This is a genomic window from Paraburkholderia podalyriae (assembly GCF_014397785.1).
GTDB lineage: Bacteria > Pseudomonadota > Gammaproteobacteria > Burkholderiales > Burkholderiaceae > Paraburkholderia > Paraburkholderia podalyriae.
In genome coordinates, this window is sequence record NZ_VZQQ01000016.1 from 1 (window position 1) to 113,625 (window position 113,625).

A 113,625-nucleotide genomic window follows, 5' to 3' on the forward strand; every position below is an offset into this window, starting at 1 on the left:
CGCCAGGCTTCGCCTGCCCTTGACGCTTGCTACGCGCTTTCCTGACAAGGGACCTCGTAAACTTGATGACGTCTCAGGAGGGATCTGTGCAAACCGGGCCTTGACAATTACTTACCCTTCATAGAAGTCTCAGGAGGGATCTGTGCAAACCGGGCCTTGACAATTACTTACCCTTCATAGAAGAAGTTGGTGAGACGTTGCTGTCTTACGCGCGCGATAAGCGGCTTCAGGCTAACGACGTTGACCGGACTGTAGCCATGGTTGAAGTTGAGGGCGGTGGGAATCCGCCGGACTATGCCGCGAAAATGCGACTTGTATGGCGGCGAGCGCCATCACTCGCGCTTGCCGCCATACGCCAGCATGTCACCACTTTGCAGCGAGGAGAAAGAGACTTGACCCATCCTTTGTAAGCCAGTTCGCAAATGGCCTTGACAACTTTCTGCTCATAGAAGCCATCATCCACAGCGAGCCGTAGAGCGGCACGAAGGTGCTCAGTGTGCGCACCTGTGCGAACGCGGCGCACAGATCGTCGAGCAGCGCGGCGATGCGCGGCGCGTGGTAGTACGGCGAGCCGAGATGCAGCGATAGCAGCGCGTCGGCGCGCAGCACGCGCTTTAACTGCGCGTAGAAGGCCGGTGTGTACAGGCCGGCCGCGGGCGAGTCGGGTGGCGTCAGGTCGAATACGACGAGGTCGAACTGCACGGCCGGCACACGCATCGCACCGTGCGTCGCGCCGGCCGCCGCCGCGACATAATCCGCCGCATCGCCGATCACGAGCTCGACGCGTGGATCGTCGAACGCGCCGCCATGCACGTGTGGCAAATGTTCGCGTGTGAGCCGCACGACCTCGGCATCGAGTTCCGCGACGACGATCCGTTCGATGCCCGGATGCCTGAGCAGTTGCCTCGCGGCCCCGCCATCGCCACCGCCGAGCACCAGCGCCGCGCGCGCTGCCGGATGCGCGAGCGCGGCCGGATGCACCATGCATTCGTGATAGATGAACTCGTCGCCGGCGGACGTCATCGGCCGGCCGTCGAGCGTGAACAGGGCGCCAAGTTGCGGCGTGTCCCAGATCTCGATCGTCTGATGACGCGACTCGACACGCTCGACGAGGCGCGCGTGAGGAAAGCCGTAGACGGCGTCGGGACAAGGCTGGAACAACAGGGGGGCGTTCACGGCGGACGGGCTCGATCGGCAGCGTGGCGGAAACAGCTGCTCGAATTGTAAATGCCGTCGCGTGGTGGTGTGCGTTGAACCACGCGGCCAGTCGGCTTTGGGGCCGGCTAGGGGTTGACCTTCTGCTAGAATGTAACGCTTTCAGCCTTGTCCGCTTGCTCTGCCCGTTTCGCGTCTCCTGGCGCCGCATCGTGCGCCGTAGCGAACTGACCGCCGAGCTTCCGGGCCACAAGCGCGCCACCGCTTTCTGACTCTGTCTCCGGACTCGACATGACGACCCCGTCTCCCGCACCCACCTCCCTGATGGCTAACGCGATCCGCGCGTTGTCCATGGACGCCGTTCAAAAGGCGAACTCCGGCCACCCCGGCATGCCGATGGGCATGGCCGAAATCGGCGTCGCCCTGTGGTCGCGCCATCTGCGCCATAACCCGAAGAACCCGCAATGGGCCGATCGCGACCGCTTCGTGCTGTCGAACGGTCACGGCTCGATGCTGCTGTACTCGCTGCTGCATCTGACCGGCTACGATCTGCCGATGGAGGAGTTGAAGAACTTCCGCCAGCTCCATTCGAAGACACCGGGTCATCCGGAATACGGCATCACGCCGGGCGTCGAGACGACCACCGGCCCGCTCGGCCAGGGTCTCGCGAACGCGGTCGGCATGGCGCTCGCCGAGTCGCTGCTCGCCACCGAATTCAACAAGCCCGACGCGAAGATCGTCGATCACCACACGTACGTGTTCGTCGGCGACGGCTGCCTGATGGAAGGCATCTCGCACGAAGCGTGCTCGCTCGCGGGCGTGCTGAAGCTGAACAAGCTGATCGCGTTCTACGACGACAACGGCATCTCGATCGACGGCGAAGTGGTGCACTGGTTCCACGACGACACGCCGAAGCGCTTCGAAGCGTACGGCTGGCACGTGATCCCGAACGTGGTTGGCCACGACGTCGACGCGGTCGACGCGGCGATCAAACAGGCGAAGCAGTCGGACAAGCCGACGCTGATCTGCTGCAAGACCGTGATCGGTGAAGGCGCGCCGACCAAGGCGGGCTCGCACGATTCGCACGGCGCGCCGCTTGGCGACAAGGAAATCGCGGCGACGCGCGAAGCGATCGGCTGGAACTGGGAGCCGTTCGTGATTCCGCAGGAAGTCTACGCGGCATGGGACGCGAAAGAAGCGGGTGCGCGCTTCGAAGCGGACTGGGACGAGGCGTTCGTGGCCTACGCGGCGAAGTATCCGCAGGAAGCGGCCGAATTCAAGCGCCGCAGCGCGAAGCAGCTGCCGGCGGACTGGAAGGACAAAGCTCACGCGATCATCGCTGGCGCGAACGAACGCGCGGAAACGGTCGCCACGCGGAAGGCATCGCAGCAGGCCATCGAAGGCCTGTCGGCCGTGCTGCCCGAACTGCTCGGCGGCTCTGCCGACCTGACCGGCTCGAACCTGACCAACTGGAAGGCCGCGAAGCCCGTGCGCGTGAACGCCGAAGGCCGTGCCGCCGGTAACTACGTGAACTACGGCGTGCGTGAATTCGGCATGAGCGCCGCGATCAACGGCCTCGCGCTGCATGGCGGCTTCAAGGCATTCGGCGGCACGTTCCTGACGTTCTCCGACTACAGCCGCAACGCGCTGCGCGTTGCCGCGCTGATGAAGTCGCCGTCGATCTTCGTATTCACGCACGACTCGATCGGTCTCGGCGAAGACGGCCCGACCCACCAGTCGATCGAACACGTCGCGAGCCTGCGCCTGATCCCGAATCTGCAAACGTGGCGCCCGGCCGACACGGTCGAAACCGCGGTGGCCTGGACCCATGCGATCGAGCATGAAGGTCCGTCGTGCCTGATCTTCAGCCGCCAGAACCTGGCGTTCAACGAACGCACCGACGCGCAGATCGCTAATATCGACAAGGGCGGTTACGTGCTGCGCGATTGGGATGAAGAGATCGTCGCGCGTAAGATCATCCTGATCGCGACGGGCTCCGAAGTCGAACTCGCGATGAAGGCCGTCGAGCCGCTCGCGCGCGAAGGCATCGCGGCACGCGTCGTGTCGATTCCGTCGACGACCGTGTTCGACAGGCAGGACGCCGACTACCGCGAGCGTGTGCTGCCGCACGGTGTGCGCCGCGTCGCGATCGAAGCGGGCGTGTCGGATTTCTGGCGCAAGTACGTGGGTCTGGAAGGCGGCGTGGTCGGCATCGATACGTTCGGCGAATCGGCCCCGGCAGGTGTGCTGTTCAAGCATTTCGGTTTCACCGTCGAGCACGTCGTGGCGACGGTCAAGGCCGCGCTCGGCTGATGGTTGCGTCGCGTTGCCGTCGCGCCCCTCGTGGCTGCGCGGCAGCGCACCGAACCGGATGTCGGACCAGCGGAACATGAACGGATTTTTTAGCCATCAGGAGATAAATCATGACGATTCGCGTCGCAATCAACGGCTACGGCCGGATCGGCCGCAACACCCTGCGCGCCTTCTATGAAAACGGCAAGAAGCACGATATCGAAATCGTCGCCGTCAACGATCTGGGCGATGCTAAGACCAACGCCCACCTGACGCAGTACGACACCGCGCACGGCAAGTTCCCGGGCGACGTGTCGGTGGACGGCGACTACCTCGTCGTGAACGGCGACAAGATCCGCGTTCTGGCGATCCGCAACCCGGCCGAACTGCCGTGGGGCGAACTCGGTGTCGACGTCGTGATGGAGTGCACGGGCTTTTTCACGACAAAGGAAAAGGCGAGCGCGCACATCAAGGGCGGCGCGAAGAAGGTCATCATCTCGGCGCCGGGCGGCAAGGACGTCGACGCGACCGTCGTCTACGGCGTGAACCACAACGTGCTGAAGGCTTCGGACACCGTCATCTCGAACGCATCGTGCACGACCAACTGCCTCGCACCGCTGGTCAAGCCGCTGAACGACAAGATCGGTCTCGTGAACGGCCTGATGACGACGATCCACGCGTACACGAACGACCAGGTTCTGACCGACGTGTACCACGAAGACCTGCGCCGCGCGCGTTCGGCTACGCATAGCCAGATCCCGACCAAGACCGGTGCGGCATCGGCGGTCGGCCTCGTGCTGCCCGAGCTGAACGGCAAGCTCGACGGCTACGCAATCCGCGTCCCGACGATCAACGTGTCGGTCGTCGACCTGTCCTTCATCGCCGCGCGCGATACGACGGTCGATGAAGTCAACGCGATCATGAAGGAAGCGTCGGAAGGCGCGCTGAAGGGTATCCTCGGCTACAACGACGCACCGCTCGTGTCGATCGACTTCAACCACAACCCGGCTTCGTCGACGTTCGACGCGACGCTGACGAAGGTGTCGGGCCGTCTCGTGAAGGTGTCGAGCTGGTACGACAACGAGTGGGGCTTTTCGAACCGCATGCTGGACACGGCTGTCGCGCTCGCGAACGCGAAGTAAGTTTCGGGTTTCACGCTACATGAAAAGCCGCTCCTCGGAGCGGCTTTTTTTGTCTGCGGTTTTTACCGCCTACGGCGTCGGGAAATAGACGCCGGCGCGCTGTGCGGCGTTCGCGATGTGCGTCTCGATTGCCTTGCCTGCGGCGAGCGAATCGCGGGCCTTCAACGCGTCGAGAATCGCGCGATGCTCGGTGTACGTGGACAGCACCCGCTCGCGCCGGTAGAACGGCATGCGCTGGCTTTCCTGCATGATCTCGGCGCTGCTGCGCAGGATCGACTCGATCGCCGCATTGCCGGCGATGCTGACGATGCGCATATGGAACGCGTAATCGAACCGCGCCGCTTCGTCGAGTTCCTCGCAGGCGAGCGCGCTTTGCATCGCGGTGATGTTCTCCTCGAGCCACGCGAGGTCATCGTTGCTGACCGCGAGCGCCGCCATGCGCGCGACGAAGCCTTCGAGCGCATAGCGCATCTGATAGGTGTCGGGCAGCGACGACTGTTCGGCGAAGCGCCACGCCTGCGCGTTTTTCGCCTGCGCGCTTTCCACGTACACGCCCTTGCCGGGGCGGATCACGAGCAGGCCGAGCGCCTCGAGCGTGGACAGCGCCTCACGCAGCGACGCGCGGCTGATCGACAGTTCATCGGACAGCTGGCGCTGCGCCGGCAGCAGGCTGCCCACCGGATAGACGCCCGCTTCGATGCGTTCACGGATGGTCGCGATGGCCGCGTCGGTGACGGTGTGCGGGACGTTTTTCATGACGGCTCACTCGTAGCGTGGTCTGACCGCAATTCTAATACGTGCTCGTCGAAGACGTGCCGCACGGCGCCCGACTCCCGAATCCGACCCGAAATCGCGGAGAAAAAACAACGGGTAAACACTGTTCGACGAGTTCTTGACGGGAGTATATCGGCTTCCTACTATTCGCCATAACAGTGCTGGTCGGACCAGTCTGAACAGAGTCACCGAGACAACCATCCGCAGGAGGAAGCCGTGTTGAAATTCTTCAATTCGCTATTTGGCCGGGTCGTGATAGCGCTCGTCGTGGGCATCGTGCTCGGTGCCGTGTTTCCGCATTTCGCGCAGTCGCTGCGGCCGCTTGGCGACGGCTTTCTGAAACTGATCAAGATGGTGATCGGGCCGATCGTGTTCTGCGTGGTGGTGAGCGGCATGGCGCACGCGGGCGATCTGCGCAAGGTCGGCCGCGTCGGCCTGAAGGCGGTGGTCTACTTCGAGGCGATGACGACGATCGCGCTCCTGATCGGCGCGCTGCTCGCTTACGCGACGCGTCCGGGCGCCGGCATGAACGTGAATCTGAATTCGCTCGATGCGGCGTCGCTCGCGACCTACACCGAGCACGCGAAAAGCCTGAAAGACACTGCGGGCTTCCTGCTGAAGATCATCCCCGAGACGGCGATCAATGCGTTCGCGACCGGCGACATCCTGCAGATCCTCGTGTTCTCGGTGCTGTTCGGCTCGGCGCTGTCGCTGCTCGGCAAGCGCGCGCAGCGCGTGAGCGGGCTGATCGATGAACTGGCGCAGGTGTTCTTCCGCGTGATGGGCTTCATCATCAAGCTCGCGCCGCTCGGCGTGCTCGGCGCGATCGCGTTCACGACCGGGACCTACGGCGTCGAGTCATTGAAACAGCTCGGCATGCTCGTGCTGGTGTTCTACGCAAGCTGCGCGGTGTTCGTCGTGGTCGTGCTCGGCGCGGTGATGCGGCTCGCCGGCTTCAGCATCTTCAAGCTGATCGGCTATCTGCGCGAGGAACTGTCGATCGTGCTCGGCACCGCGTCGTCCGACGCCGTGCTGCCGCAGATCATGCGCAAGCTCGAATGGATGGGCGTCAAGGATTCGACGGTCGGCCTCGTGATTCCGACCGGCTACTCGTTCAACCTCGACGGTTTCTCGATCTACCTGACGCTCGCGGTCCTCTTCATCGCGCAGGCGACCAACACGCCGCTGTCGATCCATGACCTGATCGTCGTCGTGCTGGTGTCGCTGGTGACGTCGAAGGGTGCGCACGGCATTCCGGGCTCGGCGATCGTGATTCTCGCGGCGACGCTCTCCGCTATTCCCGCGATCCCGGTGCTCGGTCTCGTGCTGATCCTGCCGGTCGACTGGTTCGTCGGCATCGCGCGTGCGCTGACCAACCTGATCGGCAACTGCGTCGCCACCGTGGTGGTCGCCGTGTGGGAAAACGATCTCGACAAGGCGCGCGCGCATCGCGTGCTGAATCGCGACGCGGCGCTGCGCTACGTGCCCGCCGTCGACGACACGCCCGTCGAGCCGGCTGCGGCCGAACACGCGCCCGCAGTCTGATCGCGGTGCGCCGGTTCTGGTCTGACTGGACCAACCGGCATCGTTTCAGACAGCTCTCGAGCTCTTTTCCCAAGCCGACGGATGCCGTGGCGCCATCGGCTGTTTCTGACCTCTTCGACACTGACCGACATCATGGCCAATCCGATCCTCGACCCGAACGCTCCCGCCTTCACACGCCGCTACATGAACCTCGCCGATCCGCGCCTCGGCGCGAAAGCGCTGTTCGCCAGCGACGAATTCTTCGCGCCGAAAGAGCGCATGCTCGAGCCGCAGCCGGCGGTGTTCATCCCCGGCAAATACGACGACCACGGCAAGTGGATGGACGGCTGGGAAACGCGTCGCAAGCGCACGACCGGCCACGACTATTGCGTGATCCGCCTCGCGCGGCCGGGCGTCGTGCATGGCGTCGATCTCGATACGAACCACTTCACCGGCAATTTCCCGCCGGCCGCGTCGATCGACGCCTGCCATAGCGACGCCGATGTGCCGCCCGATCACGCCGACTGGCAGCCGCTGGTGCCGGCCACGACGCTACAGGGCAACCAGCATCATTACGTCGAGGTGAAAGACGCGCGCCCAGTCACCCATCTGCGCGTGAATCTTTATCCGGACGGCGGGCTCGCGCGATTGCGCGTGTACGGCCAGCCGCAGTGCGATTGGGGCCGCGTCGAGCGCGGCACGTTGCTCGATCTCGCCGCGATCGAAAACGGCGCGTACCTCGTCGCCGCGAACAACCAGCATTTCGGTCCGGCCTCGCAGATGCTGATGCCGGGGCGTGGCGTGAACATGGGCGACGGCTGGGAAACGCGGCGGCGTCGCGAGCCGGGCAACGACTGGGCGATCGTCGCGCTGGCGCGGCCCGGCGTGATCCGCAAGATCGAAGTGGACACCGCGCACTTCAAGGGCAACTTCCCGGACCGCTGTTCGCTGCAGGCGGCATCGGTGACCGGTGGCACCGACGATTCCCTCGTCACGCAGGCGATGTTCTGGCCGGTGCTGCTCGGCGAACAGAAGCTGCAGATGGACCACGTGCACACGTTCACGGACGATATCGGCTCGCTCGGGCCGGTCACGCACGTGCGCTTCAACATCTTCCCGGACGGCGGCGTGTCGCGCCTGCGTCTGTTGGGCGAGATCGTTTAACGCATGCAACGTAATGGAGCGGCACGCATGAAGAGCCTGCAGATGGAACGCCTGACGCGCGCGGCGTTCGCGCCGTTTGGCGACGTGCTCGAACTCGAGGGCGCGCGTCATTTTCCGATCAACGGCGGTACGACCGAGCGTTATCACGACCTGGCGCACGTCGACGTGGTGGAGCAGGGCGGCCGGCCGCTCGTCAACCTGTTTCGCGCGCAGCCGCGCGCGCTGCCCGTCGAGATCACGATGATGGAGCGGCATCCGCTCGGCAGTCAGGCTTTCATTCCATTACGCGCGGGCCGCTACCTGGTGGTGGTCGCGCCGGCCGGCGAGTTCGATCCCGCACGGATGCGCGCGTTCTGGACTAACGCGTGGCAGGGCGTCAATTACGCGAAAGGGGTCTGGCACCATCCGCTGCTCGCGTTGGATCAGGTCAGCGATTTCATCGTCGTCGATCGCGGCGGCGACACGCCGAATTGCGACGAACTGCAGTTGGCCGAGCCGTGGCGGCTTGCATTCGAGCCGCGCGTGGAGTTGATCGGCTAGCGGTGCGTGCGGCCGCCTGAATTAAAAAGACCCGGACGATCCTCATCGGCCGGGTCTTTTCCGACTTGCCAGGCCGCATGCTCCGATGCGACCCGCCACGCATCAGTGCTTGCGATGCGGGCAATTCTCCTTCGTGCACGCCCCATACAGTGCCAGCGCGTGTTCCTGCAGCTTGAAGCCGCGTGCCTTGGCAATGGACTGCTGTCGGCTTTCGATCTCGGGGTCGAAAAATTCTTCGACCAGCCCGCAATCGAGGCACACCAGATGGTCGTGGTGCGTCCCTTCGTTCAGCTCGAACACCGCCTTGCCCGATTCGAAATTGCTGCGCGACAGCAGGCCGGCCTGCTCGAATTGCGTCAGCACGCGATACACGGTGGCGAGACCGATATCGAGTTCCTCGTGCAGCAGGTTGCGGTATACGTCTTCGGCGGTCAGGTGACGCACCGGGCTATGCTGGAAAATCTCAAGGATTTTGAGGCGCGGAAGGGTCGCCTTGAGCCCGATATTCTTGAGATCGGTTGGATTGGTCATGACAAGGGATCCCTAGAGTACAATGCTGGGCTCTCATAGTAATGTGTTTTGCCGTTCAGGTCATTTTCGATGGAATGAGCGTGGCCCGCAAGCGGGCCCGCACGGTGAGTGAAATGATTTCTAAATCTCAATTGATCTACCGGGGGAGCCGCATGCGGGGTACCTTGATCGCTGTTGCGACTGTCGCGGTTCTTGCCGGATGTTCCACGTACGACAGCCTGACGCAGCGCGTTGCCCAACGCATTACGCCGTATCGGATTACGGTCGTGCAAGGTAACTTCGTGTCGCAGGAAATGGCCGACCAGATGAAGGTCGGCATGACGCGCGCGCAGGTGCGCCAGGTGCTCGGCACGCCGCTGTTGACTGACATGTTCCACGCGGATCGCTGGGATTACGTGTTCTATTTCAAGCGCGGCAACACGTCGATCGTTCAGCAGCGCGACTTCGTCGTGTTCTTCTCGGGTGACATCGTGACCCACTGGACGGGCGGCGAGGATCTGCCGACCAATCTCGAATTGCTGGCTGAAATCGACGGCGACCGTAGTGGCCGCCGCCCGAACGCGACGCCGCCGCGCGCGGCGAGCGCGGCCGAGGCCGCCCACGCCGTGGCCGCCAGCGACGCAGCCGCCGCCAGCGCAGCCGCTGCCGCCGCGGCCCCGGCCACGGTGGATACGACGCGCTCGCCGTCGGTCGAAGGCGCGCAGCAGGCCGCGACGCCGTCCATGGACGCCAACGCGGAAGCCGCCCAGGCCGCCAATCGCGCGACGAGCGCGGTGTCGACCTCGAAGGGCGCGCCGTCCGTGCGTTCGGGCGTGCCGAGAGCGAACGCCGGCGGAATTCCGACTCAAGGTCCGACGTCCGGTGGCCAGCCGCAGTTCCAGTTCAAGCGTCCTCCGCCGCCGGCTCCGGACAACGAGAGCAACCCGGTCGGACCGACGGGCTCGCAAAGCAGCGGCAACGCGACGCCGAACGGCTCGCCGTCGACGTCGGGAACGAGCAACTGATCTGCATGTCGGGGCTGTGAGGCCGGCTGCGCGCCACGTGTGCGGCGCCCGCCGGTTGTGGGTTTGTCCGGCGCCAGGTGAGGCCGGAAATGCGCTGCCTGGGCCGCTTGATGTGTTGCCGCAGTGGGCCGCCGCAGCGCTTCAGTCGCACACCTGAGCGAGCCATCACGGGCGGCCGCCCACATCGGCTCCGGGAGCGAGCCGGCTGGTTTTGCCGCCGGATTTTGCCGCCCGCCGCCGCTTGTCCCTATATCGACGGGACGCATTCCCCGGCACACTGGTCGGTGCATTCGCCGGGCCGCGTTTGCCGGGCTCCATCCCGGTCGACTCTTTTCGAATCCTCATCGTCATGAAAATTGCCATTGCAGGCGCATCGGGCCGTATGGGCCCCATGCTGATCGAAACCGTCCTCAACGATGCCGACGCGACGCTGTCCGGCGCGCTGTGCCGCACGGGTGCGGCGCAGCTCGGTCAGGACGCCGGCGCATTCCTCGGCAAACAGACCGGCGTGCCGCTGTCCGACGACATCGAGCGTGTGTTCGCCGAATCCGACTACCTGATCGACTTCACGCGCCCCGACGCGACGCTCGCGCATCTCGAGGCTGCGCAGCGCCACGACGTGAAAATGGTGATCGGCACGACCGGCTTCGACAACGCGCAAAAATCGCAGATGCGCGCGGCGGCGCAGAAGATCGGCATCGTGTTCGCGTCGAACATGAGCGTCGGCGTGAACGTCACGCTGAAGCTGCTCGAATACGCGGCGCGGCACTTTTCGACCGGCTACGACATCGAGATCATCGAGGCGCATCATCGTCACAAGGTCGACGCGCCGTCCGGCACCGCGCTGACGATGGGCGAAGTGATCGCCAACGCGCTCGGCCGTAATCTCGACGACTGCGCGGTCTACGGCCGCGAAGGCGTGACCGGAGAGCGCGATCCGTCGACGATCGGCTTTTCGGCGATTCGCGGCGGCGACATCGTCGGCGATCATACGGTGCTGTTCGCGGGCATCGGCGAGCGCATCGAGATCACGCACAAATCGGCGAGCCGGCTGTCATATGCACAAGGTGCGCTTCGTGCTGTACGCTTCCTCGAAGGCCACGACAACGGCTTCTTCGACATGCAGGACGTGCTCGGACTGCGTTGAGCAAGGCCCGTTGCGCATAGGCGGGGCGGCGCATCCTGAGCGCGCCCTCCCGAAGTCACTTTCCCACGGCGAGGTCAGATGGCAGGCAGCAGCGGAATCATCCATTACCTGCAAACGAGTGACGCGATCACGCATGGCGTCGCCTATGTGCTGCTGGCCATGTCGATTGCGAGCTGGTGCTTTCTGATCGTCAAAAGCTGGATTCTGACGCGCGCGAAGCGCCAGTCCACGCGGGCGATCGCGCGCTTCTGGCAGGCGCCGACGCTCGCCGAAGGCGTCGCCGTACTGCGCCGTATCGACCGCGAGCGCGTGTTCGCGCCGCTCGCCGAAGCGGCGCTCAATGCGGCCGAGGTCGACATTCCAGGCGCGCTGCTCGCGCGCGTCGAGCGCAGTGAACGGGTGCTGCGCGCGCTGCGTCAGGCGCTCAACGCGTCGCAGCGGCGGCTCGAGTTCGGTCAGGTGCTGCTTGCGTCGGTTGGCAGCACCGCGCCGTTCGTCGGTCTGCTCGGCACCGTGTGGGGTATCTATCACGCGCTCGGCAGCATCGCGGCGAGCGGGCAGGCGCAGATCGAGAACGTCGCGGGACCGGTCGGCGAGGCGCTGATCATGACGGCATTCGGTCTGGTGGTCGCGATTCCAGCGGTGCTCGCGTACAACGTACTGGGCCGCCTCGTGCGGCAATTGTCCGAGGAACTGGACGGCTTCGCCCACGATCTGCATGCGTACGTCTGCGCCCCGGCCGAACACGCGCCGACGGCGCCGCGCGCGCAGCAGGCGGCGCACGAGGCGCACCGCTGACGTGTCACGCACGGCAGGCTCGGCGCATCGCGACACACCCCGACACACGGCACACCGCTCATCGCACAGGCAAGCTCAGACGTAAGGACGGGACATGGCATTCGGCGGACTCGAGAAGAAGCAGACGGCCGCGCCGATGGCCGAAATCAACATGACGCCGCTGATCGACGTGATGCTGGTGCTGCTGGTGATCTTCATCATTACCGCGCCGCTGTTCTCGCACGCGATTCGGCTCGATCTGCCGAAGGTCGCGGCGGCGCCCTCGCGCCAGACCCCGCAAACCATCTCGCTTTCCATCGACGGCGCCGGCCGGCTCTACTGGAACGGCAAGCCGATCACGCTCGCGCAGATGCGCGCGCAATTCGCCGAAGCCGGCAAGCAGGCGGACCAGCCCGACATCCAGCTGCGCGCGGAGCGCTCGACGCGCTACGAAGTGATCGCGCAGGTGATGGGCGCCGCGAAGCAGGCGGGGCTCGAGCGGATCGGCTTCGTGACGGACCCGCCGCCGCCCGCCGCGCAGCACTGAGCGCCGCCGGGCGTGCACCGCGCTCACGAATCTGGCCTACCCAGCGCCGCACTACGCCGCGCGGCGCACCCGTCCGCGAACGGTATAATCAGCCCTTTCCCCGCCGAAGGGGAAACGATGCAACGACATTCTGCAGAGCACCAGGCCGGTGCGAAAGCACCGAACCTAGCGATCCCATCACACCATGCACGAAAAATACGTTCCCTCCGACGTCGAAGCCGCCGCGCAAGGGCAATGGCGCGCCATCGACGCCTATCAGACGACGGAAACCACCGAAAAACCCAAGTTCTACTGCGTTTCGATGCTGCCGTATCCGTCGGGCAAGCTGCACATGGGGCACGTGCGCAACTACACGATCAACGACGTGATGTACCGCTATCTGCGGATGAATGGCTACAACGTGTTGATGCCGATGGGTTGGGACGCCTTCGGCATGCCGGCGGAAAATGCCGCGATGGCCAACAACGTGCCGCCCGCGAAGTGGACCTACGACAACATCGCTTACATGAAGAAGCAGATGCAGTCGATGGGCCTCGCGATCGACTGGTCGCGCGAAGTCGCGACGTGCAGTCCCGACTACTACAAGTGGAACCAGTGGCTGTTTCTGAAGATGCTCGAAAAAGGCATCGCGTACAAGAAAACCGGCACCGTGAACTGGGACCCGGTCGACCAGACCGTGCTCGCGAACGAGCAGGTGATCGACGGGCGCGGCTGGCGCTCCGGCGCGCTCGTCGAAAAGCGCGAAATCCCGATGTACTACATGCGCATCACGCAGTACGCGGATGAACTGTTGAACGATCTCGAAGGTCTCGGCTGGCCCGAGCGCGTGAAGATCATGCAGCAGAACTGGATCGGCAAGAGCTTCGGCGTGAACTTCGGCTTCCCGTACGAAATCGACGGCGAACAGAAGCTGCTGCGCGTGTTCACGACGCGCGCCGACACGATCATGGGCGTCACGTTCTGCGCGATCGCCGCCGAGCATCCGCTCGCCACGCGTCTCGTGCAAGACAAGCCGGAACTGCAGGCGTTCATCGACGAATGCAAGCGCGGCGGCGTCGCCGAAGCCGACGTCGCGACGATGGAAAAGAAAGGCATGGCCACCGGCTTCTACGTCACGCATCCGTTGACGCGAGAGAAGGTCGAGGTGTGGATCGGCAACTACGTGCTGATGAGTTACGGCGAAGGCGCGGTGATGGGCGTGCCGGCGCACGACGAACGCGATTTCGCGTTCGTGAAGAAGTACGGTCTGCCGGTCAAGCAGGTGGTGGCGGTCGAAGGCAAGGAATTTTCGACGCAGGCCTGGGCGGAGTGGTACGGCGAGAAGGCCGGCACGCTGGTGAACAGCGGCAAGTACGACGGCCTCGCGTACGACGAAGCAGTAGACTGCATCGCCGCCGATCTCAAGGAACTGGGCCTCGGCGACAAGCAGATCACGTGGCGCCTGCGTGACTGGGGCGTGTCGCGCCAGCGTTATTGGGGCACGCCGATTCCGATCATCCACTGCCCGAAGTGCGGCGACGTGCCGGTGCCGGAAAAGGATCTGCCGGTCGTGTTGCCGGAAGACCTCGTGCCGGACGGCACGGGCAATCCGCTCGCGAAGTCCGGGGCGTTCCTGAACTGCACGTGCCCGAACTGCGGCGGCGCGGCGAAGCGCGAAACCGACACGATGGACACCTTCGTCGATTCGTCGTGGTACTTCTACCGCTACGCGTCGCCAGATGCGAAGACGATGGTCGACGAGCGCACCGACTACTGGGCGCCGATGGATCAGTACATCGGCGGCATCGAGCACGCGATCCTGCACCTGCTGTACTCGCGCTTCTGGGCGAAGGTGATGCGCGACCTCGGTCTCGTGAAGTTCGGCGAGCCGGCCAAAAACCTGCTCACGCAGGGCATGGTGCTCAACGAAACCTACTACCGCGAAAACGAAGCGGGCAAGAAGACCTGGTACAACCCGGCTGACGTCACCGTGTCGTTCGACGACAAGGGCCGTCCGGTCGGCGGGGTGCTGAACGCGGACAGCCAGCCGGTCGTGCTGGGCGGCGTCGAAAAGATGTCGAAGTCGAAGAACAACGGTGTCGATCCGCAAATGCTGATCGATCAGCATGGCGCGGACACCGCGCGTCTGTTCGTGATGTTCGCGGCACCGCCCGAGCAGCAGCTCGAGTGGTCGGGTTCCGGCGTCGAAGGCGCGAGCCGCTTCCTGCGTCGCGTGTGGAACTTCGGCTACACGAACGAAGCCGCGCTGCGCGCGGGCGGGCGGTTCGACGCTGCTCAGCTCAACGACGCCGACAAGACGCTGCGTCGCGAGATCTACAGCGTGCTGAAGCAGGCAGACTTCGACTATCAGCGTTTGCAGTACAACACGGTGGTGTCGGCCGCGATGAAGATGCTCAACGCGCTCGACGGCGCGAAGGGTGCGCAGAGCGCCGTGCTGCGCGAAACCTACGGCGTGATGCTGCGCGTGCTGTACCCGGTCGTGCCGCACCTCACTTTCCAGCTGTGGCAGGAGCTCGGCTACGCGGAGGAATTCGGCCCGCTGCTCGACGCGCCGTGGCCGAAGGTCGACGAGAAGGCGCTCGAACAGGCCGAGATCGAACTCGTGCTGCAGGTGAACGGCAAGGTGCGCGGCGCGATCACGGTCGCGAAGGACGCGTCTCGCGAAGCGATCGAGCAGCAAGCGGCCGCGCACGAAATGGTCGCGAAGTTCAGCGAAGGCAAGGCGGCGAAGAAGATCATCGTGGTGCCGGGCCGTCTCGTGAACGTGGTCGTTTGACGTTCCAAGCCTTCATCCGGCAGATGGAGCGCCGCCCGCCCGGCGGCGTTCCTCGGCACCGCGAATCCACTGCGAACCAGGAGCGAATGTGACTCGCAGATCGTTTTTGACGCTCGCTTGCAGCGTAATGATGTTGTCGGCCTGTGGCTTCCAGTTGCGCGGCCAGCAGGACTACGCGTTCAAGCGCCTCTACGTGGCGGGCGGCTCGCCCGCGGCCGTCGCGCGCTTCACGCGCATGGTGCAGGGCGGCAGCGACACCGTGGTGGTCAGCTCGCCAGCCAACGCCGACGCGCTCCTGCAGATCACGCAGAACCGCAACGTCAGCACGTTGACGCTGAATTCGCTGGGCGTCGTCGCCGAGTATCAGCTGAACCTGCAGATGACCTACACGCTGACCGGCAAGGACGGCACTGTGCTGATTCCGGGCAGCGTGATCGCGCTGAACCGCGCGATGACCTATAGCGACCAGTTCTCGCAGGCGAAGGCCGCCGAGTCCGACATCCTGTTCGCCGACATGGAAAACGACGCGGTCGATCAGCTGATCCGCCGTCTCGGCGTGGTGCGCTCGCTGCATCCGACGCCGGCCGAGGCCGTGCCGGCCATCGCGCCGCGCGCGCCGTTGCCGCCGCCGCCGCTGTGAGCATCGCGCCGTTCGTGATGCGTCGAATCTCATCCACCCGGTCAACCGCCAGCCATGCAACTGCGACCTGACGCGCTCGAAGCGCATCTTGCCAAAGGCCTCGCCGGGCTGTACGTCGTGTACGGCGACGAGCACCTGCTCGCGCAGGAAGCGTGCGACCGCATCCGCGCGGCGGCGCGCGCGGCCGGTTTCACCGACCGCTCGGTGTTCACGGTCGAGCGCGGTTTCGACTGGAGCTCGCTGCTCGGCGCGAGCCAGTCGATGTCGCTGTTCGGTGACCGTCAGCTGGTCGAGTTGCGCATTCCGTCGGGTAAGCCGGGCAAGGAAGGCGCCGATGCGCTGAAGGCGCTCGCATCGACCGTCAACGACGACGTGCTGACGATGATCACGCTGCCGCGCCTCGATGCGGCCACGCAGAAGTCGGCATGGTTCACCGCGCTCGCCGACGCGGGCGCCGCGCTCAAAATCGATCCGGTCGAGCGCGCGCAGCTGCCGAACTGGGTCGGGCAGCGGCTCGCGGCCCAGGGTCAGCGGGTCGCCGCGGGCGAGGAAGGGCGGCGTGCGCTCGCCTTCATCGCCGAGCGCGTCGAGGGCAATCTGCTCGCCGCGCATCAGGAAATCCAGAAGCTCGGGCTGCTGTATCCGGCCGGCTCGCTGAGCTTCGATCAGGTGCAGGACGCGGTGCTCAACGTCGCGCGTTACGACGTTTTCAAGCTCAACGAGGCGATGCTCGCGGGCGATGTCGGCCGTCTCGCGCGCATGCTCGACGGGCTGCACGGCGAAGGCGAGGCCGCGGTGCTGGTGCTGTGGGCCGTCGTCGAGGAAGTGCGCACGCTACTGCGGATCAAGCGCGGCGTCGCGGCCGGCAAGCCGCTCGCGATGCTCACGCGCGAGAACCGCGTGTGGGGTCCGCGTGAGCGGCTGATCGGGCCGGCGCTGTCGCGTGTCAGCGAAGCGGCGCTCGAGAAGGCGCTCGCGCTGGCGGCGCGGCTCGACCGGCAGGTGAAGGGGTTGTCGGGCGGCACACCGGGCAATCATCGCAATGATCCGCCGCCCGATCCGTGGGACGGCCTGTTCGAACTCGCCATGACGGTGGCCGCGCCGAAACCGTCGGCAGCGTCGCCAGTGCCGCCGCCGCGACCTCGGGCGCTAACGGCGGCGCCAGCGCGGCGGCCAGTCTGAAGCGGCACAGCTGATTCGCGTGAGCGTCGAAGCAGTGGCTGACGCGAGCAATCGCGGACCAACTGCCAGTCGTTCCACATACAGGCCAGCGCGTTTCGCGTGCCACGCGCCGAACGAAACGCATCGGCGAACCGGCGACAGCACAGCGCACCCGCCGCCCGCGTGCGAGCAAAGCCCCGGTACCCGACTTACAATCGTTCGATCTTTCGCTAATCTTGCCCGACCACCGCACGCCAACGTGCGGGGGCATCACGAGACTGACCATGGATATCGACCAGTACATGACCGACCTCGGCCAGCGCGCCCGCCAGGCTTCGCGCGCGATGGCGCGGGCGTCGACCGCCGCGAAGAATGCGGCGCTTGCGGCCGTCGCCGAGGCTATCGAGCGCGATGCCGATCTGCTGAAAGCGGCCAATGCGCGCGACCTCGAACGCGCCCGCGGCAAGGGCCACGATGCCGCGTTCATCGACCGTTTGACGCTGTCCGACAAGGCGCTGAAAACGATGGTCGAAGGCCTGCGCCAGGTCGCCGCGCTGGCCGATCCGATCGGCGAAATCAGCAATCTGAAGTATCGGCCGAGCGGCATCCAGGTCGGCCAGATGCGCGTGCCGCTCGGCGTGATCGGCATCATCTACGAATCGCGCCCGAACGTGACGATCGACGCGGCCGCGCTGTGCCTGAAGTCCGGCAACGCGACGATTTTGCGCGGCGGCTCCGAAGCGCTCGAATGCAATACCGCGCTCGCGAAGCTGATCGGCGAGGGCCTCGAAGCGGCCGGTCTGCCGCAGCACGCGGTGCAGGTGGTCGCGACGCCGGACCGCGCGGCGGTCGGCAAGCTGATCACGATGACAGAATACGTCGATGTGATCGTGCCGCGCGGCGGCAAGAGTCTGATCGAGCGTCTGATGAACGAAGCGCGCGTGCCGATGATCAAGCACCTCGACGGCATCTGCCATGTCTATGTCGACGATCGCGCGGACCTGGCGAAGGCGCTGAACGTCTGCGACAACGCGAAAACGCACCGCTACGGCACCTGCAACACGATGGAGACGCTGCTGGTCGCGCGCGGCATTGCGGCCGAAGTGCTGGCGCCGCTGGGCAAGCTGTACCGCGGCAAGGACGTCGAGCTGCGCGTCGATGCGGCGGCGCGCGCGGTGCTGGCCGATGCGGGCGTCGGTCCGCTCGTCGATGCGACCGAGGAAGACTGGCGCACCGAATATCTCGCGCCGGTGCTCGCGATCAAGGTGGTCGACGGCATCGACGCGGCGATCGAGCACATCAACACATACAGCTCGCAGCATACCGACGCGATCGTCACCGAAGACCACGACCGCGCGATGCGCTTCCTGCGCGAAGTCGATTCGGCAAGCGTGATGGTCAACGCGTCGACGCGTTTCGCGGACGGCTTCGAGTTCGGCCTCGGCGCCGAAATCGGCATTTCGAACGACAAGCTGCACGCGCGCGGTCCGGTCGGCCTCGAAGGGCTGACGTCGCTGAAGTACGTCGTGCTCGGTCACGGCGAAGGCCGTCAATAAGCACGAACCGAAGCGCCGCAACTAGCAACGCCATAACAACAAGGACAACAAGGACCACAAGGACCCGCCGATGCTCTGGGTAAAGACGTTTCACATCGTGTTGATTGCTTCCTGGTTTGCCGGCCTGTTCTATCTGCCGCGCATCTTCGTCAATCTGGCGATGGAAACGGAACCCGCCGCGACGGCGCGTCTTCTGCTGATGGCACGCAAGCTGTTCCGCTTCATGAGCTTCATCGCCGTTCCCGCGATCGCGTGCGGCCTGTGGTTGTGGCTCGTGATCGGCATCGGCAGCGGGCAGGGCTGGATTCACGCGAAGGTCGGCGTGGTCGTGCTGCTCGTCATCTATCACGCGTATTGCGGCGTGCTGCTGCGCAGGTTCGAGCGCGGCGAGAATCGCCGGTCGGACAAGTGGTATCGGATGTTCAACGAGCTACCGGTGCTCGGTATGCTCGCCGCGGTCGCGCTGGTGGTGATCAAGCCGTTCTGAGCGGCTGGCGGCGTTCAGCGCGGCGCAGCATGTCACCGCTGCGAATCCACCCGCCGCCGGTGAATCACTTCCTTGGTCTGCGCGAGCTTCTCCACGAGTTCGGGCCCGCGGCTCAGCGCGACGCCGACCGCCAGAATGTCGCCGATCGCCAGATGCGACACCCGCGAGGTCATCGGCGAAAAAATGTCGGTGTCTTCGTCGACGTTCGCAAAGAGGCCCACGGTCGCGAGCCGCGCAAGCGGCGAGTTGCCGTGCGTGATCGCGATCACCTTTGCGCCCGCGTTCAGTGCGGCCTTCGCGGCATCGATGATGTCGCGCGTGCGGCCCGTGTTGGAGATCGCAACGACTACATCCCCGGGCCCGAGCAGCGCGGCCGACATCAGAAACGTATGCGGGTCCGAATACGCGACACTCGGCATGCCGAGGCGAAAGAACTTGTGCTGCACGTCGAGCGCGGCGATGCCCGAGCCGCCCGCGCCGTAGAACTCGATGCGCTTGGCCTGCGCGAGTATGTCGATCGCCGCCGCGACGCTATCCGACGACAGATTGTTGCGCACCTGAATCAGCGCGCCGATCGTCCGGTCGAGCACTTTCGCGGCGACGCCCGGCGTCGGCTCGTCGGGCCGCACGTCGCGATAGACGGCGGGCACTTCGCTGGCGATGCCCTGCGCGAGGCGGATCTTGAATTCACGAAAGCCGGAAAAACCGAGCGCATGACAGAAGCGCGCGATGGTCGGCTGACTCACGCCCGCGCGCGCGGCCACTTCGGTCATCGACAGATCGAGCACCTCGCGCGGCGCCTCGATCACGTAATCGGCCAGCTTGCGCTCGGACGGGCGCAACTGGTCGCGCATCTCTTCCACTTGAGACAGCATCATCGGAAAACTCGCACTATGCTGAAGAACGTGTGGACTATATCCGATTGGTCGTTGGCGCACAAAAGCTAGGTACAAAAACTACATATCGATGAGTAGGTGTATTCCCTAAGTTTTCGATGCAAAGCGTTGAAGCACCGTCGATAGGGCGATTCGGCGCTTCATGCGATGCGGCGCCGCAGCAGAACTCATCGTTGCTGGCGTGTAGTTTTTCTACTAAGATGGTCGTCGTTCGATAACCCAACCCGCAAAACCGCCTGGCGTCATGCGTGCGCCGCCCCCAGCGACGAAGGAGCTCCGATGGTTTCCCCGCATTCGCAATTGTTGAAGGTCACGCAACGCGTGATCGAGCGCAGCAAGCCCACGCGTGAAGCGTATCTGGCCCGTATCCAACATGCGCAAGGGCGCTTCCCGGCACGTGGCGCGTTGTCCTGCGCGAATCTCGCTCACGGTTTCGCCGGCCTCGAAGGCAACGACAAGCTCGTGATCAAGCAGATCCGCGAGCCGAACATCGGCATCGTGTCGTCATACAACGAGATGCTGTCGGCGCACGCGCCGTACAAAAACTACCCGGACATCATCAAGCAGGCCGCACGCGAGAACGGTGGCGTCGCGCAATTCGCGGGCGGCGTGCCGGCGATGTGCGACGGCATCACGCAGGGCAACGCGGGCATGGAGCTGTCGCTGTTCTCGCGCGAAGTGATTGCGATGAGCACTGCCGTCGCGCTCACGCACAACATGTTCGACGCGGCGCTGTGCCTCGGCATCTGCGACAAGATCGTGCCGGGCCTGCTGATCGGCGCGCTGCAGTTCGGCCACCTGCCGACCATCTTCGTGCCGGCCGGTCCGATGGCGAGCGGCCTGTCGAACGACGACAAGGCCAAGACGCGGCAACAGTTCGCGACCGGCCAGTGCGGCCGCGACGCGCTGCTCGAAGCGGAAGCGGCCGCCTATCACAGCCACGGCACCTGCACGTTCTACGGCACCGCGAACAGTAACCAGATGCTGATGGAAGTGATGGGCCTGCATCTGCCGGGCTCGGCCTTCGTGCATCCGCACACGCCGCTGCGCGACGCGCTGACCGCGCAGGCCGCGCGCCGCGTGCTCGATCTGACGGTCGAGCGCGGCCACTACATGCCGATCGGCCATGTAGTCGACGAGAGGGCGATCGTCAACGGCATCGTCGCGCTGCTGGCAACCGGCGGCTCGACCAATCACACGCTGCACCTCGTCGCGATCGCGCGCGCGGCCGGCATCGTGATCGACTGGGACGACTTCGATGCGCTGTCGCAGGCAGTGCCGCTGCTCGCGAAGATCTATCCGAACGGCAAGGCCGACGTGAACCACTTCCACGCGGCGGGCGGCGTAGCGTTCCTTGTGCGCAATCTGCTCGAAGGCGGTCTGCTGCATGAAGACGTCAATACGGTCGCGGGCAAGGGCCTGAAGCGCTACACCGAGGAGCCGAAGCTGCTCGACGGCAAACTGCAATGGGTTGCGGGCGTCGAGGCGAGCGCGGACACCGCGGTGCTGCGCGGCATCAAGGAACCGTTCCAGCCGGACGGCGGCCTGCGCCTGATGCAGGGCAAGCTCGGCCGCGGCGTGATCAAGATTTCGGCGGTCGCGGCGCAGCATCGCAAGGTGCAGGCGCCGGCAATCATGTTCGATTCACAGGAAGCGGTGCAGGAAGCGTTCGACAAGGGCGAACTCAAGCGCGACTTCATCGCGGTGGTGCGCTTCCAGGGCGCCCGTGCAAACGGCATGCCCGAGCTGCATCGTTTGACGCCGCTGCTCGGCGTGTTGCAGGATCAGGGTTTCCATGTCGCGCTGGTGACCGACGGCCGCATGTCGGGCGCGTCGGGCAAGGTGCCGGCGGTGATTCATCTGTCGCCGGAGGCGTTGCTGCAAGGCCCGATCGGCAAGATCCGCACCGGTGACATGCTGGTGATCGACGCCGAAGCCGGCGTGCTCGACGTCGAGATCGACGAGGCCGAATGGGCCGCGCGTCCTCATGCCGAACCGCTGCATCAAGCGGACAACGAAGTCGGCTTCGGCCGCGAGCTGTTCGGCGTGTTCCGCGCGGCGGCGGCGCCGGCGGAGCAGGGCGCGTCGGTGTTCGGCAAGCTGGTCGGCGAAGGCGGCGCGGCTGACGGCCAGCACGGCCACGGCAGCCACCACCAGCACGGTGACAAGCCCGGCCATCAACGCAGCGACCATCACACGAGCACCGCGCAAGCCGGCGCGGCGCTGCCGAAACAAGGAGTCTGACTATGACGTCGAAAACAGTAAGCGATATCGTGCGCCTCGGCCCGGTGATTCCGGTGCTCGCGTTCGAAACGGTCGAACAGGGCGAACACGTGTCGCGCGCGTTGCACGCGGGCGGCGTGAAGGTGCTCGAAATCACGCTGCGCACGCCGGCGGGCCTTGGCGCGATCGAGCGTGCGTGCGAGCTCGCTGACGACATCGTGGTCGGTGTCGGCACGATCACGAAGCCCGAGCATTGCGCGCAGGCGAAGAAAGTGGGCGCGCAATTCGGCGTGTCGCCGGGTCTGACCAAGGACATGCACCAGGCCGCGCAGGACGCGGGTCTGCCGCTGTTGCCCGGCGTGATGACGCCGTCGGACATCATCCTCGCGCTCGAACTCGGCTACGAAATCGTCAAGTTCTTCCCGGCTCAGCAGGCGGGCGGCGTGCCGATGTTGCAGGCGTTCCACGGGCCGTTCCCGGCGCTGAAGTTCTGCCCGACCGGTGGCATTACGGCGGAAAGCGCGCCGCATTTCCTGGCGCTACCGAACGTGGTCTGCGTCGGCGGTTCGTGGCTCACGCCGAAGTCCGCGCTCGCCGTGCAGAACTGGGATGAGGTCACGCGCCTCGCGCGCGCCGCGAGCCAACTGGCGGCGCCCGCGCACTAAACCCGCGACAGCGCATCGGTCAATTGAACCGAACAAAAGGAGTCTCGTCGATACAGCCGCATCAGGCTGTCGCGCCGAGGCTCCTTTTTTACTTGATATGCGTGGTGGATTTGCGCGCGCTTTCGGGAAACAGACAGTAAAATTCAGCGTCCGCGCGGCTAGCCGGATTGTCAGGCATCGCGCAGGTTGCCGTGAGGCGAAGTCGCGGCCGCATCCGCACTCAGAAATCAATAATTTAAAGGAGGAGCTTCATGGAAGCTGTCCACGGCAGCATGCTGCTGGTCTACGCGTTAATCGCGATCGCGTTGCTGATCTTCATGATCACGCGCTTAAAGGTCTATCCGTTTCTCGTCCTGATCATCGTCTCATTGCTGCTGGGCCTCGTGGCCGGCATGCCGATGCAGACCATCGTCAAATCGTTCGAAACGGGTAACGGCAACACGCTCGGGCACATTGCCGTCGTGGTCGGTCTCGGCACGATGCTCGGCAAGATGATGGCCGAATCGGGCGGCGCCGAGCGCGTCGCGACCACGCTGATCAACTGGTTTGGTGAGAAGCACATTCACTGGGCGATGATGGTCGTCGCGATCATCGTCGGCTTGCCGGTGTTCTTCGAAGTCGGCTTCGTGCTGCTGATTCCGATCGCGTTCAACGTCGCCAGGCGCACCAACAAGTCGCTGCTGCTGGTCGGGCTGCCGATGGTCGCGGGTCTGTCCGTCGTGCACGGGCTGATTCCGCCGCACCCGGCCGCGCTGCTGGCCGTGCAGGCGTATCACGCGGACATCGGCAAGACGATCGCCTACGGTCTGATCGTCGGCGTGCCGTGCGCGATCGTCGCCGGTCCGCTGTTCGCGCTGCTGGTGAGCCGCCATATCCAGTTGCCGAAGGAAAATCCGCTTGCCGCGCAGTTTCTGGGTAGCGACGTGAAGGACGCCAACGGCGTGCAAAGTGGTAACACCGCGAAGGCCGCCGCACCGAAGCGCGAACTGCCGGGCTTCGGCATCACGCTGGTGACGATCCTGTTGCCGGTGGTGCTGATGCTGGTCGGCAGTTGGGCCGACCTGGTGTTCGCGCCGAAGACTCTGCCGAACGATCTGCTGCGCTTCTTCGGCAACACCGACGTCGCGCTGCTGACGGCCGTGCTGGTCAGCTTCTGGACCTTCGGCGCGAGCCGCGGCTTTACGCGCGAGCAGATCCAGAAGTTCTGCGGCGAATGTCTGGCGCCGATCGCCGGTATTACACTGATCGTCGGTGCGGGCGGCGGTTTTGGCCGCGTGCTGATGGATAGCGGCATTTCGAAGGAAATCACCAACGTGGCGACCGCGGTGCATCTGTCGCCGCTGCTGTTCGGCTGGCTCGTCGCGGCGATGATCCGTCTCGCGACCGGTTCGGCCACCGTCGCGATGACGACCGCCTGCGGCATCGTCGCGCCGATCGCAGCGGCGGGCGCGGTGCAGGTGAAGCCGGAACTGATGGTGCTCGCGACCGGCTCGGGCTCGCTGATCTTCTCGCACGTGAACGACGGCGGCTTCTGGCTGATCAAGGAATATTTCGGTATGACGGTGGGGCAGACCTTCAAGACGTGGTCGCTCCTCGAAACCATCATCTCGCTGATGGGGCTGGGCCTGACCTTCGCACTCGCGGCGGTCCTGTAAGGAGTTTCAAATGATTCTGATCGCAATGGGCGTGTCGGGCGCCGGCAAGACGAGGATTGGCGAAATGCTGGCTGAGCGCCTGCATTGCACGTTCACCGACGGCGACGCGTTCCATAGCGCGGCGAACAAGGAGAAGATGCACCACGGCATCCCGCTCACCGATGAAGACCGCTGGCCGTGGCTGAAGACGATCCGCGCGGCGATCGAGGAAAAGCAGAAGGCGGGCGAGACGGCGGTGTTCACGTGCTCGTCGCTGAAGCGCTCGTATCGCGATGTACTGCGCGACGGCGACAAGGACGTGTGCTTCGTCTACCTGAAGGGTTCGCGCGAGGTGCTCGCGGAGCGTCTCGGGCATCGCACCGGGCATTTCTTCGATCCGTCGCTGCTGCAAAGCCAGCTCGATACGCTCGAGGAGCCCGGTGACGATGAGGCGGTCACGGTCAGCATCGAGCTGACGCCGGAGCAGATCGTCGACCAGGTGCTCAAGCAGGTCGAAGCGCGCTGAGTCTTCTTTGATTGATCCGCGTTCCAGCTTCGAACGCGGGACGAAAAAAAGCCGCTCCTCGGAGCGGCTTTTTTGCGCGCTGAAGCTGGGCCCGCGGATCAGCCGATCCGCTTCGCCAGCTCGGCGGCTTTGCCGATGTACGAGCCGGGTGTCATCGCGAGCAGACGGTCCTTCGCGTCCTGCGGAATCGCCAGGCCGCCGATGAAGCTCTGCAGTGCCTCGCGCGTGATGCCCTTGCCGCGCGTCAGCTCCTTCAGCTGCTCATACGGATTCTCGATGCCGTAACGGCGCATCACGGTCTGCACCGGCTCGGCCAGCACTTCCCAGCAGTTGTCGAGGTCGTCGTTCAGACGCTGCGCGTTCACTTCGAGCTTGTCGATGCCGCGGATCAGCGAGTCGTACGCGAGCAGCGAGTAGCCGAACGCGACGCCGATGTTGCGCAACACCGTCGAATCGGTCAGGTCACGCTGCCAGCGCGACACCGGCAGCTTGTCGGCGAGATGGCGCAGCGTCGCGTTCGCGAGGCCGAGGTTGCCTTCGGAGTTTTCGAAGTCGATCGGGTTGACCTTGTGCGGCATCGTCGACGAGCCGATTTCGCCGGCCTTGGTGCGCTGCTTGAAATAGCCGAGCGAGATGTAGCCCCACACGTCGCGGTCCAGATCCAGCAGGATCGTGTTCGCGCGCGAGATCGCGTCGAACAGCTCGGCCATGTAGTCGTGCGGCTCGATCTGGATCGTGTACGGATTGAACGTGAGCTTCAGACGATTCTCGACGACGTCCTTCGAGAACGCTTCCCAGTCGAACTCCGGATACGCGGACAGGTGCGCGTTGAAGTTGCCGACCGCGCCGTTCATCTTGCCGAGCAGCTCGACCTTCGCGATACGCTCGATCGCCCGCGCGAGACGCGCGGCGACGTTGGCGATTTCCTTGCCGAGCGTGGTCGGGCTGGCCGGCTGGCCGTGCGTGCGCGACAGCATCGGCTGGGCGGCCTGCGCGTGCGCGAGCGCGACGAGGCGTTGATGCACCGAGCGCAGCGCCGGCAGGATCACGTGTTCGCGCGCGCCGGCGAGCATCAGGCCGTGCGAGGTGTTGTTGATGTCTTCCGACGTGCACGCGAAGTGGATGAACTCGCTCGCGCGCTCCAGTTCTTGCTGACCCTTCACCGATTCCTTCAGCCAGTATTCGACGGCCTTCACGTCGTGGTTCGTCACACGCTCGATTTCCTTGATGCGCGCGGCGTCGTGCGCGGTGAAGCGCTCGGCCAGTTGCAGCAGGAACTGCTCGGACGCGTCGGAGAAGCGCGGCACTTCGGCGAAACCGGCGCGCGACAGCGCGATCAGCCAGTGGATTTCGACCGTCACGCGATTGCGCATGAAGGCGGCTTCCGAGAGCCAGTCGCGCAAGGCTTCGGTTTTGGCGGCATAGCGGCCGTCGAGCGGGGAGAGCGCGTTCAGCGCGAACAGGGTGTCGGGGCGGGTGTCGGACATGATGAGGACCGGGTTGAGGCGTTGAGCGCTCGGCGAGCGGATCGGAAACGGAGGGAACCGTCGATTTTACCACTGCGATCCGATGCGGCCGCCCGGATACGCCGGCCGCAGCTCGCGCCGCTAGAATGCAGACTTCTTCCCTCTCGCCGGCAAGCGCAATCGCATGGAACTGAAATGGCTCGAAGACTTCATTTCGCTCGCGGAAACGCGTAGCTTCAGCCGCTCGGCCGAATTGCGCCACGTCACGCAGCCCGCTTTCTCGCGCCGCATCCAGGCGCTCGAAGCGTGGCTCGGCACCGAACTGATCGATCGTTCTGTTTATCCGACGCGGCTCACGGCGGCCGGCCAGGTGTTCAACGAGCAGGCGCTCGCGATGCTGTCGCAGTTCCACGAGGCGCGCGCGCTGCTGCGCGGCCACACGGCGACGCCGCAGGCGACGATCGAATTCGCGGTCCCGCACACGCTGTCGCTGACGTACTTCCCGCGCTGGCTGCAGCGCATCGAGGCGCAGATGGGCCCGATCCACACGCGGCTGCGCGCGCTGAACGTGCATGACGCGGCGCTCTCGCTGGTGGAAGGCGGCTGCGATCTGATGATGGGCTATCACCATCCGAGCCACCCCGTCGCGCTCGACCCGGCACGCTACGACATGCTGACGCTTGGCCACGAGCCGATCAGCCCGTTCTCGGCGCCGGCCCGCGCGGGCCGGCCGCGTCATACGCTGCCGGGCTCGGCCGATGCGCCCGCGCCGTATCTGTCGTACACGCCGAACGCGTACCTCGGGCGCATGACCGAGGTGATTCTCGCGAACGCGCCGCAGCGCCTGTACCTGGACCGGCTCTACGAAACCGACATGGCTGAGGGACTCAAGGCGATGGCGCTCGCCGGTCACGGCGTCGCGTTCCTGCCGCATAGCGCGGTCGAAGATGCGGTGACTGAAGGCCGGCTGATCCGCCTCGATCGCGCGACGCGAGGCACGCCCGAAGGGCAGCTAACGCTCAGCATGGAGATTCGCCTGTATCGCGACAAGCTCGCCGCGAAAAGCGACGACGCCCGCCAGCTACTCGTGCGGCAGTTATGGGACGTGGTGTCGGAGGCACTCAGGCAGAGCGCCGCCTGAAACGCGGCACAACACTCAGGCTCGGACCTGCGTGGCGACGACGCGAATTTGCGCGTTTCAGAACGTTATGCAAGAAAAACATAATGAGATAAGGAAACGGCATTGGATTTCAATACGGCGATTTTCCACAATGCCCGTATTCGATCAAACGCCGGAGCGTTCATGTCATCCCAGCAAGAAGCCGCACAATCGATCCAGGCCGCCTCAACGTTGCAGTCCATTCCGTCCTACCTCAATCGCGAAGACCTCGGCCCCTGGGGCAACTATCTGCGTCAGGTCGACCGCGTCGCGCCGTATCTCGGTTCGCTGTCCCGCTGGCTTGAAACCCTGAAGCGCCCGAAGCGCATTCTGATCGTGGATGTGCCCATCGAACTCGATAACGGCACGGTCGCCCACTTCGAGGGCTATCGCGTGCAGCACAACGTGTCGCGCGGTCCGGGCAAGGGCGGCGTGCGTTATCACCAGGACGTTACGCTCTCCGAAGTGATGGCGCTTTCCGCGTGGATGTCGGTGAAGAACGCGGCCGTGAACGTGCCGTACGGCGGCGCGAAGGGCGGCATCCGTGTCGATCCGCGCACGCTGTCGCGTGGCGAGCTCGAGCGCGTGACGCGCCGCTATACGAGCGAGATCGGCATCATCATCGGACCGAATACCGACATTCCCGCGCCGGACGTGAACACGAACGAGCAGATCATGGCGTGGATGATGGACACGTACTCGATGAATCAGGGCCAGACGGCCACTGGCGTCGTGACAGGCAAGCCGATCACGCTCGGCGGCTCGCTCGGCCGTCGCGAGGCGACCGGCCGCGGCGTGTTCGTGGTGGGCTGTGAAGCGGCTCGCCGCATCGGTTTCGACATCGAAGGCGCGCGGATTGCGGTGCAGGGCTTCGGCAACGTCGGCGGCATCGCCGCGCGTCTGTTCCAGGAAGCGGGCGCGAAGGTGGTCGCGGTCCAGGACCATACCGGCTCGGTATACAAGTCCACCGGCATCGACGCGGTCGCCTTGCTCGCTCACGTCGCGAAGACGGGCGGCGTCGGCGGCTTTGCCGAAGCTGACGCGATCACCAGCGAAGAGTTCTGGACGGTCGAATCGGACATCCTGATTCCGGCGGCGCTGGAAAATCAGATCACCGAAAAGAACGCCGGCAAGATCAACACGAAGATCATCGTCGAAGGCGCGAACGGCCCGACCACCACGGCAGCCGACGACATCCTGCACGATCGCGGCATCCTCGTGATTCCGGACGTGGTCGCGAATGCAGGCGGTGTGACAGTGTCATATTTCGAATGGGTGCAGGACTTCTCGAGCTTCTTCTGGACCGAGGACGAGATCAACGAGCGCCTCGAGCGCGTGATGCGCGAAGCGTTCGCGGCGGTGTGGCAGGTGTCGAGCGAGCAGAACGTGTCGGTGCGCACGGCGGCGTTCATCGTCGCGTGCAAGCGGATTTTGCAAGCGCGCGAAATGCGTGGCTTGTATCCCTGATCGACTCTGTCCTATCTTGTTTGAAATGGCGGTTGCGCGGCCCGGTTTCCGGGCCGGGAGGCGCAACCGCCGCAATTTGTGCATCAGCGCGGTCCACAAGACGGCGTGTTTGACCGGCGGGCGGCATCCTATCGATGCCGCCCGCCTTCTCATATGCGCGAAACGGCTGTGCGACGGCGCCGCGTACCCGTCGCGGCGTGCGCGCAACAGAATGGTTAATAGCCATACTTTCAGAAAAATTACTTTGTTACACTGGCGCCGGTTCTTGCCAAGGAGATCAGGATGAAGATTAAAAAAGCTGCGCTGCTGCTCGCGACTCTCGGACTATTTACGGTTGGCGCGCACGCGCAAGACTCGGGCACGTTGAAAAAAATCAAGGACACGGGCGTCATTTCGCTGGGTCATCGCGAATCGTCGATTCCGTTCTCCTATTACGATGAGAAGCAGAACGTGATCGGCTACTCGCAGGATTACGCGCTGAAAGTGGTCGAGGCCGTCAAGCAGAAGCTGAACATGCCGAATCTGAAGGTGAAGCTCGTGCCGGTCACGTCGCAGAACCGCATTCCGCTCGTGCAGAACGGCACGGTCGACATCGAGTGCGGCTCCACCACGAACAATCTCGAGCGCCAGCAACAGGCCGCATTCACCAACACGATTTTCGTGATCGGCACGCGCCTGATGACCAAGAAAGATTCCGGCATCAAGGATTTCCCGGACCTCAAGGGCAAGACCGTCGTGACGACCGCCGGCACCACGTCCGAGCGCCTGCTTCGCAAGATGAATCAGGACAAGAGCATGGGCATGAACATCATCAGCGCGAAGGATCACGGCGAGTCGTTCCTGACGCTGTCGACGGGCCGCGCCGCCGCGTTTATGATGGACGACGCGCTGCTCGCCGGCGAGCGCGCGAAGTCGAACAATCCGGGCGATTTCGTGATCGTCGGCACGCCGCAATCGCGTGAGGCGTACGGCTGCATGCTGCGCAAGAACGACCCCGACTTCAAGAAGGTCGCCGACGACGCGATCGCGAAGGTGCAGACGTCGGGCGAAGGCGAACAGATCTATAAGCGCTGGTTCGAGTCGCCGATCCCGCCGAAGGGCCTGAACCTGAACTTCCCGATGAGCGACGACATGCGTGCGCTGTTCAAGAATCCGAACGACAAGGCAATCGACTAAACCCTAGCTGTCTTTTCGACACTTTCGAAACGCTGAACGGAACGGAAGGGGCCACGCGCTTCTTCCGTTTCTTTTTGCCGGAGTCTTGGTCATGTCATATCACTGGAACTGGGGCATTCTGCTGAGTCCGGTCTCCACGGGCGAGCCGACCACCTATCTGGGCTGGCTGTTGTCGGGGCTGTGGGTGACGGTCACCGTGTCGTTGTCGGCATGGGTGATCGCGCTCGTCGTCGGCTCGTTCTTCGGTGTGCTGCGCACGGTGCCGAACAAATGGGCGTCGGGTGTCGGCACCGTCTACGTCGCGATTTTCCGCAACATTCCGCTGATCGTGCAGTTCTTCATCTGGTATCTGGTGATACCCGAGTTGCTGCCTGTGTCGATCGGCAACTCGTTCAAGCAATTACCACCGGGCGCGCAGTTCTTTTCGTCGTCGATCGTGTGTCTCGGGCTCTTCACCGCCGCGCGCGTGTGCGAGCAGGTGCGCTCGGGCATCAACGCGTTGCCGCGCGGCCAGCGCGCGGCCGGTCTCGCGGTGGGCTTTACGCAATGGCAGACGTATCGCTACGTGCTGCTGCCGGTCGCGTACCGGATCATCGTGCCGCCGCTCACCTCCGAGTTTCTGAACATCTTCAAGAACTCCGCGGTCGCCTCGACGATCGGTCTGCTCGATCTGTCCGCGCAGGCGCGCCAACTCGTCGACTATACGTCGCAAACTTACGAGTCGTTCATCGCGGTCACGGTCGCATACATGCTGATCAATCTGATCGTGATGCAACTGATGCGCTGGGTCGAATTGAAGGCCCGGCTGCCCGGCTATATCGGAGGCAAGTGATGCATCATTTCGACTGGAGCGGTATTCCGGGCGCGCTGCCTACGCTATGGACCGGCGCGATCATCACGCTCAAGATCACGCTGATCGCGATCGTGTTCGGCATCATCTGGGGCACCATTCTCGCGATGTTTCGGCTGTCGTCGATCAAGCCGCTCGGATGGTTCGCGCAGGGTTACGTGACGCTTTTTCGTTCGATCCCGCTCGTAATGGTGCTGCTGTGGTTCTTCCTGATCGTGCCGCAGGTGCTGCAAAGCGTGCTCGGTCTGTCGGCCGACATCGACATCCGGCTCGCCTCGGCGATGGTCGCGTTCTCGCTGTTCGAGGCCGCGTATTATTCCGAGATCATCCGCGCCGGCATTCAGTCGGTGCCGCGCGGCCAGGTCAACGCGTCGTTCGCGCTCGGCATGACCTATGGGCAGGCGATGCGCCTGATCGTGCTGCCGCAGGCGTTCCGCGCGATGGTGCCGCTGCTGCTCACGCAAGGTATCGTGCTGTTTCAGGACACCTCGCTCGTCTACGTGATCAGCCTCGCCGACTTCTTCCGCACGGCCACGAATATTGGCGATCGTGACGGCACGAACGTCGAAATGGTACTGTTCGCGGGCGCGTGTTATTTCGTGATCTGCGTGATCGCGTCGAGCCTCGTCAAAGGTCTTCAGAAAAAGGTCGCAAGATGATCTCTATCAAGAATGTTTCGAAGTGGTACGGCCAGTTCCAGGTGCTGACCGACTGCACGACGGAAGTCAAAAAGGGCGAAGTGGTCGTGGTGTGCGGGCCGTCCGGTTCGGGCAAGTCCACGCTGATCAAGACCGTCAACGGACTCGAGCCGTTCCAGAACGGTGAGATCGTCATCAACGGCCAGTCGCTGACCGACAAGAAAACCAATCTGTCGAAGCTGCGCTCGAAGGTCGGCATGGTGTTCCAGCACTTCGAGCTGTTCCCGCATCTGTCGATCGTGCAGAACCTGACGCTCGCGCAGGTCAAGGTGCTCGGCCGCTCGAACGACGAGGCGACCACGAAGGGCCTGAAGCTGCTCGATCGCGTCGGTCTGCGCGCGCATGCAGACAAGTATCCGGGGCAGTTGTCCGGTGGCCAGCAGCAGCGCGTGGCGATTGCGCGTGCACTCTCCATGGACCCGATCGCGATGCTGTTCGACGAGCCGACCTCGGCGCTCGATCCGGAGATGATCAACGAAGTGCTCGACGTGATGGTCGAACTCGCGCAGGAAGGCATGACGATGATGTGCGTGACGCACGAAATGGGCTTCGCGAAGAAGGTCGCGCATCGCGTGATCTTCATGGACCAGGGCTTGATCGTCGAAGACGACCGCAAGGAAGACTTCTTCGCGAATCCGAAGTCGGATCGCGCGAAGGATTTTCTCGCGAAGATTCTGCACTGAGGGTTGGCGCGCAGGCCTCGTTTCGGGGCTCGCGCGGGACGAAAAAAAGCCGCTCCGTGGAGCGGCTTTTTGTTGCGCAGGCGTAGGGTGAAGGCTGCGGCTTACGACTCGAACGCTGCCGCGTCATCGGCGGCTTCGAGATCGGGTTCGCTGTCGGGGGAAAGCGTGGTTCCGCTCGTGCCCACCGCGTGCGCGCCGTTCGACGCCGCGATCGTCGTGGCCGACGCCGATGCGTCGAGCGCCGGATTGCGCAACTTTTCGAGCACCGACTGCGGCACCGGGATATTGGCGCGGCCGATCACGTCGCCATGCTGGAACATCAGCAGATCGCCGGGCTTGAACGCGGTCCACACTTCGTTGTCGGTCAGCGGCTTGGTCGCGATCACCGCGACGCGGTCTTCGGGCGTCGTGTATTTGGCGAAATCGATCGACACGTCCGCGTCGACCAGATGCGCGGTCGAAAACGGCCAGCGACGCACGAGGTAATGCAGATGCGTCGAGCAATGCGCGAACAGCGCCTGGCCATTCGACATCAGGAAATTGAACACACCGTACTGCGTGATTTCACGCGCGAGCGTCTCGAGCGCGGCAAACAGTTCATCAAGCGGCGGCTGCTGCGCGCCCGGAAAAGCCTTACGCAAACCTTCCAGCAGCGCGCAGAACGAGAGTTCGCTGTCGGTCGTGCCGACCGGCTGATACACGCCGTTCAGCTCCGGCGCGTAGGCCTGCAGATCGCCGTTATGCGCGAAGATCCAGTGACGTCCCCACAGTTCGCGCATGAACGGGTGGCAGTTTTCGAGCAGGATATGCCCTTGCGTCGCCTTGCGGATGTGCGCGATCGTGTTTTTCGATTTGATCGGGTAGCGTTTGACCATCTCCGCGATCGGCGACGTGGCCGACGATTGATGATCGATGAACAACCGGCAGGCCTTGTCTTCGAAGAAAGCGATGCCCCAGCCGTCGGCATGGTGATCAGTGACGCCGCCGCGCGCCGCAAAGCCGGTGAAGGAAAACGTGACGTCCGTCGGCGCGGCGCAGTTCATTCCGAGAAGTTGGCACATGTTGCAGGTGAGCCTGTGAACGGAGCGAGCCGTTACAATGATGATTTTTCAAGCATATCACCGAGCCGAACACGCCAAATAGCGAAATTGACCTGTGTTTGGGCCGCTACAACGCGGTTTGACCGGTCGATCAGCGAGGCGCGCGAAGTCTCGTATTCCTGCCATGACTGTTTCCAACGTTTCCCCCGATTCCGTCACGCTGGTCCGCCCGGACGACTGGCACCTGCACGTGCGCGACGGCGCGATGCTCGCGGCCGTGCTGCCTGACACCGCGCGCCAGTTCGGGCGCGCAATCATCATGCCGAACCTGAGACCGCCGGTCATCACGACCGGGATGGCCAGCGCGTACCGCGAGCGCATCATCGCCGCGATTCCCGAGGGCGCGATATTCGAGCCGCTGATGACGCTGTACCTGACCGACAACACGCCGCCCGACGAAATCCGCCGCGCGCGCGAAAGCGGCTTCGTGCACGGCGTGAAGCTATACCCGGCGGGCGCGACGACGAACTCCGACGCGGGCGTCACCGATTTGATGAAGTGCGCGAAGACGTTGGAAGTGATGCAGGAAGTCGGCATGCCGCTGCTCGTGCATGGCGAGGTGACGGATTCGGACATCGATCTGTTCGATCGCGAGAAGGTCTTTATCGACCGCGTGATGATGCCGCTGCGCCGTGCGTTTCCGGCGTTAAAGGTCGTCTTCGAGCACATCACGACGAAAGACGCGGCCGACTACGTCCGCGAAGCGGGCGTCACGCCGGAACTGCTTGGCGCTACCATCACTGCGCACCATCTGCTGTACAACCGCAACGCGATTTTCCAGGGCGGCATCCGTCCGCATTACTACTGCCTGCCGGTGCTCAAACGCGAGACGCATCGCGTCGCGCTGGTCGAGGCAGCGACCTCGGGCAATCCACGCTTCTTCCTCGGCACCGACAGCGCGCCGCATCCGAAGGGGCTGAAGGAGCACGCGTGCGGCTGCGCCGGCTGCTACACGGCGCTGCACGCGCTCGAGCTCTACACCGAAGCGTTCGACAAGGCCGGCGCGCTCGACAAGCTCGAAGGCTTCGCGAGCTTCCACGGTCCGGACTTCTATGGTCTGCCGCGCAATACGGGGAAGGTCACGCTGCGTCGCGAGGAATGGACGCTGCCGGCCGAGCTGCCGGCCGGCGATACGCCGGTCGTACCGCTGCGAGGCGGCGAGTCGATCGGTTGGCGTCTCGTTTAAGGACGCGGTAGATGCGCGAGCGTGAGGCGGGGCCGCGCGCTGCGGATGACGACGTGGCGGCGACAGTGAAGGCTGCGCGCGGCATGGCACCCGAGCCTTTGCCATCAGGCTTCGCCGCAATCGACTGGTCGAAGCCATGGTTCGCGCAATTCGCCGCGCGCGGTCAGCGCTGGCAGCAAGCCGCTCTGGCCGGCTACGCGAACCTGCTCGCCGAGATGAACGCCGACGCCGCTCGGATTCAACCGACCACCGGCCGCGGCCAGCGTCTCGCGTTCATCGCGCAGGACGATCTGCCACCGGGCGCCGCGTACGAGGGACATATCGCGTCGACCGGTTGCGTGCCGACGCGCCACAATCTGCACGACTTCTTCAACGGTTCGATGTGGTTCGCGTTTCCGCGCATCAAGGCGGCGCTGAACGCGCGCCAGTCTGCGGAACTCGACGTGCTGGGTGTTGGCCCGACGCGTGGCGGCGTGCGCGATATGCTGACCCTCTTCGACGAAAACGCGCTGCTGTTCGCTTGCGCCGATCCTTCGCTGTGCGCCGCGCTACACGGCTTCGACTGGCAGACGCTGTTCGTCGCGCGGCGCGACGCGTGGGGACGCGGCTGCGAAGTGCGTTGTTTTGGCCATGCGCTGCTGGAAAAGCTGATCGCGCCGTTCAAGGGCTGCACCGGACATGCGTGGATCGTCGAGGTGCCGCCCAACTATTTCGAATGGGACCCTGCCGCGCGCAACGCGTGGCTCGACGAGGCGGTCAGCGCGGCGCTGCTCGGCACCGACGCCTTGACCAGCCGCATGTTCGCGCCGCTGCCCGTGCTCGGCATTCCGGGCTGGTGGCCCGAAAATGAATCACCGACGTTCTACGACGACACGTCCGTGTTCCGAGCGGGGCGGCGCAAGCGCTAGGTGCATCCCCGTTCGGTGTTAAAATCCGCTCCAGCAAAGCAGGCTAGGCAGTCGCGGCCTCGACGGCTTCGGCCAACGAGGGCGAGGAAAGTCCGGACTCCACAGGGCAGGGTGATGGCTAACGGCCATCCGTGGCGACACGCGGAACAGGGCAACAGAAAGCAAACCGCCGATGGCCCGGCGCAAGCCGGGATCAGGTAAGGGTGAAACGGTGCGGTAAGAGCGCACCGCGGCTGTCGCAAGGCAGACCGGCACGGTAACCTCCACCCGGAGCAATTCCAAGTAGGCAGGCGCGCATCTTCGCGATGCAGGACGGGGCCCCCGTCTCGTCTGCGGGTAGGAAGCTTGAGCGCGTCAGTAATGGCGCGCCTAGAGGAATGGCTGCCACGCGCGTCGCGTCTTCGGACCCGGCGCGTGCACAGAATCCGGCTTATCGGCCTGCTTTGCCGGTGAATTAGAAAAGCCGGCGTCCGTTGGGACGCCGGCTTTTTCATTTGGGGCGCGGATGGTGGCCGAGGCCGCTATCGCGCTCAGAGCGCGACGATGTCGAACGAATGCGTGAGCTCGGCGGTCTTCGCGATCATGATCGACGCCGAGCAGTACTTGTCGTGCGACAGATTGATCGCGCGCTCGACGGTCGCCGGATTCAAATTCTTGCCCGTCACCGTGAAGTGGAAGTGGATCTTCGTGAACACCTTCGGATCTTCGCTCGCGCGTTCGGCCTTCAGCGTCACCGAGCAGCCGGCGATCTCCTGGCGGCTCTTCTTCAGGATCATCACGACATCGTAGGCGGTGCAGCCTCCGGTGCCGAGCAGCACCATTTCCATCGGACGCGGTGCGAGGTTGCGCCCACCACCTTCGGGTGCGCCGTCCATCGCGACCAGATGACCGCTGCCCGTCTCGGCCGCGAACGCCATCCCGTCTTGCCCTATCCAGCTTACTTTGCATTCCATGCTGTCACTCCCACCGCGCATCGCTTCGTCGAGACGGCATTGTAGCCCGGTGTCCAACAATTAGCGCACGCTGAGCGCATCCGAGTTTATGCTGCGTGGGTGCCTTCTTGCTGCAGTGCAAAATGGGCGGGCGGTTGGCGAATTCCCTGCGTCCGCCAGGGTTTTACTCTAGGGGGAAGTCTGACGCGACTTGGATGCTTCAATCGTTAGTAATTGATACAAAAGAAGTTTCGCTAAACGTAGTCTGCGCACCTTCTCTGCCACATTATGAAAACACATTTCGTAATGCGGATGTTCTTGCGTCGCACAAGGACGGCACTTATAATTCATCTCATCGTTGCAGCAGTTTTGCAACCTCCGCTGTCTCCTCCCACCTCCTCCTTTGGTGGATTAAACCCGCACCGCTTGTTCGGGTTTTTTTTCGCCCGCGGTTGCCCGGCGTTTCGCCCCGTTTTCAGACCGCTCGCGGCAAGCGCATCGCACATTTTGACTTGCGAGCACAAATTCCTTTATAATTCAGGGCTTTTCCGCATCCGCGCCCGCGGAGGAAGAACCAGGGAGAGCCTGCACGCGCCTCGATGCGCACATTACAAGCAGGAAAGAACACATTGGGCGCAGCAATTTTTTTGGATCGATCATGAAGACGTTTTCCGCAAAAGCCCATGAGGTGACGCGCGAATGGTACGTGATTGACGCGACGGATAAGGTTCTCGGGCGTGTCGCCAGCGAAGTGGCACACCGTCTTCGCGGCAAGCACAAGCCTGAATTCACTCCCCACGTCGACACTGGTGATTTCATCATCGTTATCAACGCCGGCAAGCTGAAGGTCACGGGCAACAAGGTTACCGACAAGAAGTACTACCGTCACTCGGGTTACCCGGGCGGTATCTATGAAACGACGTTCGGCAAGATGCAGGAACGCTTCCCGGGCCGCGCGCTCGAGAAGGCGGTCAAGGGCATGCTGCCGAAGGGCCCGCTCGGCTACGCGATGATCAAGAAGCTGAAGGTCTACGCTGAAGCAACGCATCCGCATTCGGCGCAACAGCCGAAGGCGCTTGAGATCTAAGGGGAGCCCACATGATCGGTAACTGGAATTACGGCACGGGCCGCCGCAAAAGCGCCGTCGCACGTGTGTTCATCAAGGCAGGCAAGGGCGATATCGTTGTGAACGGCAAGCCCATCGCCGACTACTTCTCGCGCGAAACGTCGCTGATGATCGTGCGTCAACCGCTGGAACTCACGAACCACGGTGTCACGTTCGACATCAAGGTCAACGTGACGGGCGGCGGTGAAACGGGGCAAGCCGGTGCGGTTCGCCACGGCATCACCCGCGCGCTGATGGACTATGACGCGACGCTGAAGCCGGAACTGTCGAAGGCTGGCTTCGTCACGCGTGACGCTCGTGAAGTCGAACGCAAGAAGGTCGGCTTCCACAAGGCACGTCGCCGCAAGCAGTTCTCGAAGCGATAATCGTTTCGGGCGCGAACCGGCCTTCACGCCGGTTTGTAGCAAAAGCCGCCAACGCCATGCGCGAAGGCGGCTTTTTTTATGGATTGCCGGGTTCGTAGGCCGGTCTCGTTCGCTCAAGCGGCATCGTCTCGCCTTGCATCGACCTTGCAGCAAGAACCCATTGATTTTGTGGGCTTCAGCACGATATCCGGAACAGCCCTACAATATCGGTTAAAGCTATTTGGAGAGTTCGAATGAACGCAGTCACCGACACCCCCGTGACCGAGATGCCGGCCCCCTTCGTCTTTACCGACGCAGCGGCTGACAAGGTCAAGCAACTGATCGATGAGGAAGGCAACCCGGAGCTCAAGCTGCGCGTGTTCGTGCAGGGCGGCGGCTGCTCGGGCTTCCAGTACGGCTTCACGTTTGACGAAGCGATCAACGAAGACGACACCGTGATGAACAAGAGCGGCGTCCAGCTGCTGATCGACTCCATGAGCTACCAGTACCTGGTCGGCGCAGAGATCGACTACAAGGACGACATCAACGGCGCGCAGTTCGTCATCAAAAACCCGAACGCGAGTACGACCTGCGGCTGCGGTTCGTCGTTCTCGGTCTGAGCGGACAGGCTCTTCGTGCCACAGTGAAAACGGCGCCTCGGCGCCGTTTTTTTATTGTTTTCGCGCTGCAGAGGCAACCCGCGACGTCAAAAGGCGTGGGTTTGTTCGCATCTGCCTTTTCTTAGCGCGGATAAATAGCCCCCAACACCCGCTCCGCCGATGCCCCGGTCACGCTTGGCAGACTGCCCGGCAGACGCGCGATGCAGCGCATCGCGAGCCACGCGAACGCGAGCGGTTCGACCTGGCTCGGCGGCACGCCGAGCGCGTCGGTCGTCATCACGGGCACGCCGCCTACGCCGCTATCCTGGAGCGCCTGCTGCAACGCCTTCATGATTTCCGGATTGCGCGCGCCGCCGCCGCACACGTACACGGCGCGCGCGTCGGATGCATGCCGCTCGATCTCGCGCGCGACCGTCACCGCGGTCAGCGCGACCAGCGTCGCCTGTACATCGGCGGGCGCGAGCGCAGCGAAGGGCGTGAGCTTCTCATCGAGCCATGCGGTGTTGAACAGATCGCGCCCGGTGCTCTTGGGCGGCTGCTCGGCGAAGAATGGTTCGTCGAGCAACGCGTTCAGCAGCTTGCGATCGACCTGGCCGCTCGCCGCGAAATGACCGTTTTCGTCGAATGGCTTGCCGAGATGGCGCTCGGCCCACGCGTCGAGCAGCGCGTTCGCCGGGCCGCAGTCGAAGCCGCGCACGCCGCCGGTCGCGTTCAGGATCGTGATGTTGCTGATGCCGCCAAGATTGCAGACGACGCGCGTTTCGTTCTTCGCACCGAAGATCGTCGCGTGAAAAGCAGGCACGAGCGGCGCGCCCTGGCCGCCGGCCGCGACGTCGCGGCTGCGGAAATCGGCGATCACGTCGATATGCAACATTTCCGCGAGCAGGGCCGGGTTGTTGATCTGCCGCGTATAGCCTTTTTCCGGCCGATGCCGCACGGTCTGCCCGTGCACGCCGATCGCGCGGACGTTATCGGCCGATACGCGGCTGTCGCGCAGCAAATCGTGGCAGCACACCGTGTAGCGCGTCGCGAGCGCGTTGGCGGCGAGCGCCTCGCGCTCGATCTCGTTGTCGCCCGGCTGCTGCAGCGCGAATAGCGCCTCGCGGATGCCGGCCGAAAAGCCGACAAACGCCTCGGCCAGCACCTCGGGCGGCTTCCCTTTGGCAAACCGGACAGCCACGCCGTCCACACCGTCCATGCTGGTTCCCGACATCAGTCCGAAATAGATGCCGTCTGCGGGGTCTTGCGCCACGTCGCTGCTCCTGTCGATGTTCATTGCGATTCGTTGTAGCAGATTATCGGCGCAAGCGCGGCCGAAGATAAGCGCGTCGCGGCTGTCGCGCGTGCGTCAGCACCGGCTCGCCGCCGCGGCGCTGCCGGCGAAGGTGGCGCGGGCGGCCACAACACCGCTCGTCGCGAGGCCGGGCGGGCGCGTCAGGGGGCGCGGCGGCGCGCATCTATGGGACAATCCTGTTTTTTCGCGACTTCAAGTTTCCAGCATGAGCACCGAGTCCACCCAGCCCAATCCCGCCTCCGCCTTCCCGATCACCGACGAAGTCCGTCACGCGCTCGCCGTGACCAGGCGCGGCGTCGACGAACTGCTGATCGAGGACGAATTCGCGCAAAAACTCGCGCGCAGTGCGGCTACGGCCAAACCGCTGCGTATCAAGCTCGGGCTCGATCCAACCGCGCCCGACATCCACATCGGCCACACGGTCGTGCTGAACAAGATGCGCCAACTGCAGGACCTCGGCCACACGGTGATTTTCCTGATCGGCGATTTCACGTCGCTGATCGGCGATCCGTCCGGGCGTAACGCGACCCGCCCGCCGCTGACGCGCGAGCAGATCGAATCGAACGCGAAGACCTATTTCGAGCAGGCCGCGCTCGTGCTGGATCGCGACAAGACCGAGATCCGCTACAACAGCGAATGGTCGATGCCGCTCGGCGCCGATGGCATGATCAAGCTCGCGTCGCGCTACACGGTCGCGCGCATTCTCGAGCGCGAGGACTTCACGAAGCGCTTCCAGGGCGGCGTGCCGATCTCGATTCACGAATTCCTGTACCCGCTGATGCAGGGCTACGACTCGGTCGCGTTGAACGCGGACCTGGAACTCGGCGGCACGGACCAGAAGTTCAATCTGCTGGTCGGTCGCGAACTGCAGAAGCAGTACGGCCAGGAGCAGCAGTGCATCCTGACGATGCCGCTGCTTGAAGGGCTCGACGGCGTCGAGAAGATGTCGAAGTCGAAGAACAACTACATCGGTATCAGCGAAAAGCCGACCGACATGTTCGGCAAGCTGATGAGCATCTCGGACACGCTGATGTGGCGTTACTTCGAACTGCTGTCGTTCCGCCCGCTGGACGAGATCGCCGGCTTCAGGCGCGAGGCTGACGCCGGCCGTAACCCGCGCGATTTCAAGGTGATGCTCGGCCAGGAAATCGTCGCGCGTTTCCACTCGCAGGCGGACGCCGAGCGCGCGCTCGAGGACTTCAATCATCGCGCGAAGGGCGGCGTGCCCGACGATATCCCGGCGGTGGCGCTCGCGGGCGCACCGCTTGCGATCGGCCAGCTGCTGAAGCAGGCGAACCTCGTGCCGTCGACGAGCGAGGCGCTGCGCAACATCGAACAGGGCGGCGTGAAGATCGACGGTACGGCGGTGTCCGACAAGGGGTTGAAGGTCGAAGCGGGCGAGTACGTCGTGCAGGTCGGCAAGCGCCGCTTCGCGCGCGTGACGCTGACGGCGTGATCGCGCTGATCCAACGCGTGCGGCGCGCCGAAGTGCGCGTCGCCGATCGTGTGACCGGCGCGATCGACGCAGGCCTGCTCGCGCTCGTCTGCGCGGAGCGCGGCGACACCGAAGCGGCGGCCGACAGGCTGCTCGCCAAAGTGCTCGGCTACCGGGTGTTCAGCGACGCGGCCGGCAAGATGAACCTGTCGGTGCAGAACCTCGACGGCGCCGGGCGCGCGGGCGGACTGCTGCTCGTGTCGCAGTTCACGCTCGCGGCCGATACCAATAGCGGCCTGCGTCCGAGCTTCACGCCGGCCGCGCCGCCCGACGAGGGCAAGCGCCTGTTCGACTACTTCGTCGCGGCCGCGCGCGCGAAGCATCCGATCGTCGAGACGGGCGAGTTCGGCGCGGATATGCAGGTGTCGCTCGTCAACGACGGGCCGGTCACCTTCTGGTTGCAGACCAACGCGTGATCGGGCGATAACGCGCGCCGCCGCCGCACGCGAGGCGCGCCGCTGCATTTTGCGACAATAGCCGCTCGACACACCCGCGAACGGCAACCCTCTCTCATGACGACGCAGATCCTGTTCATCCGGCACGGCGAAACCGACTGGAACCGCATCAAGCGCATTCAAGGCCACATCGACATACCGCTCGCGACGACGGGCGTCGCGCAAGCGAAACGTCTCGCGCAGCGCCTCGCCGATGAGGCGAAGCAGGGCGCGCGGCTCGACGCGATCTATTCGAGCGACCTGCAGCGCGCGCAGCAGACCGCGCAGCCGATCGGCGAGGCGCTCGGCCTGCCGCTGCAATCGCGCGAGAATTTGCGCGAACGCTCGTACGGCGCGTTCCAGGGCCATGACAGCGACGAGATCGCGCTGCGTTTTCCCGACGAATACGCACAGTGGCAAACCCGCGATCCCGGCTTCGCGCCGCCCGAGGGCGAGTCGCAACGCGTGTTCTACCACCGCATCGTGCATGCGATCGAGCCGCTCGTCGCCGCGCATCCGGGCGGGCGCATCGCGTGTGTCACGCATGGCGGCGTGCTCGACTGCGTGCGCCGCTTTGCAACCAGTATGCCGCTCAACGCACCGCGCGATTACCCGTTACTGAACACCAGCCTGAACATCGTCGATTACGTGAACGGTCGCGCGACGATCGTGTCGTGGGCGGACGTATCGCATCTCGACGCGGGCAGCGCCGACGACGATGGTTTCAGTAAGGGACCGGAGTCGAACCGCTAACCAGAGCAGGCGATGGCCCTACCCGCGCGCCGTGTTCAGTCCTGCTGTCGCGCCGCCGCCGCGCGCCGCCGCGCCCGCTTCGATACCCCATTGACCAGCGCCCAGCGAATCATCGGCGCGACGACCCGCACGCCAGGCCGCATGAACGTTCGACGCAGCGCCGCGTGGCGACTCAGGCCGAGCATCGTCTGCGCCCAGTCGGGCAACAGATCGATCCCGGCGTTGAGCATCAGCATGCCGGCGGGCCGCATCGCGAAGCTCGGTGCCGGCGCGTTCATCAGGATCGTGACGACTTCGCGCGTGCGCTCGCTGGCGACGAGCGCGGGCCGCATCGCGAGCAGGTACGCCTCGATTTCGGCGCGCGAGCGCGGAATCTCGACGGCGCCGAGCATTTCCGCGATGCGCGCGGTTTCCGCAAAGTATTGATCCTGCGCGGCGACGGACAGCACCGGGTTCACATAGCGCAGATGCGCGGTCATGAAGCTCGACACTTCGGCGACGTGCACCCACGTCAGCAGCGCGGGCTCGCTCGCGCGATACGCCTGGCCGTCCGGCGCGACGCCGGTCACGTCGAGATGGATGCGCTTCACGCGCTCGATCAGCGCGAGCGCATCGTTCTTGCTGCCGTATGTCGTGCCGGCGATGAACGTCGCCGTGCGACGCAGCCGGCCCAGGATGTCGGTGCGAAAGCTCGAGTGATCCCAGACGCCCGCGAGCGCGAGCGGATGCAGCGCCTGCAGCAGCAGCGCGCTGATGCCGCCCGTCATCATCGACGTGAAGTCGGCGTGGACTTTCCAGCACACGGAGTCGGGCCCGAACAGGCCCGGGTCGCCCGGCGGTGACGAGTAGTCGAGCACCGGGCCGCTGCCGGTCGTCAGATGCGTGACGCCGGCGGCGAGCTTCGAGCGCAGGCGGTGGGTGAGGCGCTGCGTGAAATTGCCGGATGGGTCGCCGGCGGGATTGACGGGTGAACGATCGGATGGGCCTGGTTGCTCGGTCTGGTCGGACATCCTGGTCGGCCTCGTTGCGTGACTCAGTTCGTGGAATCCCACAGACCCGGCAGCGCGCTCGACGAATCCGGCGCGGCCAGCCCGAAATGCCGGTACGTGAGCAGCGTGGCGACGCGGCCGCGCGGCGTGCGCTGCAGGAAGCCCTGCTGGATCAGATACGGTTCGAGCACGTCTTCGATCGTGTCGCGCTCCTCGCCGATCGCCGCGGCGAGGTTGTCGACACCGACCGGGCCGCCGTCGAACTTGTACAGGATCGCTTCGAGCAGCTTGCGGTCCATCAGGTCGAAGCCGACCGCGTCGACGTCGAGCATCCTGAGCGCGGCGTCGGCCACCTGCGCGGTGATGTTGCCGTCGGCCTTCACTTCGGCGAAGTCGCGTACGCGCCGCAGCAGGCGGTTCGCGATACGCGGCGTGCCGCGCGCGCGACGGGCGATTTCGACCGCGCCGTCCGGATGGATCTGCGCGCCGAGCAGCGCGGCCGAACGCGTGACGATGCGCGCGAGCTCCTCCGCGTTATAGAACTCGAGCCGCGCGACGATGCCGAAGCGGTCGCGCAGCGGATTGGTCAGCATACCCGCGCGCGTGGTCGCGCCGACCAGTGTGAACGGCTGCAGATCGAGCTTCACGCTGCGCGCGGCCGGCCCCTCGCCGATCATGATGTCGATCTGATAATCCTCGAGCGCCGGATACAGGATTTCCTCGACGACCGGCGAGAGCCGGTGGATTTCGTCGATGAAAAGAACGTCGTTGGCTTCGAGATTGGTGAGCAGCGCGGCGAGGTCGCCGGCGCGTTCGAGCACCGGCCCCGACGTTTGCCGCATACTGACGCCCATCTCGCGCGCGATGATGTGCGCGAGCGTGGTCTTGCCGAGGCCCGGCGGTCCGAACAGCAACACGTGGTCGAGCGATTCGGAACGGCGCTTCGCGGCCTCGATGAAGATTTCGAGCTGGCCGCGCACTTTCTCCTGCCCGACATATTCTTCGAGCTGGCGCGGACGCAGCGCGCGCTCGAACGCTTCTTCGTTCGGCGACACGGGCGTGGCCGCGATGATGCGCTCGGCGGCGAGTTTGTCGGTTTCGATCATGCGGCCATTGTACCGCGCGTGGCTTGTAGCTTAGCCCTTCGACAGCGCCTTCAACGCGAGCTTGATGCCCTCCGACACGCCCGTCCCGGCCGGCACGTTCTTGATCGCCGCGAGCGCTTCTTTTTCCGAGTAGCCGAGCGCGAGCAGCGCGTTGAGGATGTCGGACGCGTGGCCGGATGGCGACGCGGCGCCCGCCATCGCGCCGAGGTCGGCGCCGAGCTTGCCCTTCAGTTCGAGCAGCAGTCGCTCGGCGGTCTTCTTGCCGATGCCCGGCACGCGAGTCAGGCGCGCGGCGTCCTGCATCGTAACGGTCTGCGCGAGCTCGGCGACGCTCATGCCCGACAGCACCGCGAGCGCCATGCGCGCGCCGATGCCGGAAATCTTCAGCAACTCGCGGAACGTCGCACGCTCCTGCGCGGTGCCGAAGCCATACAGCAGATGCGCGTCCTCGCGCACGATCATCTGCGTGAGCAGCACGATGCGCTCGCCGGTCGACGGCAGGTTGTAGAACGTGCTCATCGGCACGTCCACTTCATAGCCGATGCCGTTGCAGTCGACGAGCAGATGCGGCGGGTTTTTTTCCAGCAGAACGCCGGCGATGCGACCGATCATGGTGGATTAGTTTTCAGAGTCGGATGGGAAAGCGCGAGTGTAGCGCAGCGGATCGGCGGCGCGGGGCATAGTTGCGCTAGCCGACCAGACGCCCGCGCCGCACCCGCAACCCCTTCTTTGCGAGCGCCGGCGCGATGCCGCCGAGCGTGCTCAGTATCGAGCCGCCGTGCGCGTGGCAGATGGCCATGCCGAGCGCGTCGGCAGCGTCGGTGCCGGGCACGCCTGACAGGCTCAGCAGGCGCACGACCATCTGCTGCATCTGCTCCTTGGTCGCGCGGCCATAGCCGACCACCGACTGTTTCAGCTGCAGGGCGGTGTATTCGGCGACCGGCACGCCGCCCGCGACGAGCCCGCAGATCGCGGCGCCGCGCGCCTGGCCGAGCAGCAGCGTCGACTGCGGATTGACGTTGACGAAGACTTTTTCGATCGCCGCCTGATCCGGCGCGTGCTCGCGGATCAGCGTCGAGATGCCCGCGAAGATGGTGCCGAGCCGCGACGGCAGATCGGCGTCGGCGGTGCGGATCACGCCGCTCGCGACATAGCGCAGTGTGTGGCCGTGTTGTTCGATCACGCCGAAGCCGGTTACGCGCAGGCCGGGGTCGATGCCGAGAATTCTCATGAGGTGCCGCACAAGCGATAAAAACCAGGTGCCTGCGATACTACAACGAACGCGGCGCGCGGCGGACCGCTCGCCGCATGCCTGGCGGAATAAAAGCGGCCAGGGCTTTGCGCAAGGAGGCGATCGAGAATGGAGCGCTACCGCAACCTCAGCGGCGACTCGGGCGTCGACGCCTACGAAATTGGCGACGATTTCATCAAGGTGCGCTTTCGGCCGGGCGTCGTGTATTGGTACACAGAGGCGAGTGTCGGCGCCGGACATGTCGCGGTGCTAAAGCGACTCGCGCGGCGCGGACAGGGTTTGGGCACGTACATTAGCCAGCATGCACAAGTGCGGGACGGTTACGCGCGCAAAGAGCCGGACGATTGAGCGTCGTCCCAAAACAGAAGGCCCGGCGGGATAACCCGCCGGGCCTTTCTTGCCGCTACCGAAGCTCGGCCAATCAATGACGGAAGTGACGCACGCCCGTCAGCAGCATCGCGATGTTGTGCTCGTCGGCGGCGCCGACCACTTCGTCGTCACGCACCGAGCCGCCCGGCTGGATCACGCAGGTCGCGCCTGCCGCGACGACCACGTCGAGACCGTCGCGGAACGGGAAGAACGCGTCCGATGCGACCGCCGAACCGTTCAGCGTCAGACCCGCGTTCTGCGCCTTGATGCTCGCGATCCGCGCCGAGTCCACGCGGCTCATCTGGCCCGCGCCGACGCCGAGCGTCATGCCGTTCCCGCAGAACACGATCGCGTTCGACTTCACGTACTTCGCGACGCGCCATGCGAACAGCAGGTCGTCCATTTCCTTCGGCGTCGGATGACGCTTCGTGACGACGCGCAGTTCGCGCGGCTGAACGTTCTTCGAGTCGAGCGACTGCACCAGCAGGCCGCCGCCGACGCGTTTCAGATCGAACGTGTTATGGCCTTCGCCCAGCGCGATTTCGAGCAGACGCACGTTCTGCTTCACCGCGAACACCTGACGCGCTTCGGCGCTGAACGATGGTGCGATCAGCACTTCGACGAACTGCTTCGCGACCGCTTGCGCGGCCGTTTCGTCGACTTCCCGGTTGAACGCGATGATGCCGCCGAAGGCCGAGGTCGGATCGGTCTGGAACGCCTTCGAATACGCTTCGTGCGCGTTCGCGCCGATCGCGACGCCGCACGGATTCGCATGCTTGACGATCACGCAGGCCGGCACGTCGAAGGTCTTCACGCATTCCCACGCCGCGTCGGAGTCGGCGATGTTGTTGTACGACAGTTCCTTGCCCTGCAACTGGTTGAAGTTGGCGAGCGCGCCGGCCGGCACCGCCAGGTCGCGGTAGAACGCCGCGCTCTGGTGCGGGTTTTCGCCGTAGCGCAGGTCCTGGACCTTTTCGAACGCCATGTTGAAGGTGGCCGGGTATTGGTTGCGCGACGAGTGCTTCAACTCGCCGGTCAGGCTCGTCAGGTAGTTCGTGATGGCGCCGTCGTACTGCGCGGTGTGCGCGTACACCTTGGTCGCGAGGCGGAAGTTCGTCTTGTACGACACCGTGTTGCCATTCGCGCGAATTTCGTCGAGCACGATCGCGTAGTCGGCCGGATCGACCACCACCGTCACGTCGCGGTGATTCTTCGCGGCCGAGCGCAGCATCGTCGGGCCGCCGATGTCGATGTTCTCGATTGCGTCCTCGAGCGAGCACTCTTCCTTCGACACGGTCTGCACGAACGGGTACAGGTTCACCACCAGCAGATCGATGGTCGGAATGTCCTGCTTCTCGAGCGCGGCCATGTGCTCGGGCAGATCGCGGCGCGCGAGGATGCCGCCGTGCACCTTCGGATGCAATGTTTTCACGCGCCCGTCGAGCATTTCCGGGAAGCCTGTGTAGTCGGCGACTTCGGTGACGGACAGGCCCGCGTCCGCGAGCAGTTTCGCGGTGCCGCCGGTCGACAGAATCTTGATGCCGAGGTCCGACAGCGATTTGGCGAAGTCGACGATGCCGGACTTGTCGGAAACGGAGATGAGCGCTTGCTTGATCATGATGAAGACGAAAAGCCGAAGGGGAAACGTGGCAGGGCGCAGAAACTACATCGCGCTACAGCAAACCGTGTTGTTGCAGCTTCTTGCGCAGCGTATTGCGGTTGATGCCGAGATACTCGGCGGCCAGCGACTGGTTACCGTTGGCCTGCTCGAGCACCACTTCGAGCAAGGGTTTTTCCACGCACGAAATAACCATGTCGTAGACGTCGTGCGGATTGGAGCCGTCGAGATCCTGGAAATACACGTCCAGGCTGTCGCGGACAGATTGTTCGATATTGTTCTTGCTCATGCTGCTAGTCGGTCGGTGTTGTCCTCGCTCTCGCTGTCGAGCCCGGGGTTGCCGGGCGCTTCGTCGACGTAGACGAGGCGGTCTGAGATCGCCTTTTGCGCGTCAAAGAACTCGTTGACGGCGAGGAGCTGTTCGCGCGTGGTGTCCAGCGTATTCATGCGATGCCGGAACAGGTTGGCGCCGGAAAGGCCGCGAGTGTACCAGCCGATGTGCTTGCGCGCAGTGCGAACACCGGTAAATTCCCCGTAAAAGGCGTAGTGATCTTCGAGATGTTCGTTCATGACCTGCTGGATTTCGTCGATGCGCGGCGGCGGCAGTAGCTCGCCCGTTTGCAGGAAATGCTCGATCTCGCGGAACAGCCACGGACGGCCCTGCGCGGCACGCCCGATCATGATCGCGTCCGCGCCGGTCGCGGCGAGCACCTCGCGCGCCTTTTGCGGTGATGTGATGTCGCCGTTCGCGACCACCGGAATGCGCACCGCCGCCTTTACCGCTGCGATGGTTTCGTACTCGGCGTCGCCGTGGTACAGGTCGGCGCGCGTGCGGCCGTGCACGGTCAGCATCGAAATGCCCGCCGCTTGCGCGAGACGCGCGACGTTCAGCGCGTTCTTGTTCTCGCGATTCCAGCCGGTGCGGATTTTCAGCGTGACGGGCACCGCGTCGGGCCCGACGCCGACCGCGTTGACGACCGCCTCGACGATACGCTGCACCAGCGGTTCGTTCTGCAGCAGCGCCGAGCCGGCCGCGACGTTGCAGACCTTCTTGGCCGGGCAGCCCATGTTGATGTCGATGATCTGTGCGCCGTTCGCGACGTTGTAGCGGGCGGCCTCGGCCATCATGTCCGGGTCCGCGCCGGCGATCTGCACCGCGATCGGCTCGACCTCGCCTTCGTGATTGGCGCGGCGCATGGTCTTTTCGCTCTTCCACAACTGCGCGTTCGACGCGACCATTTCCGAGACCGCGTAGCCCGCGCCGAGCCGTTTGCACAGCTGGCGGAACGGCCGGTCGGTCACGCCGGCCATTGGGGCGACGAACAGGTTGTTACGCAGATGATGGGAGCCGAGAGTAGGCATGGCGTGAGCGCGCGCCGGCGACAGGTCAGGATTTGACAATCGTGACAGCCGGCGCAGCGCGAAATGCGAGGGAAAACGGATATTTTAGCGTTAACGGCTTATCGGGACTCGCCAACTGAAGCTCGTAACCCGTTAAATCTTCTATGAAAGTCGCGCAGCTCATAGAGCCGCGCCGCGCTTTGCTCGCCTAGCGGCGCTGGCCGAACATCATCTGCCGGGCGAGCGCGGCTTTCACCGGCGGGACGAATTCGAGTGCGGTCAGCGCGAGGCCGCGCAGTACCGCGAGCGGCGCGAAGTCGATGGTGAACAGGCGCGCGAGCGTATCGGTCGAGCCGATCGTCAGGCGCCGGTCGAGCGCCCGGCGTTGCGCGAAGGTCGCGAGCGCGAGCGGGGTCGGGCCTTCGGCCGACAGCGCATCGACGAGCGCGTGCGCGTCGCGCAAGCCCAGATTGAGGCCCTGGCCGGCGACCGGATGCAACGTCTGCGCCGCATTGCCGATCGCGACGATGTGGCCATTCACGAGCGTGTCGACCGTGTTCAGACCGAGCGGGAACGATGCGCGTCCCTTGATGTGCGTAAAGCGGCCCATGCGATCGCCGAACGCGGCGTCGAGCTCGCGCAGGAACGCCTGGTCGGAGAGCTGGGCGCGACGCGCGGCTTCGTCGGGCGCGCAGCACCAGACGAGCGCGTAGTCGGCGCCGCGCACGCCGCCCATCGGCAGCAGCGCGATCGGACCTTGCGACGTGAAGCGCTCCCATGCGACGTGCGGCTGCGGCGCGGACACGGTGACCGTGCCGACCAGCGCGGTCTGGCCGTAGTCGCGCGAGCCGGCGTTGTGTTTGGCGATGTTGCGTGCGCCGGCGTCTTCGTCCGTGGCGCGGCTGACGTTTTTCGCGTGCTTCTGATCGCCGAACAGCCCGCCCTCGGCGTTCACCAGAATCCGCGTGCGCAACCTGCGCGCGACGCCCGCGGTGGCGATCGGCAGCGTGACGCCGTCGAGTTCCTGAACCGGCGCGCCGGCCGACGTCGAGCGGAACCAGTGGACCGGCGTCGCATGCACGGCGTCGGCGAGGCCGTGCACGATCGAGCCGTAGCGCAGCACGTAGCCGAGCGCGGGCAGCCCGTGCTCGCGATGATCGATCAGCGTACGGCCGAAATGACCGCGCTGTGACACGTGGATGCGCTCGATCGCGGTGGCGTCGGCGGGCCAGCGCAGCGGCTCGAGGATCATCCGGCTGCCGTGCGAGACCGCGATCGCGCGCGGATCGGCGATCGAGTCTTCCGGCTCGCGCGCGTCGACGAGCGCGATCTTCAGCTCGCGCGTCACGCTGCGGCGCGCGAGCCAGCCGGCGAGCGCAAGGCCGACCGGCCCGGCGCCGACGATCGTCACGTCGAAATCGAACCCGTGCTGGTGGGAGGCGGGCCTCAGGATCACCGCCGATGGAGAGGCTTCGTTCATCGTGACTCAGGTCCTCGCCTGGTGAGACGCTTGATGGGCCGTGCGCGCTTCCTGCATTAGCGCCTCGATCTCGTCGGCGGCTACCGGCACGTCGCGCGTGATCAGCTCGCAGCCGGTCGGCGTGACGATCGCGTCGTCCTCGATGCGAATGCCGATGTTCCAGTAGCGCTCGGGCACACCCTCGGCCGGGCGGACGTACAGGCCCGGCTCGATCGTCAGCGTCATCGACGCGCGCAGCGTGCGCCAAGGCAGCGCGCCCGCCTCGTCGCGCGGCGCGCCGCGCTCGCGGTAGTCGCCGCAGTCGTGCACGTCCATGCCGAGCCAGTGGCCGGTGCGGTGCATGTAGTACGGCGCGTAGCCGCGCTCGGCGATCACGTCGTCGACTGATGCGAACTTCGCGCGCGGCACGATGCCGGTGTCGAGGAGCCCCTGCGACAGCACGCGCAGCGCGGCCTGGTGCGGATCGTCGAAGCTCGCGCCGGCGCGCGTCGCATCGACGGCGGCCTGCTGCGCGGCCAGCACGATGTCGTAGAGCTCGCGCTGCGCTGGCGTGAAACGGCCGCTCGCCGGAAAGGTGCGCGTGATGTCGGACGCGTAGCCGTCGAGTTCGCAGGCCGCGTCGATCAGGATCAGGTCGCCGTCGCGCGCGATCGCGTTGCCGGCCGGGTAGTGCAACACGCACGCGTTGGCGCCCGCTGCGACGATCGACGTATAGGCCGGCGCCTGCGCGCCGAACTTGCGGAACGTGTAGACCAGTTCGGCCTCGAGCTCGTATTCGCGGATGCCGGGCCGGCACGCCGCCATCGCGCGACGATGCGCGGCCGCTGAAATCTGCCCCGCGCGGCGCATGATCGCGAGTTCGTGGTCGTCCTTGACGAGCCGCATCTCGTCGAGCAACGGCAGCAGGTCGCGCGCGGCCGTGGGCGCGACGGTGCCGCTCCGGCTTTGCGCACGCACCGCGTTGAGCCAGCCGCGCACCTGTTCATCGAAATGTGCCGACGTACCGAGCGCGTAGTGCAGCGCCGGCTGGTCCGCGATGATGCGCGGCAACTGCGTGTCGAGCTCGCCGATCGGGAACGCGGCGTCGAGCCCGAACGCTTCGCGCGCGCCGTTGGGGCCGAAGCGGAAGCCTTCCCATGTCTCGCGCTCGACGTTCTTGTCGCGGCAGAACAGGATCGACGCGGGCGCGCCGGGCGCGGCGCTGGCGTCGAGCACGAGCAGCGCTTCGGGCTCGGTGAAGCCGGTCAGATAATAGAAGTAGCTGTCGTGGCGGTACGGGTAGTCGGCGTCGCGGTTGCGCAGCGCTTCCGGCGCGGTCGGGACGAGGGCGACGCCGCCACCCGCGGCGCGCAGCGCGGCGAGAACGCGCTCGCGGCGCGTGCGGTAGACGTCGATGGCGATGGTGGGTTCGGTCGGCTGGTTCATCGTGCGATTGTAGCGCCGCGATTCTGCAGGCCCTATTCTCCGCGCGCTACATTCGACTCGCTTTGTGCGGATCCCGACGGCGTGGCGGCCGCCATCATGTTGCAATCCGTCCACAGCGGGTCGGCGGGCAGTTCGGGAAGACGTTGACGGCACGTTCGTGAACGCCTTGGACCACTTATACTTTCGCCGGATTCAGAAAAAGGCAGAAGGTCATGATGAAACTCATCGGTTCGTTCGGCAGCCCGTACGTGCGCAAAGCGCGTATCGTGCTCGCCGACAAGAAGATCGACTACGAACTGGTGCCCGAGAACGTCTGGGCGCCGGATACCCGGATTCACACCTTCAATCCGCTCGGCAAGGTGCCGTGCCTCGTGATGGAAGACGGCGAGGCCGTGTTCGATTCGCGGGTGATCTGCGAATACGTCGATACGCTGTCGCCGGTCGGCAAGCTGATTCCGCCGTCGGGGCGCGAGCGCGTCGAGGTCCGCTGCTGGGAAGCGCTCGCCGACGGCGTGCTCGACGCGGCCGTGCTGATCCGTCTTGAAGGCACGCAGCGCGCGCCCGAGCAGCGCGTGGACGCATGGGTCGCGCGACAGCAGCGCAAGATCGACGAAGCGCTGATCGCGATGTCGCAGGGGCTCGGCAGCAAGCCGTGGTGCGCGAGCAATCACTACACGCTGGCCGACATTGCGGTGGGCTGCGCGCTCGGTTATCTGGACTTCCGTATGCCGCAGCTGAACTGGCGCGAAGCGCATCCGAACCTGGACAAGCACTTCCAGAAGCTGTCGCTGCGGCAGTCGTTCATCGATACAGTGCCGAAGGATTGATGAAGCTCGGATGAGCATAAAAAAAATGCGCCTGCATGTCAGGCGCATTTTTTTGCGGGTGTCGTTCGTTTGGCGTTGGCGTTACCGCTTGCCGTTGCGTCGCCGCGCGATTCCCGGTCCGAACGCGAAACCGAACGCGAGCAGCAGCGCCGACACCGCGAGCACCGTGTTGTTGCCGCTCGTCACGTAGGGCGTGTTGCCCGAGGTGCCTTGCACCGTTACGTCGAGCGAGCCGACCGTGTACGGCGTCAGGCGCCCGATCACGCGGCCGTTCGCGTCGATCGCGGCGGTCATGCCGGTGTTGGTCGCGCGCAGCATCGGCCGGCCGGTTTCGAGCGAGCGCATGCGCGCAATCTGCAGATGCTGGTCGAGCGCGATCGTGTCGCCGAACCATGCGAGATTGGTCGCATTGATCAGCACGCCGGCGGGCGTCGCGTTCTCGCGCAGCGTGCGCGCGATCTCCTCGCCGAAGATGTCCTCGTAGCAGATGTTCACCGCGACCGGCTGGTTATGCACCATGAACGGCTTTTGCACCGGCGGCCCGCGGAAGAAGTCGCCGAGCGGAATATTCATCAGGTTCACGAACCAGCGGAAGCCCCACGGCACGAATTCGCCGAACGGCACCAGATGGTGCTTGTCGTAGCGATAGATCTCGTGCGAGCCGGGCGTGACGCCGAACAGGCTGTTGGTGTAATCGACCACCCGTCCGTCCGGCGTGATCGTGCCGCCGATCGCGCCGAACAGCAGCGCGCTGCCGGTCGAATCGGTGAACCGGCGGATAGCCGCCGCGAAGTTCGGCGGCAGTTGCTGCGCGAGCACGGGGATTGCGGTTTCCGGTGTGACGATCAGATCGGCCGGCTTCGACGTAATCATCTGCTGATACTCGTCGATCGCCGCGCGCATGCCGGCTTCCTCGAACTTCATCTCCTGCTTCACGTTGCCTTGCAGCAGACGCACCGACAGCGCCGCGTTGGCGGGCGTGGTCCATTGCACCAGCGGCAGCAGCAGGCCGATCACGATCAGCGCGAGCGCGACGCCGGCAGGTACGGCGAGCGGGGCGACGCGCGGGGCGCGGCCTCGCGCGGCGCGGCCGCCGGCGTCATGATCGGCGCTGGTGCTCGGATCGCGCGATTCGTTTGCACGCCGGGAGCGCCACGACGGCAGCAGCGCCAGCAACGCCTGCACGATCAACGCGGCCGTCAGCGCGACCATCCAGCCGACGCCGTACACGCCGACCACTGGCGCAAACCCCGCGAACGGGCCGTCGACCTGCGCATAACCGGTGGCGAGCCACGGAAAGCCGGTGAATATCGTGCCGCGCAGCCATTCGCCGATCGCCCACGCGCTGGCAAAGGCCAGCGCGCCGTGCCAGGTCGGCGCGAAGGGTGAGAGCGGCGCGCGCTCGTCGGCCGCGCTGTTCTGCGCATGGCCCGCGCAGAACGACCATACCCCCGCGGCGAGCGCCGGATAAACGGCGAGGTAGAGCGAGAACAGCACCAGCGCCGTGCCGGCGAGCGGCGCCGGCATGCCGCCGTAGTAGTGCATGCTCACATACAGCCACCAGACGCCGCTCACGAAGTTGCCGAAGCCGAACGCGCCGCCTGTCAGCGCGGCGCTTTTCCAGCCGGTACTGCGCGTGAGCCACGCGAAGAAGAACACGAAGATCGCGAGTTGCAGCCAGCCGCCGTGCGGCGTCGGCGCGAACGACAGCGTATTGGCCGCGCCCGCGGCCAGTGCGACGAGGTAGTGCCAGCGCGGCAGCGCGCGGCTGCGCGTGCCGTTGTCGGTGGGGGCGGCAGCGGGGGTGCTCACGCCGCGTTGCGAATGGGAAGTGATCGGGTCGGCCATTGTTGCGCGGTCGGCGGTCGGAAGTTGAAAGGTCAAATCAGTAAGCAGGATGCGCACGCAAGAACGTGCGCGGGCGCACAGGCCGTGCCTTGGCCCGAGCCACCGGCTCAGGTCTGCTCGTGCTGCGTTTCCCGCTCGCGCTGACCCGCGAGCGGGTCGCGGCGCACCAGCAGCATGTGAACCTGGCGGGCGTCGCCGCGCAGGATCTCGAAGATCAGGTCGTCGAGGCGGACCTTCTCGCCGCGATGCGGCACCCTGCCGAAGTGATGCGTGACCAGCCCGCCGATCGTGTCGACTTCGTCGTCCGAGTAATGCGTGCCGAAGGTGTCGTTGAACTGCTCGATCTCTGTCAGCGCGCGCACGCGGAAGCGTCCGTCCGGCGACGCGATGATGTTGCCGCTTTCCTCGTCGAAATCGTATTCGTCCTCGATGTCGCCGACGATCTGCTCCAGCACGTCCTCGATCGTGATCAGCCCCGCGACGCCGCCGTATTCGTCGACGACCACCGCGAGGTGGTTGCGGTTCACGCGGAAGTCGTGCAGCAGCACGTTCAGCCGCTTCGACTCGGGGATGAACACAGCCGGGCGCAGCATGCCGCGCACGTCGAACTCTTCTTCGGCGTAATAGCGCAGCAAATCTTTCGCGAGCAGCACGCCGATGATGTTGTCGCGATTGCCCTCGAAGACCGGATAGCGCGAATGCGCCTTCTCCAGCACGTAGGGGATGAATTCAGCGGGATTGTCCGCGATGTTGATCGCGTCCATTTGCGCGCGCGGCACCATGATGTCGCGTGCGCTCAGTTCCGACACCTGGAACACGCCTTCGATCATCGACAACGAGTCGGCGTCGATCAGGTTGCGTTCGTGCGCGTCCTGAAGAATTTCCAGAAGTTCGGCGCGCGAGTCGGGCTCGGGCGAGATGAAGTCGGTCAGGCGCTCGAGCAGCGAGCGCTTTTCCTGCGGTTTGTCGGGTTGGCGTCCGGTATGGCGTCGACTGGGATACGTGTCGTTCATGGTAGTGCGCCCGGCGAGACTGGGCGCGCTGTTGCAGAGCATTAAGGATACACCAGGCACATGGCGGAACCGTGTCCCGCCGGGCCGGGCGATGAGCGAAGCCAGGGTGAATCGGCTGCGCCTCGACGGCGAAGCGTGGAACCATCCTAACCGATTACGCGGGCAAAAGCGCTCGCGGGCAAAAAAGTCGCGGGTGGGGTTTTTGCGGAGCCGCCGCGGTCACGCCGCCGGCTTGCAGCGCGCGAGCAGCGCTTCGAGCGCGCGGTCCGGCATGCCGCTTTCGCGCAGCGCATGCACGGTGCGGCTCACGTAATCGAACGTCGTGCCGTAGCGGCCGCTCGCGCAGCCCAGCACGGTCTGGATGATGTCGTCGCGCAGCTTGCCGGTGTAGCTCGGCACGTCGCGGCGCATCACGAATGCGAGCGCGTCGACGCGCCGGCCATCGGCGAGCACGCACGGCAGCCACGCGGGACGGTACGAACCCATCGGCATTTCACGGCGCCACAGTGCTTCCAGATGCGGCATCGAGCCGGCGGCTGCGAGCCGGAACGCCATGCCGGTGCACGAGCCGCCGCGATCGAGCGCAAGCACGAGGCCGGGCTGCTCGGGCGTGCCGCGATTCACGCGCGACCACAGATAGAGGCCACGGTGATAGCCGTGCACCTTCGAGCGCATCGACTCGACGGTGGACAGTCCCGGATTCCAGATCAGCGAGCCATAGCCGAACAGCCACAGATCGCTATTGCGGTCCCAGCCGCGCAGTGTGGATTCAAGCGACGCGCGCAGTTCGTCGTCCGTCAGAAGCCGCGATTCGCCGAGCACCGGCGGGTAGTCCGGACAGCGCACGGGGGTATCGGCTTCGGGGGACGGAGTGCTCACGGTGGGTTCGATCGGGCTGGCGTGGAGGAGGGGTGAGGCCGCGACGCAGGACGCCTATCGATAAGGGTCCGGAAAGCCGAGCTTGCCGAGGATTTCGGTTTCGAGCGCTTCCATTTCCTCGGCTTCTTGTTCGACGTCGTGGTCGTAGCCCTGCGCGTGCAGCGTGCCGTGCACGAGCAGATGCGCGTAATGCGCGGCCAGCGGCTTGCCCTGCTCGGCGGCTTCCTTCTCGACCACCGGGCAGCACAGGATCAGATCGCCGGTGACCGGTTCATCTTCCGATTCGGCATAGGCGAAGGTCAGCACGTTGGTCGCGTAGTCCTTGCCGCGATAGGTGCGGTTCAACGTGCGGCCTTCTTCCGCGTCGACGAAACGCACGGTCAGTTCGCCGTCCGCGAAGAGTGCCCCCTTGATCCAGCCGGCCACCGTCGCGCGTGGTAGCAGCGTCTTGTGTTCCGGCCAGGTTTTGGCGGCGGGGAATTGCAGGGTCAACGTCAGTTTCGGGGTGCGGCTCATGCGGTGTCTGTGCGTGGCGGTCGTGGCTTAAGCGCTCTTTTGCGGCGTACCGGATTGCGCCTCGCGTGGCGAAGCGCATCGCTCTAGCGCGGATCGCCCGGAGTCGCCGTCTTCTGCGAATGCGCATCGTACGCCTCCACAATTCGCGCGACCAGCGGATGGCGCACCACGTCCGCGCTCGTGAAACGCGTGAGCGCGATGCCGCGCACGTTCGCGAGCACCTGCTGCGCTTCGATCAGCCCGCTCTTCTGGCCGCGCGGCAGATCGACCTGGGTCGTGTCGCCGGTGACAACCGCCTTCGAGCCGAAGCCGATCCGGGTCAGGAACATCTTCATCTGTTCGGGCGTGGTGTTCTGCGCCTCGTCGAGGATGATGAACGCGTGATTCAGCGTGCGGCCGCGCATGTACGCGAGCGGCGCGATTTCGATCATCTGCCGCTCGAACATCTTCGCGGTCTTGTCGAAACCGAGCAGGTCGTACAGCGCGTCGTAGAGCGGGCGCAGATACGGATCGACCTTCTGCGCGAGATCGCCCGGCAAAAAGCCGAGCCGCTCGCCCGCTTCGACGGCCGGGCGCGTCAGCACGATGCGCTTGACCTGGTCGCGCTCGAGCGCGTCGACCGCGCAGGCCACCGCGAGGTAGGTCTTGCCGGTGCCGGCCGGGCCGACGCCGAACGTGACGTCGTACGACACGATCTGCTTCAGGTACTCGCGCTGCGCCGGCGTGCGGCCGCGCAGATCCGCGCGCCGCGTGTACAGCTTCGGGCCGTATTCCTCGAAGTCGTCTTCGCTCGCGTTGGTATCGGCGGGCTGGTCGAACGGATGATCGGGGTTGCCGTTCAAGCGCGGCTCGACGGCGTCGTCGCCACTGGCGTTGCCGTTGCCGTTCGGCCGATGGCGCGCCGGATGGCGCACTTCGACGAGCGCGAGCTGGATGTCGTCGACCGACAAAGGCTCGCGCGCGCTGTTGTAGAAGTTTTCGAGCGCGGTGAGCGCGAGTTTCGCGCCGCGCCCGCGGATCGTGATGCGATGGCCGCGACGCTGCAGGATCACGTCGAGCGCCTGCTCGATCTGCCGCAGATTTTCATCGAGCGGTCCGCAGAGGTTGGCGAGCCGCGCGTTGTCTTCGCGCGGTGCGGTGAATTCCAGATGCTGCTGAGCGGTCTTCAAGGCGGTGAGTCGATCCTGTCGGTTGCGGTACTCGGAATGTCGTTCAGTGCGTCGTGGCGGCGCTGTCGTCGTGAATCATCACGAGTTCGCCACGCAGCGAGTGCGGATACGCGCGCACGATCTTCACGTCGACCATCTGGCCGATCAGCCGTGCATGCGACGCGACCGGCACCGGGAAATTGACGACGCGGTTGTTTTCGGTGCGGCCGGCGAGCTCGTTCGGGTCCTTGCGCGCCGGGCGCTCGACCAGAATGCGCTCGACCTTGCCGACCATCGCGTCGCTGATGCGCCGCACGTTCTCTTCGATCGTGGCCTGCAGATGCTGCAGGCGCTTCAGCTTCACCTCGCGCGGCGTGTCGTCGTGCAGGTTCGCGGCCGGCGTGCCGGGACGCGGGCTGTAGACGAACGAGAAGCTTGTGTCGTACTTCATCTCATCCACGAGCGCCATCATCTTCGCGAAGTCTTCCTCGGTCTCGCCGGGGAAGCCGACGATCATATCCGTCGACAGTGACAGGTCCGGGCGGATCGCGCGCAGCTTGCGGATCACGGACTTGTATTCGAGCACGGTGTAGCCGCGCTTCATCGCCATCAGGATGCGATCGGAGCCGTGTTGCACCGGCAGGTGAAGGTGGCTGACGAGCTTGGGCACCTTCGCGTAGGTGTCGATCAGGCGCTGCGTGAATTCCTTCGGGTGCGACGTCGTATAGCGGATCCGTTCGATGCCGGGGATGTCGGCGACGTACTCGATCAGCGTCGCGAAGTCGGCGATCTCGGTCGAGCCGAGTGTCGGCGCGCCGCCGAATTTTCCACGATAGGCGTTCACGTTCTGGCCGAGCAGCGTGACTTCGCGCACGCCCTGGTCGGCGAGACCGGCGATTTCGGTCAGCACGTCGTCGAGCGGACGCGACACTTCCTCGCCGCGCGTGTACGGTACGACGCAATAGCTGCAGTACTTGCTGCAGCCTTCCATGATCGACACGAATGCGCTCGGACCTTCGACGCGCGCGGGCGGCAGGTGATCGAACTTCTCGATTTCGGGGAACGAAATATCCACTTGCGCGCGGCCGCTCGCGCGGCGCTCGTCGATCATTTGGGGCAGGCGGTGCAGCGTTTGCGGACCGAACACGATATCCACGTACGGCGCGCGCGCGACGATCGATGCGCCTTCCTGGCTCGCCACGCAGCCGCCGACGCCAATGATCAGATCCGGATTCGCGTCCTTCAGCTCGCGCACGCGGCCGAGGTCGGAGAAGACTTTTTCCTGTGCTTTTTCGCGCACCGAACAGGTGTTGAACAGGATCACGTCGGCGTCTTCCGGCGTGTCGGTCTTGACGAGTCCTTCAGCGGCACCGAGCACGTCGACCATCTTGTCGGAGTCGTACTCGTTCATCTGGCAGCCAAAGGTCTTTACATAAACTTTCTTGGTCATCGAATTTCGCCGGTCGCAGTGATTAATCTGGGGGCGTCGCAAAAAGGTGAAGGAGGCCGCGGTGCGGGGCAGCGCGGCGCGTGGAGCCCGGTTTGCGCATGTCTTCGCAGCGGAACTGCATATTATAGCCCTTCATGCTGCGGGGGTTTTGGTGCTCATCGGTCGGTCCGGCGGCAGTCCCAGCAAGCTTTCCAGCTCTCCTTCGGCTCGCCGCGACGCGCGATGTATTCCGGCGATGCGCACCGCACCCGCCGGTTCGGCGCGAGCCGGCGCGCGACCAGCGAGCTGTCCTGCGGTACACCGAAGCGGATCGCCAGATCGATATCCTCCTGCACGAAGTTCGCCAGCGCATCCGTCAGCGTCAACGCGAACGTCACTTGTGGGTATCGCGCGTTGAATTCGTCGAGCCAGTGCAATCGTCACCGCCGAGCCTGATACCGCCCGGCAATCTTCTGTCGACATCGCCGGGCGCTCTTGCCGTGGGTGCAGGCGTCGGCCCTCGCGCAGCGCGCGCGAGTTGTCAGTTGCTTGCCTCCGCCATGCTGATAACAGTGTGAAGATAACTTCGTTGGGCGCGGCCAAAGCCGATGCTATCTTGCTTCCACTCACTGCTCTTGCGCCGCCCGGCGGCGCTCTGGAGGCCAATATGCATTCCCCGCTCGCGCTGGTCCGCGATCCCTCCGCCGATGCCGATACCGATGCGGCGCCGCGCTCCGCCGAACCCTTCGATGCGCTCGAACAGCTGGTCGGCGTGAATCTGGCGCGGCTGCGCGCCGAACGGCAGCTTTCGCTCGATGCGCTGGCGCGTGCGTCCGGCGTGTCGCGCGCGATGCTCGCGCAGATCGAGTCGGCGCGCAGCGTGCCGTCGATCAAGGTGCTGTGCAAGGTGGCGGCGGCGCTGAAGGTGTCGGTGGCGGCTTTTCTGCGGCGTCACGCGACCAACGGTTTCGAGCATCTGCCGGCCGAGCGCTCGGCACGCGTCGTCAGCGCGAACGGACGCTACTCGGTGCGGCCGCTGTATCCCGACGACGAGTCGATCGCCGCCGAGTTTCACGAGCTGCGCATCGCGCCGCTGCATACGGAGGCGGGCATTCGCCGCGCGCCTGGCACGACGGTGAATCTGGTGGTCAGCGACGGCACGCTCGAAGTCAGCGTGCACGACCAGCGCCAGTTGCTCGCGACCGGCGACGCGATCGTGTTCGACGCCGACCAGCCGCACAGCCTGCGCAATCCCGGCGACACCGAGGCGCGCGCGTTTCGCGTGACGGTGCGAGCGGAGACGCCGCCGCGCTGGGATGTGCCGGCCGCCGGCGCCGCACGCGATGAAGCCGCGCGCGAAGGCGTGCCGGGTTGAGGATCGACGGCGCGCGAGGTTCCGGCGCCGCTCAGCGCGTCGATGCAGGTCCAACGCCGCGAGTAGGGTCTTTGTTTGCCGCGCTGCAGCTCCCGCGCGGCTGTTGTATGCTTCGCCGGCCGGTCGAACCGGCAATCAGTGCGTCTTCAGGGCGGGGTGAAATTCCCCACCGGCGGTAGGCCGGCAGCGCGACAGCGTGAGCCGGCAAGCCCGCGAGCGCCCGCATCGAGCGGTCTTCGGCATATCGGAGGCAGCGGCGGGGTCAGCAGATCTGGTCAGAAGCCAGAGCCGACGGTCATAGTCCGGATGGAAGAAGATGTGCAGATGGTCATCTGCGTTCCGCGGCGCCGCCTGTCACTGAGGCGGCGGATGAGCGCCCGCTTTCGCGCGGTGCCCGGCGGCGCGTCCTTGTCTATTTGCAATGCCCTGAAACGTTTCTCGCCCAACCTTTGCGATGAGCGTTTCAACACCATGTCCTTTGCAACTTTTCCCGCTCCGTCGACGATTGCAGACGATGCCTTCGCCGATCTCCCGCTGCTCGCCACCGAAGCCGTTCCGCCGCGTATCGCCGCTGCCTTGCAGGCGCTGCGCGACGGTCGCGCCGTGGTGCTGCAGGACGACCACGACCGCGAGAACGAAGCCGATCTGATCGTTGCGGCCGAGCGTCTGTCGATCGAAACGATGGCGCTGCTGATCCGCGAATGCAGCGGCATCGTGTGTCTGTGTCTGCCCGACGACAAGATCCGCGCGCTCGAACTGCCGCCGATGGCCATCAACAACGAAAGCCGTCACGGCACTGCGTTCACGGTGTCGATCGAAGCGCGCGAAGGCGTTAGCACCGGCGTGTCCGCGCAGGATCGCGTGACGACGATCCGCGCGGCGATCGCCGATACGGCCAAACCCGCCGACATCGTGCGCCCCGGTCACGTGTTCCCGTTGCGCGCGATGCCGGGCGGGGTTCTCGCGCGACGCGGCCACACTGAAGGCACCGTCGATCTCGCGATCCTCGCGGGCCTGAGGCCGGCCGGCGTGCTGTGCGAGCTGATGAACGCCGACGGCACGATGACGCGCGGCGCGGACGTGGAGCGCTTCGCCGCGCAACACGATCTGCCGATGCTGACCATCGCCGAGCTGGTCGAGTTTCGCGAGGCGCTCGCGCGGGCGCGCGAGGGCGCGATGGTCGAGGCTTGACGGCCGTCCCCCTGGCGCGGCACGCGACGCCATTACGCAAAAAGCCGGTTCTGCGGAAGAAGAACCGGCTTTTTTGGCCTTGCAAAAACCGCTACGACTGCACGTCGCCAAACTCGCCGCGCACGCCCGCCTCGATGAGCGCCGGCAGCTCATCCATGTGCTTGATGATTCGCGTGATGCCCATCGCGCGCAGCGCGTCGGCATAGCCGTCCGGAATATGGCTCGCGCCGACGAACGCGATCGTCTTCATGCCGGCCGCGCGCGCCGCATTCAGACCCGCGACGCTGTCCTCGACGACGAGGCAGCGCGCCGGCTCGACGCCGAGCGTCGTGGCCGCGAACAGATAGACGTCGGGATACGGCTTCGGCCGCGCGACCTGCTCGGCGCTGAACACGCGCTCGCCGAAAATCTGCTGCAAACCCGCGCGCCGTACCGATGCGGCGACGCGCGTGATGCGGCTGTTCGACACGACCGCGGCCGGCAGCGTCACGCGTCGCAGCGCGTCGCGCACGCCGTGGATAGGACCGAGCGACGCGGCGAGCGCGAGCTCGACGTTGTGCTCGATCGTGTCGAGGAAGTTAGCGGGCAGCGTGATGTCGAACTGCTTTTCGAGGCCGGCGAGAAAGCGCGAGGTTTGCTGGCCGAACGCGGTTTTGACGACAGGGGCGAAATCGAGGCTGGGGAAGGTGGCCGTCAGCGTGTCGAACATCACGCGATCGGCGATGACTTCACTGTCGACGAGCACGCCGTCGCAGTCACAGATGAGGTGGTCGATCATGCCTGAAATACGATAAGCGCAAAGCGCGCGGGCGGCGGGTTGCGGGCCCGCGCGCCGGGATGAGAAGTGTCATCATACGTGCTTTCGGACCCGTCCTCCGGGTTCTGCGCGGCCGCTGCGTTACGGCGTATCGGCCCAGGCCTTCGCCGCGCGAATCGCGCGCTGCCAGCCTTCGAGGCAGGTCCTGAGTTCCGCGTGCGGAAGCGCCGGCGTGAAGCGATGCTCAAGCTTCCACTGGCTTTTCAACTCGTCGATGTCCGTCCAGTAACCGACCGCGAGACCGGCCAGATAGGCGGCGCCGAGTGCGGTCGTCTCCGACACCTTGGGGCGCACCGTGTCGACGCCGAGGATGTCGGCCTGGAACTGCATCAGCAGATTGTTCGCGCAGGCGCCGCCATCCACGCGTAGCTCGCCGATGCGAATGCCCGAGTCGGCCTCCATCGCCTTCAGTACATCGAGCGATTGATACGCGATCGAATCGAGCGCCGCGCGCGCGATATGCGCGGACGTCGTGCCGCGCGTGACGCCGAACAGCGTGCCGCGCGCATGCGCGTTCCAGTGCGGCGCGCCGAGGCCAGCGAACGCAGGCACGAGATATACGCCGTCGCAATGGGGCACGCCGCGCGCGAGCGTTTCGATTTCCGCCGCGTTCTTGATGATGCCGAGGCCGTCGCGCAGCCACTGTACGACCGCGCCGCCGATGAAGATGCTGCCTTCGAGCGCGTAGTCGATACGCGCGCCTATCTGCCAGGCGATCGTCGTAACCAGATTGTTGTTCGATTCGATCGGTTTGTCGCCCGTGTTCATCACGAGGAAGCAGCCAGTGCCGTAGGTGTTCTTCACCATGCCGGACTCGGTGCACATCTGGCCGAACAGCGCGGCGTGTTGATCGCCGGCGATGCCCGCAAGCGGAATCTTCGACGCGAACACGGTAGTCACCGTCGGTCCATACACCTCCGAGGACGGTCGCACTTCCGGCAGCATGCTGCGCGGAATGTCGAGCGCGGCGAGCAGTTCGTCGTCCCACTTCAGCGTGTGGATGTTGAACAGCATCGTGCGCGACGCGTTGGTCACGTCGGTGACGTGCAGCGCGCCCTTCGTGAAGTTCCACATGAGCCAGCTGTCGACGGTGCCGAACGCGAGCCGGCCCTGACGCGCTTTTTCACGCGCGCCTTCGACGTTGTCGAGAATCCAGCGGATTTTGGTCGCCGAGAAGTACGAGTCGATCGGTAGACCGGTCTTCGCGCGCACGCTCGCTTCGAGCCCCTGCGCCTTCAGCTGATCGCAGAAGTCGGCGGTACGGCGGTCCTGCCAGACGATCGCGTTGTAGATCGGGTGGCCGGTTTCGCGATCCCACACGATGGTGGTTTCGCGCTGGTTCGTGATGCCGATCGCCGCGATCGACGTGCCGTTGATGCCGGCTCGCGTGACCGCCTCGGCGGCGACGCCGGCCTGCGTCGACCAGATTTCCTGCGGGTCGTGCTCGACCCAGCCCGGGTGCGGGTAGATCTGCTGGAATTCCTTTTGCGCGGTGGACACGACGTTACCGCGCCGGTCGAACAGCATCGCGCGCGAGCTGGTGGTGCCTTGGTCAAGCGCGAGGACGTACTGATCCTGCATTGTCTTCTCCATGCATGTTACGGATCGCCGGATTGCAGGCCGGCGATCGTAGCGGCGTGTTGTTGTGAGCGGGCCGCCATAGTGTGAGGGCGCGTGCCGGCGTCGTCCAGCCGAAGCTGCTGTGGCGGACTGGCTTCGGGTCGTGGGCGGCGCGCGCCGCTTACGCGCTTTGCCGCGCCGGTTCGCGCGCGAACCACGCGTCGATGTCGCGCGTGACCTGCTCGAGCGTGCCCGGCTCGACGTGCAGGCCGAGCTTCGAGCGCCGCCACAGCACGTCCTGAGCGCTGCGCGCCCATTCGGTGTCGCGCAGATAAACGAGTTCAGCTTCGTGCAGTCCCGGCGCGAACTCGCGACCGAGCTCGGCGCGCGAACGCGCGAGGCCGATCATGCGATTCGCGCGCGTGCCATACGCGCGCGCGAGCCGATGCGCGAGCGACGCCGGCAGCCACGCATGTTCGCGCGAGAACTCGCCGAGGAAGCGATTGAAGTTCGCCTGCGCGATGTCGCCGCCCGGCAGCGGCGCGTCGGCGGTCCACGCGGGTGCGCCGTGAGCGAGCGCCTCGGTGAGCGTATCGACGGCCTGCTCGGCGAGCTTGCGAAAGGTCGTGATTTTGCCGCCGAACACCGATAGCAGCGGCGCCTGGCCCGCGGGCGCGTCGAGTTCGAGCGAGTAGTCGCGCGTGACCGCCGACGGATTGTCCGCGTTCTCGTCCTCCAGCAGCGGGCGCACGCCCGAATAGCTCCAGCGCACGTCGGCGGACGAGATCTTCCGCCTGAAATAGCGGTTGATCGAATCGCACAGGTACTGCGTTTCGTCGGCGTCGATCGCGACCCGCGACGGGTCGCCGCGATATTCGAGGTCGGTCGTGCCGATCAGCGTGTAGTCGTGCTCATAGGGAATCGCGAAGATGATCCGCTTGTCCGGGTTCTGGAAGATGTACGCGTGATCGTGCTCGAACAGGCGCCGCGTGACGATGTGACTGCCCTTGACGAGCCGCACGCTGTGCGACGACGGCCGGCCGAGCGCCCCCTTCAGCAGTTCGCCGACCCACGGGCCCGCCGCGTTCGCGATCGCCGAGGCGCGCACCTCCAGCGCCGTACCGTCCGCGCGTTGCAGTTGCGCGCGCCACTCGCCGCCGGCGCGCTCGGCGTTGACCAGCGTCGTGCGCGTGAGGATCGTCGCGCCGCGCTCGTGCGCGTCGAGCGCGTTCAGCACGACGAGGCGCGCGTCGTTGACCCAGCCGTCCGAGTAAACAAAGCCGCGCTTGATCGAATCGACGAGCGGTGCGCCGGCCGGATGCCGGCTCATCACGATGCCGCGCGAACCCGGAAGCAGCTCGCGTTTGGCCAGGTGATCGTAGAGGAACAACCCCGCGCGGATCAGCCACGCAGGGCGCAGATCCGGCATATGCGGCATCACGAAGCGCAGCGGCCAGATGATGTGCGGCGCCGCGCGCAGCAGCGTTTCGCGCTCCTGCAGCGCTTTGCGCACGAGCCCGAACTCGCGGTACTCAAGGTAGCGCAGGCCACCGTGGATCAGCTTGGTGCTCGCCGACGACGTATGCGCGGCCAGATCGTCCTGCTCGCACAGCAGCACCGACAGGCCGCGGCCGGCCGCGTCGCGGGCGATGCCGGCGCCGTTGATCCCGCCACCGACGACGAGCAAATCGTATTTCGTGCCTTGCGTCACCTGCTGGGTCCTCTGCATCGAATCGGAATCGAGTTGGAAAGCGAATTGAATGAACGATGTTCGTTTTCGAACTTTAATGAACGGAAACGAAAAAGTAAAGTTCGCTTTGTCCTGCCGGCGCTGGCCGAATGGCGAGCGGAGTGGCGTAACGCATGGCCGCGGACGATACTCTTGGCAGCAGCCATTTCGAGGTGATGAATGCGTGGACTTTTGATGATCGGCGCGGCGGCGCTTGTGGCGGGATGCGTGAGTACGCCGAGTCTGGAAGGGACGCGGGGCGCGACGTCGTTCGAGTCGTTGCAGAAGATGTGTTCGCCGCAGACCGTCGATTACGGCAGCGACGCGCAGATCGTCTACGAGACGTTCTTCGACGCCTACGTGGCGAACCGGCGCGGCCGCTTGTCGAACGACGACTTCTGCGCGTTCCAGGCGTCGATTGCGCAGCGCCATGCGAGCGAGGCGGCGAGCAGCGATCCGAAGGTGCGCAACCAGTGGGTCGAGTTTTTCAACGAACAGCGCGCCAGGGCGATCAGCTGGCGGGCGGGTGTCGATCCGACCTTGCGTAATGGGTAAGCAGCAGCGGGTTCACCGACGAGCCTGATTCTCGTGCCGCCTGCCCGGTGCGCAGGTTCACTTTTGCTGCGCCAGCGCTCCGCGCCACAGCATGCGCAAAATCTGCGCGAACACCGCTTCGCGCGATGGCTGCTGTGCATCGCGGCCGGCGACATCGGCCTGTTGCGCCGCCGACGGCGGCAACTGGTTCGCGAGCGCAAGCATCGTGAAACCGTGCAGGCTAGTCCAGTACGCGTAGCCGATCAGGCGCGGATCGCCTTCGAGAATACCCGCCTCGACGAGCCGCTCGAAGTGCGCTTCCAGCAGATGCCACGCGCGCTGCGAAGCCGCGGCCAGTTCAGGGTAGGCGCCTTGTTGTTGCGGCGTCTGGTCGAACATCAAACGGTAGGCGTGCGGTTCATCGAGCGCGAAAGCGACGTAGGCCTCGCTGACGGCGCTGCGATCGATGGCGGGGACGTTCGCCGGGATGGCTTGTGCGGCCGCTTCGAGGCGCGCGGCGAAGCGGTTGAACGCGGCGGCGCGGACCATCGCCAGAATTTCTTCTTTGTCGCGGAAATATCGATATGGTGTCATCGCGCTGCAGCCGAGTTCCTTCGCCAGCTCGCGCATCGTCACGCCTTGCGCGCCGCGGGTCGCAAACGCGTTCTCGGCGACGCGCCGCATGGCTTCGCGAAACTGTTGGATGTCGTCGGCGGAGAGCGTCTTGGGCATGCGCGAGGGGTGGGAAGTCCGTCGCGTGAATTTACTGTGTAAATGAGATGCGCACAACAAGGGGCCGCGAAGGCGGCCCGCTGTCAGGCGAATCGGGTGACGCGAAGTCGGAAGGCGGCGCTAATACGCCGCCAACGACTGTCGAACTGACTGCAGGGAAACTCAGGAAAAACGTTTGATGGCCCGCAATGCGGTGTCGCCGGTTTCGGTCACGCGCCATTCTTCGTTGCCCGATGCGAGGCGTTCGAGTTGCACCAGCTGGCGTTCGAGCAAAGCATCGAGTTCTTCTCGGTCCATTTCGACCTGGTTGGGGGCGTCCTTGACGAGCAACAACGTGGCGAATTCATGCGGACTCAGCATCGTTCTCTCCATGTCAGCAAATTGCGGACAGCCTTGCAGTCGACCGGCAGGCCGGGGCGGGGTCCGCTAAAGGATCAGTGCGGGAGGTGCGGCTTCACGACAGATTCACACAACCGACGCGGTGCGAAACTCGCAACGTGCGTTGGGGAACTGGAGTGTAGGCGAGCACCGGTGAAACGCCAACCTGGCGCCCGCAAATTTTCCGTTTGACAATTGGATGCGCGAGCGGCGGTCCGGCCAAGCGGGCAAATTCTTGATTTCACGCGAGGTTTTGCGTGCACCGCAGCATGGCGGAGGACGCCTGGAATTATCCGGCGGTATAGATTTGACAATTGGCGGCGCCCAGCGCCTCGGCGAAGTCGGCAGGCGGGGTGGCGTCGGTGAACAGCGCGTCGATCTGCTCCAGATGTCCCTGGCGAACTAGCGCCGGGCGGCCAAACTTGGAGTGATCGGCGGCGAGGAACACGGTGCGCGCGTGTTCGATGATCGCCTCGGCGACACGCACTTCGCGCGTGTCGAAATCGCGCAGCGTACCGTCCGTTTCGATGCTCGACGTGCCGATGATCGCGAAATCGACCTTGAACTGCCGGATGAAATCGATCGCCAGTTCACCGACGATGCCTTTGTCCCACGGCCGCACGATGCCGCCTGTCACCAGCACTTCGCAATCCAGGTAGCCGCTCATCATGCTCGCGACGTTCAGATTGTTCGTGATCACGCGCAGTCCGCGGTGGCGGTTCAGCGCGCGCGCCACTTCCTCTGTGGTCGTGCCGAGGTTGATGAACAGCGACGCCTGATCGGGAATATGAGTGGCTACTAGCGCTGCAATGCGTCGTTTCTCTTCATGGAACATGCGCTGACGCGCGGTGTAGGAGACGTTCTCGGAGCTGGTCGGCAGACTGGCGCCGCCGTGATAGCGGCGCAGAAGGTTCATATCGGCGAGCCAGTTGACGTCGCGGCGGATCGTCTGCGGGGTCACGTCGAAATGGCTCGCGAGGTCGTCGACGGTCACGAAGCCGTCGCGTTGCACCCACTCCAGCAATTCCTGTTGCCGGGCGTTGAGAGTCAGGCGGGGGTCTCGTGTCATGTGTTTCGTGTCGTGGCTGTTGTGTCGGCGCTATCCGTCGACGATCGCGGTTGCGGCTATTGTAAGACCATCGCGCCCGTTGTCCGCCAACTGGCGCAACTCGCGCAAATCCGGCGCGAAGGCGTGGAAGCAGGTTCGACACCCATTCAGGCGGACAACGCACTTATTCATTTCATAAATGAATTTGTTTTTTGGGCCGGTTCGCGCTGCAATCCGGGTTTCCGCGTTTTACCTGCTTACAACCTTTCCCATGATGTCCGGCGACTTTTCGTGCCGGGCCGCGCTTTCGAGAGTGTTCGATATGACTGGCTTCAACTGGCAAAACCCCTATCCGACGCAACGTCTGCCCGTATTCGCGCGCAATATCGTCTCGACCTCGCATCCGCTCGCCGCGCAGGCCGGCCTGCGCATGCTGTGGAAGGGCGGCAATGCCGTCGATGCGGCCATCGCGGCCGCCGCCGCGATCACGGTGGTCGAGCCGGTCTCGTGCGGCCTCGGCGGCGATGCGTTCGCGCTCGTATGGGACGGCAGGAAGCTGCATGGTCTGAACGCATCGGGCGTGTCGCCGGCTGCGTGGAACGTCGATTACTTCAAGCGCAAATACGGCGAGGAAAACGGCCTCGCGAAGCAGCCGAAGCGCGGCTGGGACGCCGTCACGGTGCCGGGTGTGATCGCCGGTTGGGAGGCGCTGCACCAGAAGTTCGGCAAGCTGCCGTTCGCCGATCTGATGGAGCCGGCCATCGAGATCGCCGAGCGCGGTCACGCGGTAGCGAGCATTGTCGCGTACAAGTGGGCGAACGCCGTGCCGGAACTGCAGGATCAGCCGGGGTTCGCGCAAACCTTCATGCCGCGCGGCCGCGCCCCCGAGGTCAGCGAGCTGGTGCGCTTTCCCGGTCACGCGAAGACGCTGCGCCTGATCGCCGAGCAAGGTCCGCGCGCGTACTACGAGGGCGAGATCGCCGAGCGTATCGTCGCGTTCGCGCGCGAAGGCGGCGCCGCGCTCACCGCCGACGACCTGCGCAACTACCGTGCGGACTGGGTCGAGCCGATCGGCAAGGACTATCGCGGCTATACCGTGCATGAGATTCCGCCGAACGGCCAGGGCATCGCGGCGCTGGTTGCGCTCGGCATTCTCGACAAGTTCGACGTCAAGTCTCTGAAGGTCGACAGCGTCGAGTCGCAGCATCTGCAGATCGAAGCGATGAAGCTCGCGTTTGCCGATCTGTATCGCTACGTCGCCGATCCGCGTTCGATGGAAGTCACGCCCGAGCAGATGCTCGACGACGCGTACCTGAGCTCGCGCGCGAAGCTGATCGATCCGAAGCGCGCGACGCACTTCGACTTCGGTATGCCGAAGGCGGGCGGCACGATCTATATGTCGGCCGCGGACGAGAGCGGCATGATGGTCAGCTTCATCCAGTCGAACTACATGGGCTTCGGCTCGGGTGTCGTGGTGCCGGGCAGCGGCATCGCGCTGCAGAACCGCGGCTGCGGCTTCTCGATGGATCCGAAGTCGGCCAACGTCGTCGAGGGCGGTAAGCGGCCGTTCCATACGATCATCCCGGCTTTCCTCACGCAACAGGTGAACGGCCAGCAGCAAGCGGTGATGAGCTTCGGCGTGATGGGCGGCGACATGCAGCCGCAAGGCCATCTGCAAACGGTGGTGCGCATGCTCGACTACGGTCAGCAGCCGCAGGCCGCGTGCGATGCGCCGCGCTGGAAGGTCAACCGCGACTTCACGGTCGATATCGAGTCGACACTCGATCCGAAGACCACCGGGGGTCTGCAGAAACTCGGCCATACGATCAAGTCGGTCGACGATCCGTACATGGACTTCGGCTCCGGCCAGTTCATCTGGAAGCTCGATCGCAACGAGCTGGAGCGCGGCTACGTGGCGGCGAGCGACAGCCGCCGCGACGGGCTCGCCGCCGGCTTCTAGGCCGCAGCGACGCAACGCCCGGGCAACAGGTAACGAACGCGCGGCCTTACGCATGCCGCGCTACTGCGCGCCCGCCTCGGCGCCTCGCTGGCGCAGGCGGTGCCGCAGCTACGACCGATATCACGCAGCAGACCAGCAGGAGACCAACAAGAACACCCCCGCGTCGCATTCGACGACCGCTTCCCCTCACGTCGCGCCGTTTTCGAAAGCGATGGTGCGGCGGATCGTTTTCTCATCGTCGATTGGTAACGCGCTCGAGTGGTTCGACTTCCCGGTGTATGGCGACTTCGCGACGATCATCGCGACATTTCTTCCCCATGCAGGACGAGCGGCTCTCGACGCTGCTCGAGGACGCGCACACCCGCTTGGGGCGCCACCCCCGCCGGGCCTGATGTCTGTCCGGAAAGCTAGCTTTTTGGGCTGGCTTTTTTGCGTTTGTGCACATCGCTTAATGCGTTGGAAGATTTCGACTATCCTGGAATCGGAACTGCATCGATGCGGCATGGTCTGTGCTATGTGATCTGCAGGGTCGGACATCTCCAGCTACCATGCAGAGTAGAAGGGCTCAACTCAAATTCACGGCGTTGTATCCGACACGGCGAAACATCACGGCGAGCGCGGGGCAGTTGCGAAGAACTCCACCGGTCGGTACAGCATGGGAGCAAGACACGATGCACACAGAGCTGAACCACGTCATGCCCTGGCGGATCGAGGACATCGATCTGACGCGCATTGACCGGCGGAAAGCCGCGGCCAACGAAGATCTGCTGCTGTTGCTGTGCGCGGCTTCGTTCATCGAAAGCGGCACCGATCTGTACACCAGCAATCTGAGTACATTCTTCAACGACGACCCCGAGGTCTCCGCCTGGCTCAACAACGAGTGGGAGCCCGAGGAAATGCAGCACGGCCGGGCGCTGAAGACCTATATCACGCATGTGTGGCCGGAGTTCGACTGGGACACCGCGTTCCGCAATTTCATGGGCGAGTATTCGCTCACCTGCTCGGTCGAGGATTTCGAAAAGACCCGCGCGCTCGAGATGGTCGCGCGTTGCGTAGTCGAAACGGGTACGGCGACGCTGTATCGCGCGATCAACGAGTGCTCGGACGAAGCGGTGCTCAAGCAGATCACCGACAACATCCGCACCGACGAAGTCCGTCACTACAAGCACTTTTTCAAGTACTTCAAGAAGTACAACCGGATCGAGGGCAATGGCCGGCTCGCGGTGCTCGGCGCGTTGATGCGTCGCGTGATGGAAATCAAGAACGAAGATTCGGAGATCGCGTTGCGGCACGTGTTCGCGATTCGCTATCCGGAACGCGTGCACGACTCCGCGTATAACCGCGAGCGCGCGGCGCGCATCAATAAGCTGGTGCGGCGCAATCTGTCCGCCGACATGTGCGTGAAGATGCTGCTCAAACCGCTCGATCTGCCCGCGCGCATTCAGCCGGGCGTGCATTACCCGCTCGCGAAGATCACGCAGCATGTGTTCTTTCGCTGAACTCCCGATCGTTGCGCGATGCATGTGCTGGATGCACGGCAACGACTCGAGAAGCGAATCCAGGCCCGCTCCCGCGGGCTTTGGTTTCTTCGAGGCATGATTGCGCTTTACTGACTACTTCGACTGGATCGATGGCATGAGCGACTCCTTCTCCGCATCTACGTCCGCGCGTCCGCTCGAACAGACCGTATTCGACGAATGGCCGGCCAACGTGCGCGCGTTGCTCGACGGTGCGTCGCTTGCGGACAAGGTGGGCTTCACCGCGTCGCTGCTGACTGTCGATGCGAACGGCCACGTGCGCACATCGCTGCTGAGCGTCGGCGAACTCTATGCACCCGACTCGCGCACGCTGTGCATCGCGCTATGGCCGCAGGCGCGAGCCACGCGCGCGATCGCGCAAAGTGGACGGGCGGCGTTGAGCTTCGTATGTGATGCGGCGTTCTATCAGGTGCAGTTGCGTGTCGCGCCGCTGCCCGGGGTCGCCGACGACGATAGCGGCCTCGTCTATCTGCTCGGCTCGATCGACACAGGGGAAGCGCAAAACGTCCGTTATGCGCACCTGACGGGCGGCATCACGTTCGAATTGCAAGGAGGGGGGAGTGCGGTGCTCGAGCGATGGGAACAGCAGGTCGAGCATTTGAAGCGGGCCGCCGCCGCAAACAGCCGTTAGTCTTCGAGCAAAGCGCTAACGGCTGACACGCCGGCGGCTTTCAAGCAAGGCGACGCTTAACGGCCGCGCGCGCCATTGCGCGACGGTTGCGCGCCACGCGGCGCATCGTTGCGCTTGACGCCGCCGCCGAGCAATGCGCCCCGATTGTCGCCGTGCGAACGATTGCCCTGCGGTTTGCGCGGCGCATGATTCGCGGCACCGCCGTCATGCGCTGCGGCGCGCGGCCGATCGTCGTGACGCTCGGTATCGCGGCGCGGCTGTCCACCGTTGCCGGCCGGCTTCGTGCCTTGCGGCCGCGGTGCGGGCTGACCGTTCGACGGACGCTGGCCCGAGCGCTGACCTGTGCCTTGCCCCGCACGCTGACCGGAACCTTGAGCGGACTTAGCCGATGCGCCACTGCCCGCAGCGCCCGCGCTCGCGCCCTCACGGCGCCCCGCACCTTGTCCCTGGCGCGGCGAACGCCCACCGCCGCCCTGGCCGCGTCGCAGGATCGGTTCCGGCTTCGCGGTCGGGTCCGGCTCGAAACCGGCGATCACGTCCTGCGGAATCGGACGCTTGATCAGCTTCTCGATGTCCTTCAGCAACTGCAGTTCATCGACGCAAACGAGCGATATCGCTTCGCCCGTCGCACCCGCGCGACCCGTGCGGCCGATGCGGTGCACGTAGTCTTCGGGCACGTTCGGCAGATCGAAGTTGACCACGTGCGGCAGCTGATCGATATCGATGCCGCGTGCGGCGATGTCGGTCGCGACCAGAACCTGCAGCGTGGCGTCCTTGAACTCGGCGAGCGCGCGCGTGCGCGCCGACTGGCTCTTGTTGCCGTGAATCGCGAGCGCGCTGATGCCGTCTTTCGTCAGTTGCTCGGCGAGGCGGTTCGCGCCGTGTTTGGTGCGCGTGAACACGAGCACCTGGAACCAGCTGTGCTGACGGATCAGATGCGTGAGCAGCTCGCGCTTGCGGTCGCGATCGACCGGGTGAATCTTCTGCGCGACCGTTTCGGCCGTCGTATTGCGTCGCGCGACTTCGATCAGCGCCGGCGAGTCGAGCAGGCCGTCGGCGAGAGCCTTGATCTCGTCGGAGAACGTCGCCGAGAACAGCAGGTTCTGACGCTTCGGCGGCAGCTTCGCGAGCACGCGCTTGATGTCGTGGATGAAGCCCATGTCGAGCATGCGGTCCGCTTCGTCGAGCACGAGGACCTCGAGATGCGACAGGTCGATGGTCTTCTGCTGCATGTGATCGAGCAGACGGCCCGGCGTCGCGACGACGATGTCGACGCCGCGCCTGAGCGCATCGATCTGCGGATTGATGCCGACGCCGCCGAACATCACGGTCGATTTCAGCTTCAGGTACTTGCCATAGGCGCGCACACTTTCTTCGACCTGCGCGGCGAGTTCACGCGTCGGCGTGAGGATCAGCGCGCGCACCACGCGCTTGCCGCCGGCGGCCGGCGGCATTGAATTCAGGCGCTGCAGGATCGGCAGAGTGAAGCCGGCAGTCTTGCCGGTGCCGGTTTGCGCGCCGGCGAGCAGATCGCCGCCGTTGAGCACGGCCGGGATCGCCTGAGTCTGGATCGGAGTCGGGATGGTGTAGCCGAGTTCATTGACAGCGCGGACCAGCGGTTCGGACAAGCCGAGGGAATCAAAAGACATAAAAACTCTTTGCATTGCAGTTTCGCGAACGGTCCCGCGGGGCACAACGGCCCCAACGCGGAATAACCAGCGCGGCATCGACACGCCCGCATGGCGTGTGCGAGGCCGCAGCCCGGTTCCGTTCACGGAGAAATCGGCGGCACGTTCACAGATGTGCCGAATGTTTCAACGCGCTATGCAGACACGTCGACTGGCCTTAAGTTGCAATTCGTCGCCGTGGAATGTCACGCGACGTAGCGCGCGACACTGACGAATTGACACAGACTGCCCGCCAGTACGAACAGGTGCCAGATACCATGTCCGTGGCGGATGCGCTCGTCGTTGATGAAGAAATAGATGCCTGCGCTATAAATGACGCCGCCGGCCACGAGCCACGCGGTCCCCGCGGCCGGCAACGCCTGCACCAGCGGGTGGACGGCTACGAGCGCGAGCCATCCCATCAACACGTACAGCACCATCGACACGCTGCGGGTGCGTCGCCCGAGCGTCAGTTCCTGCACGATGCCGAGGGCAGCGAGCCCCCAGCTCACGCCGAATAGCGACCAGCCCCACGGTCCACGCAATGTCACGAGCGCGAACGGCGTGTAGCTGCCGGCGATCAGCAGGTAGATCGCCGAATGATCGCATTTCTGCAGAATCGCCTTCAGACGCGGATGGCCCACGCTGTGATACAGCGTCGAGATCGCATACAGCACGAACAGCATCGCACCATACACGCTGAAGCTCACGACCTTGTACGCGTCACCGGCGAGCGCGCCCATCGTGACGAGCGCCGCCAGCCCCACCACCGACAGCACGGCGCCGACGAGATGGGTGATGCTGTTCAAACGCTCACCGACGGGCACAACTCTTTCCTCCTGCGGGGTCCCACGCGGGCGACCATCGATACGAACAGGCCCACATGATACCGGTCCTGAAAAAACGAAGGGCGCGGCCGCGAAACTCGCAGGCCGCGCCCGGGTGCGTCGAACGCTGCCTAGTCGAGCGGCGCCGAACGCAGATCGGCCACCTGCTGCGGCGACACGGCCGTACCGTGGTTGCCCCAGGACATACGGATATACGTGACGACCGCCGCGACTTCCTGATTCGACAGAGCCTGTGCGAACGGTGGCATGCCGTACGGATGCGGGTTCGCTTCCGTGCTCGGCGGATAGCCACCGTTCAGCACCATGCGGATCGGGTTGACCGCCGATGGCATCTGGATCGACTGGTTGTTCGCAAGCGGCGGGAATGCCGGGGGCCGGCCGAGACCGTTTTCCTCGTGGCACTTCGCGCAGTTGTCAGCGTAGATCTTCTGACCTTGCTTCAGCAGTTCGCCGCCGAACTTTTCCGAGGTTTCGAGCTGCAGCGGTTCCGGTGCTTCGCTCTTTTGCGGAATCGTCTTCAGGTACGTCGCCATCGCGTTGATGTCTTCGGCCGACAGATACTGCAGGCTGTTGTGAACCACTTCGGCCATCGGACCGAACACCGCACCCCGGCTCGACACACCGGTCTTGAGCAGATCGGCGATGTCCCTGAGGTCCCAGTCGCCGAGACCGGCCTCCTTGTTCGACGTCAGCGACGGTGCATACCAGTTCTGCAACGGAATCAGGCCGCCCGCGAACGCGGCCGAGTTGACCGGGGCGCCCATTGCATTGATCGACGTGTGGCACATGCCGCAGTGACCAAGGCCTTCGACCAGATACGCACCGCGGTTCCATTCGACCGACTTGGTCGGATCCGGCTTGAACTCGCCTTCACGGAAGAACAGCGTGCGCCAGCCAATCAGCATGTTGCGCTGGTTGAACGGGAATTTCAGTTCGTGCGGACGGCTCGGCACGTTGACCGGCGTGACCGAGCGCAGGTACGCGTAGATCGCGTCCGAGTCGGCGCGCGTGACCTTCGTGTAGCTCGTGAACGGGAAGCCCGGATAAAGCAGGCTGCCATCTTTCGAGCGGCCGGTGTGCATCGCGCGATAGAAGTCGTCCTGGGTCCACTTGCCGATGCCGTACTGGTCGTCCGGCGTGATGTTCGGTGTGAACATCGTACCGAACGGCGTGGCCATCGGCAGGCCGCCCGCGAACGGCTGGCCGCCGCGCACCGTGTGACAGGCGATACAGTCGCCGGCGCGGGCGAGGTACTCGCCCTTCTTGATCAGGTCGGCCTGGTCCGCGGGCGTTGCCGCCACCGCCGCGCCGCTGCTATGCAGATTGTCGCCGCCCGACCACAGGACGGGAACGAGTGCGGCGGCCGCGACTACGACGACTGCCGAGAGGGCGAACAAAGACTTGCGTTTCATTTGAATGTCTCTCCCGGCGCCTTATTGCGGTTCGCTGCCGCAGGCAAGCGGAGTCTTCAAGGAGCGGGCCGGAGCCGGCACGGGGTTTTGCGGAGCGCGCTGCGTGGAAAGCCAGGCCGCGACGGCGTTCACGTCTTCGTCGCTAAGGCGCGTGGCGATGGTGTGCATGCAGTCCGGCGCGATCGCGCGACGCGTGCCCGAGCGCCACGAGCCGAGCTGCGCGCTGATGTAGTCGGAGTGCAGGCCGACGAGACCCGGGATTGCCGGTTCCATACCAGTCAGCGCCTTGCCGTGGCAGGCCGCGCAAGCGGGCACCTGCTTCGAAGCATCACCGTGCAACACGATCTGCTCACCGCGCGCGAGCGTGGCGGCCGAGACCGTCGGCTTGGCCGGCGTCGGATACGGCGGGCGCTGTTGCGAGAAGAAGGTGGCGAACTGATGCAGGTAGTCGTCGGAGAGATACGTGACGAGGTAGTTCATCGGCGGGTACTTGCGGCGCCCTTCACGGAAGTTCTGCAACTGATTGGACAGATATTCCGCCGGCTTGCCCGCGAGGCGTGGGAAGTAGTCGTTGTCGGTACCTTGCCCACGCGAGCCGTGGCAGGCCGTGCAACCTTGCACGCGCGCTTCCATCGTGTCGGGGGCCTTCGGTTGAGTCTGCGCTTTCGCTGCGCTATAGACACCCGCGGTGCCGATCAACAGAAGGGCAAGCAACGGGCGGAAGAGGCGTCTTGAAGACACGCGTAACTCCATCAGAATCGGGGACCTGACCGAACTTCGGGCGGCTCGGTGTGAAGGACAGCCGTCGCTGCGGCGACGCAGCATTCTATCATCGCAGGGTGATGGTGACTATTTGCCGCATTAGAGACGCTCCCAGGTGTGACCGCCATGCGACAGTGTGTCGCGTTGTGCCGGTTTGCGACTTCTGTCGCGTCACGCGTGAGGTTCAACGTCCTCTACGTCTCATCGATAATCGCGGCGCGGTAGCCGCAAGCGCGATGCCACGTCTCGCATTCGATCAAGCAAGGTTGAACCGATCCCCGCCCCCGCACGCGCCATCGAAGCGTACACTTCCGGGCTCGCGGGCTGTCGTCCAGACGATGCGCGCCGCCGGCCCGGCTATGTTTCGTTCGTTCTCATCCGCTATCGGCCTTACATGAAGCTATCCGATCTTTCCTCGTCGACGCTGCGTGCGTTGACGTCCAGCGCGGTGGCGCTGGTCATGTCGTCCACCGCGTTCGCGCATGCGCATCTGATCTCGAGCGTGCCGGCCGCGAACGCCGACACCGTCGCGCCCGCCGACGTGACAATCCATTTCACCGAGCCGCTCGAGCCGGCGTTCAGCAGGATCACGCTCGCCGACGCGGGCGGCAAGCCCGCGACGCCGACCGCTTCGACGGTCGATAGCGCGGACGCGCGCGTGATGCGCCTCGCACTGCCTCAACTGATGAGCGGCCGCTATGCGGTGCACTGGATCGCGGTGGCCACCGACGGCCATCGTACGAAAGGCGACTTCGCGTTCAACGTCAAATGAACTTCGACGGATTGTGGATCGGGCAGGTCGCAATGGCCGCGCTCATGAATGTCGCGTTTGGCTTCGCCGTCGGCTCGGCGCTACTCGGCGCATGGCTCGCGAAGGACGCGCTCCCGGGCACATCACCGGCGCGCCCGGGCTGGATGCGCGCGCAACGCTCGATGCTCGCGGCCACCATCGTGCTGGTGCTTGCGGATCTCGGCTGGCTGTTGTATCAGGCGGCCTCGATGGGCGGCGTTGCGTTGCCCGCGGCGTTCGGCATGGTGCCGACGGTGCTGACGCAAACCCATGTCGGCTACGGCTGGAGCGTCGCGTTCGGCGGTGCGCTGGTGCTGCTCGTCACCGCGCTGAGCCATGGTACGGGCGTGAGGCGTAACACGGTGCTGTGGCTGGCGGTGCTCGCGATCGCGGCGGGCAAGGCGTCGCTCGGTCATGCGGCCGACGCCGGCGCCGTCTCGGCCGAGATCGGCATGCAGACGCTGCACGTGCTGGCGACGAGCGTATGGGGCGGACTCGCGATGGCCGCCGGCCTCGCGGTGCTTCCCGCGCTCGGCGCCTCGACCGCGCGCGGCATGCTGATTCGCACGGCGACGCAGGTCTCGAACGTGTCGATCGTCGCGGTCGTGTTCGTGTTGCTATCGGGTATCTTCAATGCGGTGCGCGGCTCAGGCGGCTCGTTCGAAGCGATTCAGGCGAGCACGTGGGGTCATGTGCTGACGTTGAAGTTCGTGCTGGTCGCGCTCGCGCTCGTGCTCGGCACGCTGAACCGGAGCTCGGCGCTGCCGCGCCTGCGTCGCACCGCATCGACGATGGATGCGCACACGTTCGTCAACGTGATGTATCTGGAAGCGCTGGTGATGATCGGCGTGTTCGTCGTCGCGGCCGCGTTGTCGCATAGCGTGCCGGCGTTCGCGGGGCTCGGTTGAATGCGCGGCGCGGTTCGAAGGCCGCTCACTCGAAACCGAGGTGATGTCCAACAATGGGCGCGCAGAACAGCGCGATCGCGCAGCCCGCGGCCTTGCCTTCGAGTTCGGCGCCGGCCGCGTGCGAGCCGACCATCTGCGTGAGCAGATCGAAGACCTGCGGCAGGCAGTACAGCACCGCCGCGGCGATAAACCATTTCCCGACCACCGAGATGCTCCATCCGCGCTCGTACGCGAGCATCGCGCCGATGATGCGCAGCACGCCAAACGCGACCAGCGCGCCAACCGCCGCCTGTTCGCGGATCAAATAGTCAGGAAGGAATTCGCCCATGGGCTCCCCGATGCATGCATTGTTTGCATGCATTTCAGCAAGGAGTAGGGCATGGGTATGTCCGATACCGAACACACTCACGAAAGCCAGGCGGGAAAACAGATACGACAGCGCAGATACGACAGCGCGCCGACGACGCCGGCCGCGCTGATGAACGTCAGCCGCCCGCCGGCGGCATTCCGCTCGATTCGCTCAGGTGCTCAGATCACCATTCGGCGACGCTGCCGTCCGCGTGACGCCACACCGGATTGCGCCAGCGATGACCGACCTTCGCCATCTCGCGCACCTTCACTTCGTTGACCTCGATGCCAAGTCCCGGGCCCTGCGGAATCGACACGAAGCCGTCTTCGTACTTGAAGACTTCCGGGTTCTTGATGTAGTCGAGCAAGTCGTTGCCCTGGTTGTAGTGAATGCCGAGGCTCTGTTCCTGGATGAACGCGTTGTAGCTGACCGCGTCGATCTGCAGGCAGGTTGCGAGCGCGATCGGGCCGAGCGGGCAATGCAGCGCGAGCGCGACGTCGTACGCTTCGGCCATCGCGGCGATCTTGCGGCACTCGGTGATGCCGCCCGCGTGCGACGCGTCCGGCTGGATGATGTCGACGTAGCCGCCCGACAGGATGTGCTTGAAGTCCCAGCGCGAATACAGGCGCTCGCCGAGCGCGATTGGCGTGTTGGTTTGATTGACGATGTCGCGCAGCGCCTCGGCGTTTTCCGACAGCACCGGTTCTTCGATGAACAGCAGCTTGTACGGATCGAGTTCCTTCGCGAGCACCTTCGCCATCGGCTTATGCACGCGGCCATGGAAGTCCACGCCGATGCCGATGTTCGGCCCGACCGCCTCGCGCACCGCCGCGACGTTGTTGATCACGCCTTGCACCTTGTCGAAGGTGTCGATGATCTGCAGTTCTTCCGAGCCGTTCATCTTGACGGCCTTGAAGCCGCGCTCGACCACCGCGCGCGCGTTGTTCGCGACATCGCTCGGACGATCGCCGCCGATCCACGAGTACACCTTGATCCGGTCGCGCACCTGGCCGCCGAGCAGCGCATGCACCGGCACGCCGTGATGCTTGCCCAAGATGTCCCACAGCGCCTGATCGACACCGGCGATCGCGCTCATCGTGATCGGGCCGCCGCGATAGAAGCCCGCGCGGTACATCACCTGCCAGTGGTCCTCGATCAGCAGAGGGTCCTTGCCGATCAGATAATCGGACAGTTCCTCGACGGCCGCGGCGACCGTATGCGCGCGGCCTTCCACCACCGGCTCGCCCCAACCGACGATGCCCTCGTCGGTCTCGATCTTCAGGAAGCACCAGCGCGGCGGGACGATGAAGGTTTCGAGCTTGGTGATTTTCATGGTGTGCGTCTCCTATGTCGGCGGGAGTTGGCGCTTTAGCGTGTACGCCAGCCCGTGCAAGATGGGTGCAGCAGGCCTCGACGCCTGCGAAAAATTTCGAGGATTCCATGCTACAACAAAAGTGCATTAAAGTACTATTAATAGTATTATTGATCACATAGTGGTGAGATTCGGAAAACTTACCGCGCGCGTTGCGCGCCGAGACCACCGACCGCGAGGAGACAACCATTCCGCACGATCTGCACGGGCGAGTCGCCCAAATGCTCGCGACCGCGATTCTGCGCGGCGACTATGCGCCGGAGTCGATCCTGCCTCGCGAAGCCGAGTTAATGGAGATGTTCGGCGTGAGCCGCACGGTGCTGCGCGAGGCGCTGCGCACGCTCACCTCGAAAGGGTTGATCGAATCGCGGCCGCGGGTCGGTACGCGCGTGCGAGTCAAGTCCGCGTGGAATCTGCTCGATGCTGATCTGCTCGACTGGTATTCGCGGGTCGCCGAGCCGATGGCGTTCGCGCTCAAGCTCCAGGAAATGCGCGAGATGGTCGAGCCTTACGCCGCCGGCCTCGCGGCCGCCGCGTATACCGACGACACGTTGCGTGAGCTTGCGGCCGCGCATACCGCGATGGTGGCGGCGCGTAACGTCGACGAATGGGTGCGCGCGGATCTGCAGTTCCATCTGTGCGTGCTCACCGCGTGCAGCAACGAATTACTGATTCCGCTTGGCGCGCTGATCGAGCGCACGCTCGAGGCACAGCTGCGGCTCAATGCGAAACGCGCCGATGTGTTCAACGCGTCGCTCGCCGAGCACACGGCGGTGTTCGAGGCGATCCGCGCGCGCGATGCCGCCGCGGCGTACGCGGCGATGGCGGCATTGCTCGGCGTGACGCGCGGGCGAATCGAAGGCTAAGACGGACGTCGGCGCATTCGGTCTCAATCCATCGCCGCATGCGCGATCGACGCATCCGGTGCCTTGTGCGACGGCCGGATCAGCACCAACAACGGGATGACCAACAGCGTCGCCACGAACATCAGCTTGAAGTCGTTCAGATACGCGACCATCGCCGCCTGCTGCGTGATCGACGCGTTCAGCGCCGCGATGTCGTAGTTCGAACCGCTGTTGAGCATCGACTGGAGCGCCGGATTGAACGCGGTGACGTTCGCGGCGAGGTCCGCGTGCGCGATCTGCGTGTTGCGCGTCATCAGCGTCTGCACGATCGAAATGCCGATACTGCTGCCGATGTTGCGCATCAGGCTATAAGTCGCGGTGCCGTCCGCGCGCAGCGCCGGCGACAGCGTCGAGAACGTCAGCGTGGACAGCGGCACGAACACGAGGCCGAGTCCGACGCCCTGGATCACGCCGGGCCACACGATGTCAGACGCCGATAGCACGATCGTGTAATGCATCATCTGCCACAGTGCGAACGCCGAAATCAGGAAGCCGCAAAGCAGCAGCAGCCGCGCGTCGACGCGCTTCAGCAGCCGGCCCGCGATCAGCATCGCGACCATCGTGCCGGCGCCGCTCGGCGCGGTGACGAGGCCCGTGGTCGCGACCGGATAGCCCATCAGGTTTTGCAGCATCGGCGGCAGCAGCGCACGCGTCGCGTACATCACCGCGCCGATCACGAAGATGAACAACGTGCCGGTCGCGAAGTTCGGGTCTTTCAGCAACTTGTACTTGAAAAACGAGCGCTCGCCGATCGTCGCCGTGTGCACGAAAAAGAACGCGAAGCTGATTGCCGCGACGAGCGCCTCGATCACGATCTCGGTCGACGAAAACCAGTCGAGCTGCTCGCCGCGATCGAGCATCGCCTGCAGTGCGCCGATCGCGAGGCCGAGCGTGATGAAGCCGAACGCGTCGAACTTCACGTCGTGTTTCGGCTCGCGCGTCGGCAGGAAGCTCGCGACGCCGAACAGCGCGAACGCGCCGATCGGCACGTTGATGAAGAACACCCAGCGCCAGTTGTAGCTATCGGTAAGCCAGCCGCCGAGCGTCGGGCCGAGAATCGGCCCGACCATCACGCCCATGCCCCACACGGCCATCGCCTGGCCTTGCTTTTCGCGCGGGTTGATGTCGAGCAGGATCGACTGCGACAGCGGCACCAACGACGCGCCGAAGATCCCTTGCAGCAGACGCGATACGACGATCTGCGGCAGCGTCTCGGAGAGTCCGCATAGCGCGGACGACACCGTGAAGCCGCCGATCGCGATCAGCAGCAGCCGCCTGACGCTGAGGCGATCCGCGAGCCAGCCGGTGAGCGGTGTGGCGATCGCGGCGGCGACGATATAGGAGGTCAGTACCCACGTGATCTCGTCCTGCGACGCGGACAGCGTGCCTTGCATATGCGGCAGCGCCACGTTGGCGATCGTGCTGTCGAGCGTCTGGATCAGCGTCGCGAGCATGATCGAAATCGTGATCATCGGCCGGTTGAGCAGCGCGGTGGCGCTCGCCGACGTGGAGGCAGAGGACATGGACGGTGGGGAGGGTCGAGATCGTAAGCATGCTTATTATATCGGCTATGCAGGTTTGCGCTATCGGGAGTTTTGCCGAGGTTGGAACGCATGCACAGGCGCGCTGCAAACCGAACCGCTTCCGTATAATCCGCGCATGAAAACCCAATTCGAAGAGCGCTTCGGCTTTCTGATTTACGACGTCGGCCGGCTGGCGGGCAAGCGATTCGACGATCTCGCGAAGTCGTCGGTCGATCTGACGCGCGCGCAATGTCGCGTGCTGGCCTATCTCGGCCATTACGGCGACATCAATCAGGCGCGGCTCGCGGATCTGCTCGAGGTCGCCCCGATCTCGGCGGGCCGGCTGCTCGACCGGATGGAGGAGGGCGGTTGGATCGAACGAACCGCGAATCCGCAGGATCGCCGCGAACGTCAGGTACGCATGACGCCGAAGGCTGAGCGCACGCTCGGCAAGGCGCGCAAGGTCGGCGACGAGATCGCGCTCGAAGCCCTCAATGGTTTCGGCGATGAAGAAGCGGCGCAATTGATCGCGCTGCTGCAGCGGGTGCGCGGCAATCTGAGCCGGCTAGTGGATCGCTGAAGCGTCGCGGGGTTTGCGCGAGCCGGGGGTGGTGATGGGCTCGCGCTTCAAATCACGTTATTTGGCTTCTGACGCCGGCGCGCCGCCGCTCGGCGGTACCAGCTCGTAACAGCCGGGCGCCGCCGACGTTTTCGCTTTTGCATCCGGCTGCTGCGGATCGATGCATTTGAACGCGCTCTGATCGCGCTGCACGAAGATCGTGTCGGCCGGGCCGGTGTTGACGACGGCGACGATCCTGTAGCCGTCCTGCAGCAGCGTCGCGAGCATGGTCGAACTGGCGCGCCATTGGCTGTCGGACGCGGTCGGGGTTTGGGCCTGGGCGGTGAGGGTGGCGGTCGTGCCGGCGAGCGCGAGCGCAGCGGTGGTTGCGGCGAGCGCGACGGTGCGGAACGTCATCAGTGAACCTCCTCGAAGTTGCGACGGATTGGCGATTCTGGAAGGAAGCCTGACAGGCTCCTTGTCAGGCTGGCTCATGACTCTATTCTCTCAAGAGAAGGAGGCTGCAACAAACCTGGAGCGCTTCACTGCCCATACCCTGTGATGCCGATGCCCACCCGTTCGTTCGATCAGGAACTCGTGCCACGCTCGCTGGCAAGCCACGCTCGCCATCCGCCGAACCCCGAGATGTCGGTTCCCGACTGCACGCCATACGGCTCGCACAGGAAGCCGATAACCCACGAACCGTCGACGAGTTCGACCTTCCCCAGAACCAGCGGAGAAGGAACGGTCGCGATGAACGAGCCGAACTCCACGCTGGGCATATCCCACACTTCGACAGCAATTTTTGCGCCGCCATCCGTGACGCGCCACATGCCTGGGCGCCTCGTGCCGTCCGCCGACGCGGGCAGCGCAGACAACCGATAGTGTCCGGCAGTGTGAGTGGCCTGCACGAGCCGTGCGCGTCGGGCAAGCAGATCCCGGTTGAGCGGCAAACCTTGCATGTGGGCGCCGCAGACCGCGATCTTCATGCGGTCGTGGGTCGCCGTGTGTCGTTCGCCGGGCTCGCCTGGCGCGACGGCCAGGCCGCCGACGCACTGCACGCCGCTCTCTCGTTGCAGCAGGTCGGCCACGCCCAGCAGATACTGGTCGGTGAATGCGCGACCAAAGACGGTCACGCCCCACGGGAGACCATTGTTCATGAAACCGGTCGGCGTAGCGACGGCGGCATAGTCCAGCAGATTCATGAAGTTCGTGTAGTAGCCGAGCAGCGAATTCGGCCCGATTGGGTCGCGCTCCAACTCGTCGAGCGTCACGGGGCGCGGATACGTCGGCGTCAGGACGAAATCGAGCGACTCGATCGATGCGTCGCAGACGGCCTTCAATTCCTGCAGGCGATATTGCGCGCGAAACAGCTCGACCGCGGTGGCGCCCGGCGCCCTCGCCAATACGTCGCGAATGACGGGCAAGAGCGCAGCGGGCCTCGTTGTCATCAACTCGGCCGCCACGTTGTAACGCTCGGCCACCCATGGACCCTGATAGAGCAGATTGGCGGCTTCGACAAACGGCTCGAAGTCGATGTCGACCGCCTCGCCCCCCGCCGCTTCGAGCAACGCGCGCGCCTTGGCGAACAGTTCGGGGCTCTCGGAACAGCCGGCAAATTCCAGTTGCGCCGGCACGCCAAACCGGAACGCCGTGGGCCCGCCAAACGCGCGTGGGGTATTCCATTGTGGATTCGCGCGGCTGTATGCATCGCGAGGATCGGGGCGCGCGCTCAACGCAAGCAGCTCGCTCGCTTCTTGCGCCGTCGCCGTGAAGAACGTCACGCAATCGAGCGTGCGGCAGGCGGGCACCACGCCCGCGGTGGACAACAGGCCTTTCGTCGGCTTGAGACCGATGAGATTGTTCAGTGCGGCAGGCACGCGACCTGAACCGGCCGTGTCGGTCCCGAGCGCGAAACTGGCGACGCCGAGCGCGACCGCGACCGACGAACCGGCGCTCGAGCCGCCTGACGGATAGTCGGGATGCACGCTATTGCGGCACTTGCCGTACGGCGACCGGGTGCCGTTCAGACCGGTCGCGAACTGGTCGAGATTGGTCTTGCCGAGCGGTATCGCACCGAGCGCGATCAACTGGGCAACGACGCTCGCCGACTGCGACGGCGTGTACGCGAATGCGGGACACGCGGCCGTCGTCTGAATGCCGGCGAGATCGATGTTGTCCTTGATCGCAAACGGGACACCATAGAGCGGCAGGCTTTCGATGTCTTGCGTGTCGAGCCAGTCGAGGTAGGGCGCGACTTCGTCTTCGGTCAGAAGATGGATGAACAGATTGAACGAAGGATTCAGCGCGGCGGCTTTTGTGAGCAGTTCAGCGACGAGCTTGCGCGGCGTGAGCGTTCCCGCACGATATGCGGCGCGAAGCGTCGGGAGACGTAGATCGAATGACGACATGGTTTTCCTTCCAGGTATTTAGTGACGTTCGACGACCGCAACGCGTTGCCCCGCGCGCACGGGCGAACCCGGCGCCACGTGGATCTCGCCGACGGTTCCGGCGCACGGCGCGCACACCGAGATCTCCATCTTCATCGACTCGATGACGAGCAGCACGTCGCCTGCGTCGACCGCGTCGCCGGTTTTCATCTTGACTTGCCAGAGGCTGCCGGCAATCTCGCTGTCCACGGCGACTTCGCCGTTTTTCAGCGGAGCTAACTGAGTGTCTTCGGCGACCGGCGTCTCGATCGTGTCTTCCGAGGTGCCTGCTTCACGCCATCGCTCGCGCTCCGCCTGGAAGGCCGACTGCTGCCGAGAACGGAACTGCTCGATGCTGACGGATTCGCTGGCGAGGAACGCCTGATAGTCCGGCATCGAAAGCTCGGACTCTTCAATCCGCAACGGATAACGCCCAAGCGGGAAGTCCGCGCGAATGCGCAACAGTTCGTCGGCCGACACTTCGTAGAAGCGAATCTGGTCGAAGAAGCGCAGCAAATAATGCTGCCCGGCGAAATCCGCGACTTCGCGGTAGCGATTCCACATCTGCAACGTGCGGCCGACGAATTGATAGCCGCCTGGTCCTTCCATGCCATATACGCACAGATACGCGCCGCCGATGCCGACCGAGTTCTCCGCGGTCCACGTACGCGCCGGGTTGTATTTCGTCGTGACGAGTCGGTGACGAGGATCGAGCGGCGTCGCGACCGGTGCGCCAAGGTACACGTCGCCGAGTCCCATCACGAGATAGCTCGCATCGAAGACGATCTGCCTAACCGCGTCGATGGAGTCGAGGTCGTTGATGCGGCGAATGAATTCGAGGTTGCTCGGACACCACGGTGCATCCTTGCGCACGGTGGTCATGTATTTCTCGATCGCGAGCTGGCACGCGGGGTCATCCCACGACAGCGGCAAATGAACGATTCGCGATGGCACACGCAGGTCCTTGTGCAGCAAGACCTCGTCCCACGCCCGCGCGACGATGTCGAGCAACCTGGCGAGCGGCAATTCTTCCGGCCGGTAGTGGATCTGCAGCGAACGGATGCCCGGCGTGAGATCGATGACGCCATTCAGATGCATCGCCTCAAGAGACTGCATCAGCGCATGTCCGCGAAACCGCGCAACGAGATCGAGTTCCGCTGGCCCGATTTCGAGCAGCAGATGCGTGTCGCCCGATACACGCGCGACGAGTCTTTCGCGGTCCGCGCCGGTATCGAGCACGATCGGCGACGTTAGCGAGGTTCTTCTTTCGCTCGGCGCGCTCGGTGCAATGTCGAGGCTCTCCAGCTCCCGGCGACGCTCGTGCGCAGCCTCACGCGCTTCCTCGACTTCGACCGGAGCGAAACGGATCTTGTCGCCCGCTTTCAGCTGCCCGATCTGCCAGAGGTCCGCCTCGATGATCGTCACCGGACAGACGAAGCCGCCGAGACTCGGGCCGTCGGGTCCGAGAATCACGGGCATGTCGCCGGTGAAGTCGACGGCGCCGACCGCGTACGGATTGTCGTGAATGTTCGACGGATGCAGTCCGGCCTCGCCGCCGTCCTCGCGCGCCCACTCGGGTTTCGGTCCGATCAGGCGCACGCCGGTACGGCTGGAGTTGAAGTGAACCTCCCACTCGGTGTCGAGGAACTGAGCGATATAGCGGGCGCTGAAGTATTCCGGTGCACCGTGCGGGCCATAGATCACGCGCAGAGTGCGCACGCCGTCGAGCCTCGGCGCGTTGACGAGCGCCGCGCCGGCCTGCGCGTCGTCGAGCGGATAAAGATGGAGCACGTCGCCGGCGCGGATCGCGCGGCCGCCATGGCCGCCGAACTGGCCGAGCGTAAAGGTGCTGCGGCTGCCGAGGTAGAGCGCGACGTCGAAGCCGCCGCGCACGCATAGATAAACGCGCGCGCCCGCGCCGCGTATCGTGCCGAGCGCGAGCGTCGCACCCGCCGGTACATGAATGCTCGTATTCAGTGGCTGCGAGACATCGTCGAGCAGCACAGGAATCTCCGCGCCCGTGATGGCGACCACTGCATCTGTGTTGAAGCGCAGTGTCGGTCCGCTCATCGTGACTTCGAGAGCGGCGGCATCGGCCGCATTGCCGAGCAGGCGATTGCCGAGCCGCATCGTCCGGTCATCCATCGGCCCCGACGGCGGGATGCCGACTGCCCAGTAGCCCAGGCGGCCGGGATAGTCCTGCACCGTCGTCTGCGTGCCGCCGCTGACGACTTCGACCGTACTGGCCCGATACCTGAGCCCTTCGAGACATCGAGTCCACGGTTCGCCCGACGCAAACGGCCGGTCGCGCAGAATCTGGCGCAGATAGTCGCGATTCGTCTCGACGCCGTAGAGCCGGGTGTTGCGCAGCGCATCGTCGAGCGCATGGCGCGCTTCATCGCGAGTCGGCGACCAGGCGATCACTTTCGCGAGCATCGGGTCGAAGTACGGTGGCACTTCGCAACCGGTCTCGATCCATGTATCGATGCGCAGCGCGCGGCCGTCCGCGTGCGGGAACGCGACATCGGTCAGCAGACCCGGACTCGGTTTGAAGTCACGCCCAGGGTCCTCCGCGTAGAGTCGCGCCTGGATCGCGTGTCCGCGCGGCGTTAGACCCGCCGCCAGTTCCTGTAGCGGCGCGAGCGTGCCGGCCGCGAGTTCGATCATCCAGCGCACGAGGTCGACGCCCCACACCTGTTCGGTTACGCCGTGCTCGACCTGCAGACGGGTATTGACTTCGAGGAAGTAGAACTGTTCGGCGGCACTGTCGTACACGAACTCGACGGTGCCGGCGGAGCGATAATCGACGGCCTTCGCGAGCTTGACCGCGGCCTCGCACAACGCGGCCTGAATACCATCCGGCAGGCAGGGCGCGGGGGTTTCCTCGAGCACCTTCTGATTGCGCCGCTGCACCGAGCAGTCGCGCACGCCGAGCGCGAGCGCAGCGCCTTTGCCATCGCCGAATACCTGCACTTCCAGATGCCGCGCCCGTTCGATGTACTTCTCCAGAAACACGCCGGCATCGCTGAAATTGTTTTCGCCGAGGCGCTTGACCGCGTCGAAATGGGCGCCGAGCTCGTCGGCGTTCCAGCACACCCGCATGCCGATGCCGCCGCCGCCCGCGGTGCTTTTCAACATCACCGGATAGCCGATGTTCTGCGCGGCCGCGAGCGCCGCCGGCAAGTCCGCGAGCAGCCCGGTGCCTTCGAGCATCGGCACGCCTTCGTTGGCCGCGATTTCGCGGGCCGTGTGCTTGAGGCCGAACGCGCGAAGCTGCGCAGGTGTCGGTCCGATGAACGCGATGCCGGCCGCTTCGCAGGCTTCGCCGAACGCCGCGTTCTCCGATAAGAAGCCGTAGCCAGGATGGATCGCCTGCACGCCTTCGCGACGCGCAATCGCGAGGATTTTGTCCACGTCGAGATATGTCAGCGCGGCTGGACCATCGCCTAGCGCATGTGCTGCGGGCGCTTCGCTGACGTGGCGGCTCGCTCGGTCGGCTTCCGCATAGATGGCGACGCCGGTGACGTCGAGTTCGCGCAACGTCCTGAGAATGCGGCACGCGATAGCGCCGCGATTAGCGATCAGAATCTTCTCGAACATGGAAGGTGTGTTGATTCGGAGGCGGGCCGTCCCGCCGTGGGAATGGCCGGCCGTGGTCGTCCACGGCCGAAGTCGCGTCAGCGATCTGTCTGGGTCAGTTCTTCGCGCGTACTGGTGAAGTAGCGTCCCGAGCGAACCAGCATGATGAGAAACAACCAGTGGCGGATGCGCTTCAGTTCCATATCAGCAGCTCCGCGGGCGTCGGGTTGTAGGCGTTGCACGGATTGTTCAGCTGCGGGCAGTTGGAGATCAGCACGATGACGTCCATCTCGGCGCGCAGTTCGACGTACTTGCCCGGCGCGGAAATGCCGTCTTCGAAGGTGAGCCCACCTTCGGCCGTCACCGGCACGTTCATGAAGAAGTTGACGTTCGCGCCGATGTCCTGCTTCGACAGGCGGCCGTCATGAGCGCAGGCACGCAGGAAGTTGTCTCGGCAGCTGTGCATGTAGCGCTTCTCCAGTGCGTAGCGCACCGTGTTGCTTTCCTGCGCGCACGCGCCGCCGAGCGTATCGTGGCGGCCGCACGTGTCGGCCACGATCGTCAGCATCGGATTGCCGAGGTTCGAGTACAGCACGGAGCTCGACGTCAGGTACAGGCTCTTTTGCCGGCGCAACGTGCGTTGCGGGTCGAAGCGCTCGCGCGGATCGGCGAGGCTGTAGAACAACGTGTCGACCGCCTGGTTGCCTTCGAGATCGACGATGCGCAGTGTTTGCCCGGCCTTTACCTCGTGAAGCCACGGCTCGCCCGCGGCGAGTGTCTCGCGATAGACCGCGGTTTCCGGACGTTTGTCGCTGACGATAAGCGTGCTGGTCATAAGCGTGGGCCTTCGCTCAAAGAAAGAAGCGTTCTGTGTTGATGAAACCGCGTGCGTTCTCTTCGCATGCGGTGCGGCAAACTTCGGCGACCTCGGGCCGCGCGTCGCTCAACTCGAGCTTGACGGGCCGGGGCGCGTATTCGGGGTTCGGGTCGAGCGGGTGCTGGATCGCGGTGAGCACGACGAGCGTGTTCATCGGCGCGTAGAGCTCGACGTAGTCGTTGGCCTGCGAGTTGCCCCGAACAAAGTTGAGCGATCCGTCGTCGCTGACATCGACACGGCTGAACAGATTCAGCGTCATCAGCAGGTCGGTGATGCCGAGCCCCCACTTGCCCATTTCGACGAGCAGGTTGTCCGTGCCGTTGCGATAGAACGCGTTGCGCAGTTCCTGGTAGCGGCCCGCGCCGTATCGTTCGCGAACCTCGTCGGCGTTCGACACACCGCCGATGCTGTCGTGCCAGCCGCAGGTATCCGCGACGATCGCGGCAAGCACGCGGCCCATGTCGGAGTACAGGCAGTGACCCGCGGTGAGCCTGGCCGTGTGCTGGCACTTCAACGAATCCGGCAGATTGAGACGCTCGCCTTTCTCCGTCGCGTTGACCATCATCACGCTGACGTTCGCGCCGCCGCGCAGGTCGGTAATGCGCAGTGATCGACCGCGCTTGACGATCAGCGACGTATGACCGCCGCCCGGGACGGTTTCTTCAAGCAGTAATGTCATAACCTGAGTTCCTTCAGTCGGAGACCAGCTCGAAATGCGATGCGCCTCGCACGGCCGCCTCAGCGATATGCACGGCGGACACGGAATCGCGGCTGCGGTCGAGCGGAATGTTGTAGGTGATGCGCGCGCCATAGGCACCCGGCGCTTGCGGGTCGACGCGCACCTTGTCGAAAACCAGCACGCGGCTTCCCAACGTGAAGCCTTCTTTCAGGTCATGCGTGACCATGAAGATCGTGAGCTTCGATTCGTGCCACAGGTCGGAGAGCAGCTCGTGCATGTCCTTGCGAATGCCGGGGTCGAGCGCGCCGAACGGTTCGTCGAGCAGCAGCACGCGAGGCTTCATCATCAGCGCCTGCGCGATCGCGAGGCGTTGCTGCATGCCGCCCGACAACTGCTGCGGAAACTTGTTCAACGCAGCGCCCAACCCGACCCGTTCGAGCATGGCCGCTGCCTCGTCTTGCGCCACGCGCCGACGGGCACCGAATAGCCGGCCGGTGACCTTCGCTCGTGGAAGCTCGAGCCCCAACATCACGTTGCGCAGCACGCTCAGATGGTCGAACACGGAGTAGCGTTGAAACACGACGCCGCGATGTCTGTCCGGTTCGGCGGGCAGCGGCTTGCCGTCCAGCAGGATCTCGCCGCGCGTCACGCGTTCCTGGCCTAGCAGCAGCCGCAGAAACGTCGACTTGCCGCAGCCCGATGCGCCGACCATCGAACAGAACTCACCTTCCTTGACGGTCAGATTCAAACGCTCGAGCACGACCTGGTCGCCGTACTCTTTCCAGACGTTGCGGACTTCGATCATCGTGCGCCTCCGTACCAGGGGAAGCACCACTGCGTGATCCGGTGTAGCAGTTGGTCGGTGAGCCATGCGAGCAGCGTGATCCACGCGACGTACGGCAGGATCAGATCCATCGACAGATAGCGGCGCACGAGGAAGATGCGATAGCCGAGGCCGTCGGTCGACGCGATCGCTTCGGCGGCGATCAGAAAGAGCCAGGCCGCGCCGAGAGACAGACGCGTCGCCACCAGCAGACGCGGCAGCAGTTGCGGCAGGACCAGACGCAGAATCAGGGTCCAACTGGTGGCACCGAGCGTCTGGGCCTTGACCCACAGCTCGACCGGAATCTCGCGGGCGCGGGCATGCAGATCGCGAATGATCACCGGCGTGATGCCGACGACGATCAGCACGACCTTCGACAACTCATCGAGCCCGAACACGATGAACAGGATCGGCAGCACCGCCAGCGGCGGCACCATCGAGATCACGGTGATGAACGGGGAGAGCGTCGCGCTGACGAGCGGCAACGAACCGGTCGTGATCGCGGCTACCAGTGCGATCACGGCACTGACGACGAGGCCGATGCCGAGCCGCCGCAAGCTCGACAGCGTGTCGGTCCACAACAGATACTCGCCGGTGCGCTTGTCCTCGGTGAACGCGGCCAACTTCACCGCGTCGCTCATTTGCGCCGCGCTCGGCAGCAGCTTGTCATCGGGATTGAGCGAGAGCCGCATCGAGGACCCGGTGAAGTAGACCGCGAACAGCACGACGAACGGCAGCAGGAGCAGCATCAAGCCGCCGATCCGGCTCGGATGTCGATTGATGAGTCGCATGGTGAGCGCCTGGTTGGAAAGCTGGGATGCGAGCCCGCGATAGCGAGCCCGCGGCGAGTGCCTGGAAGGTCCGTCTCAGAGCTTGCCCGCGGCCGCCATCGCGACGTAGGTCGGATCGAAGCGCAGCTTGACGTTGCTCCTGTTGCCGACCACGATGCCCTTGTCGAACGCCATGCCGACCGCGTCTGCGCTTTTCGCGTCCTGGCCGAGCAGGCCGTGATCGAAAGAGAACTTCGCGACGCGCGTCATGATCTTCGACATGTCGGCGCTCGTGACGAAGTCGAGCGCGGCTTGCGGCGAATAGAAGAGGGCGGTCGTCGACAGTTGGCCCTTGAAGTTGGCGAGGTCGGTGCCCGAGGCCTTCGCCATTGCAGTCAGCGCGGACGTGCTGGCCGCGGAGTCGGTGTGCATCAGCGCGACCATTTCGAACCATGCGCCGGTCAGCGCTTTGCCGAGGGCGGGGTTCTCGTGCAACGTTTTCGTGTTGACGACCATCATGTCCATGATTTCGCCGGGAATCTTGCTGGAGTCGAACACTTCGCTGACGTTCGGCTGCGACTTCAGGTCGGCGAGCATCGGATTCCAGGTGACGGCGTTGTGAACCGTGGGGGTCGCGAATGCGCCGGAGATGTCGGCATCCGAGGTGTTCACGACCTTGAGGTCGCGCTCGCTCATATGCGCGCTTTCGAGCGCGCGTGCGAGCAGGTAATGGGAGACGGAGAACTGCACGAGATTGACCTGCTGTCCTTTCAGGTCGGCGATCTGCTTGCCCTTGCCCTTTATCAGCACGCCGTCGTTGCCGTTCGAATAGTCGCTGACGATCAGGGCCGTCGAATCCACGCCGCCAGAGGCGGGAATCGTGAGCGCATCCATGTTGGTCATCGCGCAGCCATCGAACTTGCCGGCCGTGTACTGATTGATGGACTCGACATAGTCGTTCAGCTGCACGACATCGACGTTGATGCCGTATTTCTTGGCCCATTTAGACACGATGCCCTGGGTTTTCGCCTCACCCCACGGCATCCAGCCGGCGTAGATGGTCCAGCAGACCTTGAAGTCGTTGCGGCCCGCGGCGAACGTGGGGCTCGAGGCGAAGGTGGCGAGGGAGACGGCGGCGATGCCAAGACAGCGAGCGAGCTTGAACATGGGTTGACCTCGGAGGGGACGGTTAGCGACGGCAGGGAGCAGCGCAAACATCGCGTTCTCTCCCGGGCTTTTATCCCGCCGTGTAACCTCGCCTGAGGTCGACAGCTCTCGGACCAGCACCTGCGTGAAGCAGGCCGGAACCCTAGCCGTCCATTTCCAGATTGTTTGTCGAACCGGAGGTTGCGCCGGCTCCTTGCGCGCTCTTTAAAGCGGGAAGTGTGCCAGCCCGGATCTCTTGGGCTGGTCGTGGCTTTGTGTGGCGAAAGGGAAGTTTTGCCCTAGGGTGGGGAAGGTGTGCACTGATGTATGTCAGGGTGTGCACTTGATTCGGGCGGAGGGGAATTGAACGTCGCCGAGTTTCTGCGGGACAAAAGGCATCCTGGGCTGCAGCGAACCGCATGGTTCGAACGATATCGCGTGAGATTCGTCCTTCAGTTGCTGCTGGGCTGCGATCCTCGGGCTATCCTGTTGCTCTACTGGATAGCTCGCCGCACGCCATGGCTCTCTCTCCGTTGCCTCCACTCGCATGTCTGCAAGCATTCGAAGCTAGCGCCCGTTATCTGAGCTTCACTCGTGCGGGGCAGGAACTGCACCTATCCACCAGTGCTGTGAGCCGCCAGATATCTCAACTCGAAGAATTCCTGGGGCGCCGGCTGTTCGTGCGGGAGCACAACACCCTAAGGCTCACGCCAGCAGGGGAAACGTATGCGGTGGATGTGCGGCGCATGTTGGAGCTGTGCACTAGCGCTACGTCGAGTCTGATGGCTCGCGTTGTCAGGTCTCGCCTCACGGTGTCCTGCACAGCTGGCATCTCGGTATTCTGGCTCGCGCCCAGAATCGGCTCGTTTATCGACGCAAATCCCGATGTGGACCTGCGCATCATTGTGCGGGACCACTTTGGAGCCGTCTCGCCAGCGGAATACGACGTAGGTATTTTTTATCTGCGCGACCCCGAGGTTCCCGGAACGCATACACGGAAGCTCTTCGACGAAGAGGTGTTTCCCGTTTGTTCGCCGACCTATCTTGATGGGCGCAAGCTGAAGCCAGTGGAACTACTGTCCTGCACGCTGCTTGTTCTGGAGGACGCGGAACGTAGCTGGATGTCCTGGCACACCTGGTTCGAACAGGCGGGGCTTGAACGACCAGCGCTCAATCAAACCATCATTGTCAACAGCTACCCACTCATCGTGCAGCTCGCGACGCATGGCAAGGGCGTCGCGCTCGGTTGGAACCGGGTCATTGACCCGCTCCTTGAGCACGGCGCACTCGTCAGGGCATCGGACTCTCACGCCACCATGGGCGGCTCATACTTTGTCACCTGGCCATCAGAGCGTGCGGAAACACCTGCCACACGTCGTTTCCGTGAATGGGTAATCGGTCAGACACTCACACCCTGACGTCTCCGTTCAAGCCTCTCGATGCGGTTGCGTTTTTTGCAAGCGCGTTTGCGAATTTAGCGTTATGCGGTCGTCACGCCAAAAATTACATTGATTGCGTGACGAACCGCGAACGCTCATCTCGCTAATCGACAATTGAGAGAGGTCTATATGGCAACGAGTGCATCAAGCGGCATGCTGGTGGGCGAGCCGCCCATAAGGACAGTGACGCGCCGGAAGGCGATTTTCGCGACTGTCATTGGCAGCGGCCTGGAGTGGTTCGATTTTTCCGGGTACGCGTTCTTCGCAGCAACCATCGGCAAGTTATTTTTCCCCGCAGGCAACGAGACAACGTCGCTGCTGCTATCACTGGCAACTTTCGGCGTTGGTTTCGTGATGCGACCGCTCGGCGGCATCGCGTTCGGCATCTACGGCGACAGGGTGGGTCGCAAGCGGGCGCTGTCGCTCGCCATGCTCATCATGGCGCTCGGCTCGGGCATCATTGCTTTCGCCCCTACGTACCAATCTATCGGCATCGCCGCGCCGTGTCTTATCGTCGTCGCGCGATTGCTGCAGGGGCTATCCGCCGGCGGTGAAATGGGCGGCGCTACCGCGTTCCTTACCGAGCATGCTCCAGCTAAACGTCGTGCTTTCTATTCGAGCTGGATTCAGACGAGTATCGGTTTCGCCGTGGTCATCGGCAGCCTTACCGGCACGCTCATCACGTCGAGCATGTCGGCTGATTCGCTGACCGCATGGGGATGGCGTATTCCGTTTTTCATCGGCATGCTGGTGGCTCCGGTTGGATACTACATTCGGCTGAAAATCGAGGAAACGCCCGAGTTCGTATCGGAGAAGCGCCACACCAACACGCCGCTGCGTGACGTCATCCGCGAGTATCCCCGCCAGGTGCTCTCCAGTCTGCTGATGGTCGTACTGTGGACCGTCTGCACGTACGTCATCCTGTTCTACATCCCGACTTATGTTGTGAAGTATCTGCACATGACCCAGCGTGAGGGCTTCACGTCGGGCGTCGTCAGCGGTGTCGTGCTGATGGTCATGGCGCCCGTGTTCGGGGCACTGTCGGATAAGGTCGGCAAGCGGAGGGTCCTGTCGGTTGCTGCGCTCGTTATTCTGGTTGCCAGCTATCCACTGTTCTCGCATCTGATTAAATCGCCCGACTTTGCCACGCTGCTGACCTTCCAGGCGATTTTCGGCGTACTGATTGCTGCATACACCGGCCCGATTCTGGCTCTCTTCACGGAAATGTTCCCGAGCCGCGTCCGTGCGACCGGACTGTCTTTGGCCTACAACGGCGCAGTGACCATCTTCGGTGGCTTTGCCGGTTTCATCATCACCTGGCTCACCCAACACACGGGTGACGCCGAGTCTGCGTCTTATTACATCATCTTCGCCGCGGTGGTTAGCCTGCTCGGCATCTTGCTGACAAAGCCATCCCAGGCTTGAGGAATTTCACATGAGCATGTTGGTAATCGAAGGGGTGAATGTTTTCGACCCCGCAACGAAGAAACGCCAGACAAACGTCAATGTCTGCATCGCCGACGGGAAGATTGCGGCAATAGGACAGATACCGTCGTCGTTTGTCGGTGCCCGCAGAATGAGCCTCCCCGGGCGCACCGTTTTGCCGGGTTTCATCGACCTGCATGTCCACGTTGTCGCGTCGAATGCGAATCTGGGCGCTAACGCGATGATGCCAAACTTTCTGGCTGCGCTTAAAACGTTGCCCATCCTGCGCGGCATGCTGAATCGCGGGTTCACCACCGTTCGTGATGCAGGTGGCGCTGACTTTGCAATGTGCGATGCTGTCAACAGCGGCGTGCTTTGGGGCCCGCGCATCCTGTCTTCGGGCAAGGCGTTATCGCAGACCGGTGGGCACGGCGACTTCCGTCAGCGCAATGACAAGCTTGACGATGCCTGCGGGTGCCTGGGACGTCAGGGAGCGATTGCCCGGGTGGTCGATGGTGTCGAGGCGATGCGCCTGGCAGTACGCGAAGAACTCCTCAAAGGTGCCTCCCAAATCAAGATAATGGCGTCGGGCGGTGTCGCTTCGCCCAACGACCCCATCACGAACACCCAGTATTCGGAAGATGAAATCCGTGCCGCGGTTCAGGAAGCGGCGGCGGCCGGGACTTACGTGATGGCGCACGCCTACACCGCTCGTGCCGTCCGGCGCGCCGTCGAGTGCGGGGTGAAATGTATCGAGCACGGAAACCTCATCGACGAGGAGACTGCCCGTCTGCTGGCGGAGCGCGGCGTAGCGGTTGTGCCCACAATCGCTACTCTCGACCGTCTCATTGAACAAGGTCCCGCGCTTGGTTTCCCCGTTGAATCGCTCGCAAAGATTGAGGGAGCGCGCTCCGTCGGCCGGCAGGCACTTGCGCTGATGGCGCGCGAAGGCGTGAAGGTCGGGTTCGGCTCGGACATGCTGGGCGAGCTGCACGCCTTCCAGTCCGACGAGTTCGCGGTTCGGGCAGAAATCGTCGGCAACGTTGAGGCCATCCGGTCGGCAACCTGCGTTGCCGCCGAAATCACGGGTGAAGCAGGCGTGCGGGGAACGGTCGCCGTCGGAGCCGTGGCTGACCTCATCGTGGTCGACGGTGACCCGATTGAGGACATTTCCCTTCTGCTAGGGCAAGGCGAACACATCCCCGTGGTCATCAAGGCTGGGGTGTGTATGAAGGAAGCCGGCCGACTGCTCGAACCCATCGCAGAGTGAACTGCTGGCGCGCGCCACGGGTCGCGCCCACCCCTCCAAAGGCGAAACCGAACATGACCTCTCTCAGCACCCGAAGTTTCGACGCCCACGCAACAGCTGCACTGCTGGACTATCCCTCGCTGGTGCGCGTTCTTCGGGAGACCATCATCGAATACGGCGCGGGACACATCGTGAGTCCTGAGCGGCTGGCCATTCCGATGCAAGACGGCGGCCTGATGTTATCGATGCCTGCTAGTGCCAAAGACATCGCCATCCATAAGTTAGTGACCGTGTGTCCTTCGAATGGGAAGCGCCAGCTTCCGACCATCCATGGTCAGGTCATCGCATGCGACGCGCACACTGGGGAAATGTTGTTCGTGCTCGACGGGCCGACCGTGACCGGGCGGCGAACGGCAGCGGTCTCTGTGCTGGGCATCCAGACCCTGCATGACATGGCTCCGTGTGAAATTCTCATCATCGGCACTGGGAAACAGGCGGCCAACCACGCGGAAGCTCTCGCGGCCTCCTTCCCGGAAGCCAAACTGTTCGCAAAGGGCACCTCGCCGGCAGCAGCGGAGGCCTTCGTGGCCCGGAGCCGGTCGGTAGCACCGAACCTGTCTGTCCTTGATGGCGATGTGATTCCCGAGAGCATTGAAGTCGTCATCACTTTGACAACCAGCAAGTCTCCGGTCTACACGTTGCCGGCGCGACCCGGCCGTCTCGTCGTCGGGGTCGGCGCTTTCACGGCAGACGCAGCGGAAATCGGCAAGGAAACCGTCGGCGGAAGTTGCGTGGTCGTAGACGACCCCGTCGGCGCAAAGCATGAAGCGGGTGACCTTATCCAGGCCAAGGTCGACTGGACCTCAGTTTCTCCGCTTGCCAAGGCACTGGCCGGCGAGCTGAAGCCGGGTGCGCCGATTCTGTTCAAGAGCGTTGGCTGCGCTGCGTGGGACCTGGCCGCGTGCCGCGTAGCACGTAAAGCGCTCGACGCAAACGCCTGTCAAGTCGGCGCTGACGTATAAGAAGCGCCGATTTAAATTGCTTGCCGGTTCCGTACGGCGAGTAAAAGCAGGATACCCACCGACTTCACTGAAGCAGACATGAAAATCACACGCACCATCTCGACTGTTGAAGTCCACACCGGCGGTGAAGCATTCCGCATCGTTACCAGTGGCTTGCCGCGCCTGCCTGGCGACACTATCGTCAAGCGACGTGCATGGCTGAAGGAAAACGCCGACGATATCCGCCGGGCCCTGATGTTCGAACCGCGTGGGCATGCCGATATGTACGGCGGCTATCTGACGGAGCCGGTTAGCCCGAACGCTGATTTCGGCATCATCTTTGTTCACAACGAAGGTTATAGCGACCATTGCGGCCACGGTGTCATCGCGCTGTCGACGGCGGCGGTGGAGCTTGGCTGGGTGCGACGTCAGGTGCCCGAGACACGCGTCGGTATCGATGCGCCGTGCGGATTCATCGAGGCATTCGTGCAGTGGGACGGCGAACACGCGGGCAATGTCCGTTTCGTTAATGTGCCGTCCTTCATCTGGAAACAGGACGTGACGGTCGAGACGCCGTCGTTTGGTTCGGTGACTGGCGATATTGCGTTCGGCGGCGCATTCTACTTTTACACCGATGGTCAGCCACATGGACTCGAAGTTCGTGAATCGTCGGTGGATGAACTCATCCGTTTTGGTGGGGAAGTAAAGGAAGCTGCGAACAAGGCGTTCCCGGTCGTGCACCCTGATATCCCTGAAATCAACCATATCTACGGAACCATTATCGCTAACGCACCGCGGCACGAGGGTTCCACGCAAGCCAACTGCTGCGTATTCGCCGACCGCGAAGTGGACCGTTCACCGACCGGCTCAGGTACCGGCGGACGCGTCGCTCAGCTATATCTGCGCGGTAAGTTGGGAAAGGGCGACACGCTCGTGAACGAGTCCATCATCGGCACGGTATTCAAAGGACGGGTGCTGAGCGAGACGACGGTGGGCGATTTCAGGGCAGTCATCCCCGAGGTAGAAGGCAACGCTTTCGTTTGCGGCTTTGCGAATTGGATTGTGGACGAGCGTGACCCTCTGACTTACGGGTTCCTGGTTCGATAGACAGATTGCAATGCTTGTGCAACTGACACGAGCAATGCTTACACTTCGATGCCCCAATGACCGCTTTCTCAGGACGCCGACGCCGGCTCCGCATCTCGTTTCGGAGCCTTCGCGGATGAGGGCGCGCGGGTGACGAGCAACCCGTCTGTAGCGCAACCCGAGTCATCTCGACGGAAAGAGTGCCGAGCTGACTTGCAACCGATAAGATGCACTGGTCAGAACCTTGTTTTCATGCCGATTCTTGCGACCAACGTAGGCCACAGTCCGACCGCCGCAGGAAGTGGGGCGTAGCAGCGGCGGGCAGCTGTAGAACTCGGCGTACACAGCGTCGAACAATCTCGCGAGACTCTCTCGCCACTACAACGTGGGCAATCGCTCAAAGCGGTCAAAGCGAGCAAATGGCGGCTGCAGTTCGGCCACCTCAAGCTCGTCGACCAGCGCTGCGGACATGCCTTCGCTTAGCCATGCACACATGTTGTCAAGCTGTTCCGGTGAACCCTGCAGCATCACCTCCACGGAACCGTCCATGCGGTTCCGAACCCAGCCGGTGATGCCCACTGCCTGGGCCTGGCGTACGCAGGCTTCCCGATAACCGATGCCCTGCACCTGGCCGCGCACCTGCACGAGCCGTGTTTCAAGAATCTCATCGTCGTTGGCAGGTTCCATGCGTGTAGCCCTTTCAAGTGCTGGCGCAGCTTCGACTTTCAATGAAGCGGGGTCCGTTCTAGTCGCATACTTGCTCATTTTCTCCCGCAGCCTTTCCTTGGAGATACCTAGGAACCCGCTGTCCGGAAATCGCGTCCGGCGATGCCGACCAGGCTCATGGTATGCGTATTGCTGCGTTGAACAATTGCGCTGCCAGTTTAAGTAAGGTGCCTGGATGGTCGACCGTACTACTGGTCGATGAAGCCTGAATATTCCGCGTCCGCTTCGGCTGCTGGGTTGAAGAGGAAGCATACCGCGTGCTCAAGACCGGGGCGCTGATACAAGTTGGGTCAACCTCCCCACCGGGGACTCTGTAAATTGTTGGAAGAGGAGCTGCCATGGAACGAACCGGAAGCATCGAAATTCTGTTCGTCGCGGGCTTTGGTCCAATCGTCCGTGATGCGTGGGCAAGCCGCAAGCTCTACGGCGAGCATCTTGGCATCCCCTTCAAAGTGGAGGGCGGCAGTTATCTCCATACGGAGGCTCTCGATGGCGCGAAAAGCTTTGCCCTCTGGCCTCTCTCTCAGGCAGCCCAGTCCTGCTTTGGCAAGGAGGTCTGGCCCGACGACATTCTTGTTCCACAAGCCTGGCTCGAGTTCGATGTGGAGAACGTCGAGAAAGCAACAACGGAGCTTGAGTCGCGAGGATATCGAATGCTCGTCAAGTCCAGGAAAGAACCTTGGGGGCAGACAGTCAGTCGTTTCATCTCACCGGAAGGATTACTGCTGGGTATCACTTTCACCCCGGGGATGCGAGAAGCAAAGTAGCATCGACCTGACACAAAAAATGTGCCCTGACAGGGGGTAGTGTCCGGACTGTGGTCCTGCCGGGCGAGCAATTACTGGCCGCAGAACCCGATGGCCGGCCAGTACGCCGATGTGTTGCAAATGGTCCATACGCCGAGGCGGCCCACATGCCAGTTACAGAGCCGTCGCGTACGAGCCGCTTGTCTTACCACGACTTCCGCAGCGTCGCTTCTGGTTTGGCGCATCTTCATCGAACAGTTCATCGTCCTCTGACTGCAGGATGTGGGCCGTGGTGTCAGGCGCCGGCGAGCCGGAGGTGTGCGGGGCATTTCGTGGTCGCGGTCGCTCATCTTTATCGTCGGTGCGGCCTACGTCGCGCGTCTGTTTCTTTCGATGATTCGTCATAGTTTCCTCCGTGACCGAGGCAACGCCCGATGTACTGGGCCTGCCTGTGCGGCATGATGTCGGATATTTGGCCAATCTCTGCTCCGTCCGAAGAGACCACCTTGTTGCCATCCAGAGTCGACGCAGCCATCACCTCCGGCCCCGGCCCTGCACCCACTCCACCGCCGACGATGTTCGCACCGGAACCGCCCGTCCGCGACGGTATTTTGGGGTCGTGGATTGTCATGGTCGTCTCCTGAACAGTTGATGCACGGACGCGCGCAACGCGCATGCCACGGCGGAAGCCCTTTTTGTGCCCGACATGCGGCGACTGCTGCCGTGACCGTGACGGCAGCCGGCTCGTGCGAGACGGTCGGAGTCCAGGGTCACAGGGCAAGCTTGGCCGGCAGGTCTGCAGCCGTCTGCAGTACCGGTGATGAACAATGTCTGTCCGTGGGATGACGTGCGCACCGCGCTGCCGGTCAATGGCAGGAGCCAGACACGTGACCCGACCGAGGTGCCGGTGAGTGGCGACAAGCCGAACCGCGTGCGAGGCCCTGTCCGATGAGAACTGCATGACATGCTGTCGCTTACGCTTGGCCTGCGCATAGCCAGACGACGTCCACGTCGAGAAGTTCAGAAAGGCGCGCACAATCGGTACTCTTCGGAACGGTAACTCCGGCGCGCCAAAGGGTCACCTCGCGTTCTGGTACGCCGAGTGACCTGGCCACTCGACCGGAGGTCACCTTGGCGCGCTTGATGGTCATGTCCAGTCTTGCTGCGAAGGCCCGCCTGGAGCCGTTGTGTTTGAGAATGCCTAGCAGATGTGCATCTAAATTCAGACGACGATTCATGACGTGCAATGCTCCGTGTAACTCATGACACGACTTCGATGTTGAGGCTTGAAGTCGAACGCCGTCAACCGGGCTGGCATGTCGTTCGCGTGAACTTCAATGCGCCTGAACGCCCGTTGCGGCGCGTCTGCCCCGGTTTGAGTTAACGCTTTAAATGCCCGGTGTAATCGACACGGATGCCGTTTTCCCTATCCCGTACAGGGCCAGAAGTTAGTCCGCCGCTTTCTTCGAGTGAAGTAGCAGCGCAATGACAACGCTCGCAGACGTAGGTCTGTCGGAAAACTTACCCGAAGGGCGGCACCTGTCCGTGCATCACCGGCTTTGGTCATCAGCGGGTCCGGAAGTTCCACTGGCGAATATCTGCTTTGCGTGGAAAAGAGCGGCGTACTGTTCCACGACCTCGTCACACATCGCGATGATGGTCTCCGGCGAAAGCGCCATCGCAACAAGGATGCAGAAGCATCCAGCAGGTGGCTGGCGAGAGAAAAAACATCCTTCTTCAAGGGTGCCCCGGATAGGCAGATTCAATTGGCACCCCGACCGCTACCGTCCTCTAATTGAATTTTCGTCGTTTGTAGCTCGTGCATCTGTCGACGTCCGCAGAGCACCCTTACGCAGCCCAGCGCTGAGGACGTTGTGCGGGCTCGCGGCCGAGACCAATACGCCTGCGGAGCCGGTGTCGAAAATGCAGCCGACCCGAGAGCTTCCAGGCGACGCGCTTCATCAGTTGGTCACCGTTGCGGAACATGCTGGCGTTGGGCATACATCTTCCGGAGGCGAACATGACTGATTTTCAGAGACAGGCTGCTACAACGCAGCAAGCCAATCTTGACTTCTTTTTCGGCCTGGCCAGCAAAATGCTGGAGGGCGAGGAAAAGCTCGTCAGACTGAATCTGGATACGGCGAAAATGACGCTTGCCAATTGGCACCAACGCGAGCAAGACGGGCTGGCGAAAAAGGACCGACAGGAACTTACCAGTCTGCAAGACGCGTTGACGCTGCACTCGGCGGAGAAGGTTCTGACGTACGAACGTCAGGTTGCGGAGATTGCGTCGACCACTCAAACGCAGCTGGCAGAGGTCGTTAATGCGCGATACCAGGAGGTTAGCCGCCAGGTTCAATCGTTTGTCGAGAATCTCGCGCAAAACGCCCCGGTTGGCTCCGAAGCCGCAATCGCATTTCTGAAACAAGCTATTACGTTGTCCAATGCCACTCAGGAAAGTGTGCAAAAGGCCACGAAGCAGGCAGTCGAAGTCGCGCAAAGTAACCTGGACGCTGCAACAAAAGCCGCATCGGAGGTGACCGAAGCGGCTGACCAGGCAGTCGAGAAAGCAGCAAAAGCGGCGAAGCAATAATTTTAAGGAACGTTGAACCCGGGGTCGCACGGCGCGGCGAGCTAAGGTGAACACGCAATGCGTGGCGCCTTGGCAGCCGTGCGCGTCGGTCTAGCTGCTGGTTAGAGGAACAGCCTCACTGTTCCAGTTGCCATCGTCCTTTCCCCGACAAAATTCGAAGAGCGCATTTGCTTCAGTGAGCGTGAGTGTTGCAAGCCTTAGCCCAATCGCAATTAACAATGTGCTTTGATGAAGGAGCCGTGTCTTCAAGGGGCCGTTGCGGGTGAGCTGTCGCCTTGCTTTCCCGGCTCACACTTGCTCGATTTGTGCCGAGATGACGGACGCGCCGTGCAGTGGCGCCCCACGTGTCCGTGGACTTCGCGCATCCTGCGAAAATGCGGCTCAATAGCCGTGCACCGGCCCGAAACCAGATTGAATCCCGAGCGCCTCGATTGAGCGCGGCGAACTCGTGACCGTCATCAAAAGGTGGTGGCGGCCACCTGTACCAGAGGGTGCTCTGTAGTTGACTTCCGCCTGTCGGCAGTGGGCGGGAACACGCTCCACCTGCCGTCATCGTGCCTGAAGAAAAACAACGCCCGCGCTCCGGCTGGTGACGACGTTTCGACGCACACGTAGCGTCTCCCATTCCCTGCGGTGCGACTGAATCTGGTTACATGAACGTGCATCGTGGGAGCCGGTGCGAGCCACTTTTCGACCTGACAACGCAGGGACTGCTCGTTCGTGTTTTTCATGTTCCGCTCCAGCAGGTTTTCCGTTCGGGTAACGGGACGGTTTCGCACCGTTCATCTCCTTAACGCCGCAGACGCCCGCAATGTTGACCAGGGGTTTGTGATTTCTGAAACCGGATATTTCGAGGTGAGTGGGCCTCAGAGAATTGCCAGGAACCGGACGACCGACGGCACAGTCCGGCTCGTCCCTGACCATCGAAATCCGCGCGCCCGCGTTGCCTGAGGGCGACTCCTGTCGCCTCGCCATGCACTGGCAGTTCCGGGTTGCTGATAAATCGACAGGATGGACGCTTTGTCAGGCGGGTCCGCGGAGGAGTCTGGGCTTTTGCCGCTCGAAGCACCGCGAACACCGTGCCTCTCACAGCGCTGCGCGACAGGCAAGCTAGAATCGTGCTTCGACTCACGTAGAGAGAAATGGGCAGATGAATGATGCATTCGAGCGCCGTGCCTTGTTGCTTCACCTTGGAGACGTACTGGAGGTCGTGAACCGTCTCCTGAAATGTGGCGATGGCCCCAAGACCGTACGCGAATTGGCGGCAGCGCACGACCCGCTTGGAGGCTTCCCGCTCCTGGAACAGGTATCGCCGCGGATGACAGCAGAGCAGTTTGTTCAGCGGGTGTCAGACGCCTTCTTCGCATGGCCACGGGAACTGCTTGAGCCTAAGCTGAATCGCAAGCGTCTTGCTTCCACTGTTCGACGGAAGCTGTTTGCCGACAACGCAAACGGATGGCGTGCGTACGTCGCTGCGTTGCGTAGCGACGTCCGGTGGTTCGGTGTGGGCCTGCCGTCGGTGAAAGCTGGCGAGGACGTGTGCGCTGATTCGACCGATGTCAGTTTCGAGAGCTTGCAGGCGGCCGAGGCTCCGAGCGCTGGCGATGTCGAGCGCAATGGCGGACAAGCCGAGGACCAACGGGAGAGCGTTGAAAGCAGCGGGCGAGTCTACCCCTCATGGCCGTGGAAGTCCGGCGCGTAAGTTGTGGAGACGACGTGAGGGTGGATGAACGGTTCGCTTGACCCGACTCAACGTCGCCGGTGATTGCGCTGCGTTCGTCGACGTCGACAGGGTCCGAATTGTGCGCGCCGCTGCTCTACGGAGCGCTACGCTTGGGGCGCTGACAAACCGTGCTGGTAGTACTCCTCGACTGCCTATATCTGTCGTATCGCTCAAGGAAAGACGTAGTACTGACGGACGCGTCTTGGTCCCTGCCGGAATCGAAATTCCTCTTGCAGAGTCAGGGAATTTCTCATGCGACGGGCGCCTTTGGGTAGCCGTTGGTTTTGCGGATTCGTGCCACAGCCGATTGGCTTGTGCATCCTTCCTTCTCGCATATCAAACGTACGCCATGTCCAGCCAATCACCACTTCACGACATCATTAGCCTCGCCGAAATCCAGTCGCTCGCGGACACGAAAACGTTCGCGCGCGGCAAGGCGTATTTCCACGAGGGCGCCGTCTCGCGCCTCGAAGAGCGCGATGGTGTCCTTCGCGCGAACGTACGCGGCACGCACCGGTACAGCGTCGAGCTTGGCGTAGGCGGCGACGGCGAGCTGACCTACGAATGCGACTGTCCGGTCGGCGAGGACGGTATCTTCTGCAAGCACGCGGTCGCGGTCGCCCTGTCGTGGCTCGAGAATACCGGCGCGGAAGTGTTTCATGCCGATGAGTCAGAGCCGGCAAAGCCTCGTAAAAAGCGCAAGACGTACGAGGAGCAGATTCGTGAATATGTTGCGACGCTGAATGCGGAAGCCGTGCGCGAACTTTTGCTGGAAGCGGTCGAGCGCGACATGGCGCTGCGCGACAGGCTGTTGCTCGCGGCGCGTGCGGCGAACGCCAGTGACCTTCCGAGCATGAAGACCGCGGTACGACAGGCGACGCGCATTTCGCGGCCGCTCGACTGGCGCGAAGCCGGCGCGTACGGCGACGGCTTGATGGCGCTCGCGGACATGCTGCGGCAGCGGCTTGCCAATCGTCAGGCCGCCCAGGTGGTCGAGCTTGCGGAGCTTGCGATTGCCGGCGCCGAAGCAAGTCTCGAGCAGATTGATGACTCCGGGGGTGATGTGATGCCGGCCATCATGGAGCTTGCCGCCGTACATCTCGAAGCATGTCGTCAGACGCGACCGGACCCAACGAAGCTCGCGGAGCGACTGTTCCGGTTCCAGACCGACGGCGTGTGGGATACCTTCTACGATGTGTTGCCGGCTTACGCCGAACCGCTCGGCGACCTTGGGATTCATCGGTACCGCATGCTTGTAGAAAACGGATGGGACGGCCTGCCGGCACTGGCGCCGAGCAATGAATTTCGCCGGTCGTTCGAACCGCTTCGCATGCGACTGGAACGCGCGATGGAGGCGCTGGCGGACCTCGACGGCGATGTGGACGCACTGGTTCGCATCCGGTCAAAGGACCTGTCGAGTCCCTACCGTTTTTGGCTGGTCGCAGAGCTTTGCGCGAAGCACGGGCGCTGCGACGAAGGACTCGCGTGGGCCGAACGCGGCCTCACAGAGTCTGGCAAGAACGTGGACCAGCGTCTGCTTGACTTCTGCATCCAGGAGCACCTGCGGCGCGGCGAATTCGAAAGGGCTGATGTGCTCGCGTGGCAGCGTTTCGGGATGCACACGGGCGCAGAAGCATTCGCCGCCTTGATGGATATCGCAAAGGCTACCGGACGGCATGATATGACGCGCGAGCGCGCGCTTAATCACTTGTGGGAACTTGTTCGTGCTGAAGAGGGCGCGACCAAAGCGCAGCGCAGCTCCTGGCAGATGCCGACGCGAACCGAACTTGTCAAAATCTTTCTTGCCGGGCGCGAGCACGATATTGCCTGGGAGACGTTCTGCGGCGGTCCGGTGGCGACACACTTGTGGGCAACAATGGCAACCATTCGCGCAAAGACCCATCCGAATGATGCCATTGCGCTGTACCACCGCCTGCTGCCCATCGCCGCCGAAAATGGAACCCGGAACGCCCGGTATGACGAGGCGTTCGGCATCGTGCGGAGTATCGGAAGACTAAGGGCACAACTGAAGGAGCATGCGCAGTTTGACGATGAACTACAGACCATTCGCGAGACATATCGTGCGAAGCGCAACTTCATGAAGCTGCTGGCGACGATGGGTTAGCTGCGGCTAAAGCAGCAGCTTCTCTGACGCATCGGCGGTGAGGATGGAGGAGTTCATGGCATGGGAACGATAGGACATTGGCAGCTCTTTGAAAACCATGCTCAGTCAACAGCCGTGCCCCGCGTGGGCGCGTGGGACTGTCCGCTTCGTCGCTGAGCAAAGCTTTGCCGGCGGCATCGAGACGCTAAAAAGGCCGGTCTTGCGACCGGCTGGAAAGCACTTCCCTTGGAGCAGAGTTCGGCGCTGATGACCTCTCCTGGTCATCGTTCCGAGAATCTGTCAGGCCGCAGTTCTCAGACTACCGTGTGGGTCGATGACAATCTTCTTGGGTACGCCAGAATCAAATTCGGCATAACCACTGGGAGCCTGGTCGAGCTCGATGACAGTCACATTGACGACTTCTGCAATATTCAACCGGTCCCACAAAATCGCCTGCATGAGATTCTTGTTGTACTTCATCACTGGAGTCTGGCCGGTGAAGAACGAGTGCGATTTTGCCCAGCCAAGGCCAAAGCGAACGGAAAGACTGCGCGACAAACCGCTTCTTCCAGTGCGTGATCGCCGGCGGCGTCACTTCGCACTGCGTCGCGATTTCCTGACTCGTATGACCGTCAGCGGCCATCAAGACAATCTTTGCCCGGCGGACCAGAGAGTGAGGCAGTGAACGCGAGCGGCTCATTGATTGCAATTGTTCTCGCTCCAGCTCGGATACGACAACCTCGATTCCTTTGCGTCCCATGATCGCCTCCTACACACCGTGACTCGATCATAGAAACAATCTGGATTTATGCAAAGTTATTTCTGGGACGGAACACTAGCAGGGTTTATACGTTTCGCTACTTCCTGGATGCCGATGGGGGTGCGTAGGTATTCGTTGAACCAGTTGCTGAACACTGCGCCGCGTTTCTCGTACTTGTTGGTCGCGAGGTCGGGGAAGAGCCATGCAGAGCCGCCGGCTGACCGGCGGGATTCGACATAGTCGAGCCAGCCAAGTTGCAGCAGGTTATGGTGGGCCGGGACGTGGCGCATGACAGTCCGGTACCCGGCGCGACTCTCACGCTTGGAGTCGTGCAGGTGAAAACACCATACGCCATCGCGCTGCACGACATCGGCACTCGTGAGCCGGCACAGGTCTTCGACCCGGGCACCCGTATGCAGGCCAAGAAGCGGCACCCAGAAAGCGGCATCGCTGCCGCCCTTCTCCGGGCGGTGTCCTCGTGTCCATACGGGTGAGGCAAAGACCTCGTTCACCTGGGCCATCGTGAAGGCCGTGCGTACGGTCTTCCGGTTGAGCTCGACCACCTTCTCGGGATATTTCATGCCGCTGAAGGGGTTGGTGGCCAACTTCGTCAGCTTTTTGCGCATGGCAAGTCTGATGAGCGGCGACAGCAGCGACAGAATCGTGTTTACGCGGCCGTGCTCAACGTCGTCCTTTTCGAGGAAGAGCGCCTTGAATTTTTCGACGTGGTCTCGTCGTCGCCCGCCGCACGCAGGCCGTGCGGCAGCCAGCTGTCGCCGGTCGCTGCGGCGGCCCGCGCCGGGGCGACGAGCTGTTCATATGCCAGGGCGGCCATCGGCAGGCGGGTGATGGCCTCGTTGCGACACGGCGTTTCCAGGCTCAGCCAGATTTCGGTCTTCGCGAGCGTGGCGCGCAACTTGGGCGGCACCTTGCGGCGGAAGTAGTAATGGGTCGAATCGGTGCGGGTGGTCAGGTAGGGGTGTTTCATGGGGTGCTCTCCTCAGGAAGGTAACAGAGGCGTGTAGCACCCGGACTCCGGAAACCGGCGGCATCTGAAATTTTAGATGCGTAATGCGCCGTTTCCGGTGCATTACCGGCATTCCAGAACAAAAAAGCCGCTGCTTCGTGAGAGGCAGCGGCTTTTTCTTGAAGCTGGTGGCGAATCAGGGACTCGAACCCCGGACCTGCGGATTATGATTCCGTCGCTCTAACCGACTGAGCTAATTCGCCGAAAGAAGCGAAATTATGCTGGCGCAGCCGAGGGCTGTCAACCCCAGGCGCACGACTTTTTCAGATAGCCCAGACTGTTCGTCCACTCAATCCTTCGCGTAGATATCCGAGTCCTTGGTCTCCCGCACGAACAGCATACCGATCACGAACGTGACCAACGCGATCACGATCGGATACCAGAGTCCCGAATAGATGTTGCCCTTCGCCGCGACGATCGCGAACGCGGTCGCTGGCAGGAAGCCGCCGAACCAGCCATTGCCGATGTGATACGGCAGCGACATCGACGTATAACGGATGCGCGTCGGGAACATCTCGACCAGCATCGCCGCGATCGGCCCGTAGACCATCGTCACGTAGATCACGAGGATCGTCAGGATCACGATGCTCATGGGCCAGTTGATCTGCGCCGGATCGGCCTTCGGTGGGTAGCCGGCGGCCTTCAGCGTGGCGGCGAGCGTCTTGTCGAACGTCTTGGCTTGCTCCTTCGCGTCGGCGGCGCGGCCGTCGAAGGTGTTGACGACCGTATCGCCCACGCGGATTTGCGCGATCGTGCCGGCCGGCGCCGCGACATTGTCGTAGTTCAGGCCGGCTCGGGACAGCGCGCCCTTCGCGATGTCACACGAGCTCGTGAACTTCGCGGTGCCCACCGGGTTGAACTGGAACGAGCACTCGGCCGGATCCGCGATCACGACGATCGGCGACTTCGCGGTCGCGGCTTCGAGCGCCGGGTTCGTGTAGTGCGTAAGCGCCTTGAACAGCGGGAAGTACGTCAGCGCGGCGATCAGCAGGCCGGCCATGATGATCGGCTTGCGGCCGATGCGATCCGACAGCGAGCCGAAAAACAGGAAGAACGGCGTGCCGATCAGCAGCGCGAGCGCGATCATGATGTTGGCGCTGGTGCCGCCGACCTTCAGCGTCTGCGTGAGGAAGAACAGCGCGTAGAACTGGCCCGTGTACCAGACCACGGCCTGGCCGGCCGTCAGGCCGACCAGCGCGAGGATCACGACCTTCAGGTTTTTCCACTGCCCGAACGCTTCGGAGAGCGGCGCTTTCGAGGTCTTGCCCTCGGCCTTGATGCGCGCGAACACCGGCGACTCCTGCAGTTGCAGACGGATCCAAACCGACACCGCGAGCAGCACGATCGACGCGATGAACGGAATGCGCCAGCCCCATGACCCGAACGCGTCTTCGCCCATCGTCGTGCGCACGCCGAGGATCACGAGCAGCGACAGGAACAGGCCGAGCGTGGCGGTGGTCTGGATCCACGCGGTGTAGAAGCCGCGGCGTCCCGCCGGCGCGTGTTCGGCCACGTAGGTCGCGGCGCCGCCGTACTCACCGCCGAGCGCGAGGCCCTGCAGCAGGCGCATCGCGATGAAGATCACCGGCGAAGCGATGCCGATCGCCGCATAGCCCGGCAGGAAGCCGACGAGGAAGGTCGACAGACCCATGATGATGATCGTGATGAGAAACGTGTACTTGCGCCCGACCATATCGCCGAGTCGCCCGAACACGATCGCGCCGAACGGCCGTACCGCGAAGCCGGCCGCGAAACTGAGCAGCGTGAAGATGAACGCTGCGGTCGGATTGACGCCGGAGAAGAAGCTCTTGCTGATGAAGGCCGCGAGCGAGCCGGCCAGATAAAAGTCGTACCACTCGAAAACCGTACCCAGCGACGATGCGAAGATCACCCGCTTCTCATCGCGCGTCATCGGCACGTGCGACATTTGCCCGCCAACGGTAGCCATATATGTCGTCTCCAATATTGATATACACGGATCGCCGGCACAGGCGTTCCCATGCAACCGATTATTGGAGCGGAAACTTACGGCGTTCTGACTCGACGCCAGAACTTCTAATAGTCCGGTAAACCGACGAATCAGCGCTCAATTTCCGTTAACCCGCAGTGATGTTCCGGCAATCCGCGTTGAAATATCTCAAAATCACGCCGTCGATTCGCTGACGATCAGGTCGCGTTAGGGTAAGTCCCGCCCCCGTTCCAGCGCATGCAAGCTGACACGCACGAGCGTGCCGGCAAGCCGCGGCGACGCCTGATAGACGTTGTCATCGATGGCGAGCTCGCCGCCATGCATCGCCGCGATCTCACGCACGATCGCGAGACCGAGGCCGCTGCCGTCGCCTTCGCGGCCGAGAATCCGGTAGAACCGCTCGACCACGCGCGAGCGCTCGCTGGCCGGAATGCCGAGCCCGGTGTCCTCGACTTCCAGATGCACGAGCCGCGCGGCGGCGTCGTGCCGCACGCGCACGGTGATGCGGCCGCCCGCCGGCGTATAGCGGATCGCGTTGTCGATCAGATTCGACAGCATTTCGCGCAGCATGACCGGATTGCCAGCGACTTCGACCGGCTCGTCGGGCGCTTCGTAGCCGATGTCCATCTGCTTCGCGAGCGCGGCCTGCACCCATTCGCGCACCGCGCTGCGCGCGAGTTCGCCCAGTTCGAGCGGCATGAAGATCTGTCCCGACCGACGGTTTTCCGCGCGCGCCAGCGCGAGCAACTGTGTGACGAGCCGCGCGGCATGCTCGGAGCTCGTCGCGATCTGTT

104 protein-coding genes, 1 tRNA gene, 1 other RNA gene, 5 pseudogenes and 2 riboswitches (1 of these 113 only partly in view) are annotated in these 113,625 nt (G+C 64.0%); of the genes and pseudogenes, 55 read left to right on the plus strand and 56 right to left on the minus strand.

The features are described 5' to 3' along the window. Positions 1-363: 363 nt before the first annotated feature. The gene (locus F6X42_RS19820) at positions 364-1,176 is read right to left on the minus strand and encodes a spermine/spermidine synthase domain-containing protein (protein WP_312892812.1); all 813 of its coding nucleotides are present in this window, start codon (positions 1,174-1,176) and stop codon (positions 364-366) included. 270 nt (positions 1,177-1,446) lie between these two features. Between F6X42_RS19820 and tkt the strand changes: the two genes are divergently transcribed. Both tkt and gap read left to right on the plus strand, forming a co-directional pair. Further along, positions 1,447-3,468 (plus strand): transketolase, encoded by a 2,022-nt coding sequence (gene tkt, locus F6X42_RS19825; RefSeq protein WP_187635848.1) that lies wholly within the window; start codon positions 1,447-1,449, stop codon positions 3,466-3,468. Between the two features lie 110 nt (positions 3,469-3,578). Then, on the plus strand, positions 3,579-4,589 hold the full coding sequence (gene gap / locus F6X42_RS19830) for a type I glyceraldehyde-3-phosphate dehydrogenase (RefSeq protein ID WP_187635849.1): 1,011 nt from the start codon (positions 3,579-3,581) through the stop codon (positions 4,587-4,589). 69 nt (positions 4,590-4,658) lie between these two features. Here gap and F6X42_RS19835 read toward each other — a convergent pair whose 3' ends face one another. Continuing rightward, positions 4,659-5,345 (minus strand): FadR/GntR family transcriptional regulator, encoded by a 687-nt coding sequence (locus F6X42_RS19835; protein ID WP_187635850.1) that lies wholly within the window; start codon positions 5,343-5,345, stop codon positions 4,659-4,661. A 234-nt stretch (positions 5,346-5,579) separates the two neighbouring features. On the opposite strand from F6X42_RS19835, the gene F6X42_RS19840 reads away from it, so the two are divergent. The 3 genes from F6X42_RS19840 (at position 5,580) to F6X42_RS19850 (ending at position 8,591) form a co-directional block, all read left to right on the plus strand. Continuing rightward, positions 5,580-6,908, plus strand: a complete 1,329-nt coding sequence (locus F6X42_RS19840; RefSeq protein WP_187635851.1) for a C4-dicarboxylate transporter DctA — start codon at positions 5,580-5,582, stop codon at positions 6,906-6,908. Between the two features lie 132 nt (positions 6,909-7,040). After that, positions 7,041-8,051 (plus strand): allantoicase, encoded by a 1,011-nt coding sequence (alc, locus tag F6X42_RS19845; protein WP_187635852.1) that lies wholly within the window; start codon positions 7,041-7,043, stop codon positions 8,049-8,051. 27 nt (positions 8,052-8,078) lie between these two features. Continuing rightward, positions 8,079-8,591: an ureidoglycolate lyase gene (locus F6X42_RS19850; protein WP_187635853.1), complete on the plus strand. Its 513-nt coding sequence runs from the start codon at positions 8,079-8,081 to the stop codon at positions 8,589-8,591. Between the two features lie 102 nt (positions 8,592-8,693). Here F6X42_RS19850 and fur read toward each other — a convergent pair whose 3' ends face one another. Further along, complete coding sequence (gene fur, locus F6X42_RS19855) at positions 8,694-9,122, minus strand: ferric iron uptake transcriptional regulator (protein ID WP_027198845.1); 429 nt, start codon at positions 9,120-9,122, stop codon at positions 8,694-8,696. Positions 9,123-9,274: 152 nt separating this feature from the next. Here fur and F6X42_RS19860 point away from each other — a divergent pair, with 152 nt between their 5' ends. The 9 genes from F6X42_RS19860 (at position 9,275) to F6X42_RS19900 (ending at position 19,217) form a co-directional block, all read left to right on the plus strand. Continuing rightward, entirely contained in the window at positions 9,275-10,126 is an 852-nt protein-coding gene (locus F6X42_RS19860) for an outer membrane protein assembly factor BamE domain-containing protein (protein ID WP_187635990.1), read from the plus strand. 349 nt (positions 10,127-10,475) lie between these two features. Continuing rightward, on the plus strand, positions 10,476-11,273 hold the full coding sequence (gene dapB / locus F6X42_RS19865) for a 4-hydroxy-tetrahydrodipicolinate reductase (RefSeq protein WP_187635854.1): 798 nt from the start codon (positions 10,476-10,478) through the stop codon (positions 11,271-11,273). 78 nt (positions 11,274-11,351) lie between these two features. Beyond that, positions 11,352-12,071 (plus strand): MotA/TolQ/ExbB proton channel family protein, encoded by a 720-nt coding sequence (locus F6X42_RS19870; RefSeq protein WP_187635855.1) that lies wholly within the window; start codon positions 11,352-11,354, stop codon positions 12,069-12,071. Positions 12,072-12,165: 94 nt separating this feature from the next. After that, a complete protein-coding gene (locus tag F6X42_RS19875) occupies positions 12,166-12,597 on the plus strand; it encodes an ExbD/TolR family protein (protein ID WP_187635856.1) in 432 nt (143 codons plus the stop codon). A gap of 184 nt (positions 12,598-12,781) precedes the next feature. Further along, the gene (gene leuS / locus F6X42_RS19880) at positions 12,782-15,373 is read left to right on the plus strand and encodes a leucine--tRNA ligase (RefSeq protein ID WP_187635857.1); all 2,592 of its coding nucleotides are present in this window, start codon (positions 12,782-12,784) and stop codon (positions 15,371-15,373) included. 88 nt (positions 15,374-15,461) lie between these two features. Beyond that, the gene (locus tag F6X42_RS19885; protein WP_187635858.1) at positions 15,462-16,013 is read left to right on the plus strand and encodes an LPS-assembly lipoprotein LptE; all 552 of its coding nucleotides are present in this window, start codon (positions 15,462-15,464) and stop codon (positions 16,011-16,013) included. A 54-nt stretch (positions 16,014-16,067) separates the two neighbouring features. Then, the gene (gene holA / locus F6X42_RS19890; RefSeq protein WP_187635859.1) at positions 16,068-17,195 is read left to right on the plus strand and encodes a DNA polymerase III subunit delta; all 1,128 of its coding nucleotides are present in this window, start codon (positions 16,068-16,070) and stop codon (positions 17,193-17,195) included. A 263-nt stretch (positions 17,196-17,458) separates the two neighbouring features. After that, positions 17,459-18,730 (plus strand): glutamate-5-semialdehyde dehydrogenase, encoded by a 1,272-nt coding sequence (locus F6X42_RS19895; RefSeq protein ID WP_187635860.1) that lies wholly within the window; start codon positions 17,459-17,461, stop codon positions 18,728-18,730. 70 nt (positions 18,731-18,800) lie between these two features. Next, on the plus strand, positions 18,801-19,217 hold the full coding sequence (locus F6X42_RS19900; protein ID WP_018421800.1) for a CopD family protein: 417 nt from the start codon (positions 18,801-18,803) through the stop codon (positions 19,215-19,217). A 32-nt stretch (positions 19,218-19,249) separates the two neighbouring features. On the opposite strand, the gene F6X42_RS19905 is transcribed toward F6X42_RS19900, so the two are convergent. Further along, positions 19,250-20,095, minus strand: a complete 846-nt coding sequence (locus F6X42_RS19905; RefSeq protein WP_187635861.1) for a MurR/RpiR family transcriptional regulator — start codon at positions 20,093-20,095, stop codon at positions 19,250-19,252. A gap of 297 nt (positions 20,096-20,392) precedes the next feature. On the opposite strand from F6X42_RS19905, the gene edd reads away from it, so the two are divergent. The 4 genes from edd to F6X42_RS19925 all read left to right on the plus strand — a co-directional run bounded on the left by edd (position 20,393) and on the right by F6X42_RS19925 (position 25,161). Next, positions 20,393-22,357: a phosphogluconate dehydratase gene (gene edd / locus F6X42_RS19910; RefSeq protein WP_187635862.1), complete on the plus strand. Its 1,965-nt coding sequence runs from the start codon at positions 20,393-20,395 to the stop codon at positions 22,355-22,357. 2 nt (positions 22,358-22,359) lie between these two features. Beyond that, on the plus strand, positions 22,360-23,001 hold the full coding sequence (eda, locus tag F6X42_RS19915; RefSeq protein WP_187635863.1) for a bifunctional 4-hydroxy-2-oxoglutarate aldolase/2-dehydro-3-deoxy-phosphogluconate aldolase: 642 nt from the start codon (positions 22,360-22,362) through the stop codon (positions 22,999-23,001). 251 nt (positions 23,002-23,252) lie between these two features. Then, on the plus strand, positions 23,253-24,656 hold the full coding sequence (locus F6X42_RS19920) for a GntP family permease (RefSeq protein WP_187635864.1): 1,404 nt from the start codon (positions 23,253-23,255) through the stop codon (positions 24,654-24,656). A 10-nt stretch (positions 24,657-24,666) separates the two neighbouring features. Continuing rightward, positions 24,667-25,161, plus strand: coding sequence for a gluconokinase (locus F6X42_RS19925; protein ID WP_187635865.1), 495 nt, complete (start codon positions 24,667-24,669; stop codon positions 25,159-25,161). Positions 25,162-25,259: 98 nt separating this feature from the next. Here the strand turns inward: F6X42_RS19925 and purB are convergent, their stop codons facing one another. Continuing rightward, complete coding sequence (purB, locus tag F6X42_RS19930) at positions 25,260-26,648, minus strand: adenylosuccinate lyase (RefSeq protein WP_187635866.1); 1,389 nt, start codon at positions 26,646-26,648, stop codon at positions 25,260-25,262. Between the two features lie 163 nt (positions 26,649-26,811). On the opposite strand from purB, the gene F6X42_RS19935 reads away from it, so the two are divergent. The 6 genes from F6X42_RS19935 (at position 26,812) to F6X42_RS19960 (ending at position 32,660) form a co-directional block, all read left to right on the plus strand. After that, positions 26,812-27,768 carry a LysR family transcriptional regulator gene (locus F6X42_RS19935; RefSeq protein WP_187635867.1) on the plus strand — a complete coding sequence of 319 codons (957 nt, stop codon included), beginning with the start codon at positions 26,812-26,814 and terminating at the stop codon, positions 27,766-27,768. Between the two features lie 162 nt (positions 27,769-27,930). Beyond that, positions 27,931-29,253, plus strand: a complete 1,323-nt coding sequence (locus tag F6X42_RS19940; RefSeq protein WP_187635868.1) for a Glu/Leu/Phe/Val family dehydrogenase — start codon at positions 27,931-27,933, stop codon at positions 29,251-29,253. A gap of 282 nt (positions 29,254-29,535) precedes the next feature. Beyond that, a complete protein-coding gene (locus F6X42_RS19945; RefSeq protein WP_187635869.1) occupies positions 29,536-30,429 on the plus strand; it encodes a glutamate/aspartate ABC transporter substrate-binding protein in 894 nt (297 codons plus the stop codon). A 91-nt stretch (positions 30,430-30,520) separates the two neighbouring features. Further along, positions 30,521-31,261, plus strand: a complete 741-nt coding sequence (locus F6X42_RS19950) for an amino acid ABC transporter permease (RefSeq protein ID WP_187635870.1) — start codon at positions 30,521-30,523, stop codon at positions 31,259-31,261. Continuing rightward, positions 31,261-31,938, plus strand: coding sequence for a glutamate/aspartate ABC transporter permease GltK (gene gltK, locus F6X42_RS19955; RefSeq protein WP_187635871.1), 678 nt, complete (start codon positions 31,261-31,263; stop codon positions 31,936-31,938). Before F6X42_RS19950 ends, gltK begins: the two co-directional genes overlap by 1 nt. Beyond that, positions 31,935-32,660, plus strand: coding sequence for an amino acid ABC transporter ATP-binding protein (locus F6X42_RS19960; RefSeq protein ID WP_187635872.1), 726 nt, complete (start codon positions 31,935-31,937; stop codon positions 32,658-32,660). Before gltK ends, F6X42_RS19960 begins: the two co-directional genes overlap by 4 nt. Before the next feature lie 101 nt (positions 32,661-32,761). On the opposite strand, the gene F6X42_RS19965 is transcribed toward F6X42_RS19960, so the two are convergent. Next, positions 32,762-33,721: a class II glutamine amidotransferase gene (locus F6X42_RS19965; RefSeq protein ID WP_187635873.1), complete on the minus strand. Its 960-nt coding sequence runs from the start codon at positions 33,719-33,721 to the stop codon at positions 32,762-32,764. A 163-nt stretch (positions 33,722-33,884) separates the two neighbouring features. Here F6X42_RS19965 and pyrC point away from each other — a divergent pair, with 163 nt between their 5' ends. From pyrC to rnpB, 3 genes are all read left to right on the plus strand, one after another. Next, complete coding sequence (gene pyrC, locus F6X42_RS19970; protein ID WP_187635874.1) at positions 33,885-34,946, plus strand: dihydroorotase; 1,062 nt, start codon at positions 33,885-33,887, stop codon at positions 34,944-34,946. Between the two features lie 11 nt (positions 34,947-34,957). After that, entirely contained in the window at positions 34,958-35,854 is an 897-nt protein-coding gene (locus tag F6X42_RS19975) for a DUF3025 domain-containing protein (RefSeq protein ID WP_187635875.1), read from the plus strand. A 35-nt stretch (positions 35,855-35,889) separates the two neighbouring features. Beyond that, positions 35,890-36,303, plus strand: an RNA gene (gene rnpB, locus F6X42_RS19980) — RNase P RNA component class A. 81 nt (positions 36,304-36,384) lie between these two features. On the opposite strand, the gene F6X42_RS19985 is transcribed toward rnpB, so the two are convergent. Further along, entirely contained in the window at positions 36,385-36,807 is a 423-nt protein-coding gene (locus F6X42_RS19985) for an OsmC family protein (protein ID WP_187635876.1), read from the minus strand. 637 nt (positions 36,808-37,444) lie between these two features. Here F6X42_RS19985 and rplM point away from each other — a divergent pair. The 3 genes from rplM to erpA all read left to right on the plus strand — a co-directional run bounded on the left by rplM (position 37,445) and on the right by erpA (position 38,876). Continuing rightward, entirely contained in the window at positions 37,445-37,873 is a 429-nt protein-coding gene (gene rplM / locus F6X42_RS19990) for a 50S ribosomal protein L13 (protein WP_027198819.1), read from the plus strand. An 11-nt stretch (positions 37,874-37,884) separates the two neighbouring features. Further along, positions 37,885-38,277, plus strand: a complete 393-nt coding sequence (gene rpsI, locus F6X42_RS19995) for a 30S ribosomal protein S9 (protein ID WP_011489810.1) — start codon at positions 37,885-37,887, stop codon at positions 38,275-38,277. Between the two features lie 233 nt (positions 38,278-38,510). Continuing rightward, a complete protein-coding gene (erpA, locus tag F6X42_RS20000) occupies positions 38,511-38,876 on the plus strand; it encodes an iron-sulfur cluster insertion protein ErpA (RefSeq protein ID WP_027198818.1) in 366 nt (121 codons plus the stop codon). Between the two features lie 121 nt (positions 38,877-38,997). Here erpA and F6X42_RS20005 read toward each other — a convergent pair whose 3' ends face one another. Continuing rightward, positions 38,998-40,128, minus strand: a complete 1,131-nt coding sequence (locus F6X42_RS20005; protein ID WP_187635991.1) for an anhydro-N-acetylmuramic acid kinase — start codon at positions 40,126-40,128, stop codon at positions 38,998-39,000. Between the two features lie 247 nt (positions 40,129-40,375). Here F6X42_RS20005 and tyrS point away from each other — a divergent pair, with 247 nt between their 5' ends. From tyrS to F6X42_RS20020, 3 genes are all read left to right on the plus strand, one after another. After that, positions 40,376-41,626, plus strand: coding sequence for a tyrosine--tRNA ligase (gene tyrS, locus F6X42_RS20010; RefSeq protein WP_187635877.1), 1,251 nt, complete (start codon positions 40,376-40,378; stop codon positions 41,624-41,626). Continuing rightward, positions 41,623-42,081 carry a D-aminoacyl-tRNA deacylase gene (gene dtd, locus F6X42_RS20015; protein ID WP_187635878.1) on the plus strand — a complete coding sequence of 153 codons (459 nt, stop codon included), beginning with the start codon at positions 41,623-41,625 and terminating at the stop codon, positions 42,079-42,081. The genes tyrS and dtd overlap by 4 nt, the downstream gene beginning before the upstream one ends. A 96-nt stretch (positions 42,082-42,177) precedes the next feature. Further along, the gene (locus tag F6X42_RS20020; protein WP_187635879.1) at positions 42,178-42,852 is read left to right on the plus strand and encodes a histidine phosphatase family protein; all 675 of its coding nucleotides are present in this window, start codon (positions 42,178-42,180) and stop codon (positions 42,850-42,852) included. 35 nt (positions 42,853-42,887) lie between these two features. On the opposite strand, the gene F6X42_RS20025 is transcribed toward F6X42_RS20020, so the two are convergent. The 4 genes from F6X42_RS20025 to ruvC form a co-directional block, all read right to left on the minus strand. Then, positions 42,888-43,862: an oxygenase MpaB family protein gene (locus tag F6X42_RS20025; protein WP_187635880.1), complete on the minus strand. Its 975-nt coding sequence runs from the start codon at positions 43,860-43,862 to the stop codon at positions 42,888-42,890. A 23-nt stretch (positions 43,863-43,885) separates the two neighbouring features. Continuing rightward, the gene (gene ruvB, locus F6X42_RS20030) at positions 43,886-44,947 is read right to left on the minus strand and encodes a Holliday junction branch migration DNA helicase RuvB (protein WP_187635881.1); all 1,062 of its coding nucleotides are present in this window, start codon (positions 44,945-44,947) and stop codon (positions 43,886-43,888) included. Between the two features lie 30 nt (positions 44,948-44,977). Next, positions 44,978-45,559, minus strand: a complete 582-nt coding sequence (gene ruvA, locus F6X42_RS20035) for a Holliday junction branch migration protein RuvA (RefSeq protein ID WP_187635882.1) — start codon at positions 45,557-45,559, stop codon at positions 44,978-44,980. A gap of 76 nt (positions 45,560-45,635) precedes the next feature. Then, complete coding sequence (gene ruvC, locus F6X42_RS20040) at positions 45,636-46,178, minus strand: crossover junction endodeoxyribonuclease RuvC (protein WP_187635883.1); 543 nt, start codon at positions 46,176-46,178, stop codon at positions 45,636-45,638. Positions 46,179-46,307: 129 nt separating this feature from the next. Here ruvC and F6X42_RS20045 point away from each other — a divergent pair, with 129 nt between their 5' ends. Next, on the plus strand, positions 46,308-46,547 hold the full coding sequence (locus F6X42_RS20045; protein ID WP_187635884.1) for a hypothetical protein: 240 nt from the start codon (positions 46,308-46,310) through the stop codon (positions 46,545-46,547). A gap of 73 nt (positions 46,548-46,620) precedes the next feature. On the opposite strand, the gene purH is transcribed toward F6X42_RS20045, so the two are convergent. The 5 genes from purH to F6X42_RS20070 all read right to left on the minus strand — a co-directional run bounded on the left by purH (position 46,621) and on the right by F6X42_RS20070 (position 52,432). Next, entirely contained in the window at positions 46,621-48,186 is a 1,566-nt protein-coding gene (gene purH / locus F6X42_RS20050; protein ID WP_187635885.1) for a bifunctional phosphoribosylaminoimidazolecarboxamide formyltransferase/IMP cyclohydrolase, read from the minus strand. 55 nt (positions 48,187-48,241) lie between these two features. Continuing rightward, the gene (locus tag F6X42_RS20055) at positions 48,242-48,475 is read right to left on the minus strand and encodes a Fis family transcriptional regulator (RefSeq protein WP_013090496.1); all 234 of its coding nucleotides are present in this window, start codon (positions 48,473-48,475) and stop codon (positions 48,242-48,244) included. Then, positions 48,472-49,548, minus strand: coding sequence for a tRNA dihydrouridine synthase DusB (dusB, locus tag F6X42_RS20060; protein ID WP_187635886.1), 1,077 nt, complete (start codon positions 49,546-49,548; stop codon positions 48,472-48,474). The genes F6X42_RS20055 and dusB overlap by 4 nt, the downstream gene beginning before the upstream one ends. Positions 49,549-49,735: 187 nt before the next feature. Next, positions 49,736-51,007: a UbiH/UbiF/VisC/COQ6 family ubiquinone biosynthesis hydroxylase gene (locus tag F6X42_RS20065; protein ID WP_187635887.1), complete on the minus strand. Its 1,272-nt coding sequence runs from the start codon at positions 51,005-51,007 to the stop codon at positions 49,736-49,738. 6 nt (positions 51,008-51,013) lie between these two features. Continuing rightward, complete coding sequence (locus F6X42_RS20070) at positions 51,014-52,432, minus strand: aminopeptidase P N-terminal domain-containing protein (RefSeq protein WP_187635888.1); 1,419 nt, start codon at positions 52,430-52,432, stop codon at positions 51,014-51,016. Positions 52,433-52,644: 212 nt separating this feature from the next. Here F6X42_RS20070 and F6X42_RS20075 point away from each other — a divergent pair, with 212 nt between their 5' ends. Continuing rightward, the gene (locus F6X42_RS20075) at positions 52,645-53,259 is read left to right on the plus strand and encodes a glutathione S-transferase C-terminal domain-containing protein (RefSeq protein WP_187635889.1); all 615 of its coding nucleotides are present in this window, start codon (positions 52,645-52,647) and stop codon (positions 53,257-53,259) included. 81 nt (positions 53,260-53,340) lie between these two features. Here the strand turns inward: F6X42_RS20075 and lnt are convergent, their stop codons facing one another. From lnt to F6X42_RS20110, 7 genes and pseudogenes are all read right to left on the minus strand, one after another. Beyond that, positions 53,341-55,107 carry an apolipoprotein N-acyltransferase gene (gene lnt / locus F6X42_RS20080; RefSeq protein ID WP_187635890.1) on the minus strand — a complete coding sequence of 589 codons (1,767 nt, stop codon included), beginning with the start codon at positions 55,105-55,107 and terminating at the stop codon, positions 53,341-53,343. Positions 55,108-55,214: 107 nt separating this feature from the next. Beyond that, positions 55,215-56,120: a CorC family transporter gene (locus F6X42_RS20085; RefSeq protein ID WP_187635891.1), complete on the minus strand. Its 906-nt coding sequence runs from the start codon at positions 56,118-56,120 to the stop codon at positions 55,215-55,217. Between the two features lie 219 nt (positions 56,121-56,339). Further along, entirely contained in the window at positions 56,340-56,999 is a 660-nt protein-coding gene (locus F6X42_RS20090; protein ID WP_187635892.1) for a gamma-glutamylcyclotransferase, read from the minus strand. Between the two features lie 54 nt (positions 57,000-57,053). Then, positions 57,054-57,515 (minus strand): rRNA maturation RNase YbeY, encoded by a 462-nt coding sequence (gene ybeY / locus F6X42_RS20095; RefSeq protein WP_187635893.1) that lies wholly within the window; start codon positions 57,513-57,515, stop codon positions 57,054-57,056. 83 nt (positions 57,516-57,598) lie between these two features. Further along, positions 57,599-58,684, minus strand: a complete 1,086-nt coding sequence (locus tag F6X42_RS20100) for a PhoH family protein (protein WP_187635894.1) — start codon at positions 58,682-58,684, stop codon at positions 57,599-57,601. Positions 58,685-58,727: 43 nt separating this feature from the next. Then, positions 58,728-60,113, minus strand: a complete 1,386-nt coding sequence (gene miaB / locus F6X42_RS20105) for a tRNA (N6-isopentenyl adenosine(37)-C2)-methylthiotransferase MiaB (protein ID WP_187635895.1) — start codon at positions 60,111-60,113, stop codon at positions 58,728-58,730. 173 nt (positions 60,114-60,286) lie between these two features. After that, positions 60,287-60,529: pseudogene (locus F6X42_RS20110) on the minus strand (LysR substrate-binding domain-containing protein); the annotation flags it as partial. A 230-nt stretch (positions 60,530-60,759) separates the two neighbouring features. On the opposite strand from F6X42_RS20110, the gene F6X42_RS20115 reads away from it, so the two are divergent. Together F6X42_RS20115 and ribB are read left to right on the plus strand one after the other, a co-directional pair. After that, on the plus strand, positions 60,760-61,467 hold the full coding sequence (locus tag F6X42_RS20115) for a helix-turn-helix domain-containing protein (RefSeq protein WP_187635896.1): 708 nt from the start codon (positions 60,760-60,762) through the stop codon (positions 61,465-61,467). A 138-nt stretch (positions 61,468-61,605) separates the two neighbouring features. Then, positions 61,606-61,789: riboswitch (FMN riboswitch) on the plus strand. A 149-nt stretch (positions 61,790-61,938) separates the two neighbouring features. Then, complete coding sequence (ribB, locus tag F6X42_RS20120) at positions 61,939-62,658, plus strand: 3,4-dihydroxy-2-butanone-4-phosphate synthase (RefSeq protein ID WP_187635897.1); 720 nt, start codon at positions 61,939-61,941, stop codon at positions 62,656-62,658. Between the two features lie 91 nt (positions 62,659-62,749). Here the strand turns inward: ribB and F6X42_RS20125 are convergent, their stop codons facing one another. The 3 genes from F6X42_RS20125 to glpD all read right to left on the minus strand — a co-directional run bounded on the left by F6X42_RS20125 (position 62,750) and on the right by glpD (position 66,746). Next, a complete protein-coding gene (locus F6X42_RS20125; protein ID WP_187635898.1) occupies positions 62,750-63,436 on the minus strand; it encodes an HAD family hydrolase in 687 nt (228 codons plus the stop codon). Positions 63,437-63,556: 120 nt separating this feature from the next. Next, complete coding sequence (glpK, locus tag F6X42_RS20130; RefSeq protein WP_187635899.1) at positions 63,557-65,056, minus strand: glycerol kinase GlpK; 1,500 nt, start codon at positions 65,054-65,056, stop codon at positions 63,557-63,559. 160 nt (positions 65,057-65,216) lie between these two features. After that, positions 65,217-66,746, minus strand: a complete 1,530-nt coding sequence (glpD, locus tag F6X42_RS20135) for a glycerol-3-phosphate dehydrogenase (protein ID WP_187635992.1) — start codon at positions 66,744-66,746, stop codon at positions 65,217-65,219. A gap of 198 nt (positions 66,747-66,944) precedes the next feature. On the opposite strand from glpD, the gene F6X42_RS20140 reads away from it, so the two are divergent. Continuing rightward, entirely contained in the window at positions 66,945-67,319 is a 375-nt protein-coding gene (locus F6X42_RS20140) for a hypothetical protein (protein ID WP_187635900.1), read from the plus strand. Positions 67,320-67,376: 57 nt separating this feature from the next. On the opposite strand, the gene F6X42_RS20145 is transcribed toward F6X42_RS20140, so the two are convergent. From F6X42_RS20145 to F6X42_RS20155, 3 genes are all read right to left on the minus strand, one after another. After that, entirely contained in the window at positions 67,377-68,030 is a 654-nt protein-coding gene (locus F6X42_RS20145) for a TetR/AcrR family transcriptional regulator (protein ID WP_187635901.1), read from the minus strand. Positions 68,031-68,192: 162 nt separating this feature from the next. After that, positions 68,193-68,390: a hypothetical protein gene (locus tag F6X42_RS20150; protein ID WP_167368606.1), complete on the minus strand. Its 198-nt coding sequence runs from the start codon at positions 68,388-68,390 to the stop codon at positions 68,193-68,195. 307 nt (positions 68,391-68,697) lie between these two features. Continuing rightward, complete coding sequence (locus F6X42_RS20155; RefSeq protein WP_187635902.1) at positions 68,698-69,477, minus strand: DeoR/GlpR family DNA-binding transcription regulator; 780 nt, start codon at positions 69,475-69,477, stop codon at positions 68,698-68,700. 301 nt (positions 69,478-69,778) lie between these two features. On the opposite strand from F6X42_RS20155, the gene ggt reads away from it, so the two are divergent. The 4 genes and pseudogenes from ggt to F6X42_RS20170 all read left to right on the plus strand — a co-directional run bounded on the left by ggt (position 69,779) and on the right by F6X42_RS20170 (position 73,585). After that, positions 69,779-71,416 (plus strand): gamma-glutamyltransferase, encoded by a 1,638-nt coding sequence (gene ggt / locus F6X42_RS20160; RefSeq protein ID WP_187635903.1) that lies wholly within the window; start codon positions 69,779-69,781, stop codon positions 71,414-71,416. A gap of 211 nt (positions 71,417-71,627) precedes the next feature. Then, a pseudogene (locus tag F6X42_RS44105) lies at positions 71,628-71,763 on the plus strand (MFS transporter); the annotation flags it as partial. A gap of 324 nt (positions 71,764-72,087) precedes the next feature. After that, on the plus strand, positions 72,088-72,915 hold the full coding sequence (locus F6X42_RS20165; RefSeq protein ID WP_187635904.1) for a ferritin-like domain-containing protein: 828 nt from the start codon (positions 72,088-72,090) through the stop codon (positions 72,913-72,915). A 136-nt stretch (positions 72,916-73,051) separates the two neighbouring features. Continuing rightward, positions 73,052-73,585: a hypothetical protein gene (locus F6X42_RS20170; RefSeq protein WP_187635905.1), complete on the plus strand. Its 534-nt coding sequence runs from the start codon at positions 73,052-73,054 to the stop codon at positions 73,583-73,585. Between the two features lie 56 nt (positions 73,586-73,641). On the opposite strand, the gene F6X42_RS20175 is transcribed toward F6X42_RS20170, so the two are convergent. From F6X42_RS20175 to F6X42_RS20190, 4 genes are all read right to left on the minus strand, one after another. Next, positions 73,642-75,234: a DEAD/DEAH box helicase gene (locus F6X42_RS20175; RefSeq protein ID WP_187635906.1), complete on the minus strand. Its 1,593-nt coding sequence runs from the start codon at positions 75,232-75,234 to the stop codon at positions 73,642-73,644. Between the two features lie 224 nt (positions 75,235-75,458). Beyond that, a complete protein-coding gene (trhA, locus tag F6X42_RS20180; protein ID WP_187635907.1) occupies positions 75,459-76,079 on the minus strand; it encodes a PAQR family membrane homeostasis protein TrhA in 621 nt (206 codons plus the stop codon). 131 nt (positions 76,080-76,210) lie between these two features. Next, positions 76,211-77,512: a c-type cytochrome gene (locus tag F6X42_RS20185; protein WP_187635908.1), complete on the minus strand. Its 1,302-nt coding sequence runs from the start codon at positions 77,510-77,512 to the stop codon at positions 76,211-76,213. A gap of 21 nt (positions 77,513-77,533) precedes the next feature. Continuing rightward, positions 77,534-78,265 (minus strand): c-type cytochrome, encoded by a 732-nt coding sequence (locus F6X42_RS20190; RefSeq protein ID WP_187635909.1) that lies wholly within the window; start codon positions 78,263-78,265, stop codon positions 77,534-77,536. 403 nt (positions 78,266-78,668) lie between these two features. Between F6X42_RS20190 and copC the strand changes: the two genes are divergently transcribed. Continuing rightward, positions 78,669-79,046 (plus strand): copper homeostasis periplasmic binding protein CopC, encoded by a 378-nt coding sequence (gene copC / locus F6X42_RS20195; protein WP_187635910.1) that lies wholly within the window; start codon positions 78,669-78,671, stop codon positions 79,044-79,046. Next, on the plus strand, positions 79,043-79,972 hold the full coding sequence (locus F6X42_RS20200; RefSeq protein ID WP_187635911.1) for a CopD family protein: 930 nt from the start codon (positions 79,043-79,045) through the stop codon (positions 79,970-79,972). The genes copC and F6X42_RS20200 overlap by 4 nt, the downstream gene beginning before the upstream one ends. Positions 79,973-79,997: 25 nt before the next feature. Here the strand turns inward: F6X42_RS20200 and F6X42_RS20205 are convergent, their stop codons facing one another. Both F6X42_RS20205 and dgoD read right to left on the minus strand, forming a co-directional pair. Further along, positions 79,998-80,300, minus strand: coding sequence for a hypothetical protein (locus tag F6X42_RS20205; protein WP_187635912.1), 303 nt, complete (start codon positions 80,298-80,300; stop codon positions 79,998-80,000). 205 nt (positions 80,301-80,505) lie between these two features. Continuing rightward, positions 80,506-81,654, minus strand: a complete 1,149-nt coding sequence (gene dgoD / locus F6X42_RS20210) for a galactonate dehydratase (RefSeq protein ID WP_187635913.1) — start codon at positions 81,652-81,654, stop codon at positions 80,506-80,508. Between the two features lie 191 nt (positions 81,655-81,845). On the opposite strand from dgoD, the gene F6X42_RS20215 reads away from it, so the two are divergent. Next, a complete protein-coding gene (locus F6X42_RS20215; RefSeq protein ID WP_187635914.1) occupies positions 81,846-82,559 on the plus strand; it encodes a FadR/GntR family transcriptional regulator in 714 nt (237 codons plus the stop codon). A 23-nt stretch (positions 82,560-82,582) separates the two neighbouring features. On the opposite strand, the gene F6X42_RS20220 is transcribed toward F6X42_RS20215, so the two are convergent. Beyond that, positions 82,583-84,052: a DHA2 family efflux MFS transporter permease subunit gene (locus F6X42_RS20220; RefSeq protein WP_376776387.1), complete on the minus strand. Its 1,470-nt coding sequence runs from the start codon at positions 84,050-84,052 to the stop codon at positions 82,583-82,585. A gap of 205 nt (positions 84,053-84,257) precedes the next feature. Here F6X42_RS20220 and F6X42_RS20225 point away from each other — a divergent pair, with 205 nt between their 5' ends. After that, positions 84,258-84,701, plus strand: a complete 444-nt coding sequence (locus F6X42_RS20225; protein ID WP_187635916.1) for a MarR family winged helix-turn-helix transcriptional regulator — start codon at positions 84,258-84,260, stop codon at positions 84,699-84,701. A gap of 57 nt (positions 84,702-84,758) precedes the next feature. Here the strand turns inward: F6X42_RS20225 and F6X42_RS20230 are convergent, their stop codons facing one another. The 8 genes from F6X42_RS20230 to F6X42_RS20265 all read right to left on the minus strand — a co-directional run bounded on the left by F6X42_RS20230 (position 84,759) and on the right by F6X42_RS20265 (position 95,004). Then, entirely contained in the window at positions 84,759-85,097 is a 339-nt protein-coding gene (locus F6X42_RS20230; RefSeq protein WP_187635917.1) for a hypothetical protein, read from the minus strand. Between the two features lie 170 nt (positions 85,098-85,267). Next, positions 85,268-87,091: an allophanate hydrolase gene (gene atzF, locus F6X42_RS20235; protein ID WP_187635918.1), complete on the minus strand. Its 1,824-nt coding sequence runs from the start codon at positions 87,089-87,091 to the stop codon at positions 85,268-85,270. An 18-nt stretch (positions 87,092-87,109) separates the two neighbouring features. Further along, the gene (uca, locus tag F6X42_RS20240) at positions 87,110-90,709 is read right to left on the minus strand and encodes an urea carboxylase (protein ID WP_187635919.1); all 3,600 of its coding nucleotides are present in this window, start codon (positions 90,707-90,709) and stop codon (positions 87,110-87,112) included. Between the two features lie 172 nt (positions 90,710-90,881). Further along, entirely contained in the window at positions 90,882-91,523 is a 642-nt protein-coding gene (locus F6X42_RS20245) for an urea amidolyase associated protein UAAP2 (RefSeq protein WP_187635920.1), read from the minus strand. A gap of 16 nt (positions 91,524-91,539) precedes the next feature. Then, the gene (locus F6X42_RS20250; protein ID WP_187635921.1) at positions 91,540-92,244 is read right to left on the minus strand and encodes an urea amidolyase associated protein UAAP1; all 705 of its coding nucleotides are present in this window, start codon (positions 92,242-92,244) and stop codon (positions 91,540-91,542) included. 13 nt (positions 92,245-92,257) lie between these two features. Continuing rightward, complete coding sequence (locus F6X42_RS20255; protein ID WP_187635922.1) at positions 92,258-93,049, minus strand: ABC transporter ATP-binding protein; 792 nt, start codon at positions 93,047-93,049, stop codon at positions 92,258-92,260. After that, the gene (locus tag F6X42_RS20260; RefSeq protein WP_187635923.1) at positions 93,046-93,858 is read right to left on the minus strand and encodes an ABC transporter permease; all 813 of its coding nucleotides are present in this window, start codon (positions 93,856-93,858) and stop codon (positions 93,046-93,048) included. The genes F6X42_RS20255 and F6X42_RS20260 overlap by 4 nt, the downstream gene beginning before the upstream one ends. A gap of 75 nt (positions 93,859-93,933) precedes the next feature. Beyond that, complete coding sequence (locus tag F6X42_RS20265; protein WP_187635924.1) at positions 93,934-95,004, minus strand: putative urea ABC transporter substrate-binding protein; 1,071 nt, start codon at positions 95,002-95,004, stop codon at positions 93,934-93,936. Between the two features lie 57 nt (positions 95,005-95,061). Next, positions 95,062-95,161: riboswitch (guanidine-I (ykkC/yxkD leader) on the minus strand. 241 nt (positions 95,162-95,402) lie between these two features. On the opposite strand from F6X42_RS20265, the gene F6X42_RS20270 reads away from it, so the two are divergent. The 5 genes from F6X42_RS20270 (at position 95,403) to lhpH (ending at position 101,204) form a co-directional block, all read left to right on the plus strand. Then, positions 95,403-96,401: a LysR substrate-binding domain-containing protein gene (locus tag F6X42_RS20270; protein ID WP_246530156.1), complete on the plus strand. Its 999-nt coding sequence runs from the start codon at positions 95,403-95,405 to the stop codon at positions 96,399-96,401. A gap of 150 nt (positions 96,402-96,551) precedes the next feature. Further along, positions 96,552-97,847, plus strand: coding sequence for an MFS transporter (locus F6X42_RS20275; protein ID WP_246530157.1), 1,296 nt, complete (start codon positions 96,552-96,554; stop codon positions 97,845-97,847). A 10-nt stretch (positions 97,848-97,857) separates the two neighbouring features. Beyond that, positions 97,858-99,117 carry a metal-dependent hydrolase family protein gene (locus F6X42_RS20280; protein ID WP_187635925.1) on the plus strand — a complete coding sequence of 420 codons (1,260 nt, stop codon included), beginning with the start codon at positions 97,858-97,860 and terminating at the stop codon, positions 99,115-99,117. Between the two features lie 53 nt (positions 99,118-99,170). Continuing rightward, positions 99,171-100,118, plus strand: coding sequence for a bifunctional Delta(1)-pyrroline-2-carboxylate/Delta(1)-piperideine-2-carboxylate reductase (lhpI, locus tag F6X42_RS20285; RefSeq protein ID WP_187635926.1), 948 nt, complete (start codon positions 99,171-99,173; stop codon positions 100,116-100,118). Positions 100,119-100,196: 78 nt separating this feature from the next. Continuing rightward, positions 100,197-101,204, plus strand: a complete 1,008-nt coding sequence (lhpH, locus tag F6X42_RS20290) for a trans-3-hydroxy-L-proline dehydratase (protein WP_187635927.1) — start codon at positions 100,197-100,199, stop codon at positions 101,202-101,204. Positions 101,205-101,561: 357 nt separating this feature from the next. Here lhpH and F6X42_RS20295 read toward each other — a convergent pair whose 3' ends face one another. After that, on the minus strand, positions 101,562-101,870 hold the full coding sequence (locus tag F6X42_RS20295) for an acylphosphatase (protein WP_187635928.1): 309 nt from the start codon (positions 101,868-101,870) through the stop codon (positions 101,562-101,564). Between the two features lie 377 nt (positions 101,871-102,247). On the opposite strand from F6X42_RS20295, the gene F6X42_RS20300 reads away from it, so the two are divergent. Then, positions 102,248-102,676, plus strand: coding sequence for a VOC family protein (locus F6X42_RS20300; protein ID WP_187635929.1), 429 nt, complete (start codon positions 102,248-102,250; stop codon positions 102,674-102,676). A 436-nt stretch (positions 102,677-103,112) separates the two neighbouring features. On the opposite strand, the pseudogene F6X42_RS44110 reads toward F6X42_RS20300, so the two are convergent. Both F6X42_RS44110 and F6X42_RS20305 read right to left on the minus strand, forming a co-directional pair. Next, positions 103,113-103,286: pseudogene (locus F6X42_RS44110) on the minus strand (PRC-barrel domain-containing protein); the annotation flags it as partial. 343 nt (positions 103,287-103,629) lie between these two features. Further along, positions 103,630-103,893 carry a helix-turn-helix domain-containing protein gene (locus F6X42_RS20305; RefSeq protein ID WP_187635930.1) on the minus strand — a complete coding sequence of 88 codons (264 nt, stop codon included), beginning with the start codon at positions 103,891-103,893 and terminating at the stop codon, positions 103,630-103,632. A 782-nt stretch (positions 103,894-104,675) separates the two neighbouring features. Here F6X42_RS20305 and phaP point away from each other — a divergent pair. Further along, complete coding sequence (phaP, locus tag F6X42_RS20310) at positions 104,676-105,248, plus strand: TIGR01841 family phasin (RefSeq protein WP_187635931.1); 573 nt, start codon at positions 104,676-104,678, stop codon at positions 105,246-105,248. A 458-nt stretch (positions 105,249-105,706) separates the two neighbouring features. Here phaP and F6X42_RS44115 read toward each other — a convergent pair whose 3' ends face one another. Beyond that, complete coding sequence (locus tag F6X42_RS44115; protein ID WP_246530158.1) at positions 105,707-105,979, minus strand: hypothetical protein; 273 nt, start codon at positions 105,977-105,979, stop codon at positions 105,707-105,709. A 419-nt stretch (positions 105,980-106,398) separates the two neighbouring features. Between F6X42_RS44115 and F6X42_RS20315 the strand changes: the two genes are divergently transcribed. Next, a complete protein-coding gene (locus tag F6X42_RS20315; RefSeq protein WP_187635932.1) occupies positions 106,399-106,950 on the plus strand; it encodes a hypothetical protein in 552 nt (183 codons plus the stop codon). Between the two features lie 370 nt (positions 106,951-107,320). Next, complete coding sequence (locus F6X42_RS20320) at positions 107,321-109,096, plus strand: SWIM zinc finger family protein (RefSeq protein ID WP_187635995.1); 1,776 nt, start codon at positions 107,321-107,323, stop codon at positions 109,094-109,096. Between the two features lie 279 nt (positions 109,097-109,375). Here F6X42_RS20320 and F6X42_RS20325 read toward each other — a convergent pair. From F6X42_RS20325 to F6X42_RS20355, 7 genes and pseudogenes are all read right to left on the minus strand, one after another. Then, positions 109,376-109,624: pseudogene (locus F6X42_RS20325) on the minus strand (formaldehyde dehydrogenase, glutathione-independent); the annotation flags it as partial. 37 nt (positions 109,625-109,661) lie between these two features. Then, positions 109,662-109,835 (minus strand): annotated as a pseudogene (locus F6X42_RS45600) (IS630 family transposase); the annotation flags it as partial. A gap of 56 nt (positions 109,836-109,891) precedes the next feature. Continuing rightward, positions 109,892-110,461: a site-specific integrase gene (locus F6X42_RS20335; protein WP_187635933.1), complete on the minus strand. Its 570-nt coding sequence runs from the start codon at positions 110,459-110,461 to the stop codon at positions 109,892-109,894. Between the two features lie 41 nt (positions 110,462-110,502). Next, complete coding sequence (locus F6X42_RS20340; protein ID WP_187635934.1) at positions 110,503-110,823, minus strand: DUF6538 domain-containing protein; 321 nt, start codon at positions 110,821-110,823, stop codon at positions 110,503-110,505. Between the two features lie 165 nt (positions 110,824-110,988). After that, a tRNA-Met gene (locus F6X42_RS20345) sits at positions 110,989-111,065 on the minus strand. Positions 111,066-111,151: 86 nt separating this feature from the next. Further along, positions 111,152-112,810 carry an MFS transporter gene (locus F6X42_RS20350; protein ID WP_187635935.1) on the minus strand — a complete coding sequence of 553 codons (1,659 nt, stop codon included), beginning with the start codon at positions 112,808-112,810 and terminating at the stop codon, positions 111,152-111,154. Positions 112,811-113,038: 228 nt separating this feature from the next. Then, a protein-coding gene (locus F6X42_RS20355) for a sensor histidine kinase (protein WP_187635936.1) crosses the window boundary here: on the minus strand, positions 113,039-113,625 show its final stretch. It continues 952 nt past the right edge of the window; only the last 587 of its 1,539 coding nucleotides appear in the window; its start codon lies off the right edge, out of view — the gene reads right to left on this strand; it ends in the stop codon at positions 113,039-113,041.

Coding starts and splice junctions, on each gene's coding strand:
- tyrS (WP_187635877.1), top strand. CDS start 40,376: ATGAGCACCGAGTCCACCCAGCCCAATCCCGCCTCCGCCTTCCCGATC.
- F6X42_RS20250 (WP_187635921.1), bottom strand. CDS start 92,244: ATGACATTACTGCTTGAAGAAACCGTCCCGGGCGGCGGTCATACGTCG.
- holA (WP_187635859.1), top strand. CDS start 16,068: ATGCAACTGCGACCTGACGCGCTCGAAGCGCATCTTGCCAAAGGCCTC.
- F6X42_RS20155 (WP_187635902.1), bottom strand. CDS start 69,477: ATGACACGAGACCCCCGCCTGACTCTCAACGCCCGGCAACAGGAATTG.
- tkt (WP_187635848.1), top strand. CDS start 1,447: ATGACGACCCCGTCTCCCGCACCCACCTCCCTGATGGCTAACGCGATC.
- F6X42_RS20315 (WP_187635932.1), top strand. CDS start 106,399: ATGAATGATGCATTCGAGCGCCGTGCCTTGTTGCTTCACCTTGGAGAC.
- F6X42_RS20085 (WP_187635891.1), bottom strand. CDS start 56,120: ATGAACGACACGTATCCCAGTCGACGCCATACCGGACGCCAACCCGAC.
- F6X42_RS20350 (WP_187635935.1), bottom strand. CDS start 112,810: ATGGCTACCGTTGGCGGGCAAATGTCGCACGTGCCGATGACGCGCGAT.
- F6X42_RS20185 (WP_187635908.1), bottom strand. CDS start 77,512: ATGAAACGCAAGTCTTTGTTCGCCCTCTCGGCAGTCGTCGTAGTCGCG.
- F6X42_RS20225 (WP_187635916.1), top strand. CDS start 84,258: ATGAAAACCCAATTCGAAGAGCGCTTCGGCTTTCTGATTTACGACGTC.
- F6X42_RS19985 (WP_187635876.1), bottom strand. CDS start 36,807: ATGGAATGCAAAGTAAGCTGGATAGGGCAAGACGGGATGGCGTTCGCG.
- F6X42_RS20190 (WP_187635909.1), bottom strand. CDS start 78,265: ATGGAGTTACGCGTGTCTTCAAGACGCCTCTTCCGCCCGTTGCTTGCC.
- F6X42_RS20125 (WP_187635898.1), bottom strand. CDS start 63,436: ATGATCGACCACCTCATCTGTGACTGCGACGGCGTGCTCGTCGACAGT.
- F6X42_RS19925 (WP_187635865.1), top strand. CDS start 24,667: ATGATTCTGATCGCAATGGGCGTGTCGGGCGCCGGCAAGACGAGGATT.
- F6X42_RS20145 (WP_187635901.1), bottom strand. CDS start 68,030: ATGCCCAAGACGCTCTCCGCCGACGACATCCAACAGTTTCGCGAAGCC.
- F6X42_RS20200 (WP_187635911.1), top strand. CDS start 79,043: ATGAACTTCGACGGATTGTGGATCGGGCAGGTCGCAATGGCCGCGCTC.
- F6X42_RS20055 (WP_013090496.1), bottom strand. CDS start 48,475: ATGAGCAAGAACAATATCGAACAATCTGTCCGCGACAGCCTGGACGTG.
- F6X42_RS20075 (WP_187635889.1), top strand. CDS start 52,645: ATGATGAAACTCATCGGTTCGTTCGGCAGCCCGTACGTGCGCAAAGCG.
- F6X42_RS19960 (WP_187635872.1), top strand. CDS start 31,935: ATGATCTCTATCAAGAATGTTTCGAAGTGGTACGGCCAGTTCCAGGTG.
- dapB (WP_187635854.1), top strand. CDS start 10,476: ATGAAAATTGCCATTGCAGGCGCATCGGGCCGTATGGGCCCCATGCTG.
- lnt (WP_187635890.1), bottom strand. CDS start 55,107: ATGGCCGACCCGATCACTTCCCATTCGCAACGCGGCGTGAGCACCCCC.
- F6X42_RS20220 (WP_376776387.1), bottom strand. CDS start 84,052: ATGCTCGCGACGCTGATCCAGACGCTCGACAGCACGATCGCCAACGTG.
- glpK (WP_187635899.1), bottom strand. CDS start 65,056: ATGCAGGATCAGTACGTCCTCGCGCTTGACCAAGGCACCACCAGCTCG.
- F6X42_RS19950 (WP_187635870.1), top strand. CDS start 30,521: ATGTCATATCACTGGAACTGGGGCATTCTGCTGAGTCCGGTCTCCACG.
- fur (WP_027198845.1), bottom strand. CDS start 9,122: ATGACCAATCCAACCGATCTCAAGAATATCGGGCTCAAGGCGACCCTT.
- uca (WP_187635919.1), bottom strand. CDS start 90,709: ATGTTCGAGAAGATTCTGATCGCTAATCGCGGCGCTATCGCGTGCCGC.
- F6X42_RS20305 (WP_187635930.1), bottom strand. CDS start 103,893: ATGAATCGTCGTCTGAATTTAGATGCACATCTGCTAGGCATTCTCAAA.
- miaB (WP_187635895.1), bottom strand. CDS start 60,113: ATGACCAAGAAAGTTTATGTAAAGACCTTTGGCTGCCAGATGAACGAG.
- F6X42_RS20260 (WP_187635923.1), bottom strand. CDS start 93,858: ATGCGACTCATCAATCGACATCCGAGCCGGATCGGCGGCTTGATGCTG.
- F6X42_RS19940 (WP_187635868.1), top strand. CDS start 27,931: ATGTCATCCCAGCAAGAAGCCGCACAATCGATCCAGGCCGCCTCAACG.
- rpsI (WP_011489810.1), top strand. CDS start 37,885: ATGATCGGTAACTGGAATTACGGCACGGGCCGCCGCAAAAGCGCCGTC.
- ruvA (WP_187635882.1), bottom strand. CDS start 45,559: ATGATCGGTCGCATCGCCGGCGTTCTGCTGGAAAAAAACCCGCCGCAT.
- F6X42_RS20270 (WP_246530156.1), top strand. CDS start 95,403: ATGGTTCGAACGATATCGCGTGAGATTCGTCCTTCAGTTGCTGCTGGG.
- F6X42_RS20115 (WP_187635896.1), top strand. CDS start 60,760: ATGCATTCCCCGCTCGCGCTGGTCCGCGATCCCTCCGCCGATGCCGAT.
- F6X42_RS19975 (WP_187635875.1), top strand. CDS start 34,958: ATGCGCGAGCGTGAGGCGGGGCCGCGCGCTGCGGATGACGACGTGGCG.
- F6X42_RS19870 (WP_187635855.1), top strand. CDS start 11,352: ATGGCAGGCAGCAGCGGAATCATCCATTACCTGCAAACGAGTGACGCG.
- leuS (WP_187635857.1), top strand. CDS start 12,782: ATGCACGAAAAATACGTTCCCTCCGACGTCGAAGCCGCCGCGCAAGGG.
- F6X42_RS19905 (WP_187635861.1), bottom strand. CDS start 20,095: ATGATGCTGTCTCAAGTGGAAGAGATGCGCGACCAGTTGCGCCCGTCC.
- F6X42_RS20150 (WP_167368606.1), bottom strand. CDS start 68,390: ATGCTGAGTCCGCATGAATTCGCCACGTTGTTGCTCGTCAAGGACGCC.
- gltK (WP_187635871.1), top strand. CDS start 31,261: ATGCATCATTTCGACTGGAGCGGTATTCCGGGCGCGCTGCCTACGCTA.
- F6X42_RS20255 (WP_187635922.1), bottom strand. CDS start 93,049: ATGATCGAAGTCCGCAACGTCTGGAAAGAGTACGGCGACCAGGTCGTG.
- purB (WP_187635866.1), bottom strand. CDS start 26,648: ATGTCCGACACCCGCCCCGACACCCTGTTCGCGCTGAACGCGCTCTCC.
- F6X42_RS20335 (WP_187635933.1), bottom strand. CDS start 110,461: ATGCGCAAAAAGCTGACGAAGTTGGCCACCAACCCCTTCAGCGGCATG.
- lhpH (WP_187635927.1), top strand. CDS start 100,197: ATGAAAATCACACGCACCATCTCGACTGTTGAAGTCCACACCGGCGGT.
- F6X42_RS20065 (WP_187635887.1), bottom strand. CDS start 51,007: ATGAACGAAGCCTCTCCATCGGCGGTGATCCTGAGGCCCGCCTCCCAC.
- dgoD (WP_187635913.1), bottom strand. CDS start 81,654: ATGAAAATCACCAAGCTCGAAACCTTCATCGTCCCGCCGCGCTGGTGC.
- F6X42_RS20140 (WP_187635900.1), top strand. CDS start 66,945: ATGCGTGGACTTTTGATGATCGGCGCGGCGGCGCTTGTGGCGGGATGC.
- F6X42_RS20320 (WP_187635995.1), top strand. CDS start 107,321: ATGTCCAGCCAATCACCACTTCACGACATCATTAGCCTCGCCGAAATC.
- alc (WP_187635852.1), top strand. CDS start 7,041: ATGGCCAATCCGATCCTCGACCCGAACGCTCCCGCCTTCACACGCCGC.
- pyrC (WP_187635874.1), top strand. CDS start 33,885: ATGACTGTTTCCAACGTTTCCCCCGATTCCGTCACGCTGGTCCGCCCG.
- ggt (WP_187635903.1), top strand. CDS start 69,779: ATGACTGGCTTCAACTGGCAAAACCCCTATCCGACGCAACGTCTGCCC.
- F6X42_RS20340 (WP_187635934.1), bottom strand. CDS start 110,823: ATGAAACACCCCTACCTGACCACCCGCACCGATTCGACCCATTACTAC.
- F6X42_RS20170 (WP_187635905.1), top strand. CDS start 73,052: ATGAGCGACTCCTTCTCCGCATCTACGTCCGCGCGTCCGCTCGAACAG.
- ribB (WP_187635897.1), top strand. CDS start 61,939: ATGTCCTTTGCAACTTTTCCCGCTCCGTCGACGATTGCAGACGATGCC.
- gap (WP_187635849.1), top strand. CDS start 3,579: ATGACGATTCGCGTCGCAATCAACGGCTACGGCCGGATCGGCCGCAAC.
- phaP (WP_187635931.1), top strand. CDS start 104,676: ATGACTGATTTTCAGAGACAGGCTGCTACAACGCAGCAAGCCAATCTT.
- F6X42_RS20205 (WP_187635912.1), bottom strand. CDS start 80,300: ATGGGCGAATTCCTTCCTGACTATTTGATCCGCGAACAGGCGGCGGTT.
- F6X42_RS19965 (WP_187635873.1), bottom strand. CDS start 33,721: ATGTGCCAACTTCTCGGAATGAACTGCGCCGCGCCGACGGACGTCACG.
- F6X42_RS20275 (WP_246530157.1), top strand. CDS start 96,552: ATGGCAACGAGTGCATCAAGCGGCATGCTGGTGGGCGAGCCGCCCATA.
- F6X42_RS44115 (WP_246530158.1), bottom strand. CDS start 105,979: ATGAAAAACACGAACGAGCAGTCCCTGCGTTGTCAGGTCGAAAAGTGG.
- lhpI (WP_187635926.1), top strand. CDS start 99,171: ATGACCTCTCTCAGCACCCGAAGTTTCGACGCCCACGCAACAGCTGCA.
- F6X42_RS20245 (WP_187635920.1), bottom strand. CDS start 91,523: ATGACCAGCACGCTTATCGTCAGCGACAAACGTCCGGAAACCGCGGTC.
- F6X42_RS19920 (WP_187635864.1), top strand. CDS start 23,253: ATGGAAGCTGTCCACGGCAGCATGCTGCTGGTCTACGCGTTAATCGCG.
- copC (WP_187635910.1), top strand. CDS start 78,669: ATGAAGCTATCCGATCTTTCCTCGTCGACGCTGCGTGCGTTGACGTCC.
- F6X42_RS19935 (WP_187635867.1), top strand. CDS start 26,812: ATGGAACTGAAATGGCTCGAAGACTTCATTTCGCTCGCGGAAACGCGT.
- ruvB (WP_187635881.1), bottom strand. CDS start 44,947: ATGATCGAAACCGACAAACTCGCCGCCGAGCGCATCATCGCGGCCACG.
- dusB (WP_187635886.1), bottom strand. CDS start 49,548: ATGCCTACTCTCGGCTCCCATCATCTGCGTAACAACCTGTTCGTCGCC.
- F6X42_RS20300 (WP_187635929.1), top strand. CDS start 102,248: ATGGAACGAACCGGAAGCATCGAAATTCTGTTCGTCGCGGGCTTTGGT.
- purH (WP_187635885.1), bottom strand. CDS start 48,186: ATGATCAAGCAAGCGCTCATCTCCGTTTCCGACAAGTCCGGCATCGTC.
- F6X42_RS19900 (WP_018421800.1), top strand. CDS start 18,801: ATGCTCTGGGTAAAGACGTTTCACATCGTGTTGATTGCTTCCTGGTTT.
- F6X42_RS20175 (WP_187635906.1), bottom strand. CDS start 75,234: ATGTCTTTTGATTCCCTCGGCTTGTCCGAACCGCTGGTCCGCGCTGTC.
- edd (WP_187635862.1), top strand. CDS start 20,393: ATGGTTTCCCCGCATTCGCAATTGTTGAAGGTCACGCAACGCGTGATC.
- F6X42_RS19850 (WP_187635853.1), top strand. CDS start 8,079: ATGAAGAGCCTGCAGATGGAACGCCTGACGCGCGCGGCGTTCGCGCCG.
- F6X42_RS20020 (WP_187635879.1), top strand. CDS start 42,178: ATGACGACGCAGATCCTGTTCATCCGGCACGGCGAAACCGACTGGAAC.
- F6X42_RS20165 (WP_187635904.1), top strand. CDS start 72,088: ATGCACACAGAGCTGAACCACGTCATGCCCTGGCGGATCGAGGACATC.
- F6X42_RS19860 (WP_187635990.1), top strand. CDS start 9,275: ATGCGGGGTACCTTGATCGCTGTTGCGACTGTCGCGGTTCTTGCCGGA.
- ybeY (WP_187635893.1), bottom strand. CDS start 57,515: ATGAGCCGCACCCCGAAACTGACGTTGACCCTGCAATTCCCCGCCGCC.
- F6X42_RS20045 (WP_187635884.1), top strand. CDS start 46,308: ATGGAGCGCTACCGCAACCTCAGCGGCGACTCGGGCGTCGACGCCTAC.
- F6X42_RS20280 (WP_187635925.1), top strand. CDS start 97,858: ATGAGCATGTTGGTAATCGAAGGGGTGAATGTTTTCGACCCCGCAACG.
- F6X42_RS19835 (WP_187635850.1), bottom strand. CDS start 5,345: ATGAAAAACGTCCCGCACACCGTCACCGACGCGGCCATCGCGACCATC.
- eda (WP_187635863.1), top strand. CDS start 22,360: ATGACGTCGAAAACAGTAAGCGATATCGTGCGCCTCGGCCCGGTGATT.
- F6X42_RS19875 (WP_187635856.1), top strand. CDS start 12,166: ATGGCATTCGGCGGACTCGAGAAGAAGCAGACGGCCGCGCCGATGGCC.
- ruvC (WP_187635883.1), bottom strand. CDS start 46,178: ATGAGAATTCTCGGCATCGACCCCGGCCTGCGCGTAACCGGCTTCGGC.
- atzF (WP_187635918.1), bottom strand. CDS start 87,091: ATGTCGTCATTCGATCTACGTCTCCCGACGCTTCGCGCCGCATATCGT.
- F6X42_RS20230 (WP_187635917.1), bottom strand. CDS start 85,097: ATGACGTTCCGCACCGTCGCGCTCGCCGCAACCACCGCTGCGCTCGCG.
- F6X42_RS20265 (WP_187635924.1), bottom strand. CDS start 95,004: ATGTTCAAGCTCGCTCGCTGTCTTGGCATCGCCGCCGTCTCCCTCGCC.
- F6X42_RS20070 (WP_187635888.1), bottom strand. CDS start 52,432: ATGAACCAGCCGACCGAACCCACCATCGCCATCGACGTCTACCGCACG.
- F6X42_RS19945 (WP_187635869.1), top strand. CDS start 29,536: ATGAAGATTAAAAAAGCTGCGCTGCTGCTCGCGACTCTCGGACTATTT.
- erpA (WP_027198818.1), top strand. CDS start 38,511: ATGAACGCAGTCACCGACACCCCCGTGACCGAGATGCCGGCCCCCTTC.
- F6X42_RS20295 (WP_187635928.1), bottom strand. CDS start 101,870: ATGGAACCTGCCAACGACGATGAGATTCTTGAAACACGGCTCGTGCAG.
- rplM (WP_027198819.1), top strand. CDS start 37,445: ATGAAGACGTTTTCCGCAAAAGCCCATGAGGTGACGCGCGAATGGTAC.
- F6X42_RS20025 (WP_187635880.1), bottom strand. CDS start 43,862: ATGTCCGACCAGACCGAGCAACCAGGCCCATCCGATCGTTCACCCGTC.
- F6X42_RS19895 (WP_187635860.1), top strand. CDS start 17,459: ATGGATATCGACCAGTACATGACCGACCTCGGCCAGCGCGCCCGCCAG.